At 69.2% G+C, this 110,770-nt stretch carries 108 protein-coding genes and 2 tRNA genes (1 of these 110 cut by a window edge); 53 read left to right on the top strand and 57 right to left on the bottom strand.

Going from position 1 to position 110,770, the window contains the following annotated elements; genetic code table 11:
* A protein-coding gene (gene ispD, locus DY262_RS00550; RefSeq protein WP_245980757.1) for a 2-C-methyl-D-erythritol 4-phosphate cytidylyltransferase crosses the window boundary here: on the bottom strand, positions 1-527 show its 5' portion. The gene continues 196 nt to the left of window position 1, outside the view; only the first 527 of its 723 coding nucleotides appear in the window; its start codon is at positions 525-527; the stop codon falls past the left edge of the window.
* A 78-nt stretch (positions 528-605) separates the two neighbouring features.
* Here ispD and mfd point away from each other — a divergent pair, with 78 nt between their 5' ends.
* Both mfd and serB read left to right on the top strand, forming a co-directional pair.
* A complete protein-coding gene (gene mfd / locus DY262_RS00545) occupies positions 606-4,097 on the top strand; it encodes a transcription-repair coupling factor (RefSeq protein ID WP_116957066.1) in 3,492 nt (1,163 codons plus the stop codon).
* Entirely contained in the window at positions 4,094-4,822 is a 729-nt protein-coding gene (gene serB / locus DY262_RS00540) for a phosphoserine phosphatase SerB (RefSeq protein WP_116957065.1), read from the top strand. Before mfd ends, serB begins: the two co-directional genes overlap by 4 nt.
* Before the next feature lie 63 nt (positions 4,823-4,885).
* Here the strand turns inward: serB and DY262_RS00535 are convergent.
* The 9 genes from DY262_RS00535 to thrS form a co-directional block, all read right to left on the bottom strand.
* Positions 4,886-4,962 (bottom strand) — tRNA-Pro (locus DY262_RS00535).
* Positions 4,963-4,999: 37 nt separating this feature from the next.
* Positions 5,000-5,461, bottom strand: a complete 462-nt coding sequence (locus DY262_RS00530) for a MerR family transcriptional regulator (protein ID WP_116957064.1) — start codon at positions 5,459-5,461, stop codon at positions 5,000-5,002.
* Between the two features lie 125 nt (positions 5,462-5,586).
* The gene (locus DY262_RS00525; RefSeq protein WP_009517529.1) at positions 5,587-5,913 is read right to left on the bottom strand and encodes an integration host factor subunit alpha; all 327 of its coding nucleotides are present in this window, start codon (positions 5,911-5,913) and stop codon (positions 5,587-5,589) included.
* Positions 5,914-5,942: 29 nt separating this feature from the next.
* Positions 5,943-8,363, bottom strand: a complete 2,421-nt coding sequence (pheT, locus tag DY262_RS00520) for a phenylalanine--tRNA ligase subunit beta (RefSeq protein WP_116957063.1) — start codon at positions 8,361-8,363, stop codon at positions 5,943-5,945.
* Between the two features lie 9 nt (positions 8,364-8,372).
* On the bottom strand, positions 8,373-9,425 hold the full coding sequence (pheS, locus tag DY262_RS00515; protein WP_116957062.1) for a phenylalanine--tRNA ligase subunit alpha: 1,053 nt from the start codon (positions 9,423-9,425) through the stop codon (positions 8,373-8,375).
* 105 nt (positions 9,426-9,530) lie between these two features.
* On the bottom strand, positions 9,531-9,893 hold the full coding sequence (rplT, locus tag DY262_RS00510) for a 50S ribosomal protein L20 (protein WP_009517526.1): 363 nt from the start codon (positions 9,891-9,893) through the stop codon (positions 9,531-9,533).
* 24 nt (positions 9,894-9,917) lie between these two features.
* On the bottom strand, positions 9,918-10,121 hold the full coding sequence (gene rpmI, locus DY262_RS00505; protein ID WP_070399972.1) for a 50S ribosomal protein L35: 204 nt from the start codon (positions 10,119-10,121) through the stop codon (positions 9,918-9,920).
* A 185-nt stretch (positions 10,122-10,306) separates the two neighbouring features.
* Positions 10,307-10,912, bottom strand: a complete 606-nt coding sequence (infC, locus tag DY262_RS00500; protein WP_116957061.1) for a translation initiation factor IF-3 — start codon at positions 10,910-10,912, stop codon at positions 10,307-10,309.
* Between the two features lie 115 nt (positions 10,913-11,027).
* Complete coding sequence (gene thrS, locus DY262_RS00495) at positions 11,028-12,935, bottom strand: threonine--tRNA ligase (protein WP_116957060.1); 1,908 nt, start codon at positions 12,933-12,935, stop codon at positions 11,028-11,030.
* A 251-nt stretch (positions 12,936-13,186) separates the two neighbouring features.
* Between thrS and DY262_RS00490 the strand changes: the two genes are divergently transcribed.
* Together DY262_RS00490 and DY262_RS00485 are read left to right on the top strand one after the other, a co-directional pair.
* Positions 13,187-14,056 carry an alpha/beta fold hydrolase gene (locus DY262_RS00490; RefSeq protein ID WP_116957059.1) on the top strand — a complete coding sequence of 290 codons (870 nt, stop codon included), beginning with the start codon at positions 13,187-13,189 and terminating at the stop codon, positions 14,054-14,056.
* Positions 14,057-14,073: 17 nt separating this feature from the next.
* Positions 14,074-14,577, top strand: a complete 504-nt coding sequence (locus DY262_RS00485; protein WP_116957058.1) for a DUF305 domain-containing protein — start codon at positions 14,074-14,076, stop codon at positions 14,575-14,577.
* A gap of 95 nt (positions 14,578-14,672) precedes the next feature.
* Here the strand turns inward: DY262_RS00485 and aceA are convergent, their stop codons facing one another.
* Positions 14,673-16,004, bottom strand: coding sequence for an isocitrate lyase (gene aceA, locus DY262_RS00480; RefSeq protein WP_116957057.1), 1,332 nt, complete (start codon positions 16,002-16,004; stop codon positions 14,673-14,675).
* 341 nt (positions 16,005-16,345) lie between these two features.
* Here aceA and DY262_RS00475 point away from each other — a divergent pair, with 341 nt between their 5' ends.
* Positions 16,346-17,248 (top strand): DMT family transporter, encoded by a 903-nt coding sequence (locus DY262_RS00475; protein WP_116957056.1) that lies wholly within the window; start codon positions 16,346-16,348, stop codon positions 17,246-17,248.
* Positions 17,249-17,280: 32 nt separating this feature from the next.
* Here DY262_RS00475 and DY262_RS00470 read toward each other — a convergent pair whose 3' ends face one another.
* Together DY262_RS00470 and hemN are read right to left on the bottom strand one after the other, a co-directional pair.
* Positions 17,281-17,952 (bottom strand): sulfite exporter TauE/SafE family protein, encoded by a 672-nt coding sequence (locus DY262_RS00470; RefSeq protein ID WP_116957055.1) that lies wholly within the window; start codon positions 17,950-17,952, stop codon positions 17,281-17,283.
* A gap of 8 nt (positions 17,953-17,960) precedes the next feature.
* Entirely contained in the window at positions 17,961-19,358 is a 1,398-nt protein-coding gene (gene hemN / locus DY262_RS00465; RefSeq protein WP_116957054.1) for an oxygen-independent coproporphyrinogen III oxidase, read from the bottom strand.
* 115 nt (positions 19,359-19,473) lie between these two features.
* Between hemN and fnr the strand changes: the two genes are divergently transcribed.
* Positions 19,474-20,193 (top strand): fumarate/nitrate reduction transcriptional regulator Fnr, encoded by a 720-nt coding sequence (gene fnr, locus DY262_RS00460; RefSeq protein WP_070399964.1) that lies wholly within the window; start codon positions 19,474-19,476, stop codon positions 20,191-20,193.
* On the opposite strand, the gene DY262_RS00455 is transcribed toward fnr, so the two are convergent.
* From DY262_RS00455 to DY262_RS00415, 9 genes are all read right to left on the bottom strand, one after another.
* Positions 20,171-20,419, bottom strand: coding sequence for a hypothetical protein (locus tag DY262_RS00455; protein ID WP_116957053.1), 249 nt, complete (start codon positions 20,417-20,419; stop codon positions 20,171-20,173). The genes fnr and DY262_RS00455 overlap by 23 nt on opposite strands.
* A 1-nt stretch (position 20,420) precedes the next feature.
* Positions 20,421-20,711 (bottom strand): nitrogen fixation protein FixH, encoded by a 291-nt coding sequence (locus DY262_RS00450; RefSeq protein ID WP_116957052.1) that lies wholly within the window; start codon positions 20,709-20,711, stop codon positions 20,421-20,423.
* Positions 20,712-20,730: 19 nt separating this feature from the next.
* Complete coding sequence (gene ccoG / locus DY262_RS00445; RefSeq protein ID WP_116957051.1) at positions 20,731-22,155, bottom strand: cytochrome c oxidase accessory protein CcoG; 1,425 nt, start codon at positions 22,153-22,155, stop codon at positions 20,731-20,733.
* Positions 22,156-22,195: 40 nt separating this feature from the next.
* Entirely contained in the window at positions 22,196-23,107 is a 912-nt protein-coding gene (gene ccoP, locus DY262_RS00440) for a cytochrome-c oxidase, cbb3-type subunit III (protein ID WP_116957050.1), read from the bottom strand.
* A gap of 25 nt (positions 23,108-23,132) precedes the next feature.
* Complete coding sequence (locus DY262_RS00435) at positions 23,133-23,270, bottom strand: cbb3-type cytochrome oxidase subunit 3 (protein WP_116957049.1); 138 nt, start codon at positions 23,268-23,270, stop codon at positions 23,133-23,135.
* Positions 23,271-23,282: 12 nt separating this feature from the next.
* Positions 23,283-23,909, bottom strand: a complete 627-nt coding sequence (gene ccoO, locus DY262_RS00430; RefSeq protein WP_116957048.1) for a cytochrome-c oxidase, cbb3-type subunit II — start codon at positions 23,907-23,909, stop codon at positions 23,283-23,285.
* A 10-nt stretch (positions 23,910-23,919) separates the two neighbouring features.
* Positions 23,920-25,368, bottom strand: coding sequence for a cytochrome-c oxidase, cbb3-type subunit I (gene ccoN, locus DY262_RS00425; protein WP_116957047.1), 1,449 nt, complete (start codon positions 25,366-25,368; stop codon positions 23,920-23,922).
* A gap of 78 nt (positions 25,369-25,446) precedes the next feature.
* Positions 25,447-25,584, bottom strand: coding sequence for a cbb3-type cytochrome oxidase assembly protein CcoS (ccoS, locus tag DY262_RS00420; protein WP_070399956.1), 138 nt, complete (start codon positions 25,582-25,584; stop codon positions 25,447-25,449).
* Between the two features lie 6 nt (positions 25,585-25,590).
* Complete coding sequence (locus tag DY262_RS00415; protein ID WP_116957046.1) at positions 25,591-27,867, bottom strand: heavy metal translocating P-type ATPase; 2,277 nt, start codon at positions 27,865-27,867, stop codon at positions 25,591-25,593.
* A 115-nt stretch (positions 27,868-27,982) separates the two neighbouring features.
* Here DY262_RS00415 and DY262_RS00410 point away from each other — a divergent pair, with 115 nt between their 5' ends.
* Positions 27,983-28,426: a universal stress protein gene (locus tag DY262_RS00410; RefSeq protein WP_116957045.1), complete on the top strand. Its 444-nt coding sequence runs from the start codon at positions 27,983-27,985 to the stop codon at positions 28,424-28,426.
* A gap of 41 nt (positions 28,427-28,467) precedes the next feature.
* Here DY262_RS00410 and DY262_RS00405 read toward each other — a convergent pair whose 3' ends face one another.
* The 6 genes from DY262_RS00405 to DY262_RS00380 all read right to left on the bottom strand — a co-directional run bounded on the left by DY262_RS00405 (position 28,468) and on the right by DY262_RS00380 (position 34,441).
* Positions 28,468-30,027, bottom strand: a complete 1,560-nt coding sequence (locus DY262_RS00405) for a malonate--CoA ligase (protein WP_116957044.1) — start codon at positions 30,025-30,027, stop codon at positions 28,468-28,470.
* A gap of 8 nt (positions 30,028-30,035) precedes the next feature.
* On the bottom strand, positions 30,036-30,806 hold the full coding sequence (locus DY262_RS00400; protein ID WP_116957043.1) for an enoyl-CoA hydratase/isomerase family protein: 771 nt from the start codon (positions 30,804-30,806) through the stop codon (positions 30,036-30,038).
* Positions 30,807-30,810: 4 nt separating this feature from the next.
* Positions 30,811-31,806 (bottom strand): Bug family tripartite tricarboxylate transporter substrate binding protein, encoded by a 996-nt coding sequence (locus DY262_RS00395; protein WP_116957042.1) that lies wholly within the window; start codon positions 31,804-31,806, stop codon positions 30,811-30,813.
* 52 nt (positions 31,807-31,858) lie between these two features.
* The gene (locus DY262_RS00390; RefSeq protein ID WP_245980755.1) at positions 31,859-33,268 is read right to left on the bottom strand and encodes a malonyl-CoA decarboxylase; all 1,410 of its coding nucleotides are present in this window, start codon (positions 33,266-33,268) and stop codon (positions 31,859-31,861) included.
* Positions 33,265-33,933: a GntR family transcriptional regulator gene (locus DY262_RS00385; RefSeq protein ID WP_070399950.1), complete on the bottom strand. Its 669-nt coding sequence runs from the start codon at positions 33,931-33,933 to the stop codon at positions 33,265-33,267. The genes DY262_RS00390 and DY262_RS00385 overlap by 4 nt, the downstream gene beginning before the upstream one ends.
* 88 nt (positions 33,934-34,021) lie before the next feature.
* Positions 34,022-34,441 (bottom strand): PaaI family thioesterase, encoded by a 420-nt coding sequence (locus tag DY262_RS00380; protein WP_070399949.1) that lies wholly within the window; start codon positions 34,439-34,441, stop codon positions 34,022-34,024.
* A 507-nt stretch (positions 34,442-34,948) separates the two neighbouring features.
* Here DY262_RS00380 and DY262_RS00375 point away from each other — a divergent pair.
* Positions 34,949-37,234, top strand: coding sequence for a hypothetical protein (locus DY262_RS00375; RefSeq protein WP_147326147.1), 2,286 nt, complete (start codon positions 34,949-34,951; stop codon positions 37,232-37,234).
* Between the two features lie 150 nt (positions 37,235-37,384).
* On the opposite strand, the gene lgt is transcribed toward DY262_RS00375, so the two are convergent.
* Complete coding sequence (gene lgt / locus DY262_RS00370) at positions 37,385-38,197, bottom strand: prolipoprotein diacylglyceryl transferase (protein ID WP_116957040.1); 813 nt, start codon at positions 38,195-38,197, stop codon at positions 37,385-37,387.
* 4 nt (positions 38,198-38,201) lie between these two features.
* Complete coding sequence (locus tag DY262_RS00365; protein ID WP_116957039.1) at positions 38,202-39,122, bottom strand: LysR family transcriptional regulator; 921 nt, start codon at positions 39,120-39,122, stop codon at positions 38,202-38,204.
* A 107-nt stretch (positions 39,123-39,229) separates the two neighbouring features.
* Between DY262_RS00365 and ilvD the strand changes: the two genes are divergently transcribed.
* A complete protein-coding gene (gene ilvD, locus DY262_RS00360) occupies positions 39,230-40,924 on the top strand; it encodes a dihydroxy-acid dehydratase (protein ID WP_116957038.1) in 1,695 nt (564 codons plus the stop codon).
* Between the two features lie 25 nt (positions 40,925-40,949).
* Here ilvD and DY262_RS00355 read toward each other — a convergent pair whose 3' ends face one another.
* Positions 40,950-41,192 (bottom strand): TIGR04438 family Trp-rich protein, encoded by a 243-nt coding sequence (locus tag DY262_RS00355; RefSeq protein ID WP_116957037.1) that lies wholly within the window; start codon positions 41,190-41,192, stop codon positions 40,950-40,952.
* A gap of 117 nt (positions 41,193-41,309) precedes the next feature.
* Between DY262_RS00355 and DY262_RS00350 the strand changes: the two genes are divergently transcribed.
* A complete protein-coding gene (locus DY262_RS00350; RefSeq protein ID WP_116957036.1) occupies positions 41,310-41,615 on the top strand; it encodes a c-type cytochrome in 306 nt (101 codons plus the stop codon).
* Between the two features lie 61 nt (positions 41,616-41,676).
* Here DY262_RS00350 and DY262_RS00345 read toward each other — a convergent pair whose 3' ends face one another.
* Positions 41,677-42,054, bottom strand: coding sequence for a cupin domain-containing protein (locus DY262_RS00345; RefSeq protein WP_116957035.1), 378 nt, complete (start codon positions 42,052-42,054; stop codon positions 41,677-41,679).
* A 129-nt stretch (positions 42,055-42,183) separates the two neighbouring features.
* Between DY262_RS00345 and DY262_RS00340 the strand changes: the two genes are divergently transcribed.
* Complete coding sequence (locus DY262_RS00340; protein WP_220377544.1) at positions 42,184-43,089, top strand: LysR family transcriptional regulator; 906 nt, start codon at positions 42,184-42,186, stop codon at positions 43,087-43,089.
* A 1-nt stretch (position 43,090) separates the two neighbouring features.
* Here DY262_RS00340 and DY262_RS00335 read toward each other — a convergent pair whose 3' ends face one another.
* Positions 43,091-43,969: an MBL fold metallo-hydrolase gene (locus DY262_RS00335; RefSeq protein WP_116957034.1), complete on the bottom strand. Its 879-nt coding sequence runs from the start codon at positions 43,967-43,969 to the stop codon at positions 43,091-43,093.
* A gap of 107 nt (positions 43,970-44,076) precedes the next feature.
* On the opposite strand from DY262_RS00335, the gene DY262_RS00330 reads away from it, so the two are divergent.
* From DY262_RS00330 to DY262_RS00310, 5 genes are read left to right on the top strand one after another with little or no spacing between them, the layout of a single operon-like run.
* On the top strand, positions 44,077-44,388 hold the full coding sequence (locus DY262_RS00330) for an ArsR/SmtB family transcription factor (protein WP_116957033.1): 312 nt from the start codon (positions 44,077-44,079) through the stop codon (positions 44,386-44,388).
* Between the two features lie 14 nt (positions 44,389-44,402).
* Entirely contained in the window at positions 44,403-44,840 is a 438-nt protein-coding gene (locus DY262_RS00325) for a YeeE/YedE family protein (protein WP_070399939.1), read from the top strand.
* A 10-nt stretch (positions 44,841-44,850) separates the two neighbouring features.
* A complete protein-coding gene (locus DY262_RS00320; protein WP_116957032.1) occupies positions 44,851-45,282 on the top strand; it encodes a YeeE/YedE family protein in 432 nt (143 codons plus the stop codon).
* 9 nt (positions 45,283-45,291) lie between these two features.
* Complete coding sequence (locus tag DY262_RS00315; RefSeq protein ID WP_116957519.1) at positions 45,292-45,708, top strand: protein tyrosine phosphatase family protein; 417 nt, start codon at positions 45,292-45,294, stop codon at positions 45,706-45,708.
* Between the two features lie 16 nt (positions 45,709-45,724).
* Positions 45,725-47,455 carry a SulP family inorganic anion transporter gene (locus DY262_RS00310; RefSeq protein WP_116957031.1) on the top strand — a complete coding sequence of 577 codons (1,731 nt, stop codon included), beginning with the start codon at positions 45,725-45,727 and terminating at the stop codon, positions 47,453-47,455.
* An 11-nt stretch (positions 47,456-47,466) separates the two neighbouring features.
* Here DY262_RS00310 and DY262_RS00305 read toward each other — a convergent pair whose 3' ends face one another.
* From DY262_RS00305 to DY262_RS00295, 3 genes are read right to left on the bottom strand one after another with little or no spacing between them, the layout of a single operon-like run.
* Entirely contained in the window at positions 47,467-48,267 is an 801-nt protein-coding gene (locus DY262_RS00305) for an ABC transporter substrate-binding protein (protein WP_116957030.1), read from the bottom strand.
* Positions 48,264-49,016 (bottom strand): ABC transporter ATP-binding protein, encoded by a 753-nt coding sequence (locus DY262_RS00300; protein WP_116957029.1) that lies wholly within the window; start codon positions 49,014-49,016, stop codon positions 48,264-48,266. Before DY262_RS00300 ends, DY262_RS00305 begins: the two co-directional genes overlap by 4 nt.
* Entirely contained in the window at positions 49,013-49,741 is a 729-nt protein-coding gene (locus DY262_RS00295; protein WP_116957028.1) for an ABC transporter permease, read from the bottom strand. The genes DY262_RS00300 and DY262_RS00295 overlap by 4 nt, the downstream gene beginning before the upstream one ends.
* Before the next feature lie 98 nt (positions 49,742-49,839).
* On the opposite strand from DY262_RS00295, the gene DY262_RS00290 reads away from it, so the two are divergent.
* Complete coding sequence (locus DY262_RS00290) at positions 49,840-50,967, top strand: substrate-binding domain-containing protein (RefSeq protein ID WP_116957027.1); 1,128 nt, start codon at positions 49,840-49,842, stop codon at positions 50,965-50,967.
* A 13-nt stretch (positions 50,968-50,980) separates the two neighbouring features.
* On the opposite strand, the gene DY262_RS00285 is transcribed toward DY262_RS00290, so the two are convergent.
* The 4 genes from DY262_RS00285 to DY262_RS00270 all read right to left on the bottom strand — a co-directional run bounded on the left by DY262_RS00285 (position 50,981) and on the right by DY262_RS00270 (position 54,905).
* Complete coding sequence (locus tag DY262_RS00285) at positions 50,981-51,844, bottom strand: putative selenate ABC transporter substrate-binding protein (RefSeq protein WP_181936360.1); 864 nt, start codon at positions 51,842-51,844, stop codon at positions 50,981-50,983.
* Positions 51,845-52,087: 243 nt separating this feature from the next.
* Complete coding sequence (locus DY262_RS00280; protein ID WP_116957026.1) at positions 52,088-52,678, bottom strand: nitroreductase family protein; 591 nt, start codon at positions 52,676-52,678, stop codon at positions 52,088-52,090.
* 108 nt (positions 52,679-52,786) lie between these two features.
* A complete protein-coding gene (locus DY262_RS00275) occupies positions 52,787-53,824 on the bottom strand; it encodes an MBL fold metallo-hydrolase (protein WP_116957025.1) in 1,038 nt (345 codons plus the stop codon).
* Between the two features lie 85 nt (positions 53,825-53,909).
* Positions 53,910-54,905, bottom strand: coding sequence for a helix-turn-helix transcriptional regulator (locus tag DY262_RS00270; RefSeq protein ID WP_116957024.1), 996 nt, complete (start codon positions 54,903-54,905; stop codon positions 53,910-53,912).
* Between the two features lie 80 nt (positions 54,906-54,985).
* Here DY262_RS00270 and DY262_RS21915 point away from each other — a divergent pair, with 80 nt between their 5' ends.
* On the top strand, positions 54,986-56,251 hold the full coding sequence (locus DY262_RS21915) for an NIPSNAP family protein (RefSeq protein ID WP_245980754.1): 1,266 nt from the start codon (positions 54,986-54,988) through the stop codon (positions 56,249-56,251).
* Positions 56,252-56,276: 25 nt separating this feature from the next.
* Here the strand turns inward: DY262_RS21915 and coaBC are convergent, their stop codons facing one another.
* Positions 56,277-57,494: a bifunctional phosphopantothenoylcysteine decarboxylase/phosphopantothenate--cysteine ligase CoaBC gene (gene coaBC / locus DY262_RS00260; protein WP_116957023.1), complete on the bottom strand. Its 1,218-nt coding sequence runs from the start codon at positions 57,492-57,494 to the stop codon at positions 56,277-56,279.
* 113 nt (positions 57,495-57,607) lie between these two features.
* Here coaBC and DY262_RS00255 point away from each other — a divergent pair, with 113 nt between their 5' ends.
* Genes DY262_RS00255 through DY262_RS00235 form a run of 5 tightly spaced genes read left to right on the top strand, consistent with a single transcriptional unit; the run spans position 57,608 to position 62,343 of the window.
* The gene (locus DY262_RS00255; protein ID WP_116957022.1) at positions 57,608-59,278 is read left to right on the top strand and encodes a CTP synthase; all 1,671 of its coding nucleotides are present in this window, start codon (positions 57,608-57,610) and stop codon (positions 59,276-59,278) included.
* 22 nt (positions 59,279-59,300) lie between these two features.
* Entirely contained in the window at positions 59,301-60,158 is an 858-nt protein-coding gene (kdsA, locus tag DY262_RS00250; protein ID WP_116957021.1) for a 3-deoxy-8-phosphooctulonate synthase, read from the top strand.
* 48 nt (positions 60,159-60,206) lie between these two features.
* On the top strand, positions 60,207-61,490 hold the full coding sequence (eno, locus tag DY262_RS00245; protein WP_116957020.1) for a phosphopyruvate hydratase: 1,284 nt from the start codon (positions 60,207-60,209) through the stop codon (positions 61,488-61,490).
* A 14-nt stretch (positions 61,491-61,504) separates the two neighbouring features.
* Positions 61,505-61,780, top strand: a complete 276-nt coding sequence (locus DY262_RS00240) for a septum formation initiator family protein (protein ID WP_070399922.1) — start codon at positions 61,505-61,507, stop codon at positions 61,778-61,780.
* A 35-nt stretch (positions 61,781-61,815) separates the two neighbouring features.
* Positions 61,816-62,343 carry an ATPase gene (locus DY262_RS00235; protein WP_116957019.1) on the top strand — a complete coding sequence of 176 codons (528 nt, stop codon included), beginning with the start codon at positions 61,816-61,818 and terminating at the stop codon, positions 62,341-62,343.
* Between the two features lie 3 nt (positions 62,344-62,346).
* Here the strand turns inward: DY262_RS00235 and hslO are convergent, their stop codons facing one another.
* Positions 62,347-63,324 (bottom strand): Hsp33 family molecular chaperone HslO, encoded by a 978-nt coding sequence (gene hslO / locus DY262_RS00230; protein WP_116957018.1) that lies wholly within the window; start codon positions 63,322-63,324, stop codon positions 62,347-62,349.
* Positions 63,325-63,358: 34 nt separating this feature from the next.
* Complete coding sequence (locus DY262_RS00225; RefSeq protein ID WP_116957017.1) at positions 63,359-63,883, bottom strand: gamma carbonic anhydrase family protein; 525 nt, start codon at positions 63,881-63,883, stop codon at positions 63,359-63,361.
* A gap of 48 nt (positions 63,884-63,931) precedes the next feature.
* Between DY262_RS00225 and DY262_RS00220 the strand changes: the two genes are divergently transcribed.
* The 5 genes from DY262_RS00220 to DY262_RS00200 all read left to right on the top strand — a co-directional run bounded on the left by DY262_RS00220 (position 63,932) and on the right by DY262_RS00200 (position 69,537).
* Positions 63,932-64,795 carry a ferritin-like domain-containing protein gene (locus DY262_RS00220; RefSeq protein WP_116957016.1) on the top strand — a complete coding sequence of 288 codons (864 nt, stop codon included), beginning with the start codon at positions 63,932-63,934 and terminating at the stop codon, positions 64,793-64,795.
* A 26-nt stretch (positions 64,796-64,821) separates the two neighbouring features.
* The gene (gene dbpA, locus DY262_RS00215; RefSeq protein WP_116957015.1) at positions 64,822-66,216 is read left to right on the top strand and encodes an ATP-dependent RNA helicase DbpA; all 1,395 of its coding nucleotides are present in this window, start codon (positions 64,822-64,824) and stop codon (positions 66,214-66,216) included.
* 195 nt (positions 66,217-66,411) lie between these two features.
* Complete coding sequence (locus tag DY262_RS00210) at positions 66,412-67,440, top strand: sensor histidine kinase (protein ID WP_245980753.1); 1,029 nt, start codon at positions 66,412-66,414, stop codon at positions 67,438-67,440.
* On the top strand, positions 67,437-68,921 hold the full coding sequence (locus tag DY262_RS00205; protein ID WP_116957013.1) for a sensor histidine kinase: 1,485 nt from the start codon (positions 67,437-67,439) through the stop codon (positions 68,919-68,921). The genes DY262_RS00210 and DY262_RS00205 overlap by 4 nt, the downstream gene beginning before the upstream one ends.
* Before the next feature lie 31 nt (positions 68,922-68,952).
* Complete coding sequence (locus DY262_RS00200; RefSeq protein ID WP_116957012.1) at positions 68,953-69,537, top strand: DUF1439 domain-containing protein; 585 nt, start codon at positions 68,953-68,955, stop codon at positions 69,535-69,537.
* Positions 69,538-69,543: 6 nt separating this feature from the next.
* Here the strand turns inward: DY262_RS00200 and xerD are convergent, their stop codons facing one another.
* Entirely contained in the window at positions 69,544-70,461 is a 918-nt protein-coding gene (gene xerD / locus DY262_RS00195) for a site-specific tyrosine recombinase XerD (RefSeq protein WP_116957011.1), read from the bottom strand.
* Between the two features lie 8 nt (positions 70,462-70,469).
* Positions 70,470-71,447, bottom strand: coding sequence for a tripartite tricarboxylate transporter substrate binding protein BugE (locus DY262_RS00190; protein ID WP_116957010.1), 978 nt, complete (start codon positions 71,445-71,447; stop codon positions 70,470-70,472).
* Positions 71,448-71,661: 214 nt separating this feature from the next.
* On the opposite strand from DY262_RS00190, the gene DY262_RS00185 reads away from it, so the two are divergent.
* The 5 genes from DY262_RS00185 to DY262_RS00165 all read left to right on the top strand — a co-directional run bounded on the left by DY262_RS00185 (position 71,662) and on the right by DY262_RS00165 (position 76,747).
* Positions 71,662-72,621, top strand: coding sequence for a TAXI family TRAP transporter solute-binding subunit (locus tag DY262_RS00185; protein WP_116957009.1), 960 nt, complete (start codon positions 71,662-71,664; stop codon positions 72,619-72,621).
* 72 nt (positions 72,622-72,693) lie between these two features.
* A complete protein-coding gene (locus DY262_RS00180) occupies positions 72,694-74,748 on the top strand; it encodes a TRAP transporter permease (protein ID WP_116957008.1) in 2,055 nt (684 codons plus the stop codon).
* A 13-nt stretch (positions 74,749-74,761) separates the two neighbouring features.
* Positions 74,762-75,172 (top strand): DUF1850 domain-containing protein, encoded by a 411-nt coding sequence (locus DY262_RS00175; RefSeq protein WP_116957007.1) that lies wholly within the window; start codon positions 74,762-74,764, stop codon positions 75,170-75,172.
* A gap of 29 nt (positions 75,173-75,201) precedes the next feature.
* Entirely contained in the window at positions 75,202-76,116 is a 915-nt protein-coding gene (locus DY262_RS00170; RefSeq protein ID WP_116957006.1) for an AEC family transporter, read from the top strand.
* Between the two features lie 67 nt (positions 76,117-76,183).
* Complete coding sequence (locus tag DY262_RS00165; RefSeq protein WP_116957005.1) at positions 76,184-76,747, top strand: glutathione peroxidase; 564 nt, start codon at positions 76,184-76,186, stop codon at positions 76,745-76,747.
* Positions 76,748-76,813: 66 nt separating this feature from the next.
* Here the strand turns inward: DY262_RS00165 and DY262_RS00160 are convergent, their stop codons facing one another.
* The 3 genes from DY262_RS00160 to DY262_RS00150 all read right to left on the bottom strand — a co-directional run bounded on the left by DY262_RS00160 (position 76,814) and on the right by DY262_RS00150 (position 80,122).
* Positions 76,814-78,013 carry a branched-chain amino acid ABC transporter substrate-binding protein gene (locus DY262_RS00160; RefSeq protein WP_116957004.1) on the bottom strand — a complete coding sequence of 400 codons (1,200 nt, stop codon included), beginning with the start codon at positions 78,011-78,013 and terminating at the stop codon, positions 76,814-76,816.
* Between the two features lie 163 nt (positions 78,014-78,176).
* Entirely contained in the window at positions 78,177-78,608 is a 432-nt protein-coding gene (locus DY262_RS00155; protein ID WP_116957003.1) for a DNA polymerase III subunit chi, read from the bottom strand.
* Between the two features lie 14 nt (positions 78,609-78,622).
* Positions 78,623-80,122 (bottom strand): leucyl aminopeptidase, encoded by a 1,500-nt coding sequence (locus DY262_RS00150; RefSeq protein WP_116957002.1) that lies wholly within the window; start codon positions 80,120-80,122, stop codon positions 78,623-78,625.
* Between the two features lie 27 nt (positions 80,123-80,149).
* Between DY262_RS00150 and lptF the strand changes: the two genes are divergently transcribed.
* The 5 genes from lptF to DY262_RS00125 are packed head-to-tail and all read left to right on the top strand — an operon-like array spanning position 80,150 to position 84,872.
* Positions 80,150-81,256: an LPS export ABC transporter permease LptF gene (gene lptF / locus DY262_RS00145; RefSeq protein WP_116957001.1), complete on the top strand. Its 1,107-nt coding sequence runs from the start codon at positions 80,150-80,152 to the stop codon at positions 81,254-81,256.
* Positions 81,253-82,371, top strand: coding sequence for an LPS export ABC transporter permease LptG (gene lptG / locus DY262_RS00140; RefSeq protein WP_116957000.1), 1,119 nt, complete (start codon positions 81,253-81,255; stop codon positions 82,369-82,371). The genes lptF and lptG overlap by 4 nt, the downstream gene beginning before the upstream one ends.
* Positions 82,372-82,373: 2 nt before the next feature.
* Entirely contained in the window at positions 82,374-82,739 is a 366-nt protein-coding gene (locus DY262_RS00135; protein WP_116956999.1) for a sirohydrochlorin chelatase, read from the top strand.
* Positions 82,736-83,680 (top strand): CysB family HTH-type transcriptional regulator, encoded by a 945-nt coding sequence (locus DY262_RS00130; protein WP_070399902.1) that lies wholly within the window; start codon positions 82,736-82,738, stop codon positions 83,678-83,680. Before DY262_RS00135 ends, DY262_RS00130 begins: the two co-directional genes overlap by 4 nt.
* A 10-nt stretch (positions 83,681-83,690) precedes the next feature.
* Entirely contained in the window at positions 83,691-84,872 is a 1,182-nt protein-coding gene (locus DY262_RS00125) for a pyridoxal phosphate-dependent aminotransferase (RefSeq protein WP_116956998.1), read from the top strand.
* 72 nt (positions 84,873-84,944) lie between these two features.
* Here the strand turns inward: DY262_RS00125 and DY262_RS00120 are convergent, their stop codons facing one another.
* Together DY262_RS00120 and hrpA are read right to left on the bottom strand one after the other, a co-directional pair.
* Complete coding sequence (locus DY262_RS00120) at positions 84,945-85,661, bottom strand: Rieske (2Fe-2S) protein (protein WP_116956997.1); 717 nt, start codon at positions 85,659-85,661, stop codon at positions 84,945-84,947.
* Between the two features lie 108 nt (positions 85,662-85,769).
* Positions 85,770-89,741: an ATP-dependent RNA helicase HrpA gene (hrpA, locus tag DY262_RS00115; protein ID WP_116956996.1), complete on the bottom strand. Its 3,972-nt coding sequence runs from the start codon at positions 89,739-89,741 to the stop codon at positions 85,770-85,772.
* Positions 89,742-89,817: 76 nt separating this feature from the next.
* Here hrpA and argA point away from each other — a divergent pair, with 76 nt between their 5' ends.
* Positions 89,818-91,158: an amino-acid N-acetyltransferase gene (gene argA, locus DY262_RS00110; RefSeq protein WP_116956995.1), complete on the top strand. Its 1,341-nt coding sequence runs from the start codon at positions 89,818-89,820 to the stop codon at positions 91,156-91,158.
* 7 nt (positions 91,159-91,165) lie between these two features.
* Here the strand turns inward: argA and DY262_RS00105 are convergent, their stop codons facing one another.
* Positions 91,166-91,681: a disulfide bond formation protein B gene (locus DY262_RS00105; RefSeq protein WP_116956994.1), complete on the bottom strand. Its 516-nt coding sequence runs from the start codon at positions 91,679-91,681 to the stop codon at positions 91,166-91,168.
* A gap of 7 nt (positions 91,682-91,688) precedes the next feature.
* Positions 91,689-92,459 (bottom strand): ferredoxin--NADP reductase, encoded by a 771-nt coding sequence (locus DY262_RS00100; protein WP_116956993.1) that lies wholly within the window; start codon positions 92,457-92,459, stop codon positions 91,689-91,691.
* 242 nt (positions 92,460-92,701) lie between these two features.
* Here DY262_RS00100 and DY262_RS00095 point away from each other — a divergent pair, with 242 nt between their 5' ends.
* Positions 92,702-92,977: an oxidative damage protection protein gene (locus DY262_RS00095; RefSeq protein ID WP_070399896.1), complete on the top strand. Its 276-nt coding sequence runs from the start codon at positions 92,702-92,704 to the stop codon at positions 92,975-92,977.
* A gap of 55 nt (positions 92,978-93,032) precedes the next feature.
* Positions 93,033-94,175, top strand: coding sequence for an FAD-dependent oxidoreductase (locus tag DY262_RS00090; protein WP_116956992.1), 1,143 nt, complete (start codon positions 93,033-93,035; stop codon positions 94,173-94,175).
* A 26-nt stretch (positions 94,176-94,201) separates the two neighbouring features.
* Here DY262_RS00090 and DY262_RS00085 read toward each other — a convergent pair whose 3' ends face one another.
* Positions 94,202-94,945 (bottom strand): hypothetical protein, encoded by a 744-nt coding sequence (locus DY262_RS00085; RefSeq protein ID WP_116956991.1) that lies wholly within the window; start codon positions 94,943-94,945, stop codon positions 94,202-94,204.
* 244 nt (positions 94,946-95,189) lie between these two features.
* Between DY262_RS00085 and DY262_RS00080 the strand changes: the two genes are divergently transcribed.
* The 12 genes from DY262_RS00080 (at position 95,190) to DY262_RS00025 (ending at position 104,917) form a co-directional block, all read left to right on the top strand.
* Entirely contained in the window at positions 95,190-96,986 is a 1,797-nt protein-coding gene (locus tag DY262_RS00080; RefSeq protein ID WP_116956990.1) for a nitrite/sulfite reductase, read from the top strand.
* Between the two features lie 14 nt (positions 96,987-97,000).
* Positions 97,001-97,384: a DUF934 domain-containing protein gene (locus DY262_RS00075; RefSeq protein ID WP_181936359.1), complete on the top strand. Its 384-nt coding sequence runs from the start codon at positions 97,001-97,003 to the stop codon at positions 97,382-97,384.
* An 8-nt stretch (positions 97,385-97,392) separates the two neighbouring features.
* The gene (locus tag DY262_RS00070; RefSeq protein WP_116956989.1) at positions 97,393-98,130 is read left to right on the top strand and encodes a phosphoadenylyl-sulfate reductase; all 738 of its coding nucleotides are present in this window, start codon (positions 97,393-97,395) and stop codon (positions 98,128-98,130) included.
* Complete coding sequence (gene cysD, locus DY262_RS00065) at positions 98,127-99,086, top strand: sulfate adenylyltransferase subunit CysD (protein ID WP_116956988.1); 960 nt, start codon at positions 98,127-98,129, stop codon at positions 99,084-99,086. The genes DY262_RS00070 and cysD overlap by 4 nt, the downstream gene beginning before the upstream one ends.
* A complete protein-coding gene (locus tag DY262_RS00060) occupies positions 99,086-100,378 on the top strand; it encodes a sulfate adenylyltransferase subunit 1 (protein WP_116956987.1) in 1,293 nt (430 codons plus the stop codon). The genes cysD and DY262_RS00060 overlap by 1 nt, the downstream gene beginning before the upstream one ends.
* 101 nt (positions 100,379-100,479) lie before the next feature.
* A complete protein-coding gene (fdxA, locus tag DY262_RS00055; protein ID WP_070399888.1) occupies positions 100,480-100,809 on the top strand; it encodes a ferredoxin FdxA in 330 nt (109 codons plus the stop codon).
* A 66-nt stretch (positions 100,810-100,875) separates the two neighbouring features.
* A complete protein-coding gene (locus DY262_RS00050) occupies positions 100,876-101,937 on the top strand; it encodes an NAD(P)/FAD-dependent oxidoreductase (RefSeq protein ID WP_116956986.1) in 1,062 nt (353 codons plus the stop codon).
* Positions 101,938-101,992: 55 nt separating this feature from the next.
* Positions 101,993-102,068 (top strand) — tRNA-Asn (locus DY262_RS00045).
* A gap of 70 nt (positions 102,069-102,138) precedes the next feature.
* Positions 102,139-102,501, top strand: coding sequence for a VanZ family protein (locus DY262_RS00040; RefSeq protein WP_116956985.1), 363 nt, complete (start codon positions 102,139-102,141; stop codon positions 102,499-102,501).
* A gap of 45 nt (positions 102,502-102,546) precedes the next feature.
* Positions 102,547-103,317 (top strand): leucyl/phenylalanyl-tRNA--protein transferase, encoded by a 771-nt coding sequence (gene aat, locus DY262_RS00035; protein WP_116956984.1) that lies wholly within the window; start codon positions 102,547-102,549, stop codon positions 103,315-103,317.
* Positions 103,314-104,054 carry an arginyltransferase gene (locus tag DY262_RS00030; protein ID WP_116956983.1) on the top strand — a complete coding sequence of 247 codons (741 nt, stop codon included), beginning with the start codon at positions 103,314-103,316 and terminating at the stop codon, positions 104,052-104,054. The genes aat and DY262_RS00030 overlap by 4 nt, the downstream gene beginning before the upstream one ends.
* An 80-nt stretch (positions 104,055-104,134) precedes the next feature.
* Complete coding sequence (locus tag DY262_RS00025; RefSeq protein WP_116956982.1) at positions 104,135-104,917, top strand: IclR family transcriptional regulator; 783 nt, start codon at positions 104,135-104,137, stop codon at positions 104,915-104,917.
* A gap of 21 nt (positions 104,918-104,938) precedes the next feature.
* Here DY262_RS00025 and DY262_RS00020 read toward each other — a convergent pair whose 3' ends face one another.
* The 4 genes from DY262_RS00020 to pssA all read right to left on the bottom strand — a co-directional run bounded on the left by DY262_RS00020 (position 104,939) and on the right by pssA (position 110,563).
* Positions 104,939-106,096, bottom strand: a complete 1,158-nt coding sequence (locus tag DY262_RS00020; protein ID WP_181936358.1) for a serine hydrolase — start codon at positions 106,094-106,096, stop codon at positions 104,939-104,941.
* A gap of 179 nt (positions 106,097-106,275) precedes the next feature.
* Positions 106,276-107,817, bottom strand: a complete 1,542-nt coding sequence (locus DY262_RS00015; RefSeq protein WP_116956981.1) for a 2-isopropylmalate synthase — start codon at positions 107,815-107,817, stop codon at positions 106,276-106,278.
* 27 nt (positions 107,818-107,844) lie between these two features.
* A complete protein-coding gene (gene leuA / locus DY262_RS00010) occupies positions 107,845-109,533 on the bottom strand; it encodes a 2-isopropylmalate synthase (RefSeq protein WP_116956980.1) in 1,689 nt (562 codons plus the stop codon).
* Between the two features lie 220 nt (positions 109,534-109,753).
* A complete protein-coding gene (gene pssA / locus DY262_RS00005; protein ID WP_116956979.1) occupies positions 109,754-110,563 on the bottom strand; it encodes a CDP-diacylglycerol--serine O-phosphatidyltransferase in 810 nt (269 codons plus the stop codon).
* Between the last annotated feature and the right edge of the window lie 207 nt (positions 110,564-110,770).

Genomic DNA, 110,770 nt, shown 5'->3' with positions numbered 1-110,770 from the left:
ATCTGCGGCGTCTGGGCCAGCCACTTGTGGCGGCGCTCGATGGTGCGGGCCACACGGCCGTCCACCTCGTCCTTCAGCGTGTCGGGCAAGGGCAGCGCCAGAAGGCCGCCCACCGGGTCGCCAGCGCAGGCCTCGATCAGCGCCGTCACCTCCTCGGGCGTGACCAGGCAGCGCGCGGCGTCGTGCACCAGCACCCAGTCGGTATCGGGCACGCCGGCTTCGCGCAGGGCCCGCAGGCCGTTGAACACGGTTTCGGCGCGCGTGGCCCCGCCGCGGCGCAGGGCCTGCACGCCGTCGATATCGGCGGGCCAGTGCGCATCGTCGGGCGCCAGCACCACCACGATCCGATCCAGCCGCGGCACGCCGCGCAACGCAGCCAGGGTGTGCTGCACCAGGGGCCGTCCCGCGACGGGCTGGTATTGCTTAGGCAGTGGCGCGCCCGCGCGCGAACCGGTGCCCGCGCAAGGCAGCAACGCATGGCAGCGGGGCAAGGACGGTGGGGCGGGAAAAGGGGAAGCGGCGCTCATGGGCGGCGCCATTCTAGAATTCACCCACACCCCCGGCCCGATCCGACCGGGGGTATTTGCATTGTTGGTACCGACCGCATGTCCCTCACCCTGCCCGCGCTGAGCCCCGGCAAGCGCCACACCCTACCCCACCCCGGCGGCTCGGCCGACGCGCTGTGGCTGGCCCGCCTGGCCGAGCGCGAACAGCGCGACGGCCGGCTCACCGCCATCGTCACGGCCGACGCGAACGACGCCCGGCGCCTGATCGACGAGCTCGCCTTCTTCGCGCCCGATCTGCGCACCACGCTGTTTCCCGATTGGGAAACCCTGCCCTACGACACCTTCTCGCCTCACCAGGATCTCATCAGCGAGCGCCTGGCCACGCTGTGGCGCATCTCCCAGCGCGCGCAGGACGGCGGCGCCGACGTGGTGCTGGTGCCGGCCACCACGGCGCTCTACCGGCTCGCGCCACCGTCCTTCCTGGCGGGCTACACCTTTCACTTCAAGGTCAAGCAGTCGCTGGACGAGGCGCGGCTCAAGGGCCAGCTCACGCTCGCGGGTTACCAGCACGTCACGCAGGTGGTGAGCCCCGGCGAGTACGCCGTGCGCGGCGGCCTCATCGACCTTTTCCCCATGGGCAGCCCGGTGCCCTACCGCGTGGACCTGTTCGACGACGAGATCGACAGCATCCGCACCTTCGACCCCGACAGCCAGCGCAGCCTGTACCCGGTGAACGAGGTGCGCCTGCTGCCCGGCCGCGAGTTCCCCATGGACGACGCGGCGCGCGCGCGCTTTCGCAGCCGCTGGCGCGAACTGCTCGAAGGCGACCCGACCAAGAGCCGCCTGTACAAGGACATGGGCAACGGCGTGGCCACCGCCGGCATCGAGTACTACCTGCCGCTGTTCTTCGAGGACACCGCCACGGTGTTCGACTACCTCGGCGAGGCCGCAACCCTGGTGCTGCATGGCGAACTGGAGCCCGCCTTCCAGCGCTTCTGGCAAGACACGCGCGAGCGCCACCGCCTGCTGCAGGGCGATCCCGACCGCCCCATCCTGCCGCCCGACGCCCTCTTCCTCAACGCCGAGCAGTTCTTCACCCGGGCCAAGGCACACGCCCAGGTGGTGATGCGCCCGGGCGCCAGCGACGTGAGCGACAGCGCTTTCGCCCAGGCACTGCCCGATCTGGCCGTGGTGCGCGGCGCCGACGAACCGCTGGCCAAGCTGCAGGCCCACCTGCGCGCCAGCCCGCAACGCGCGCTGATCCTGGCCGAAAGCGACGGCCGGCGCGAAAGCCTGCTCGACTTCCTGCGCGCCAGCGGCCTGAACCCGCCCGCCTTCGACAGCCTGGCCGAATTCCAGGCCAGCGAGGAAAAGGCGGGCATCGCCACCGCTGCCCTGGCCACCGGCTTCGCCTGGCTGGAAGCCGGCATCGACTTCGTCACCGAGACCGAGCTGTTCGCCGCCGGCCCCACCACCCGTCGGCGCCGCAAGCAGGAGCAGGTGAGCGACGTCGACGCGCTCATCAAGGACCTGTCCGAGCTCAACGTGGGCGATCCCGTGGTGCATGCGGCGCACGGCATCGGCCGCTACCGCGGGCTCATCAACCTGGACATGGGCGAGAAGAACGCCGACGGCACGCCCGCGCTGCAGGAGTTCCTGCACCTGGAATACGCCGACAAGGCCGTGCTCTACGTGCCCGTGAGCCAGCTCGGCCTCATCGGCCGCTACACCGGCGTGAGCGCCGATGAGGCGCCGCTGCACAAGCTGGGCAGCGGCCAGTGGGAGAAAGCCAAGCGCAAGGCCGCCGAACAGGTGCGCGACGCCGCCGCCGAGCTGCTCAACATCTACGCGCGCCGCGCCGCGCGCCAGGGCCACGCCTTCCGGTATTCACCGCAGGACTACGAGGCCTTCGCCAACGACTTCGGTTTCGAGGAAACCGCCGACCAGCGCGCCGCCATCCACGCCGTGGTGCAGGACATGATCAGCCCGCGGCCCATGGACCGCCTGGTCTGCGGCGACGTGGGCTTCGGCAAGACCGAGGTGGCGCTGCGAGCGGCCTTCGTGGCCGTGACCGGCGGCAAGCAGGTGGCCTTCCTCGCGCCCACCACGCTGCTGGCAGAACAGCACTACCAGACCCTGGTGGACCGCTTCAGCAAGTGGCCAGTGAAGATCGCCGAGATGAGCCGCTTCCGGTCACAGAAGGAAATCACGGCGGCCATGAAGGGCATCGCCGACGGCTCGGTGGACATCGTCGTTGGCACGCACAAGCTGCTGAGCGAGAAAGCCCAGTTCAAGAACCTGGGCCTGCTCATCATCGACGAGGAGCACCGCTTCGGCGTGCGCCACAAAGAGGCCATGAAGCAGCTGCGGGCCGAAGTCGACGTGCTGACGCTCACCGCCACCCCCATTCCACGCACCCTGGGCATGGCGCTCGAGGGCCTGCGCGACCTCAGTGTGATCGCCACCGCCCCGCAGCGCCGCCTGGCCATCAAGACCTTCGTTCGCAACGAAGGCAACGGCGTCATCCGCGAGGCCGTGCTGCGCGAGCTCAAGCGCGGCGGCCAGGTCTACTTCCTGCACAACGAGGTCGAAACCATCGAGAACCGCAAGGCCAAACTGGAAGAGATCCTGCCCGAGGCGCGCATCGCCGTCGCGCACGGCCAGATGCCCGAGCGCGAGCTGGAGCGCGTGATGCGCGACTTCGTCGCGCAGCGCTACAACCTCTTGCTGTGCTCCACCATCATCGAGACCGGCATCGACGTGCCCACAGCCAACACCATCGTCATGAGCCGCGCCGACAAGTTCGGCCTGGCGCAGCTGCACCAGCTGCGCGGCCGCGTGGGCCGCAGCCACCACCAGGCCTACGCCTACCTGCTGGTGCCCGAGATCGAGGGCCTCACCAAGCAGGCCGCGCAGCGGCTGGACGCCATCCAGCAGATGGAGGAGCTGGGCAGCGGTTTCTACCTGGCCATGCACGACCTGGAGATCCGTGGCGCTGGCGAGGTGCTCGGCGAGAACCAGAGCGGCAACATGCTGGAGGTGGGCTTCCAGCTCTACAACGAGATGCTCTCGGAGGCCGTGAAGGCGCTCAAGGCCGGCCGCGAACCCGACCTGCTGGCGCCCTTATCCGTCACCACCGACATCAACCTGCACGCCCCTGCCCTGCTGCCCAACGACTATTGCGGCGACGTGCACCTGCGCCTGAGCTTCTACAAGAAGCTGGCCACCGCCCGCAGCGCCGAGCAGGTCGATGCCCTGCTAGAGGAAATCGTCGACCGCTTCGGCAAGCCGCCGGCGCAGACGCAGACCCTCATCGACGTGCACCGCCTGCGCGTGCTGAGCGCGCCCTACGGCGTGGCCAAGGTCGACGCGGCGCCGGGCGTGGTCAACATCACCTTCAAACCCAACCCGCCGATCGAGCCGATGCGCATCGTCGAGCTCATCCAGAAGCACAAGCACATCAAACTTGCGGGCAACGAGAAGCTGCGCATCGAGCGCGCGCTGCCCGAGGTGAAAGACCGCGTGCAACTCGTGCGCGACGTGCTGCGCGCCCTGGGCCAACCCCAAAAGACCACCACCGAAACCGCATGACTGCCCCTGCCACTGCCATCTCCCCCGGTCTCACCGTGCGCGGCTTCACGCCGCCGCTCAAGCTCCGCGACTTCAAGCTCATCGCCTTCGACATGGATTCCACGCTCATCAGCATCGAGTGCGTGGACGAGATCGCCGACGTGGTCGGCAAGAAGGCGGAGGTCGCCGCCATCACCGAGGCCGCGATGCGTGGCGAGATCGCCGACTACAAGGACAGCCTGCGCCGCCGCGTGGCCCTGCTCAAGGGCGTGACCGTGGCCGACATGGAGCAGGTGCTGGTCGAGCGCCTGCGCATCAACCCCGGCGCGGCCGAACTCGTGCGCGCCAGCCAGGCCGCCGGGCTCAAGGTGCTGCTGGTCTCCGGCGGCTTCACCTACTTCGCCTACCGTGTGCGCGACACGCTGGGCATCGACTTCGTGCGCGCCAACGTGCTGGAAATCGCCAGCGGCGCGAACTGCGGCGAACTCACGGGCCGCATGGTCGACCAGACCTGGGGCGACATATGCGACGGCGCCGAGAAGCGGCGCACCCTGCTCGAGGTCGCCTCGCTGCTGGGCATCGAGCCCTCGGAATGCATTGCCATGGGCGACGGCGCCAACGACCTGCCCATGATGGGCGTGGCCGGCCTGTCCGTGGCCTACCACGCCAAGCCCGCCGTGCGCGAACAGGCCATGGTGTCCATCGACAGTGGCGGACTGGACCGCCTGCTGGAGGTGCTGCGCTGAAGCGCGGGCACCCGAGGCAAAAGAAAAAGCCCGTCATCTCGCGATGACGGGCTTTTGCATAAATGGTCGGCGTGGCGGGATTCGAACTCGCGACCCCTTGCACCCCATGCAAGTGCGCTACCAGGCTGCGCTACACGCCGACAAGCCTCGCATTATAGCCGGCAAAAAAGCGCGCTCTCAGGCCGATAGCCGAAGCAACTCACGAATCTCGAGCAGTTCGCGGCGCATGTCGCTCAGCAGCGTGGGTTCGGCCGATGCCGCCGGTGCGGCGGGCGACACCACCGCCGACACCACGGTGGTGTCGTCGTCGTGGATGACGGCGTCCAGGTCGATCACGTCGATCGGATCGTCATCGTCCTGGCGGCGCTTCTCGCGCTCGGCCTGGGCCAGCTCCTGCAGCTTGTTGCGCGCGCCGCTGATGGTGAAGCCCTGGTCGTACAGCAGCTCGCGGATGCGGCGGATCATCAGCACCTCATGGTGCTGGTAGTAGCGCCGGTTGCCCCGGCGCTTCATGGGGCGAAGCTGCGTGAACTCCTGCTCCCAGTAGCGCAGCACATGCGGCTTGACGCCACACAGCTCGCCCACCTCACCAATAGTGAAGTAGCGCTTCGCTGGAATGGGGGGCAGCGATTTTTCCATGTAAATCAAGGCGGTAGAAACCGAAGCTTGAATTTACTCTAAGTAAGGAAACCCCGGGGACTACCCCGGGGCTTTTCGTGCGAAATGTTGTAAGCGACCCCTATCGGGCCGCGCGACAGCGCCGTTCAGCCGCCGATGACCGCCGCCTGCACCTGCTCCTTGAGCTTGGGGCTGGCGTGGAAAGTGACAACCCGCCGGGCCTGGATGGCCACCGGTTCGCCGGTGCGGGGGTTGCGGCCCGGGCGGGCCGCCTTGGTGCGGATCTGGAAGTTGCCGAAGCCCGAGATCTTCACGTCCGTGCCATTGACCAGGCTCTCGGTGATGAGATCGAAGAAGGCGTCGATCATGTCCTTGGATTCCCGCTTGTTCAGGCCGATCTGGTCGAACAGCAGCTCGGCGAGCTGCGCCTTGGTGAGGGCGGGGGTTTCCAGGCTTTCGACGGCCAGTTCCATCGGGTACTCCTTCTTGTCGGTGTCGGGGCTCAAGCGCGCAGACGGGCTTTCACGCGCTGCTGCAGGGACGCGAGCGTCTGCTGCACGGCGGCTTCGATTTGTTCGTCGGCCAGTGTAGCGTCCTCACGGTTCATGACGAGGCGCACGGCCAGGCTCTTCTCATGCTCGGCCAGGCCGGGCACCGTGGCGCCCTTCTTCGGTCGGTAGACGTCGAACAGCACGGCGTCCTGCAGCCAGGGATTGCTGGCGGCGCGGATGGCGGCCATCACGGCGTCGTGCGACACGGTTTCGTCGACCACCAGCGCCAGGTCGCGCTGCACCGGCTGGTGGCGGCTGACCGCGCGGAAGGTCGGCACCGGCCAGGCCAGCACGGCGTCGAGTTCCAGTTCGAACAGCACCGGCGCCTGGGGCAATTCGTATGCCTGGCGCCAGCGCGGATGCAATTCGCCCACGTGGCCAATGCAGCGGCCATCCAACCACACGGCCGCGCAGCGGCCCGGGTGCATCGCTGGGTGCTCGGCGGCGCGGAACTCGGCGCGGCGCGGCGCCAGCAAGGCCTCCACATCGCCCTTGGCGTCGAAGAAATCGGCTCCACGATCGCTCTCGCCCCACTGCAAGGCGTTCAGCGGCCCACCCGCCAGGCCGGCCACGCGCATGGGCTGGTCGAAGCCGGCCACGGTGGTGTCGCTGTCGGCCACGCCCGCGTCCTTGCGGAACACGCGACCGATCTCGAACAGGCGCACGCGCTCGGCGCGGCGGTCGAGGTTGAACTTGCACACCGCCACCAGGCTGCCGATCAGCGAGGAGCGCATCACGCTCATCTGGCTGGCGATCGGGTTGAGCAACTGGATGGGGTCGGCGTTGCCCGCGAGCTCGCGCTCCCAGCGCTCTTCCACGAAGCTGAAGTTGATCGTCTCCTGGTAACCCAGTTGCGCGAGCTGGCGGCGTACGGCGAAAGCGCCGCGGCGCGCCTCGGGACGCAGCTTGGCGGTGATCGGCGCCAGCGGAGGCGTGGTGGGCAGCTGCTCGTAGCCCACGAGGCGCACCACTTCTTCGATCAGGTCCTCCTCGATCTGCAGATCGAAGCGGTACGGTGGCGGCGTCACGGTGACCGTGCCCTCGCCCTCGTGCAAGGCCAGACCCAGGCGGCGCAGCGCACCCACGCACTGCGCCTGCGTGAGCGGCATGCCGATGACCTTGGCCGCGCGCGCCACGCGCAGGGTGACGGGCTTGGCCTCGGGCAGGCGCGCCACCCGATCGTCCATGGGACCGGCCTGGCCGCCGCAAATCTCCAGCACAAGCTGCGTGATGCGCTCGATGTGTTCGACCGTGGTGGACGGATCGACGCCCCGCTCGAAGCGGTGGCCGGCGTCCGTGCTGAAGTTGTAGCGGCGCGAACGGCCGGCCACCGCCTTGGGCCACCAGAAGGCGGCCTCGATGTAGATGTTCTCGGTGTCGTCGGACACTGCGGTGGCGTCGCCGCCCATGATGCCCGCCAACGACTCGACCGCCTGGTCGTCGGCGATCACGCCCACGCCGGCGTCCACGGCGATGGTGTTGCCGTTGAGCAGCTTGAGCGTTTCACCCTCGCGACCCCAGCGCACCTGCAGCCCGCCATGGATCTTGTCGAGATCGAAGATGTGCGAGGGGCGGCCGAGCTCGAACATCACGTAGTTGGAGATGTCCACCAGCGCGGTGACGCTGCGCTGTCCGCAGCGCGCCAGGCGATCGACCATCCAGGCCGGCGTCTGCGCCTGGGTGTTCACGCCACGCACCACGCGGCCGCTGAAGCGGCCGCACAGGTCGGGCGCCTCGATGCGCACCGGCAGCCGGTCGTCCAGCGACACCGGCGCGGCCGAGAAGCTGGGCGCCTGCAGCGGCGCGCCGGTGATGGCCGCCACTTCGCGCGCGATGCCGTACACGCTCAGGCAGTGCGCCAGGTTGGGCGTGAGCTTCAGGGTGAACAGCATGTCGTCCAGCGCCAGCTGCTCGCGGATGTCACGCCCCACCACAGCATCGGCGGCGAGTTCGAGCAGGCCTTCGTGGCTATCGGACAGCTGCAGCTCGCGCGCCGAGCACAGCATGCCTTGGCTTTCCACGCCGCGCAGCTTGCCGAGCTTGATGGCGAAGGGCTTGCCGTCCTCGCCGGGGGGCAGCTCGGCGCCCACCAGCGCGCAGGGCACCTTGATGCCCACGCGCGCGTTCGGCGCGCCGCAAACGATGTTGAGCGGCGCGCCCTGCCCCACGTCCACCTCGCACACCCGCAGGCGATCGGCGTTGGGGTGTTGCACGGCGGACTTGATCTCGCCCACCACGACCCGGGTGAACGGCGGCGCCACCGGGCGCAGCTCTTCGACCTCGAGTCCAGCCATGGTGAGGGTGTCGGCAAGTTGCTGGCTCGTCAGCGGCGGGTTGCAGAAGCTGCGCAGCCAGGATTCGGGGAATTGCATGGTGGTCGCTTATCGGAACTGGCTGAGGAAACGCACGTCGCCGTCGAAGAACAGGCGCAGGTCATTGACGCCGTAGCGCAGCATGGTCAGGCGGTCGGGTCCCATGCCGAAGGCAAAGCCGATGTAGCGCTCGGGGTCGAGGCCCATGTTGCGCACGACGTTCGGGTGCACCTGGCCGGAGCCCGCCACCTCGAGCCAGCGCCCGGCCAGCGGGCCGCTCTGGAACTGGATGTCGATCTCCGCGCTCGGCTCGGTGAACGGAAAGAAGCTGGGGCGAAAGCGCAGCACCAGGTCGCCGCTCTCGAAAAAGGTACGGCAGAAGTCGGTGAAGACAACCTTGAGGTCCTTGAAGCTCACGTTCTCACCGATCCACAGGCCCTCGCACTGGTGGAACATGGGCGAGTGGGTGGCGTCGCTGTCCACGCGGTAGGTGCGGCCCGGCGCGATGACGCGGATCTCGGGCATGCCCTGGCCGGCGTCCAGGGCCGCGCGGTGGCGCTTGACGTGCTGCACCGCGTGGCGGATCTGCATGGGGCTGGTGTGCGTGCGCAGCAGATTGGGCGCCTTCGCCGAGCCGCCTTCCACGTAGAACGTGTCGTGCATGGAGCGCGCTGGGTGGTCTTCCGGCGTGTTGAGGGCCGTGAAGTTGAACCAGTCGGATTCGATCTCGGGCCCCTCGGCCACCTCGAAACCCATGGACCCGAAGATGGCCTCGATGCGCTCCAGCGTGAGGCTCACCGGGTGCAGCCCTCCCGCGCCACGCTGGCGGCCCGGCAGGCTCACGTCCAGCGCCTCGGCCTTGAGCTGAGCGTCCAGCTCCGCATCGGCCAGGGCCTGGCGCCGCTGGCTCAGCGCGCTCTCAATGGCTTGCTTGGCCAGGTTGATCGCAGCACCGCGCGTCTTCTTCTCGTCCACCGACAGGGCGGCCATGCCCTTCATCAACTCGGTGATGCGGCCCGACTTGCCCAGGTAGCGCGCCTTGGCGTTCTCCAGGTCGGCCGGCGTGGCGGCCTGCGCGAACTCGGCGCGTGCTGCCTCGGCCAGGTTGTCCAACTCGTTCATTCGATGCGTGTCCGATGCAATGAAAAAAGGGTTGAAGCCGGCGGGTCACCCCTCAAGCCTCAACCCCTTAGAACGGCAGCGGGCGCCTGCGCGCCCGGCCGGGAATCAAGCGGTGGCCAGCTTGGCTTTGACCTGCTCCACGATGCTGCCAAAAGCCGCCGGATCGTTGACGGCCAGGTCGGCGAGGACCTTGCGGTCGATCTCGATCTGGGCCTTCTTCAGACCGTTGGCGAACTGGCTGTACGTCAGGCCGCAAGCGCGAGCACCGGCGTTGATACGCGCGATCCACAGCTGGCGGAACACACGCTTCTTGGTGCGGCGATCGCGGTAGGCGTATTGGCCCGCCTTCATCACCGCCTGTTTGGCGATGCGGAAGACGTTGCCGCGGCGGCCGCGGAAACCTTTGGCCAGAGCCAGGACTTTTTTATGGCGGGCGCGAGCCGTGACACCACGTTTGACGCGAGGCATAGTGCTTCTCCTTGTTCGTCTTGATTACAGGCCAGCGAACGGCAGCATCTGCGCCATGTGACCCATGTTGGTCTCATGGACGTTGACGGCCCCGCGCAGGTGGCGCTTGTTCTTGGTGGACTTCTTGGTCAGGATGTGACGCTTGAAGGCTTGACCGCGCTTGACGGTACCACCGGGACGAACACGAAAACGCTTCTTCGCGCTGCTCTTGGTCTTCATTTTGGGCATGGAAATGCTCCTTTTGATTTGTGCTCGCGAGGCGCCGCGGCAACCAGCCACGGTCTTGATGGGCCCCGAGCCACTTTTGGTAAGGCCCTTTCGGGCCTTCCTTTCGGCACCGGCCTTGCGGCTGGTGCCTCAAGCCGGCAGGGGACCAACCCTGCCCGCTCAATCCTTCAGAAAACCCCGGCGGCTCAGGCCGCCGTGGGGCTGGCCGCCGGCGCTGCCGCTTCGGCTGCGGGCTTCGCCGCCACCTTCTTGCGGCTCGGCGCGATCATCATGATCATCTGGCGCCCTTCCAGCTTCGGGAACTGCTCCACGATGATCAGGTCGCCCAACTCGTCGCGGATGCGGTTCAGCAGCGCCAGACCGAGTTCCTGGTGCGTGATCTCGCGGCCACGGAAGCGCAGCGTGATCTTGCACTTGTCGCCGTCGTCCAGGAACCGGCGGATGTTGCGCATCTTGATGTTGTAGTCGCCGTCGTCGGTACCCGGGCGGAACTTGACTTCCTTGATTTCGATGACCGTCTGCTTGGCTTTCGCTTCGGCCGCCTTCTTCTGTTCCTGGTACTTGAACTTGCCGTAATCCATCAGGCGGCACACCGGCGGATTCGCGGTGGCGGCGATCTCCACGAGATCGACGTCGAGCTCGCCAGCCATCCGAAGGGCTTCCTGCAAGCTCACGATGCCCAGGGGCTCGTTGTTCGGGCCGTTGAGGCGAACCTCGGGGGCCATGATTTCCCGGTTCAGGCGGTGCGCGCGTTCTTCACGCTGGCGGCGGTCGCGAAAGTTGGTAGCGATGGTGCGTTTCCTTCAAGTGGGCCGATGAATCAAAAACGGCCTGTCGGCCGCGGGGCTGCTCGCACCATGGGCGCCCGGTGATGCGGCGGCTTCACCGGGCCATGCCCGAGGGCGTTCAAGCCTTGGATGAAACCGATGTCGCGACGAGCTGGGAGAAGGCCTCCAGCGACATCACGCCCAGGTCTTTGTTGCCCCGGGCCCGCACCGCCACGGCGCCAGCGGCCTTTTCCTTGTCGCCCACAACGGCAATGAAAGGCAGCTTTTGCAACGCGTGCTCCCGTATTTTATACGTTATTTTCTCGTTGCGCAGGTCCGTTTCGACTCTAAGCCCTTGATTCTGCAGTGATTTCGCGATTTCGCGACAGTAATCGGCCTGCGCGTCGGTGATGTTGAGCACCGCCACCTGCACCGGCGCCAGCCAGGTGGGCAGCGCGCCGGCGTGCTGTTCGATCAGGATGCCGATGAAACGCTCCAGGCTGCCGACGATGGCGCGGTGCAGCATGATGGGGCGCTGCCGGGAGCCATCCTCGGCCACGTATTCGGCGTCCAGGCGCTCGGGCATGTTCGGGTCGACCTGCATCGTGCCGCACTGCCACTGCCGTCCCAGGGCGTCCTTCAGCGTGTACTCGATCTTCGGGCCATAGAAGGCGCCCTCGCCCGGCAGGTACTCGAATTCGCAGCCCGAGGCGCGCAGGCCCTGGGCCAGGGCGGCCTCGGCCTTGTCCCAGCTCTCCTCGCTGCCGATGCGCTTCTCGGGGCGCGTCGACAGCTTGTAGAGGATCTCGGTGAAACCAAAGTCCTTGTAGACCTTCTGCAGCAGCGTCGTGAAGGCGGCGACCTCGGCCTGGATCATGTCTTCGGTACAGAAGATGTGGCCGTCGTCCTGCGTGAACGCGCGCACGCGCATGATGCCGTGCAACCCCCCCGTGGGCTCGTTGCGGTGGCAGTTGCCGAATTCACCGAAGCGCAGCGGCAGGTCGCGGTAGCTCTTGATGCCCTGCTTGTAGATGAGGATGTGGCCGGGGCAGTTCATCGGCTTGAGCGCGTAGTCGCGCTTTTCCGACTCCGTGGTGAACATGTTCTCGCGGTACTTGTCCCAGTGGCCGGTCTTTTCCCACAGCGCCTTGTCCAGGATCTGCGGGCCCTTGACCTCCAGGTAGCCGTTGTCGCGGTAGACGCGGCGCATGTACTGCTCCACCTCCTGCCAGACGACCCAGCCCTTGGGATGCCAAAACACCGTGCCGGGGCTGTGCTCGTCCAGGTGGAACAGGTCCAGCTCGCGGCCCAGCTTGCGGTGATCGCGCTTCTCGGCCTCCTCCAGCATCGTCAGGTATTGCTGCAGCTCTTCCTTGGTGGACCAGGCCGTGCCGTAGATGCGCTGCAGCATCTCGTTGCGGTGGTCCCCGCGCCAGTAGGCACCGGCCACCTTCATGAGCTTGAAGTGCTTGAGCTTGCCCGTGCTGGGGACGTGCGGGCCGCGGCAGAGGTCTTCGAAACCACCTTCGCGGTAGAGGCTCACGTCCTCGTTGGCCGGGATGCTGGCAATGATCTCGGCCTTGTAGTGCTCGCCCATGGCCTTGAAGTGGGCCACGGCCTCATCGCGCGGCAATACGCGGCGCTCGACCTTCTCGTCCTTGCTGGCGAGTTCGGCCATGCGCTTCTCGATGGCGGCCAGGTCGTCGGGCGTGAAGGGACGCTTGTACGAGAAGTCGTAGTAGAAGCCGTTCTCGATGACCGGGCCGATGGTGACCTGCGCCTCGGGGTACAGCTCTTTCACGGCGTAGGCCAGCAGGTGGGCGGTGGAGTGGCGGATCATCTCCAGGCCGTCGGCGTCTTTGGCCGTGACGATCGCGAGCGAGGCGTCGCGATCGATGGTGTAGCTGGTGTCCACCAGCCGGCCGTCCACCTTGCCGCCCAGCGCGGCCTTGGCCAGGCCGCTGCCGATGGAGGCGGCGACGTCGGCCACCGTCACCGGCGCGGGAAAGCTGCGTTGCGAACCGTCGGGGAGCGTGATCTGGGGCATGGTGGGTATCCGGAAAACAAAAAAGCGCGGCTGGGGCCGCGCTTTCATGGGGGAAGAGGAAAAGGAATCGGGCAGGCGCGAACTGCTGGCCTCAAAGGGCCGCGAAGAAAAACGCCTGAGTTCGCGGTGTCATAACCGACGTGCCTTTCTCGCTCTTGCTGGTGGACCGAAACCACGATTGTCCCACAAAGGCACCTGCCCGTCCCCGGCCGCCGGCGGACAAGGCACGGCGTTTGCCGGCCAGACGTCCCATGAATCCCATCACCCTTCTTCGGGTCCAGGGCACCGACGTGGCGGTCCGCCTGAGCGGCGACCGGGGCCGACCGGCCCTGCTGCTGATCCACGGCTTCCCGAGCTCGTCCGAATCGTTCCGGCACGTGATCGCCCCGCTCGCGCGCGACTGCTTCGTGATCGCCCCCGATCTCCCCGGCTTCGGCCGCTCCCCGCCCATCGAGCCCGCCTCCTTCTCGCGCCTGGCGGACATCGTCGACGAACTTTTGGCTCGGCTCGGCGTCGCCTCCTTCCACCTCTACCTGCACGACCACGGCGCGGCGGTCGGACTTCACCTCGCCACGCGCGCACCGGACCGCATCCGTGGACTCATCGTCCAGAACGCCAACGCCCATGAGAGCGGCCTGGGGCCGCAGTGGTCGGCCACCCGGGCCTATTGGAGGGACCCCTCACCCGAACGGGAAGCCGAGGCGACCGCCCACCTGAGCTTCAAGGGAACGCGCGACCAATACGTGGCGGGCATACCGGACGATCTGGCGGCGCGCATTGACCCGCAACGGTGGGAACGGGACTGGCGAACCATGAACCTGCCCGGCCGGCTGGCGACGCAGCGCCAGCTGGTGCTGGACTACCGCCACCACGTCGCGCGCTTCGCAGACATCGCCGACTGGCTCGCCCGCTGGCAACCGCCGGCGCTGATGCTGTGGGGCCGACACGACGCCTTCTTCGATCTCCAGGAAACCCTCTCGTGGATGAAGGACCTGCCGCGCATGGCGGCGCACATCCTCGATGGCCCTCATTTCCTTCTGGAAACGCACGCGGCCGAATGCGCGGCGCTCATGGGCGCCTTCATCGCACGCGTGGAGACACGGCCGCGGCCGAGCCCCTGACACCAAAGGATCGACCCATGCAGACAGCAAAATCGCCCGCCCCCGACGCACGGCATGCCCCCCAGGAAGTCCACGGACGACCGTACCTGAGGTTCTGGATCAACATGGCCTTGGGACTGGTCGTCATGTACCTCGTCATGTTCTCCATGATCGACACCGGCGCGGACTACCGCAACAACATCAACATGCTCTACATGGCGGTCACGATGTGGGCGCCCATGGGCATTTTCATGCTGGCAACCATGCCCGCCATGTTGTCGAACCGGCCGCTCAACATCGCCCTGCACCTGGTCTTCGCCTTGCTCACAGCCGGCGCCTTCTTCGCCACGCGCTGGCAGGTCGCTGTCGGCGACCACCAGTTCATCGCGTCCATGGTGCCGCACCACTCCGGCGCCATCCTCATGTGCCGGGAAGCGAGGCTGGCGGATCCGGAGTTGCTGGCCCTGTGCGAGTCGATCGCCAAAGCTCAGCGGTCCGAGATCGAACAGATGAACCGCATCGCCGAGCGCCTGCAACATTGAGCGGCCGGCGGATCGAACCGCCACGCGAGCGACCACCCCAAAAAAAAGCCGCCCCGAAGGGCGGCCCTGTCTCCTCGTGTCCGGATGGATTCAGCTCAGTGGAACTGCTCTTCCTCGGTCGAGCCCGTCAGCGCCTTCACGCTCGACGACCCACCCTGGATCACCGTCGTCACGTCGTCGAAGTAGCCCGCGCCCACCTCCTGCTGGTGCGACACGAAGGTGTAGCCCTGCTCGCGCGCCTTGAATTCGGGCTCCTGCACCATCTCGGTGTAGTGCTTCATGCCCTCGCCGCGGGCGTAGGCGTGGGCGAACTGGAAGGTGTTGAACCAGTTGATGTGGATGCCGGCCAGGGTGATGAACTGGTACTTGTAGCCCAGCGCCGAGAGCTCGTCCTGGAAGCGGGCGATGGTCTTGTCGTCCAGGTTCTTCTTCCAGTTGAACGAGGGCGAGCAGTTGTAGCTCAGCAGCTTGCCCGGGCTCTTGGCGTGCACGGCCTGCGCGAACTCGCGGGCAAAGCCCAGGTCGGGCGTGCCGGTCTCGCACCACACCAGGTCGGCGTAGGGCGCGTAAGCCACGCCGCGGCTGATGGCCTGCTCCAGGCCATTCTTCACGCGGTAGAAGCCTTCCTGGGTGCGCTCGCCGGTGAGGAAGGGCTTGTCGTTGGCGTCGTGGTCGCTGGTGATGAGGTTGGCCGCCTCGGCGTCTGTGCGGGCCAGCACGATGGTGGACACGCCCATCACGTCGGCCGCGAAGCGCGCGGCGATCAGCTTTTCGATGGCTTCCTGCGTGGGCACCAGCACCTTGCCGCCCATGTGGCCGCACTTCTTCACGGCGGCCAGTTGGTCCTCGAAGTGCACGCCTGCGGCGCCGGCCGCGATCATGTTCTTCATCAGCTCGAAGGCGTTGAGCACGCCGCCGAAGCCGGCTTCCGCGTCGGCCACGATGGGCAGGAAGTAGTCGATGAATTCTTTGCTGCCCGGCTCGATGCCGCGGCCCCACTGGATCTCATCGGCGCGCTTGAAGGTGTTGTTGATGCGGCGGACCATGGTGGGCACCGAGTCGTAGGCGTAGAGCGACTGGTCCGGGTACATGGTTTCGCTGGTGTTGCCGTCGGCCGCCACCTGCCAGCCCGACAGGTAGACCGCCTCCAGTCCGGCCTTGGCCTGCTGCATGGCCTGGCCGGCGGAGATCGCGCCGAAGGCGTTCACGTAGCCCTTCTTGGCGCCACCGTTGATTTTTTCCCAGAGCTTTTCCGCGCCGCGCTTGGCCAGGGTGTGCTCAATGTGCATGCTGCCGCGCAGGCGCACCACGTCGGTGGCGCTGTAGCCGCGCTTGACGCCTTTCCAGCGCGGGTTCGTGGCCCAGTCTTTCTCCAGGGCTTCGATCTGTTGCGAGCGGCTGAGCTGTTCGGTGAGGGACTGGGGCATGGGGACACTCCTTGGGGGTTGATGGGTACCGGGGCGGCGTTCGCGGCAAAGGCGGTGCCGTTGGACATGACTCTAAGTCTTGTAGAAGACCTAAACCGCCTCTTATGTCTTATACAAGACAAAAATTTTCTCCTTTTGAATCAATGGAGTTTTTGATAAATTTTTCAATACGGAATTTCATCTCCCATATCGAGAAATTTTTCCGCGACGCAGCATTCGACATTTTCTCGATGTGAAAAACAAATTCCTCATCCCGAAACCCACGCCGGAGGCTGAGGCATGATGCGGGCCACCCGTCCCAACCCGACCCTCGCCCACCCGCCGCCAGCCGCGCCGTTCCCGTGACCTCCCTTCACCGTGCCACGGCCTACGCTTGCCTGGCCCTGAGCATGGCGCTCGTGGGCAGCTATGTGGCGCTGTCCAAGCCCCTGGTACTGGTGTTTCCGGTGTTCCTGCTGGCCTGGCTGCGCTTCGGCATCGGCGCCCTGGCCATGTGGCGCTGGCTGCGCAAGCCCGCCGACGAGCCGCCCCTGAGCCCGCGCACGCGCGCCCTGCTCTTTCTCGAGTCCTTCCTGGGCAATTTCCTGTTCTCCATCTGCATGCTCTACGGTGTGAGCCTGACCACCGCGGTGGCTGCGGGCGTGGTGATGTCCTCCATCCCCGCCGTGGTGGCGGTGCTCAGCGCCATCTTCCTGCGCGAGCGCATCGGCGCGCGCAGCGCGGCGGGCATCGCCTGCGCGGCCTTGGGCATCGGCCTGTTCTCGCTCGACAAGGGGGCCGGCCCGGCCGCGGGCGGTGGCCAGGCCCTGCTGGGCAACCTGCTCGTGTTCGCAGCGGTGGTGTGCGAGGCGTCTTACGTCGTCATCGGCAAGCGCCTCACCGAGGGCCTGGGCCCCAAGCGCATCTCGGCCATCATCAACCTGTGGGGCCTGGCGCTGGTCACGCCTCTGGGCGTGTGGGCCGCACTGCGCTTCGACTTCGGCGCCGTGGCCCTGCCCACCTGGGGCCTGCTGGTGTTCTATGCGCTGGCGGCCAGCGTGTGGACGGTGTGGCTGTGGATGACCGGGCTCAAGACCGTGCCCGCCTCGCAGGCCGGCGTGTTCACCGTGATGCTGCCGATCAGCGCGGCGCTCATTGGCGTGGTCTTCATGGGTGAGCGCCTCAGCGCCCTGCAACTGCTGGCTTTCGGTATCGCTGTGTTGGGCCTGGTGCTGGCCACGCTCCCTGGTCGTGCCACGACCTGACGCTCAACGACCGCTGCCCGTGGCTGGCGCGCTCACAGGCACCAAAGCCCCGTGGGTTGGGTGATGCCCATCCACAGAGCCCAGCCCGAGGCCAGCAGCAGCGCCAGCCCCGCCAGACGGATGCCCCAGGCGCCCGAGCGCGCCTCGCGCAGGCGCAGCAGCAGCCAGGGCCCCGCGAACAGCGACACCGACGAGCCGATGGCGAACAGCGCCATCACCGCCGCGCCCTGAACCGCGTCCGCCGAGAGCGAGGCCACCAGCAGCGCCGAATACAGCAGGCCGCAGGGCATGAGCGCCCAGCCGAAGCCCAGCACCCAGGGCGCGCGCGGGCCCAGTCGCGCGATGGCGGGTTTCGCGCGGCGCCAGATGCCCTGGCCCACGCCGTCGATCCACGCCGGCTGGCGCGCCCGCCAGAGCAGCCAGGCGCCCAGCAGCAGGGCCGCGACGTGGAACATGGTCCACAGCGGCCGGATCACCTGCGTATGCGCCCCCAGCCAGGCCAGCCCCTGCACCGAGCCCGCCGCCAGCGCCCCCACGCTGGCGTAGCCAGCGACGCGGCTGAGCTGGAACGCCAGCAGCGCGCGCGTGCCGCGCTCGCCGGCCGCCCGGCCGATGCCCGCGCAGGCCGCGCCGCACATGGCAATGCAGTGCGGCCCCCCCACCAGGCCCATGAGCAGCGCCGTGATCAACAGGGAACCGGACATCGGCGCGCTCAGAGAATCCTTGAAAACCGCGCGCGGTCCTGGTCGGCCTGCAGGTGGCGGTCGAACACCATGGCGATCGCGCGCACCAGGTACCAGCCGGTTTCGGTCACTTGCACGCCCTGCTCGTCCAGGGTGACCAAGCCCTCGTCCACGAAGGGCTCGAGCGCGCGCAGCTCATTGGCGAAGTAACGGCGGCTGTCGATCAGGTGGCCCAGGTCGATGGCCTCGAACTGCAGTTCGCCCTGGCACATCAGGGACATGATCACCGCACGGCGCAGCACATCGTCGCGCGTGAGCGCCAGGCCGCGCACGATGGGCAGGCGGCCCTGGTCGAGCAGGTCCACGTACTCGTCCAGGGTCTTGGCGTTCTGGCTGTAGGTGGCGCCTACCCGGCCGATGGCCGACACACCGAGCGCGATGAGGTCGCAATCGGGCTGGGTGCTGTAGCCCTGGAAGTTGCGGTGCAGCCGGCCCTGGCGCTTGGCCACGGCCAGGGCGTCGTCGGGAAGGGCGAAGTGGTCCATGCCGACGTAAACGTAGCCCGCCGCGCGCAGGATGTCCAGCGACGCCGAGAGCATCGCCAGCTTGTCGGCCGCGCCCGGCAGCTCGGCCGCCACGATGCGCCGCTGCGGCTTGAAGCGCGCCGGCAGGTGCGCGTAGGCGTACAGCGCCACGCGGTCCGGCCGCAGGGCCTGCAGCTGCGCCAGCGTGCGCCGGAAGGATTCGGGCGTCTGCAGCGGCAGGCCGTAGATCAGGTCCACATTGACCGACTCGAAGCCGATCTGCCGCGCCGCGTCGACCAGCGCGAACACCTGCTCGGCCGGCTGCACGCGGTGCACGGCCTTCTGCACGGCGGGATCGAAGTCCTGGACACCGAAGCTCAGGCGGTTGAAACCCAGGCGGTGCAGCGCGCGCAGGCGCTCGGCGCTCACGGTGCGCGGGTCCACCTCGATGGAGTACTCGCCGCCCGGCGCGAGCGCGAAGTGGCGCCGCAGCATGGCCATCAGGTCTTCCAGCTCGGCATCGCTCAGGAAGGTGGGCGTGCCGCCGCCCAGGTGCAACTGGGACACCGACTGGCCCGCGCCCAGGTGCTCGATCTGCAGGTCCAGCTCGCGCGAGAGGTGGCGCAGGTACTCGGCGCCGCGCGAATGGTGCTTTGTAATAACTTTGTTGCAAGCGCAGTAGTAACACACCGATTCGCAGAACGGGATGTGCACATACAGTGACAGGGGCAGTGCCATCGACCCGGCCCGCCGCTGTCCCAGCGCCAGGCGGTAGTCCTGCTCGGTGAAGGCCTCCACGAAGCGGTCGGCCGTGGGGTAAGAGGTATAGCGCGGCCCCGGAACGTCAAAGCGACGCAGCAGTTCATCGGGGATCACATGGCTCACGGCGGGTCCTTCTGGCATGGCCCCACTGTGCCGGCTGGCGTGTCCAGACGCCTTGATCCTGGTCAAGCGGCCCTGTGATCCCGGACCCAAAGGGGTATGCTCGCTCCCTGTCATGCACTCAGGAACGACGCACATGGACGCGCAACGCATCAAAGTGGCTTGCTCAAGCTGCAACCTTCGCGAACTCTGCCTGCCCATGGGCCTGAGCGCGGAGGAAATGGGCCAGCTCGACACACTGATTTCCTCCCGCAAGCGCGTCAAGCGCGGCGAAGCCCTGTTCTCCGTCGGCGATCGCTTCACCTCGCTCTACGCCGTGCGCTCGGGCTTCTTCAAGACCTGCGTGACCACCGCCGACGGGCGCGACCAGGTCACGGGTTTCCAGATGGCGGGCGAGATCATCGGCCTGGACGGCATCGTGAGCGACCACCACGCCTGCGACGCGGTGGCGCTGGAAGACGCCGAGGTCTGCGTCATGCCCTTCAACCAGGTCGAAGAACTGTCGCGCCAGTTCACCCCGCTGCAACACCACGTGCACCGCATCATGAGCCGCGAGATCGTGCGCGACCACAGCGTGATGCTGCTGCTGGGCAGCATGCGCGCCGAGGAGCGGCTGGCGGCCTTCCTGCTCAACCTGGTGCAGCGCCTGCAGGCGCGTGGCTTCTCGCCGTCCGAGTTCAACCTGCGCATGACGCGCGAGGAGATCGGCAGCTACCTGGGCATGAAGCTGGAGACGGTGAGCCGCACCTTCTCCAAGTTCGTCGACGACGGCATCATCGACGTCAAGCAGCGCTACGTGCACATCAAGGACACCGAGGCGCTGCGGCGCATCGTCAATCCGCAGACCTGCTCCTGAGCGCGTCCTGCGGTGGCAGGGCCAGCCACAGGCTCAGGCTGCAAGCGACCGCCGTCACCGCCCAGAACACGAAGAAGGCCACCGTGTAGACGGCGGGGCGCGACCAGTCGAGCGCGACACCCTGCCAGTGCAATTCGCCCGGGTCCACCACCGCGAACACCAGCATCTCCAGCACGCCGGCCATCAGGAAGGACGGCCAGCCCACCCACATCCAGCGGCGGCCCATGTCAGTGGCCACCCTCGCGGACCACGGGCGAGGCCGCGTGGTTGCGCGCCTGGTGCGCGGGCTGAAGGCCGATCAGGGCCTCGTCGCGCTGCGCGCCCTGCAGGCGGCGCGCCTGCTCCAGCGTGGCCTGGTAGGCGGCCTTGTCGAGCACCGGGTCGGCGCCCTCGATGGCAATGACGGCGGTGCCGATGGCCGCCACCACCACCACCAGCGGCCCGCCCACCACCAGCCACATGGGGCCCACGCGCCACCAGGGCTCGGGCGCGTCGGTGCTCATCGGATCGGGGTTCATGGGGTCTCCTGCGGAAGCGTTATCGGGGAACGAGAAAGGTGCTCTTCTCACGCACCCGCACGCGCTCGTCCTGGGCGGCGCGCACCTCGAACTGGATGGGGTGCGAGCCGCTCGCGGCCGCGCCGGGCGGCACCTGGACCCGCGCGGCGACGGCGCGCACCTCGGCGGGCGCCACCTCCACACGATCGCCGGACGCCAGGGCGATGCCCGGCAGGCCTTCCACGCGCAGCTCGTAGGTCTGCGCCACCTCGGTGGCGTTCATGATCTGCAGCCGGTAGACGTTCTCGACGCGGCCTTGTTCCACCTCGCGCGCCAGCGCGCCGCGGTCGCGGATCACGTCCACCTTGAGCGGCGTGCGCAGCCACAGGCTGCCCAGCACCGCCAGCGACACGGCCAGCAACACGCCGCTGTAGACCAGCACGCGCGGGCGCAGGGCGCGGCGCAGCATCTGCGCGCGGTTCCAGCCCTTGGCGACACCGTTCTGCGTGGCAAAGCGGATCAGGCCGCGCGGGTAACCGACCTTGTCCATCACCTCATCGCACACGTCCACGCAGGCCGCGCAGCTGATGCACTCGTACTGCAGGCCTTTTCGGATGTCGATGCCGGTGGGGCAGACCTGCACGCACAGGGTGCAATCCACGCAACTGCCCAGGCCGAGGGCCTTGGGGTCGGCCTTGCGGCTGCGCGCGCCACGCGGCTCGCCGCGCCCCTCGTCGTAGGTGACGATCATCGTGTCGCGGTCGAACATGGCGCTCTGGAAGCGCGCGTAGGGGCACATGTACTTGCACACCTGCTCGCGCAGGAAGCCCGCGTTGCCGTAGGTGGCCAGGCCGTAGAACAGGATCCAGAAGGTTTGCCAGGGCCCGAGCGAGAGGCTGGCCACCAACCCCGCGAGCTCACGGATCGGCGTGAAGTAGCCAACGAAGGTGAAGCCCGTCCACAGCGCCAGCGCGCCCCACAGCCCGTGCTTGAGCGCGCGCTTGCCGAACTTGGCCGCGCTCATGGGCGCGGCGTCCAGGCGCAGCCGGGCGGAGCGATCGCCCTCGACCCGGCGCTCGATCCACATGAAGATTTCGGTGTACACCGTCTGCGGGCAGGTGAAGCCGCACCACAGGCGCCCGGCCACCGCCGTGAACAGGAACAGCGCCAGCGCCGAGATGACCAGCAGCCCGGTGAGGTAGATAAAGTCCTGCGGATACAGGATCAGGTCGAACAGGTAGAAGCGCCGCGCCTCCAGGTCGAACAGCACGGCCTGGCGGCCGTTCCAGGGCAGCCAGGCCAGGCCGTAGAACACCAGCTGCGTGGCCCACACGAAGAACCAGCGCCAGCGCGCGAACACGCCAGTGACCGAGCGCGGCTGAATCTTCTCCTGCGCGGCATAGAGCGAAACGACGATTTCCTCGTCGTCGCCGGGCGGCGCGGGCTGGATCGGAATGGTCTTCATGTCGTCTGGCGGGCCCGGCGCGCGGGCCGCCGCCGGGTCCTCAGGGTTTGGCGGGCCGGTTCGACAGGCCCCACACGTAGGCCGTCAGCACGCGAATCTGGTCGGCGTTGAGCAGCTGGTTCTGCGCCGGCATGCGGTTGTCGATGCCGTTGGTGATGGCGCGCACGATGGCCTCCTCGCCCCAGCCGTGCAGCCACACGCCGTCGGTGAGGTTGGGCGCGCCCAGCGCGGTGTTGCCCTTGCCGTCCATGCCGTGGCAGGCCGCGCAGGCGGCGAACTTGGTGCGGCCCTGCGAGGCGCGCACGCGGTCGTGCGGGCTGTTGGACAGGCTGAGCACGTAATGGGCGACGTTGCGCACGTCATCGGCGTTGCCCACGGCCGCGGCCATGGGCGGCATCACGCCGTGGCGGCCCTGGGTGATGGTGGTCTCGATGGCCGCGGGTTCGCCGCCGTGCAGCCAGTCGCTGTCGGTGAGGTTGGGGAAGCCCTTGGAGCCACGCGCGTCCGAGCCATGGCACTGGGCGCACTGGTTCATGAACAGGCGCTCGCCGATCGCCATGGCCTGCGCGTCGCCGGCCAGGCGCTCGGGCGGCTGGTCGTGGAACTGCGCGTACAGCGGCGCGATGGCTTCCTGGTGGCGCTGCACCTCGACGGTGTGCTGGCCGCTGGAGGTCCAGCCCAGCACGCCCGCGTAGCGGCCGTACATGGGGTACAGAAGGCCATAGGCCAGGGCGAAAACGATGGTGATGACGAACAGCCAGACCCACCAGCGCGGCAGGGGGTTGTTGAGTTCGCGCAGGTCGCCGTCCCACACGTGGCCGGTGGTGTTGTCCTGGCCCGGCTTGACCTTGGTGGTGCCGGCCACCCACAGCAACACGCCGCAGGCCAGGATGCTGACCACGGTGATGGCGCCGACGTATATAGACCAGAAGTCGCTGGTGAAATCGCTCATGATGGTTCCCGTGTGTGGGGGTGGCTCATTCGTCCTGGAACGGCAGGCGGGCGGCCTCGTCGAAGCGCTCGCGGTTGCGGCGCGACCAGGCCCAGACCACGATGCCCAGGAAGACCAGCAGGCTGATGACGGTGACGATGGAACGCAGGGTGTTGATGTCCATGGCAGCCTCTCGCTATTTCAAAGCGGTGCCCAGCACCTGCAGGTAGGCGATGAGCGCGTCCATCTCGGTCTTGCCCTTCGCCGCCTCGCTGGAGGCGGTGATCTCCTCGTCGCTGTAGGGAGCGCCCAGGGTGCGCAGCGCCTTCATGCGCGCAGGCAGGCCAGCGGCATCGACGGGTTTCTTCTCCAGCCAGCTGTAGGCCGGCATGTTGGACTCGGGCACCACGTCGCGCGGGTTGTTCAGGTGGATGCGGTGCCATTCGTCGCTGTAGCGGCCGCCCACGCGTGCCAGGTCGGGGCCGGTGCGCTTGCTGCCCCACTGGAACGGGCGGTCGTAGACGAACTCGCCGGCCACCGAGTAGTGGCCGTAGCGCAGGGTCTCGGCCTGGAAGGGGCGGATCATCTGCGAGTGGCAGTTGTAGCAGCCCTCTTTCACGTAAACGTCGCGGCCCGCGAGCTGCAAGGCGGTGTAGGGCTTGAGCCCTTCCACCGGCTGCGTGGTGGATTTCTGGAAGAACAGCGGCACGATTTCGACCAGGCCGCCGACCGAGACCACCAGGACGATCAGCACGATCATCAGGAAGTTGCTGGTCTCGATGCGCTCGTGCGTGAAGCCGGTGGGTTTGTCTTGTTGCGACATGCGATTCACCTCAGGCGTGGGCGGGTTGGGCGGCCGGAATGCTCACCGGCTCGATGCGGCCGTTGCGCGCCGTCATCACCGTGTTCCAGAGCATCACGCACATGCCGGCCAGGTACAGCACGCCCCCGGCCAGACGGATCACGTAGAACGGGAAGGTGGCCTTGACCGATTCGACGAAGGTGTAGGTCAGGCTGCCATCGGGGTTGACGGCGCGCCACATCAGGCCCTGCATCACGCCAGCGATCCACATGGCGGCGATGTAGAGCACGATGCCGATGGTGGCGATCCAGAAGTGCAGCTCGATCGCGGGCACCGAATACATCTTCTTCTGGCCGTACAGGCGCGGGATCAGGTAGTACATGGAGCCCATGGTCACCAGGCCGACCCAGCCCAGGGCGCCCGAGTGCACGTGACCGATGGTCCAGTCGGTGTAGTGCGACAGCGCGTTCACCGTCTTGATGGACATCATCGGCCCCTCGAAGGTCGACATGCCGTAGAACGAGAGCGAGACGATCAGGAAGCGCAGGATCGGGTCGTCGCGCAGTTTGTGCCAGGCGCCCGACAGCGTCATGATGCCGTTGATCATGCCGCCCCAGCTGGGCGCCAGCAGGATGAGCGAGAACACCATGCCCACGGACTGCGCCCAGTCGGGCAGCGCGGTGTAGTGCAGGTGGTGCGGCCCCGCCCACATGTAGGTGAAGATCAGCGCCCAGAAGTGCACGATGGACAGCCGGTACGAATACACCGGGCGCTCGGCCTGCTTGGGGATGAAGTAGTACATCATCCCGAGGAAGCCGGCCGTGAGGAAGAAGCCCACGGCGTTGTGGCCGTACCACCACTGCACCATGGCGTCCTGCACGCCCGCGTAGGCCGAGTAGCTCTTGGTGAGGCTCACCGGCAAGGCAGCGCTGTTGACGATGTGCAGCAGCGCCACGGCCAGGATGAACCCACCGAAGAACCAGTTGGCGACGTAGATGTGGCGCACCTTGCGCAGGCCGATGGTGCCGAAGAACACCACCGCATAGGCCACCCACACCAGCGCGATCAGGATGTCGATCGGCCACTCGAGCTCGGCGTACTCCTTGCCCTGCGTCATGCCCAGGGGCAGCGTGATGGCCGCCAGCACGATGACCACCTGCCAGCCCCAGAAGGTGAAAGCGGCCAGGCCGTCGGAGAACAGCCGGACCTGGCTGGTGCGCTGCACCACGTAGTAGCTGGCGGCGAACAGGCCGCAGCCGCCGAAGGCGAAGATGACCGCGTTGGTGTGCAGCGGTCGCAAGCGGCCGTAGCTGAGCCATTCGATGCCCAGGTTGAGGGCCGGCCAGGTGAGCTGCGCGGCGATGATCACGCCGACGAGCATGCCCACCACGCCCCAGAAAACGGTGGCCAGGGCGAACTGCCTGACCACCTTGTCGTTGTAGACCGTGGGGTCGGCGGATGCCTTGTGGTTGACGGCCATGCAGATACTCCTCTCGATGTTGCACCGGGAGTGTCCCGGTCCGGCGGCCGGACCGGCTTGACTTAGGTCAAGCCGGTGTCATTCCTCGTGGAGGATGCGTTCGCCTTCGCGCTCGACGCCATCGAACTGGCCCGACTGCAGCGCCCACCAGAACACACCGATGACGCCAAAGACGATGAGGACCGACAGCGGGATCAGCAGGTACAGGACATCCATGGCGGCTCAGCCTTTCGGTTCAGGGTCGGGGCGGCTCAGGCGCCACGCGTTGCCGATGACCAGCAGCGAGCTGGCGGCCATGCCCAGGCCGGCCAGCCAGGGCGGCATCCAGCCGATCAGCGCCAGCGGCACGCAGACCGCGTTGTAGAGCGCCGCCCAGGCCAGGTTCTGGCGCACCACGCGCCGCGTGCGCCGGGCCTGCAGCAGGCTGTCCACCACGTCCATCACGCGCCCGCCCTGCACCACGGCGTCGCTGCGCGCCTGCGCCAGCGGCGCGGCGCGGCCGAGCGCGAAGGAAGCGTCGGCCCAGGCCAGCACCGGGCCGTCGTTCAGGCCGTCGCCCACCATGGCGACGCGCCAGCCTTGGCGCTGCAGGGCCTGAACCTCGGCCAGCTTGCGCTCGGGCGTGGCCTCGGCCAGCACATGGTCCACGCCCACGGCCTGGCCAATGCGGTGGGCCTGGGAGGCGCGGTCGCCCGACAGCAGCCAGGTCTGCATGCCCAGGGCGCGCAGGCGCTGCACCGCCACGCGCGCGTCCTCGCGCAGGCCCTCGCTGAGGGTGATGGTGGCCAGCCAGCCGTGCTCATCGACCAGGTAGGTGCGCGGACCCTCGGCATCGTGCTCGGGCATGGCGCCGGTGAACAGGGGCGAACCGAGCTTGAGCCAGCGCCCGTTGGCCAGGCGCGCGGAAATGCCCTGCCCCGGTTCCTCGTGCCAATCGAACAGGGGCTCGTCGGCCGGCGGGGCCGCCGCCGCGACGGCGCGCGCCACCGGGTGCAGCGAATCGCGCGCCAGCGCGGCCGCGAGCGCCAGCACCTGGGCACGGTCGGCGCCGCTGCGCAGCAGCACCTCGCGCAGCATCAGGTGCTCGCGCGTCAACGTGCCGGTTTTGTCGAACACCACCGCGTTCACCGAGGCCATGGACTCCAGCGCCTGCAGGCGGCGCACCAGCACGCCGCGGCGCGCCAGCACGCCGGCCGAGGCCAGCATGGCCGCCGGCGTGGCCAGCGACAGCGCGCAGGGGCAGGTGACGATGAGCACGGCCACGGCGATGGCCAGGGCGCGCGAGGGATCGACCTGCCACCAGGCAAAGGCGGCGGCCGCGGCGGCCAGCATCACCAGCACCAGGAAAGGCCCGGCGATGCGGTCGGCCAGCACGGCCAGACGCGGCTTGTCGGTGGCGGCGCGCTCCATCAGCCGCACGATCTGGGCGTAGCGCGTGTCCACGCCCACGCGGTCGAGCCGCAGGCGCACCGGCCCGGCGAGGTTGAGACTGCCGGCCACCAGGGCATCGCCGCAGCGCCGCGTCTGCGGGCGCGCCTCGCCGGTCAGCAGGGCCTCGTCGACCGAGGCGCGCGCATCGAGCAGCACGCCGTCGCCGGGAAAAGCCTCGCCGGCGCGCACCCAGACCACGTCGCCGGCCGCCAGCCGGCGCACCGAGACGGTTTCGCGCGCGCCGTCGGCGCGCTCGCGCTCGCAGGTGGCGGGCAGGCGGTTGATCAACGCGTCCAGCGCGCCGGCCGTGCGCTGGCGCAGGCGCGCCTCCAGGTAGCGCCCGCCGAGCAGGAAGAACACGAACATGGTGAGCGAGTCGAACCAGACCTCGTGCCCCCAGGGGCCGCTGGGGTCGAAGGTGGCGGCCGAGCTGGCGAGAAAGGTGACCAGGATGCCCACGGACACCGGCGTGTCCATGCCGATGCGGCGGGCCTTGAGATCGGCCCAGGCGCGCTCGAAGAAGGGGCCGCTGGCGAAGAACACCACCGGCAGGCTGATGACCCAGCTGGCCCAGCGCAGCAGCTGTTCGATGTCGGGCGGGATGTCGCCCGGCGCGGCCACATAGGCGGGCCACGCGTACATCATCACCTGCATCATGCAGAAGCCGGCGACGAACAGGCGCCACAGGGCCTGGCGGGTTTCACGCAGGCGCTCGTCGATGGACAGGGCCTGCTGCAGCGGCAGCAGCCGGTAGCCTCGGTCGCCCACGCGCCGGGCCAGTTCGGACAGGCGCACCCGGGCGGGGTCCCAGCGCAGCTGCAGGCGGCGCGTGCCGGCGTGCACGCGGACCAGATCCACGCCGGGCACGCCGTCCAGCGCGGATTCGATGGTGTCGGCGCAGGCTGCGCAGGTCATGCCCTGCACCACCAGCACCGACTCGCGCTGCGCGTCCACCCCGTCCACCGGCTGGGTGAACGCGGCCTGCTCGACGGGGTCGTCGAGCACGGCGAAGTCATCGGTGACCGTGAGGGGGCCCCGGTGCTCGCTCGACCAGGTGGCGGAACTCATGGGGGCGTAGGGTACTCGCAAAGGCTGCGCCATCCCCTTGACGCAGGTCAAGCCGGGCCGCGCCGCCCGGGAGTAGCCTGGGGCTCCGTTCCATCATTCCCTGAGGAGAAGAACCATGTACAAGCGAATCCTCGTCGCCACCGATGGCTCCAAGCTGTCCCAGAAGGCCGTGGAGCACGCCCTGTCTCTGGCGGACCTGACCGGCGCCGAAGTGGTGGCCCTGAAGGTGGTGCCGCGCTACCCGCAGACCTACTTCGAAGGCGGCGTGACCCTGGCGGCCTCCGAGGTGGCCCGCATCGAGAAGCAGTGGCAGACCGAAGCCATGGACGCGGTGAACGCGGTCAAGGCGGCCGGGCAGCTGATGGAGGTGAAGGTCAAGCCGGTCACGGCCAAGGGCGACCTGATCGCGGAAGCCATCATCGCCACGGCCAAGAAGCAGAAGTGCGACCTGATCGTGATGGCCTCGCACGGGCGGCGCGGCATCAAGCGGCTGCTGCTCGGCAGCGAGACGCAGCAGGTGCTGACGCATTCGCACACGCCGGTGCTGGTGCTGCGGTAAGCCAGGCGCGAACGCCGCCCGGGCGCCCGCCCCCCTCGCTTTCACGCGAACAGTCCCTTGTACTGTTCGCGCAGCAGGTTTTTCTGCACCTTGCCCATGGTGTTGCGCGGCAGCTCGCTCACCACGAAGCAGCGCTTGGGAATCTTGAAGTTCGCCAGCCGCGCCTTCAGCGCCCCGATCAGCACCTCGGGGTCCGGCGCGCCTTCCGGGCGGGGAATCACGATGGCCACGCCCACCTCGCCGAAGTCGGGGTGCGGCACGCCCACCACCGCACTCTCGGCCACGCCGGGCATCTCGTTCAGCGCGCCCTCGATCTCGGCCGGGTAGACGTTGTAGCCGCCCGAGATGATCAGGTCCTTGCTGCGCCCCACGATGGTCACGTAGCCGCGCTCGTCGATGCGGCCCACGTCGCCCGTCTTGAAGTAGCCGTCGGTGGTGAACTCCTCGGCCGTCTTCTCGGGCATGCGCCAGTAGCCCGCGAACACGTTGGGCCCGCGCACCTGAATGCCGCCGATCTCGCCCGTTTCCACCGGACGGCCCGCCTCGTCCACCACGCGCAGACTCACGCCCGGCAGCGGGAAGCCCACCGTGCCGCCCCGGCGCTCGCGCTCGCCGTTGTGGCGCTCGTCGGGCGCGTAGGGGTTGGAGGTGAGCATGATGGTCTCACTCATGCCGTAGCGCTCCAGGATGGTGTGGCCCGTGCGCTCCCTCCATTCGTTGAAGGTCTCGATCAGCAGCGGCGCCGAGCCCGAGACGAACAGGCGCATGCCCGCCACCCGTTCGCGCGTGAGCGAGGGCTCGGCCAGCATGCGCGTGTACAGCGTGGGCACGCCCATGAACACGGTGGCGCGCGGCAGCAGGCCGATGACGGCCTTGGGATCGAACCTGTTGAGCCACAGCATGGCGCTGCCATTGATGAGCGCACCGTGGATAGCCACGAACAGGCCATGCACATGGAAGATGGGCAGCGCGTGGATCAGCACGTCGCCCCGCTGCCAGCCCCAGTACGACTGCAGCACGCGCGCGTTGCTCAGCATGTTGCCGTGCGTGAGCATGGCGCCCTTGCTGCGCCCCGTGGTGCCGCTGGTGTAAATGATGACCGCGAGGTCGTCGGGCCCGCTGTGCGCCACGGCGTGGGTGTCGGCGTGGTGCGAGGCGCGCTCCAGCAGCGTGCCGCCGCGGTCTTCGCCGAGCGTGAACACGTGGCGCGTGCCGGCCTTGAACGCGATCTTGCTGACCCAGCCGAAGTTGGCCGGGCTGCACACCACCACGGCGGGCTCGGCATTGCCCACGAAGTACTCGATCTCGCCGGACTGGTAGGCGGTGTTGAGCGGCAGGTACACATGGCCGCTGCGCAGCACCGCCAGGTAGAGGATGAGGTTCTCCACCGACTTCTCCACCTGCACCGCGATGCGCGAGCGCGCCGGCAGCCCCAGGCCGTCGATCAGGTTGGCCAGCATGGCACTGGCGCGGTCGAGGTCGCGCCAGCTGTAGCGCAGGCCGTCGCTGGCGCCACCCACCACCTCCACGGCGGTGGTGTCCAGGTCGGCGGGGAAGGCCGCGCGAAGCGCGGCGTAGAGGTTGTGGTTCTGCGGGTTCATGGAGGGACTCAGAAAGCGGGCGTTCGCTTGTCGAGAAAGGCGGCGATGCCTTCCCGGTGCTCGGCGTGACCGGCGTAATCGTAGGCGCTGTCGAGCAGCGCGTCGGCGCGCGCGCCGCCGGCCAGGGCGCGCAGGGTGCGCTTGTTCAGCCGCGCGGCCGCGGGCGAGAGCGTGGCCATGCGCCGCGCGCGCGCCAGCACCTCCTCGGCCAGCAGGGCGTCGGGCACCACGGCGTGCAGGAAACCGCGCGAGAGCATGGTGGGCGCGTCCAGCACGGCCGCCTGCAACAGCATCTCGCGCGCGCTGGCCAGGCCGGCCTCGCGCGCCACCAGCTCGGCCTCGCGCGGGGCCATGGGAAAGCCCAGGCGCGCGATGGGCGCGCCGAAGCGGGCCGAGGCGCTGGCCACGCGGATGTCGCAACAGCAGGCGATCTCCACGCCCGCGCCCATGCAATGGCCGTCGATCATCGCGATGACCGGCTTGTCGCACGCCAGCAGCGCGGACAGCCCGCCCCAGACCTCGCGCTCGTGGAAGTCGCGCAGGCTGGCCTCGTCGAAGCGAAAGCCAGGGTACTCGGCGATGTCGCCGCCCGCGCAGAAGTGGCCGCCCTCGCCCGCCACGACCAGCGCGCGCACCTCGGCGCGCGCGGCCACGGCGGCCAGGGCCTCGGCGAGCTCGCGCCACATCGCGCGCGACATGGCATTGAACTTCGCCGGGCGGCGCAGGGTCAGGCGCGCGATGGCGCCGTCGATGGCCAGGTGCAGTCCGTCGGCGGGCAATCCATCACTCCAGCTTGGCGCCCGAGGCCTTGACCACCTGGGCCCACTTGCGCACCTCGGTGCTGACGAACTGGCCGAAGGCCGGGCCGGTGATGTCGGGGAACTCCGCGCCCTGGGCGGCCCACACGCCCTTGGCCTCGTCGGTGCTGCAGGCCTTGCGGATCTCCTCGATCGCGCGCGCCTGTGCGTCGGCCGGCGTGCCCTTGGGCGCCCACACGCCGTACCAGGTGGTCACGTTGTACTGGGGCAGGCCCACCTCGGCCGCGCAGGGCACGTCGGGGAAGGCCGGGTTGCGCTTGGCGCCCGACACCATCATGGGTTTGATGCGCCCGCCCTTGATGTGGCCGGCCGAGGAGCCCAGGCCGTCGAACATGAGGTCCACGTTGCCCGCGATCAGGTCGGCCAGCGCCGGGCCGGCGCCCCGGTAGGGAATGTGCGTGATGAAGGTGTTGGTCTGCTGCTTGAACAGCTCGCCCGCCAGGTGGTGCGAGGTGCCGCTGCCGGCCGAGGCGTAGTTGAGCTTGCCCGGATTGGCCTTGACCTGCGCCAGAAAGGCCTTGAAGTCGGGTGCGGTGATGTTCTTCGGGTTCACCACCACCACCTGCGGCACGCTGGCCACCAGGATCAGCGGCACCAGGTCGGTCTCGATGTTGTAGTCCAGCTTGGGGTACATGCTGGGCGCGATGGAGTGGTGCACGGCGCCCATGAACAGGGTGTATCCGTCGGGCGCGGCCTTGGCCGCGATGCTGGCACCCACGGTGCCGCCGGCGCCGCCGCGGTTGTCGATGACCAGCGCCTTGCCCGACAGGCGCGCGAACGAGGCCGCCATCGGGCGCGCGAAGGCGTCGGTGCCGCCGCCGGCCGGGAACGGCACGACCATGGTCACCGGGCGCGAAGGCCAGGTCGATTGCGCGCGCGCGACCTGGCTGCCGATGGGGCCGAGCACGGCGCTCGCGGCGGCGGCGCGCAGCAGCGCGCGCCGTTGGATGGGCTGGTTCATGTGGTCTCCTTGGTGGTTATGAAGCCGACGCGACCTGGCGCCCAGGTCCGCGTCAACGGTACAGGGCCTCGACGGCCCCGCCTATCGGGACTTTTCCCGCTGCCAGCATGGCCCTGTGCTTGTCCAGGCGCCGCAGGTCGTACAGGTAGTTCACCATCAGGCCGAAGGACTGCTTGTTGCCCTTGGCCGAGGGATCGCCACCCCAATGGATGCGCTCGATCCGCGCGCCGTTGCCCAGGTGGAAGCGCGCCACCGGGTCCAGCGGCTCGCCGTCGCGCAGTTCCTGGCCCAGGTAGCGCGCGGCCCAGGCGAGCAGGGCCTGGCGCTCGGGCGCCTTCTCGTCGAGTTCCGTCCAGCGCTCCCAGGCGGCGAGCAGCGCGGACGGGGCCTGCCGGGACAGCCAGGCGCGCAGGCCCGGAATGGGCGACAGGGTGGCGAAGGTGCGCAGGCGCGGGAATTCCTCTTTCAGCGTCTCCACCACGCGCTTGATCAGCGAGTCGCCGAAGCTCACGCCGCGCAGGCCAACCTGGGTGCTGCTGATGGAATAGAAGATGGCGGTGGTGGCGCGCGAGAGGTCGGCCGGCGCGGCCGACTCGTCCAGCAGCGGCGTGATGCTGCCGGCGATGTCGTTCATCAGCGCCACCTCCACGAAGATCAGCGGCTCGCCCGGCAGGCGCGGGTGGAAGAAGCCGTAGCAGCGGCGGTCGCTGTCCAGCCGGTTCTTCATGTCGGCCCAGCCGCGCACGTCGTGCACCGCCTCGTAGCGGATGAGCTTTTCGATCAACGAGGCCGGCGAATCCCAGCTGATGCGGCGCAGCTCCAGGAAGCCGACGTCGAACCAGGTGGAGAACATGTACTCCATCTCCACGTCCAGCGCCTGCAGGCGCGGCTCCTGGCGCAGCGCGGGCTGCAGTTCGGCGCGCAGCGCCACCAGGAAGGGTATGCCCTGGGGGTTGGCGCTGAAGCGCTGCAGGATGCGCCGGCGCGGCGACACCGTGGCGCGCCGGTAGCGCACCTCGGCGGCGGCCTCGTCGGGCGTTCCCACGGCCGCCTGGTACTCCGACTGGGCCCGCTTGACCTTCTGCGGGTCGGCCATGAAGTGCTCGCTCATGAGCAGCCACAGGTCGCGGCGCTGGGCGGGCTCGGCCTTGCCGTACCAGTCGATCAGGGCCTGCGCCCGCCGTCCACCCTCCACCTCGCTGACCATGGGGTCCACCACCGCCTTGATGTCGTTCAGCAGGCGGCGCAAGGCGCGCGGCGCCAGGGCCTCGCCTTCCTGGCGCAGGCGCGCGCCGAGGCGCTCGGCGGTGGAGCGCGGCGCGGGGGCCGGCGCGGCCGAAACGGCCGGGCGAAGGCGCGAGACGCGCTCGGCGATCCACTGCGGGGGGTCGAGGCGGATGCCCCCACGCTGCGCGCGCCGCGCCGCGGACCGAAGGCCTTGCAAGGGCCGGCCCAGGCTCATGCGCTCAACCTCGACTTCTGCTGCCGCGCCAGCTCGCGCAGCGCCACGCGCTGGCGCGTGAGGTGGGTGCGCATGGCCGCCTCGGCGCCTTCGGCGTCGCGCGCCTTGAGCGCGGCGAACACGGCCAGGTGCTCCGACAGGCTCTGCTCCAGCCGGCCCGGCGCGCGCAGCTGCTGCTGCCGCGCCAGCTTGAGGATCTTGCGCAGGTCGCCGATGACCTGGGCCAGCCAGCGGTTGTCGGCCAGCGCGATGATGGCTTCGTGGATGGCGTAGTTGACGGCGTAGTACTCGTTGATGCGCTTGGCGCGCGCGGCGCGCTGGAGCTTGTCGTGCAACTGCTCCAGCGCGGCGAGTTCGGCGTCGCTGGCGTTGCCCGCGGCCTCGAACGCGCAGCGGCCCTCCAGCAGAGCGATCACGGGAAAGATCTCGTCGAGGTCGCGTTCGGTGACCTCGGCCACGAAGCAGCCGCGGCGCGGCTCGTGGCGCAGCAGCCCCTCGGCGGTGAGCACCTTGAGCGCCTCGCGCAGCGGCGTGCGCGAAATGCCCAGGGCCGCGCACAGGGCGGGTTCGTCCAGGTAACTGCCAGGCGCAAGCTCACCCGAGAAAATGCGCTCGCGCAGTTGCGAGGCCGCTTCATCGTGCAGGGAGTTGAGCACCACGCGCATGGGTAATCACTGGTAATTACAGCTAATTCTTCCAGTCGGGAACGGCGCCCCGGCACGGGGAAAACCCGTGCCACCGACCGGCGGCGGCTCAGCCACCGGCCTTGGGGTACAGCACCATCTGCGTGCAGCGGAACAGCGCCAGGGTCTTGCCGGTCTCGCGGTGGGTCACGGTGGCGTCCCACACCTGGGTGGTCCGGCCCAGGTGCGCGGCCTTGGCCACGCAGTCCAGCGTGCCTTCCAGTGCCGTGCCCAGGTGGTTGGACTTGAGTTCCACCGTGGTGAAACCGTTGGCGCCGGGCGGCAGGCTGGCCAGACAACCGCAGCCGGCCGAGGTGTCGGCCAACGTGACCAGGCTGCCCGCGTGCAGGAAGCCATTGGGCGCCATCAGGGCCTCGCGCACCGGCAGTTCGGCACGCACCTCGCCCGAGGCGACGTGGGTGACAACGAGACCCAGGTGGCCGGGCAGTTTGCCGGCGCTGCGCTGGTTGAAGCTTTCGGGGGTGATCATGGCTTGCTCTCCTCTCGTGGCGGCAGCGGCTGCGCCAGCGCCGCCCATTCTGCGGCATCGCTTCGATCCGCCCCACCGCCCCACCGCCCCACCACGCAGCCATGACGGCGCCTCGCCAGCGGGAACCCCCAACCCCCGCCCGCGACGAACCCGCGCCCGTGCCGGACGGCACGCCACACGAAGGTTCAGCCCGCCATGCGCCCCGCCTCCGGCCCCCATGCCCTCACCAAGACCCGTGCCCGCAGCCTCTCCACCGGCACACGCCCCGAGGCCCTCCAGTCCAGCGCCCTTACCCCACCACAACCGCCCCAGCGCCCGCCTGAGCCCCCCACCGACGTCCCGGTACCGGACCACTGGACGCACCCCGCCCTGGCGCCGCGCGGCCACCCCAAAGACGGCGACAAGCGCCAGGCGATCGAACAGGGGTTCAACCACCGCCTGAACGCGATGGCGTCGTGCGGCGTGCCACAGCGCGTGCGCCACGCCCACCGGGCCGCCACCGCGCTGATGGACCTGTTCGTGCTGTTCGGCTGGCCGAGCGCGCTGTGCCTGTCGCTGGTGCAAGACGACGCGCTGTGGCACGCCTTCCTCCTGCCGGCCCGGACGCCGAATGTCCAGCGCGACGGTGCGCCGGACATGGCGCAGCGGCCAGGCCTGAGCTTGCGGCCACCGATCAGTGGCCGCGTGCTGGCCTCGGTGGTCGCGGCCTTGCTGGCGCTCGGCGAACACCCCCGCGCGCAAGCGGTGCTCGACGCCTGCCCCCATGCCAAGAACCGGCGGGTCGTGCTCAAGTGGCTGCTCAGACACCCCGGCGCCCCTTTGCTGCGGCTGAAGTCCACCCACGCGGCCGCCGCCTTCGAGCGGGTGCTGAGGGACATGCTCAAGGCAGAGCGCGCCGACTTCTACGGTCGGTACGGACCGGCGATCGAGGCCGTGCTCGTCCACTGGCACCCGCCCGCGAACCCGTCTGCGGTCGACGCCATCCGCGACAAGCTCACCCCGCTGGGCGTCGCCATCCTGTTCGACCAACACCACCATGCGCTGCTGGTCGCCCAACGAGCCCTTGCCCCACCGGCGCTGGACCGCCTGGTGGACTATGTCCACCAGGCCCTCCTCCATCCCGACTGGAGCCTGTCCGTGCCCGGCGTGGTGTGCGATGCGCTGGCCCACCTGGGCGTCGTGGTGAACATCCATGGCAGCTTTCTCCTCGATCGAGAGAACGGTCCAGCCGCCATCCGACAAAGCATCGGGTCGCTGGAGCCGAACCAGCACCGCGAGGTGGCGCGCTTTGTTCGCCAGTGCACCACGGCGCTGATGGCGAGCGACCAGCACCCGGCACTGACCAGGGCCCTGGTTCATCTGTGCGCCTGCCTTGACGACCCCGAGCGGGTGAACGATGCCGCCTTCCAGCGGGCGGCGCTGCGGGCGATGCAGCGGTACGGCTTCATTCGCCCTTGGCTTCTGAGTCATCACCCGTCGCCCGAGCACATGCCCCTGCGCGCGGCCGACGCCTTGCTGGACAGGGCGCAAGGCATCGAATCGCCCTGCGCGGCGCTGCAGTTCATCGCCGACCTCACGCGCTACCTTGCCCTGCGCCGACCTCAGGCCGCGCCGCCGCGCGGCACGTGCTCGCACGCCGAATGGCCGCAGGTGCGCCATCGCCTGCTCGACCACACGGTGGCGGCGTTCACCCAGCTGATGCACCGCTGCACGGACCCGCTGGACCCCGACTGGACGGCACTCGCCCGCTGGGTATGGGTGACGAAGGCCGCGCTGGGCCTGCTGTCCCCCGACGACAACAGCGTGCCTCCCCAGTCCGACAGCGCGGTGCATGCCCCTTGCCTGGCCCTGTTCGCCTCGCACAGCGTGGCCTTGCGGCACACGCTGGCGCTCTTGTGTCCACCCGAATGGCTCCAGCCCGCGCAGGCGCTGCACGATCCGTCGGTGACGGTCCAGGAACTCTTCGCGCGCTGCCCGCCCGCGACCCGCCTCGCCGTGCTGCGCCTGCCTTTGCCCGGCCTCTGGCTGTCGATGCCCCTGCTTTTCGACCTGGACCAGTTCTTCGCGGACAACCCCGAGCTGCCCCTTGAACGGCAAGCCGATCAATTGGTGCACCTCCTGCCGCACCTGGATCACCGCATGGTGTTCGACGAACTCGCTGACACCTTGCACCGCTCGCTGGCGGCAGCCAATGCCAACGCGCTGATCGACCATTTGCGCCGGCGCCCCAATGCCTCTCTTTGGGCGTACTACATGTTCAGGGCCTTTCGCGAGCGCCTTGAAGAGTCGCCGTCCATGCTTCGGCCCCGGGGGCTGCCCGCGCTGCTGTCGTGGTGGGGGCGGGTCACGCTGTTGAGTTTGGCCCAGGACAACCGCGACCCCTGGGCCAACTGGCTGCTGTTCCTCAGTGCCTGCGCGAACCGGGAAAACTCAGACGAACCGCAGGAGCCGCTGTCGCCGGCCGATTGGCTCGTGCTCGGCCACTACCTGCCGCTCTGCCCCGAGCGGGCCATCGCCCGCAACCAACTCGAACAACTGTCGGGCGACCGGCTCAGCGCGCTGGCGCACGCCTACCTGCTGCTGGGCTGGCTGCGCCAGCGCTTCGCCGAAGTGGCCAGCCCCCCGTCCCCCGAACACGCTGTGCCCCTGGTTCCCCCATGGCTGTTCCAAACCGTGGCCGAAGCGGCGAAGGCCCTCACCCGGGGCTGGTCCCAGCCGGAGAAGGCGGCCTTGCGGAACGAACTCAAGCCCATGGCCACGCAGTACGGGCCGCTGAGGAAGCGGCACCCATGAGATCGCCGTCGGCAAGCGCCAGCGCCCACAGGTGCAAGTCGCCCATGACGCCCTCCATCTCCATCGCCGGCGTCGACCGGCCGGTGGCCGCACCGTACCCCTAGGCCTGCCGCAGCAACCGATCGAACGCCACGCCGGCCCCTGCCCCGATCAGGCCGTCGCGCCGCGCCGCCCGCTCCACCACCACAAGCCGATGCCGCCGATGATCATGGGCACGCACAGCCACTGGCCCATGCTCAGGCCCAGAGCCAACAGGCCCAGGTAGGCATCGGGTTCGCGGAAGAACTCGGCGATGAAGCGGAACACGCCGTAGCCCAGCAGGAACAGGCCGGAGACCTGGCCCGTCTGGCGCGGCCGGCGCGCATAGAGCCACAGCAGCACGAAGAGCAGCACCCCCTCCAGCAGGAACTGGTAGACCTGCGAGGGGTGGCGCGGCAGGCCGCCCGCGCCGCGGAACACCATGCCCCAGGGCAGCGAGGGATCGGCCACGCGGCCCCACAGCTCACCGTTGATGAAGTTGCCCACGCGACCGGCCGCGAGGCCCGTGGGCACGCAGGGCGCGACGAAGTCCATCACCTGAAAGAAGGGCCGGCCGCGGCTGCGCGCGTACCAGACCATGGCCAGCATCACGCCGATGAGCCCGCCGTGAAAGCTCATGCCGCCCTGCCACACGTAGAACACCTCCAATGGGTGCTGCAGGTAGTAGGCCGGCTGGTAGAACAGGCAGTAGCCAAGGCGCCCCCCCGCCACCACGCCCAGCACGCCAAGAAACAGGATGTCCTCCACGTCGCGCGTTTCCCAGGGGCGCGGCTGGGTGATGCTGGCGTACGGCTCGTGGCGAAGGCGCAGGCGGCCGAGCCAGAAGAACAGCGCGAAGGCCGCGAGGTAGGTCAGGCCGTACCAATGGATGGCGAGCGGCCCGATCTGCAGGGCCACGGGGTCGATCTGGGGGTGTTGCAGCATGCGGCTATTGTGAACGCCCGGCATCGATGAAGCGCTGCAGCGCCGGGCTGAGCGCGGCGTCGCGCCAGACCAGGCTGGTCTCGCACTGCGGCACGGCCTGGCCGCGCGGCAGGCCCACGGGGCGGTACACCACACCGGGCCGCTGGAATTGCCGCACGCTTTGCGGCACCCAGGCCAGGCCCAGCCCGGCCGACACCAGGTTCACGATGGTCTGCATCTGGATCGCCTCCTGCGCCACGTTCGGCTCGCGCCCGGCGGTGCGGTACAGGCGCATGAGTTCGTCGAACACCTCGGGCAGGATGCGGCGCGGGAACATCACCAGCGGCTCGTCCGCCACCGCCGCGAGCGACAGGCGCGTTCGCGCCGCCAGCGGGTGCGCCTCGGGCAAGGCCAACACCAGCGGCTCCGTCACCAGGGCCCGGTGCTGCAGGCCCGGTGCGCTGTCGCCTGGCGCATGCAGCACGAAGCCCGCGTCCACGTCGCCGCTGGCGATGAGATCGCGCTGCACGTCGCCCGTGGCCTCGATCAGCTCCAGCGCCACCCCCGGCCAGCGCTCGCGAAACGCCCGCACCCAGGGTGGCAGCAGGCTGAAGCCCACGGTGGAGACAAAGGCAATGCGCAGCCGCCCGCTTTCGCCCTGCGCCGCCGAGCGCGCCAGCGCGGGCAGCGCCTGCGCGCGGCGCAGCAGCTCGCGCACCTCGGGCAGCAGGGCCTCACCCGCCGCGCTTAGGGCCACTTGGCGGCGGCTGCGCTCGAACAGGCGAACCCCCAGCGCCGCCTCCAGCGAGGCGATGGCCTGCGTCAGCGCGGGCTGCGTGAGGTGCAGCCGCGCCGCCGCGCGGCCGAAGTGCAGCTCCTCGGCCAGCACCGCGAACTGGCGCCATTGACGCCATTCGCTGCGCTGTGGATTTTGGCCTTTGTTCATAAGCCCAGCATATCAATGAACCCAGCCGATCCGATTGGATGCCCCTGCGGCGCTGGCGCATACTGCGAAGCTTTCCCCTCCTTCCCACGAGACCCGAGAGAGACGACATGGCCGACAAGACCCCCCGACAGGTTCTGCGCAGCGACAACATCACCCAGGGCAAATCGCGCGCGCCCAACCGCTCCATGTACTACGGCATGGGCTACAAGGAAGGCGACTTCGGCAAGCCCATGGTGGGCGTGGCCAACGGGCACAGCACCATCACCCCCTGCAACAGCGGCCTGCAAAAGCTCGCCGACGCGGCCGTGCAGGGCATCGTGGAAGCCGGAGGCAATCCGCAGATCTTCGGCACGCCCACCATCTCGGACGGCATGGCCATGGGCACCGAAGGCATGAAGTACTCGCTGGTCAGCCGCGAGGTCATCGCCGACTGCATCGAGACCTGCGTGCAGGGCCAGTGGATGGACGGCGTGGTCGTCGTCGGCGGCTGCGACAAGAACATGCCCGGCGGCCTCATGGGCATGCTGCGCGCCAACGTGCCGGCCATCTATGTCTACGGCGGCACCATCCTGCCGGGCAAGTGGAAGGGCCAGGACCTCAACATCGTCAGCGTGTTCGAGGCCGTGGGCCAGAACGCGGCCGGCAAGATCAGCGACCAGGAACTCAAGGACATCGAGCAGCACGCCATCCCCGGCACCGGCTCCTGCGGCGGCATGTACACCGCCAACACCATGAGCTCGGCCTTCGAGGCCCTGGGCATTTCCCTGCCCTATTCGTCCACCATGGCCAACCCCCACGACGAGAAGCAGAACTCGGCCAAGGAATCGGCCAAGGTGCTCATCGAAGCCATCAAGAAGGACATCAAGCCGCGCGACATCGTCACCAAGAAGGCGATCGAGAACGCCGTGGCCGTGATCATGGCCACCGGCGGTTCCACCAACGCGGTGCTGCACTTCCTGGCCATCGCGCACGCGGCCGGTGTGGAGTGGTCCATCGACGACTTCGAACGCATCCGCCAGCGCACGCCGGTGCTGTGCGACCTCAAGCCCAGCGGCAAGTACCTCGCGGTGGACCTGCACAACGCCGGCGGCATCCCGCAGGTGATGAAGGTCCTGCTCAAGGCCGGTCTGCTGCACGGCGACTGCCTGACCATCAGCGGCCAGACCATCGCCGAGGTGCTGAAGGACGTGCCCGACGAGCCGCGCAAGGACCAGGACGTGATCCGGCCGATCAGCAACCCCATGTACGCCCAGGGCCACCTGGCCATCCTCAAGGGCAACCTCTCGCCCGAGGGCGCGGTGGCCAAGATCACCGGCCTGAAGAACCCCGTGATCACCGGCCCGGCGCGCGTGTTCGACGACGAGCAGTCCGCGCTGCAGGCCATCCTGGACGGCAAGATCAAGGCCGGCGATGTGATGGTGTTGCGCTACCTGGGCCCCAAGGGCGGCCCCGGCATGCCCGAGATGCTGGCGCCCACGGGCGCGCTGATCGGTGCCGGCCTGGGCGAAAGCGTGGGCCTGATCACCGACGGTCGCTTCAGCGGCGGCACCTGGGGCATGGTGGTGGGCCACGTGGCGCCCGAGGCCGCCGCGGGCGGCAACATTGCGCTGGTGCACGAGGGCGACTCCATCACCATCGACGCCCACCAGCTGGTGCTGGAACTCAACGTGGCCGAGGCCGAGCTGGCGAAACGCCGCGCCAACTGGAAAGCGCCGGCCCCGCGCTACACGCGCGGCGTGCAGGCCAAGTTTGCGTTCAACGCGGCCAGCGCCAGCAAGGGCGCGGTGCTCGACAACTTCTGAGCCGGCACGGATGGCAGGCGCTGCTTCAGCGGCGCCTGCCCGTCTTGATGCCCAAGGCCTCGCGCTGCTTGTCGAGGCGGTCGCGTTTCTTCTGGTCCATCTTCTCCACGGCCTTGCGCCTGGTGTAGCCCGAGAAGTCGGCCCAGGCCCACCAGGCCGCCGCCAGCGCGAACGGGGCCAGCACGACCCACCACGACCATTCGGCGACCGGGCCGAATTCCAGGTATTTCATCAGCAAGAGCGCGATGCCCAGACCCAGCAAATACATCTCAGCCTCCGGTAAATGACCGGTAAATTCCGGCAAAGAAAATCCGATAACAGGGGCTCGGCCAACCCAGTCGATAGAATTTGCCCCGTTCGCCCCTGACATTCCAAAGGACACCCCATGAAACGTGCGCTTCTGATTATGGCCGCCATGACCACCCTGGCGGCCCCCGCCATGGCCGACGAGGCCCTGGCCAAGGCCAAGAACTGCATGGCCTGCCACTCGGTGGACAAGAAACTGGTCGGCCCTGCGTACAAAGACGTGGCCAAGAAGTACGGCAGCGACGCCAAGGCCGTCGACATGCTGGCCACCAAGATCATGAAAGGCGGCTCGGGCGTTTGGGGCGCGATTCCCATGCCCGCCAACCCCCAGGTGAGCGAGGCCGAGGCCAAGAAGCTTGCGGCCTGGGTGCTGAGCCAGAAGTAATTTCACGCCCCCCACAAAAATGCCGGCATCGCGCCGGCATTTTTTTTGTCCATGGGCCACGTCAGCTCCGCCAGGGCAGCTCCAGCGCCTGACCGTCGGGCAGGCGCACGGGCACCGGCGTCTGCCCGAACACGCCCGTCAGCTCCAGGGGCGTGGCGCCCACGCTGAACAGTTGGTGCAGCTTCTCGCGCGGCAACACCACGCTCTGGCCAGCGCCGAAGCGCTGGACCTCGCCGTCGATGTGCAGCTCGCCCGCGCCCGCGTGACACAGCACCACCTCGTCGCAGGCGTGGCTGTGCGGCGGCGTGGCGGCACCAGGCGCCAGGGTCTGGCGCCACACGGAGAGCTGTGTCAGGCCGTCGCTGGCGCTGGCCCAGGTGGCGTGCGCCACGCCCGCGATGGGGGTGGCTTCGGGGATGGACTGATCGATCACGTACATGCTGGACTCCTTTCGTCCCGGTTTGACGGACCACCACGGCCCGTTCGGCGCGCAGTGTCTGGCGAAGTTATTGACGATGGAATACGCTTCAGAGCCGTTTCATTGCCGAACCAACTTCGTCAATCCACCATGAGCAGCATTGCAGGGGCACAGGCCCTCATCGCGTTCTCCGAGGTGGCGCGCCGCCAGAGCTTCGCCGCCGCCGCGCGCGACATGGGGCAGGCGCCCTCCACGCTGGCCAAGGCCGTGGCGCGGCTGGAAGCCTCGTTGGGGGTACGCCTGCTCCACCGCACCACGCGCAAGGTGAGCCTCACCGACGACGGAGAACGCCTGTTCGCGCGCTGTCAGCGCGTGCTGAGCGAACTGCAGGAACTGCAGGAGGAAGCCGATGGCCGCCGCGCGCGCCCCAGCGGCACGCTGCGGCTGGACCTGCCCATCGCCTTCGGACGGCGCAAGCTGCTGCCAGTGCTGGCGCAACTCGCCGAACGCCACCCTGGCCTGGTGCTCGACATCCAGCTCTCCGACGCCTACGCGGACCTGGTGCAAGGCGGCCTGGACGCCAGCGTGCGCGTGGGCGAGCTTGATGACTCGAGCCTGGTGGCGCGCCGCTTCGCCAAGCAATCGATGATCCTGTGCGCCGCGCCGTCCTACCTGGACCGCGCGGGCCGCCCGCGCCGCTATGAGGACCTCGCCCGTCACCGCTTCATCGTCTACCGCCAGCACTCCAGCGGACGCAACCGGCCCTTGCAGTTCCGGGTGAACGGCGAGACGCGCACGCTGCACCCCGAGCACGCGCTGCGCATCAACGACGGCGAGGCCATGGCCCGCGCGGCCTCGCTGGGCCTGGGCCTCACGCAATTGCCCGACTACATGGTGGAGGACGAGCTGGCCAGCGGCGCGCTGGTGGAATTGCTGCCGCGGCTGCGCCCGCCCGACATGCCCATCCACCTGCTGATGCCCACGCAGCGGCTCATGCCGGCGCGCGTGCGGGTGCTGGCCGATGCGCTGACCGAGGCCTTCGCCGCCGCGCGCTGACTCACAGCGCGTTCACCGGAATCTTCAGGTACGACACCCCGTTGGCCTCGGGCGGCGGCAACTCGCCCGCGCGGATGTTGACCTGCACCGACGGCAGGATCAGTGTCGGCATGTCCAGCGTGGCATCGCGCTTCGTGCGCATCTCGACGAACTGGGCCTCGCTCACGCCGTCGTGCACGTGAATGTTCTTCGCGCGCTGTTCGGCCACCGTGGTTTCGAAGCGCACGTCGCGGCCGTTGGGCGGGTAGTCGTGGCACATGAACAGGCGCGTGTCGCCCGGCAGCGAGAGCAGGCGCCGCACCGAGGCGTACAGCGTTTTGGCGTCGCCACCGGGAAAGTCGCAGCGCGCGGTACCCACGTCGGGCATGAACATCGTGTCGCCCACGAACACCGCGTCGCCCACGTGGTAGGCCGCGCAGGCAGGCGTGTGGCCGGGCACGTAGAGCACCTCGGCCTCCAGTTCACCGATGCGGAAGCGCTCTCCCTCCTGGAAGAGGTGGTCGAACTGCGAGCCGTCGAGGCGGAACTCGGGCTCCAGATGGAACACGGCCTTGAACACTTTCTGCACCTGCGTGATGCGCCCACCGATGCCGATGCGCCCACCCAGGTGCTTCTTCAGGTAGGGCGCGGCCGACAGGTGATCGGCGTGCGCGTGTGTTTCCAGGATCCATTCGACCGTGAGGCGGTTGGCGCGCACATAGTCGATCACCTGGTCGGCCGAGGCCGTGCGCGTTCGGCCTGACTTGGGGTCGTAGTCCAGCACAGAGTCGATGATGGCCGCGGGTGTGCCCGGGCCGTTGTGCACGACGTAGGTGACGGTCCAGGTGGCGGGGTCGAACAGTCCCTGGACCTGGGGCCGGACGGCGGTGGCGACGGACATGGCAGGCTCCTTTCAATAAGTGAACAACAATATATTGACGAACAATCTATCAGTCAATATAGTGTCGACCGTGCCGCCGATGAACGGCACATTGAATGGAGTGTCCCATGCCCGCCACCAAGCTCGACATCGACGACATGCAATCGGCCGCCGCCGAGGCCTGCCGCCTCATGAAAGTGCTGTCCAACCCCGACCGCCTGATGCTCCTGTGCCAGCTGTCCCAGGGCGAACACAACGTGGGCGAACTCGAGGCCGCGCTGGGCATCACGCAGCCCACGCTGTCCCAGCAGCTCACGGTGCTGCGCGACGAGGGGCTGGTGCTCACGCGCCGCGAGGGCAAGCACGTTTTCTACAGCCTCGACAGCCCGCCCGCGCAGGCCGTCATCCGCACCGTGTACCAACAGTTCTGTTCCCGCTGAAGGAGTTTTCCACCATGACGATCGATTGGGTCAATTTCACGCCCTGGGCCTCGCTGGCCGGCGGGCTGCTGCTGGGCCTGGCCTCGGCGCTCTTCATCCTGCTCAATGGCCGCGTGCTGGGCATCAGCGGCATCGTGGGCGGCTTGCTGAACCCCAAGGCCGGGGACATCGGCTGGCGCCTGGCCCTGGTCGCGGGCCTGCTGGTGTCGCCGCTGGTGTTCGTCTGGCTGGCGCCCGCGGGCTGGCTGAGCGCGCCGCGCATCGACGCCAGCACCGGCCTGGTGGTGCTGGCCGGCCTGCTGGTGGGCATCGGCACCCGCTACGGCTCGGGCTGCACCAGCGGCCACGGCGTGTGTGGGCTGTCGCGCCTGTCGCCGCGTTCGCTGGTCGCCACGCTGGCCTTCATGGCCACCGGCTTCGCCACCGTGTTCGTCATCCGCCACCTGATCTGAGGACGCCACCATGCAAAAACTCTCCGCTTTTTTCATCGGCCTGTTGTTCGGCCTGGGCCTGATGCTCTCGGGTATGACGGACCCCGGCAAGGTGCAGGGCTTCCTGGACTTGGCCGGTGCCTGGGACCCCTCCCTGGCCTTCGTCATGGGGGGTGCGATCGCCGTGGGGCTGCTGGCCTTCGCGGTGGCCAAGCGGCGCACGCGCAGCTTCCTGGGCTCGGGCATGTACCTGCCCAAGGCCACGGAAATCGACCGCCGGCTGGTGCTGGGCAGCCTCCTCTTCGGCGTGGGCTGGGGCCTGGCGGGCTTTTGCCCCGGACCGGGGCTGGTGTCCATGGCCGCGGGCGAGGTCAAGGGTCTTGTCTTCGTGCTGGCCATGCTCATGGGCATGGTCGTGTTCGAATGGCTGGAGCGCATGAGCGCGAAGACCCGAACGACCTGAAGGATGACCATGGACCTCAAACGCCTCACCCCCACCCTGTCCGTCGCCCCCCAAATCGCGCCGGGCGACCTCCCCGCCGCCGCCGCCGCCGGCTTCACCACGCTGATCTGCAACCGGCCCGATGGGGAGCAGCCCGGCCAGCCCGACCACGAGACCATGGCGCGCGCCGCCCAGGCGGCCGGCCTGCGCTTCGTGTTCCTGCCCGTCGTGTCCGGACAACTGGACGAAGCACAGGGCCGCGCCTTCGGCGAAGCGCTCGCGCAGGCCGAGGGCCCCGTGCTCGCGTACTGCCGCAGCGGCACGCGCAGCACCCAACTCTGGGCGCTGTCGCAGGCCGGCCAGCGCCCCTGGGCCGAGGTGCTGCAGACGGCAGCCGCCGCGGGTTACGACTTGAGCCGAATGCCCCCGCCGCCGGCGCGGGCCTGAACACCGACGCACGACCATGAACCTGTCCACACGCCATTGGTGGCCCGACCTGCCCATGAGGCATTGGGCCCGCGGGTACGGCCGCGACACCCTGCTGCGCGACGCCGTCGCCGCGGTGATCGTCACGCTCATGCTGATCCCGCAGAGCCTGGCCTACGCCCAGCTGGCGGGCCTGCCGCCCGAGGTCGGCCTGTACGCCAGCGTGGCGCCGCTGCTGGCCTACGCCCTGCTGGGCACCAGCCGCGTACTGGCGGTCGGACCGGTGGCCGTGGTCTCGCTGATGACGGCCGCCGCCGTGGGCGAACACGCCGCCGCCGGTAGCGCCCACTACCTGGCGGTGGCGATCACGCTGGCCTTTCTCTCGGGACTGATCCTGCTGGCCATGGGCCTGCTGCGCCTGGGCTTTCTCGCGCACTTCCTGAGCCATCCGGTCATCGCGGGTTTCATCGCGGCGTCGGGTCTGCTGATCGCGGCGAGCCAGCTCAAAACCTTGCTGGGGGTGTCGGCCGGCGGACACAACCTGGTGGAGATGCTGGCGGCGCTGTGGGCGCAACGCGGCCATGTGCATGGACTCACGCTGGGCATCGGCGCGGCCAGCCTGGCGTTTCTGTTCTGGGTGCGGCGCGGCCTGCAGCCGCTGCTGCGCCGCCTGGGCGTGCCACCGCGCGCGGCCGAGCTGGGGGCCAAGGCCGGACCGGTGGCCGCCATCATGGGCGCCACGCTGTTCACCTGGGCCGTCGATGGCGGCGCGCAGGGCGTCAAGCTCGTGGGCGCGGTACCGCAGGGCCTGCCGCCATTCACCCTGCCCTTGTGGGACCAGGCGCTGTGGCAATCGCTGCTGGTGCCCGCGCTGCTGATCAGCGTGGTGGGCTTCGTGGAGTCGGTCTCGGTGGGCCAGACGCTGGCCGCCAAGCGCCGCCAGCGCATCGAGCCCGATCAGGAGCTGGTCGCCCTGGGGGGCAGCAACCTCTCAGCCGCGTTCACGGGCGGCTTTCCCGTCACTGGCGGCTTCGCGCGTTCGGTGGTGAACTTCGACGCAGGCGCGCAGACGCCCGCCGCCGGCGTGTACACCGCCGTCGGCATTCTGCTGGCCTCGTTGCTGCTGACGCCGGCCCTCTTCCACCTGCCGCAGGCCACGCTGGCCGCCACCATCGTGGTGGCCGTGCTGTCGCTGGTGGACGTCGGCATCCTGCGCCGCACCTGGACCTACTCCAAGGCGGACTTCACCGCCGTGCTCGCCACGCTGGTGGCCACGCTCGCGGTGGGCGTGGAAAGCGGCCTGGTGGCCGGCGTGGGCGTGTCGCTGGCCCTGCACCTGTGGCGCACCAGCCAGCCGCACATCGCCGAGGTGGGCCAGGTGCCCGGCACCGAGCACTACCGCAACGTGCTGCGCCACCAGGTCATCACCCACCCGCAGGTCTTGGCCCTGCGCATGGACGAGAGCCTGTACTTCGCCAACGCGCGCGCCCTGGAGGACCGCATCAACGCCGCGGTGGCGCAGCGCCCGGCCTTGCGCCACGTGGTGCTGCAGTGCTCGGCCATCAACGACATCGACGCCAGCGCGCTCGACAGCCTGGAGGCCATCGACCAGCGCCTGCGCGACGCCGGCCTGCAGCTGCACCTCTCGGAAGTGAAAGGCCCGGTGATGGACAAGCTGCAGCGCAGCGACTTCCTGCAGCGCCTGAGCGGGCGCGTATTCCTCACGCACCACCAGGCTGCCGTCTCACTGGCCTCAGCGGGCGACTGAGCGCCCGAGGCTCACTTCGCGGCGTTCGGGAAAAACAACTGCTCGCCGCCGATCTTGTAGGCGGCGATGGCGGCCTGGCCGGCGGGTCCTGTCACCCAGTCCACGAACTTCTGGCCCTCGGCGGTCTTCACCTGCGGGTGCTTGGCCGCGCTCACCAGCATCACGCCGTACTGGTTGAACAGGCGCTGATCGCCCTCCACCAGCACCGTCAGGTCGCCCCGGTTCTTGAAGTTGAGCCAGGTGCCGCGGTCGGTGAGCACATAGGCGTTGGCGCCCGAACCGATGTTGAGCGCCGGGCCCATGCCGCAGCCGCACTCCTTGTAGCCACTGCCCTTGTCGTCGCCTCCGGTCATCTTCCAGAAGCGCAGCTCGGCCGCGTGCGTGCCGCTCTTGTCGCCGCGCGAAATGAAGGGCGCGTTGGCCGCCGCCACTTTTTTGAGCGCGGCCACGATGTCCTTGCCCGCGGTTTTGGCCGGGTCGGCCTTGGGGCCCACGAGAACGAAGTCGTTGTACATGACCTCCTGGCGCTTGGCGGCGAAGCCCTCGGCCACGAACTTCTCCTCGGCCACCTTGTCGTGCACGAAGAGCACGTCGGCGTCACCGCGGCGCGCCATATCGATCGCCTGGCCGGTGCCCAGGGCCACCACCTTCACGTCGATGCCCGTGGCCTGCTTGAACTGCGGCAGGAGGTGACCGAACAGCCCGGACTGCTCGGTGGACGTGGTGGACGCCACGACGATGCTCTGCGCGAGCGCGGCGCCGCCGATCAGCAGGCCGGCGGCCAGGGTGAGGATGGAACGGATAGGTTTCACCAGCTTTCTCCTTGAACGAACAAATGGGCGTGCGGGCACACGGCGCGCAGCAGGTCGGCGTTGAAAAAATCGTGCACGGGCAGGTCGGCGAGCACTCGGCCCTGCTCCAGGTAGACGACGCGGCTGGCCAGGCGCTTGACCTGGCCGAGGTTGTGGCTCGCGAACACCAGCGTGGTGGGCTGGCCCTGCGCGGGCGTGGCGGTGAACTCGGCGATGAGCTGCTCGACCTCGCGCTTGGCGTGCGGGTCCAGGCTGGCGGTGGGCTCGTCGAGCAGCCAGATGTCGGGTTGCAGGGCCCAGGCGCGCGCCAGCGCCAAGCGCTGCTGCTGCCCGCCCGAGAGCGCACGGCCGTTGCGCTGCGCGAGCTCGACCAGGCCCACGCGCCGCAGGGCGGTGAGCGCCAGCGCGCGCGCCTCGCCCCAGCGCCGCCCCTGCAACCACAGGCCCAGGGCCACGTTGTGCAGCGCGCGGATGCGCAGCATGTGCGGGCGCTGGAACAGCATGGCCACGCGCTGGCCGCCCGGCGCCCGCAGGGTGCCCGCCGTGAGCGGCAACAGCCCGTGCAGGGTGCGCAGCAGCGTGCTCTTGCCGCTGCCATTGGCGCCGATGAAGGCCACGCGCTCACCGGGCAAGATGCGCAGGTTCACGTCGTCCAGCGCGGGCGGGCGCGGCGCCGGCCCCAGGCGCACCTGGGCGCCGCGCAACTCGAAACACGGCTCGGCGATGGCGGAGGGCGGCACCCCGCTCATGCGGCCGCTCCGACGGGCAGCAGCCCATCCTGCCGCTCGCGCCAGCGCCGCACCAGCGACACCAGCGCATTGAGCACCAGCACCACGGCCAGCAGCACCAGGCCCAGGCCCAGCGCCAGCGGCAGGTCACCCTTGCTCGTTTCCAGGGCGATGGCGGTGGTCATGACGCGCGTGAAGCCGTCGATGTTGCCGCCCACGATCATCACGGTGCCGACCTCAGCGATGGCCCGGCCGAACGCCGTGATGAAGACCGTGAGCAGCGCGTAGCGCTCGTCCCAGGCCAGCAGCAGGCTGCGCATCAGCGTGCCCGCGCCCATGGACCGCAGCTGCTCGCCATGGCTGCGGTCGGCGTCCTCCACGGCCTGGCGCACCAGGGCGGTCACCAGCGGCAGCACCAGCACGGCCTGCGCCACCACCATGGCCTCGAAGTTGAACAGCCAGCCCAGGAAGCCCAGCGGCCCCGAGCGCGACAGCAGCAGGTACACCACCAGCCCCACCACCACCGCCGGCACCGCCAGCGCGGTATTGAGCAGCGTGAGCACCGCGCCGCGCCCGGCGAAACGCGCGGCCGCCAGCCAGGCGCCCAGCCACAGGCCCAGGGCGTAGGCAATGCCAGTGGCGGTGACGCTGACCGCCAGCGACCGCCACACGATGGCCCACAGGCCCGCATCGCCGGAAAGGATCAGCCCGATCGCGGTCGCCACGCTATCGGCAAAGGTGTTCATATGTGGGTGAGCTTAGCGAGCCAGAGACCTGCCCGCGCTACGTACTGACGCGGTATGAACGTTGGTGCATAAGACACCTTGATGCACACTTGACGACCATGCGACGAATCGAGCTGGCGTACCAACTGAGCACGCGCGAGCGGCCCGCCGGCAATGGATCGGCCCTGCTGCGCAACCCCATGATGGACGTGCTGCACGCCGTGAAGGCCTCAGGCTCCATCTCCGGCGCGGCGCGCGAGCTGGGCCTGTCCTACCGCCACGTGTGGGGGCAGCTCAAGGAATGGGAGGCCGATCTCGGCCAGGGCCTGATCTTCTGGGAGCGCGGCCAGGCCGCGCGCCTCACGCCCTTCGGCGAGAAGCTGCTGGCGGCCGAGCGCCTGGCCCAGGCCCGGCTGGGCCCGCAGATGGAGAACCTGCGCGCCGAACTCGAACGCGCCTTCGCGCTCATGCTCGACGGTGAGGCCACCGAGCACCCCCAGCTCACGCTCTATGCCAGCCACGACCACGCCCTTGCCGAGCTGGTGGACTTCGCGGCGCGCGACGCTGGCGGCAGCGGCCAGGGGGAAGCCCAGCGCCTGCACCTGGACGTGCAGTTCTGCGGCAGCGTGGACGCCATCCGCGCGCTCAACGAGGGGCGCTGCAAGATCGCCGGCTTTCACACCCAGCCCTTCGCCGACGCGCACACGCTCACCGCGCGCACCTACCGCCCGCTGCTCAAACCGGGCCTGCACAAGATCATCGGCTTCGCGCGGCGCACGCAGGGCCTGGTGGTGGCGCCCGGCAACCCGCTGCGCCTGCGCGACGTCGCCGACGTGGCGCGGCTGCAGGCGCGCTTCGTGAACCGCGCCAAGGGGACGGGCACACGCCTGCTGCTGGACGAGCTGCTGGCCCAGGCCGGCCTGCCGTCGGGCGACGTGGACGGCTACGAGCGCGTGGAGCGTTCGCACGCGGCGGTGGCGCACGCCGTGGCCAGCGGCAGCGCCGACGTGGGCCTGGGCACCGAGTACGCGGCGCGCAGCGCCGGCCTGGGCTTCGTGCCCGTCACCGACGAGCGCTACCTGCTGGTCTGCCTGAAGAACACCCTGGACGAGCCGCCCCTGCAGCGCCTGCTGGAGCGGCTGCGCAGCCGCCCCTGGCAGGAACGCCTGGCCGCCCTGCCCGGCTACCGGCCGGACCACTGCGGCGAGGTGGCGGCGATGAAGCGGCTGCTGCCCTGGTGGGGCTGAGCCGCTCGCGCCCTCACAACAGGTTCGCGCTGCGCGCGGCCGCCTCGATGCCCTTGTAGTTGTCGGCCTTGGTGGGCACGAAACGGGTGGCGCGCTGCAGGTCCAGCACCTCTTTGCCTTGCGGCGTGGCGCGGTCCAGCTTGAGCAGCGCGGCGGCGAGCTTCTCGCGCTGCGCGGCGGGCATGTCGGCGTGCACCGACCAGTTGTAGTCGTAGTACGGCGGGGTGGTGAAGATCACGCGCACCTTGGCCGTGTCGACCTTCTTGTCGGCCACGAATTTCTCCCACACCGAGATGTTCAGCGCCCCGCCCTGCACCTTGCCCGAGGCCACGGCGGCGATGGTGGCGTCGTGCGCGCCGCTGTAGGCCACGCGGCCGAAGTCCTTCTCGGGGTTGATGTTGGCCTGCAGCAGGAAGCTGCGCGGCATGAGGTGGCCCGAGGTGCTGCTCTGCGAACCGAAGCTCACGTCCTTGCCCTTGAGGTCGGCCAGCGACTTCACGGCCGGGTCGCTGGAGATGAAGACCGAGCGGAACTTCTCGTCTTCCTCGCGCTGCACCAGCGGGATGATCTTGCCGCCCGAACGCACATTGGCCTGCACGAAAGTGAAGCCGCCGAACCAGGCCATGTCCACCTTCCTGTTCACCAGCGCCTCGACGGCGGCGGCGTAGTCGGTCACCGGCGTGTATTCCACCTTCATGCCCAGGGCGCCCTCCAGGTACTTCACCAGCGGCGCGGCCTTGCGCGCCAGCTCGGTGGGCGATTCGTCGGGGATGGCGGTGACGCGGAACACCTGCTGAGCGTGCGCGGCGGCGGCCACCAGGCCCAGGCCCAGCACAAGGGCGTGGCGACAGCGGTGAAACAGGGAATGGCGGGTCATGGTGGTTTCCTGATGAAGGGAGGAAGCGGCTCAAGAACAAAGGGCGCGGCCTTGCGAGAAAGGAAGGCGGCATGCCCTGGCGGGCGCCGGCGCGCGAGCGCGGACCGCGAATCCTAGTCCACGCGGCCACGGGCCGGTCTGCGTCAAGGACGCGGCTCCTTTCAAGCCATTGAGCGCATGCCCGAAGGCGCCCCGGAAGGAGCGCCGGGAATGGCGCGAGACATTGCGAGCCGCCCTCCGCCCTCACCCCGGCCAGTCGCCCAGCAGCTCGTCCGGCGAAGGCTTGTGAAACTTCGGCCGGCCCACGCCCAAGGGCGTGCCCAGCACCATCCAGCCGACCAGGGTTTCGCCGGGCCGGCAGAAGGCCGACATGACGGCCTGGTCGCGCACCTTGCTGCCCGAGAGCATCTTGCCGCCGTAACCCAGGGCGTGAGCGGCCGTCAGGAAGTTGGCGAGCGCGCCGCCCAGGGCGATCCACTGTTCGTGCACCGTGGCCACCGGGTGGCCGGCGTCGATGCGCGCGATCACGGCCACCAGCAGCGGCGGTTCGGTGGCGCGCCCACGGTCGCGCCGCGCCTGTTCGGCCGGTTTCCCCTGCGCCAGGGCCACGGTCTCGAACAGGTCGGCCAGGCGCTGCCGGGCCTCCCCGCGCACGACGGCAAACCGGTAAGGCACCAGGCCCGCGTGGTCGGGCGCGCGCAGCGCGGCGGCGGCCATGCGCCGCAGCTCGTCGGGCGAAGGCGCGGGCTCGCGCAGGTACTTGGTGCCGACCGACAGGCGCGACAGCAGGGACTCGAGTGGGTCGGCGGGCGCGGGGTCGCGGGGGGTGTTCATGGCGGCGGGCGGCGCGGTGGGGGTATTGAGGCACCAGTGTGCGCCACCGCAGGCCGCTGGCGCGGGCCATGACCCTGGGGCCCGGCCCCTCGGGGCCGGCCAGCGCGTTCAGAACGCCTCTTTCTCCGCTTCCAGGTACGCCAGGCTGGTGTACTTGCCGATGTTGCTGTCGAAGCCCTGCATGCTGGCCGCGCGCGCGGCCACGCGCGGATCGGCCAGCACCAGGCCCTTGGCCTTGTCCAGCGGCAGGCCGTCTTTCACCGCCTTCAGGCAGGGCTCGTAAATGCCGCGCAGGAAATCACCGTAGGTCTGGAGCAGGTCGCGGCTCGCGTGGCCGTGGCCCGGCACCCAGAGCTGCTCGCCCAGGTCCTTCATGAGCGTGTCGTAGGTCTTGAAGGTGCCCACGTAGGAGCCGTCGTCGATGTTGGCGATGCGGTTGCCCATGGCGATGTCGCCGACGTAGGTGAGACGGTCCTGCACCACCTCCATGCACAGGTCGGACGGCGTGTGCGCCACGCCGTGGTGGTGCAGGCGCAGCTGCACGTCTCCGTAGTCGAACACCTGGCCGGGCCGCACGTCGGTGTTGGGTGCGACGATCTTCGTGCCCAGCGTGGCCTGGTTGGTCCAGCGCTCCATCATGCCGCGCCAGGCATTGCCCTCGGCCCCCAGGATCTGCTCGCGCGTGTGCGCCAGCGCGTGGATGGGCACGCCCGGGAAGGCCTCGACGAAGGCGTGGTTGCCCAGCCAATGGTCGCCGTGGTAGTGGCTGTTGAACACAGCCACCACAGGCCGGTCGGTCACGCGGCGGATCATGCGGATCGCCATCTGCCCGATCTGCAGCGAGCCGCCCGAATCCAGGACCACCACGCCCTTTTTCGTGACCACGAATACCACGTTGGCCATCATCCCCTGGTTCTGCGGGGTGGGAAATCCGTCCTCCGCGAACACCATCCACACGTGCGGGGACAGCTGTTGCGCGGGGATGTCGGGCATGGGCGGACCGACCACGAAGTCGCGCACCTGCTGCGCGAACAGCCGCGCCTCGGGCACGGCGGCCAGGCCGGCGGCGCCCAGTGCCAGGCCGGCACCGGCGCGCAGCCAGTGGCGGCGGGTGAGGCGGTCGGTGGGGAGGTGGCGGGTGGGCATCGGCGTCTCCATCAGTTATTGCTTATTTTCAGATCATAGCCAGACCGACGGAGAACGGCACGCCGCCCGGCCCGGGGGCGACCGCTCACCGGGGCGCGGACAGGCCGTCCTGCGGCGTGGCGTGGCGCGCGCGGATGGCTTCGGCCTGCCGCGCGACCTCGGCGCGCAGCGCCGCCGGCTCCACCACCTCGACCTCGGCGCCGTGGCCCAGGATCTGCCGCGCGCCGTGCTCGACCGACTCCAGCGCCCACAGGACGCAGCGCCAGCCGTCGGGCGCCCTGTCCTGCGGCGCCACCGGCACCTCGGCGAAACGGTGGCGCGCGTGCTCCAGCCAGCCCAGCGCCCGGGGCGACACCAGCACCCGGGCCTGCAGCGGCCGCAACCCGGCCTCGAACCGCGCCGACGACTCCTGCCAGTAGCGCGCCAGGTCGAAGCCGCGGGGACGCCGGAAGCCGCTGCCCAGGACCGCCAGGCCCCGCACGCTGGCCAGGCGGTAGGTGCGCACGGCGGTCTGCCGGCTTTCGCGTGCCGCGAGGTACCAGGCGCCGGCCTTGAGCACCAGCCCCAAGGGTTCAAGCTCCCGCCGCGACAGACCGCGCCAGCTCATGTAGTCGACCCGCAGGCGCTTGCCGCTCCAGACGGCCTGCGCCGCGTCCCGCAGGAACGCCGGTGTGTCGGAGGCCCGGTACCAATCCAGGGGGTCGATGTGCAGCCGCTCGGCCACCAAGGCCGCCTGGTCGCGCCAGGGCGCCGGCACGCTGGCCATCAGCTTGAGCCGTGCCGACGCGGCGGCCTCGCCCAGGCCCAGCGCCGTCGCCGGCCCCGGCAGGCCGGCCAGCCACAGGGCGTTCGCCTCGTCGCCCGTCATGCCGGTGAGCTGCGTCGTCCAGCCCGGCTGCAATTGGAAGCCACCCTGGTGGCCCCGTTCGCCCCACAGGGGCACGCCGGCCGCCGAGAGTTGATCGATGTCGCGCAGGACGGTGCGCTCGGACACCTCGAGCGAGCGCGCGATGGCGCCGGCCGTCAAACGACCGTGGGCCTGCAGCAGCATGAGGATGGACAACAGGCGGTGGGCTTTCATGGCCGCCCAATCATGACACCCCTTGTCATATTGGTGGTGCCAGCATCGCCCTTCCTTCATCACCACCAGGCAGGCACACCATGAACACCCCAGACCCCGGCGCAACGAGCGCGAAGCAGGACTTCGATTTCCTGGTCGGCCACTGGACCACCCGCCAGCGGCGCCTGAAACAGCGCCTGCAGGGCAGCGACGAATGGGAAACCTTCACCGCCTCCACCACCAACCAGCACCTGCCGGGCGGCGTGATCAACTTCGATACCCTGGTCGCGCCGACCTGGAAACCGGGCTGGGTGGGCATGTCGCTGCGCCTGTTCAACCCGGCGACCAACCTCTGGAGCATCTACTGGGTCACCAACGAAGGCGGAGGCATCGACCCCGCGACGGGGCAGCTCGGCGCCCCGGTGGTCGGCCGCTTCCAGGGAAGCGAAGGCCTGTTCGAGGGCGAGGACCGGTTCGAGGGACGCACGGTCCGCGTGCGCTTCCATTGGCAGCGCTGGGGCAGCGAGCGGGCGCGCTGGCAGCAGGCCTTCTCCGACGACGGCGGGCGCAGCTGGGAGGTCAACTGGGTCATGGACTTTGAGCGCGAGGCCCCGTCCCCGGCCGAACCGGCGCCGCCACCCGCCCTCGGCCTCGACTGCCAGGTGGTCGAGTTGCGCCGGTACACCCTTCATCCGGGCCAGCGCGACACATTGATCGAGCTGTTCGAGCGGGCCCTGGTCGAACCGCAGGAAGCACTGGCCATGGCCGTGATGGGCCAGTTCCGCGACCTCGATGCGCCCGACCACTTCGTCTGGCTGCGCGGCTTTGCCGACAGGGACAGCCGCACCAGGGGATTGGCGGCGTTCTATGGCGGCCCCGTCTGGCGACAGCACGGCGGCGCGGCCAACGCCACCATGGTCGACTCCGACGACGTGCTGCTGCTGCGCCCGGCTTGGCCGGGCTCGGGCCTCTCGATGCAGGGCCGCCGCCGCCCGCAGTCCACGGGGCAGACGACCGCGCCGGGCCTGCTGCGGGTCAGCGTGCTGCCCCTGCGCGAGACGGCCGGTGCGGCGCTGCTGAGCCTCTGCCGCGACACCCTGTCGCCGTGCCTGCGGAAGGGTGGCGCGCACGTCCTCGGCTGGTACGTCACCGACGAGGCGCCGAACGATTTTCCTCGCCTGCCCGTGCGGGAGGGGAAGCCGGTGTTGGTGGGCTTTGCCCTGTTTCCCGACCTGCCCTCGCTAAACGCCTTCGAGCGCAGCGGCGCCTGGGACCGCGACGCGCAGGCGGCGCTGGCGCCATGGCTCGATCGCCCGGCGCGCCACCACAGGCTGGCGCCCACCGCGCGTTCGGCGATCCAGGCCTGAGCGCCAAGGGCGCGGGAGCCGCTGCTCAGCGGCGTGGCAGCCGGCGGGCGATCTCGGTCACCAGCTGGCGCGCCAGGGCCAGCTTGCCGGCGCGCGGCAGCTCGGTGCTGCCGGCCTCGTCCACCAGCAGCAGCGCGTTGTCGTCGCGGCCGAAGGTGTCGGGCCCGATGTTGCCCACCAGCAGCGGCACGCCCTTGCGCGCGCGCTTGGCCTGGGCGTGGGCCAGCAGATCGTGGCTTTCGGCGGCGAAACCCACGCAATACAGCGCGCCGGCCCGAGCGCGCGGGCTGGCGGCCACACCGGCCAGGATGTCGGGGTTCTCCACGAAGGCCAGGGTGGGCGCTTCGCCGCTGCCGTCCTTCTTGATCTTCTGGTCGGAGGTGCTGGCGGGGCGCCAGTCGGCCACGGCGGCGGCCGCGATGAAGACGTCGGCCGCGTCGGCACTGGCCAGCACGGCGCGCTGCATGTCCTGCGCGGACACCACGTCCACCCGCTGAACTCCGCGCGGCGTGGGCAGGGCCACCGGGCCGGCCACCAGCGTCACCTGGGCACCGGCCTCGTGCGCGGCGCGCGCGAGCGCGAAGCCCATCTTGCCGCTGGAGCGGTTGGTGAGGCCGCGCACCGGGTCGATGGCCTCGAAGGTGGGCCCGGCCGTGATGAGCACATGCCGGCCCGCCAGCGCCTTGGGCTGGAAGTGACGCACCAGCTCATAGAGCAGTTCGTCCGGTTCGAGCATGCGGCCATCGCCGGTTTCGCCGCAGGCCTGCTCGCCCGCGCCCACGCCCAGCACCACGGTGCCGTCGGCGCGCAGCTGCGCCAGGTTGCGCTGCGTGGCGGGGTGGGCGTACATCTCGCGGTTCATGGCCGGGGCCACGATCAGCGGCACGCGCTCCAGGGGCCGGGCCAGGCACAGCAGCGAGAGCAGGTCGTCGGCGCGGCCATGCAGCAGCTTGGCCATGAAGTCGGCGCTGGCCGGCGCGATGACGATGGCATCGGCCTCGCGGCTGAGGTTGATGTGGGGCATGTTGTTGCCCTCGCGCGGGTCCCACTGCGAGCCGTAGACCGTGCGGCCCGACAACGCCTGCAGGGTGACCGGCGTGATGAAGTGCTCGGCCGCCTCGGTCATCACCACCTGCACCGTGGCGCCGGCCTTCACCAGGCCGCGGCAGAATTCGGCGGCCTTGTAACAGGCCACGCCACCGCTGAGGCCCAGCACGATGTGTTTTCCCGCGAGATCGCTCATGGAGGCGCAATGTAGCAGCGCCCCGCGAGAAGCCCCGGTGGACGGGCCGAGCGGGAGGGGCCACCTATAATCGGAATTTCCCACCTGAGCCAGCCCCCGGGCTGGCCCGAGTCATGACCAAATACGTGTTCGTCACCGGCGGTGTGGTGTCCTCCCTGGGCAAGGGCATTGCTTCTGCGTCTCTCGCCGCGCTGCTCGAATCGCGCGGCCTCAAAGTCACCCTCATCAAGCTCGACCCGTACATCAACGTGGACCCGGGCACCATGTCGCCGTTCCAGCACGGCGAGGTGTTCGTCACCGACGACGGCGCCGAGACCGACCTGGACCTGGGCCACTACGAGCGTTTCATCGAAACGCGCATGCGCCAGTCCAACAACTTCACCACCGGCAAGATCTACCAGTCGGTGCTGGAGAAGGAGCGCCGCGGCGACTACCTCGGCAAGACCGTGCAGGTGATCCCGCACGTCACCAACGAGATCCAGGAATTCATCCGCAAGGGCTCGGGCGAAGGCACGCCCGACGCGGTGGACGTGGCCATCGTCGAGATCGGCGGCACCGTGGGCGACATCGAGTCCCTGCCCTTCCTGGAAGCCGTGCGCCAGATGAGCCTGCGCCTGGGCCCCAACAGCTCGGCCTTCCTGCACCTGTCCTACCTGCCCTGGATCGCCGCCGCCGGCGAGCTCAAGACCAAGCCCACGCAGCACACCGCCAAGGAGCTGCGCGCCATCGGCATCCAGGCCGACGCACTGCTCTGCCGCGCCGACCGCCGCATCCCCGACGAGGAACGCGCCAAGATCAGCCTGTTCAGCAACGTGCCCGAATGGGGCGTGATCAGCATGTGGGACGTGGACACCATCTACAAGGTGCCGCGCATGCTGCACGAGCAGGGGCTGGACGGCCTCATCTGCGACAAGCTGCGCCTGAACACGCCGCCGGCCAACCTCAAGCGCTGGGACGACCTGGTGCATGCGGTGGAGAACCCGCAGGGCACGGTGCACATCGCCATGGTCGGCAAGTACGTCGACCTGTCCGACAGCTACAAGTCGCTCAACGAGGCCCTGCGCCACGCCGGCCTGAAGAACCAGGCCAAGGTAGCCATCGAGTACGTCGATTCCGAGACCATCACGCCGGCCAACGTGGCCCAGGTGCTGGGTCGCTTCGACGCCGTGCTGGTCCCTGGCGGCTTCGGCAAGCGCGGCATCGAGGGCAAGATCTGCGCGGCGCGCTTCGCGCGCGAGCAGAAAGTGCCCTACCTGGGCATCTGCCTGGGCATGCAGGTGGCCACCATCGAATACGCGCGCCACGTGGCCGGCCTGAAGGACGCCAACAGCACCGAGTTCGAGCCCGGCACGCCGCACCCGGTCATCGCCCTCATCACCGAGTGGAAGGACGCCGACGGCAGCATCCAGCAGCGCGACGCCCACTCCGACCTCGGCGGCACCATGCGCCTGGGGGCGCAAAGCTCCGACGTGGCCAAGGGCACGCTGGCGCACAGCATCTACGGCGACGTGGTGACCGAACGCCACCGCCACCGCTACGAGGCCAACGTGAACTACCTCGACCAGCTGCGCCAGGCCGGGCTGGTGATCTCCGCGCTGACCCAGCGCGAGCACCTCACCGAGATCGTGGAGCTGCCGCAGTCCGTGCACCCCTGGTTCATGGGCGTGCAATTCCACCCCGAGTTCAAGTCCACGCCCTGGGCCGGCCACCCGCTGTTCAACGCCTACATCAAGGCGGCGCTGACCCACCAGGCGCAGCGCCGGCCCGCCCGGGCCGTGGCCTGAGGCCCCGACGGAGAGCCCCACGATGAAGCTCTGCGGTTTCGACGTCGGCCTGGACAAGCCCTTCTTCCTCATCGCCGGCCCCTGTGTCATCGAGTCCGAGCAGCTGCAGATGGACGTGGCCGGGCGGCTGAAGGAGATCACCGGCTCGCTGGGCATCCCCTTCATCTTCAAGAGCAGCTTCGACAAGGCCAACCGCAGCAGCGGCAAGAGCTTCCGCGGCCCTGGCCGCGAGGCGGGCCTGGCGGTGCTGGCCAAGGTCAAGGCGCAGCTCGGCGTGCCCGTCATCACCGACGTGCACAGCGAGGACGACATCGCCCCCGCCGCCGCCGTGTGCGACGTGCTGCAGACGCCGGCCTTCCTGTGCCGCCAGACCGACTTCATCCGCGCCGTGGCGCAGAGCGGACGGCCGGTGAACATCAAGAAGGGCCAGTTCCTCGCGCCGCACGACATGAAGAACGTGATCGACAAGGCCCGCGACGCGGCCCGCGACGCCGGCCTGCCCGAGGACAGCTTCCTCGCCTGCGAGCGCGGCGCGAGCTTCGGCTACAACAACCTCGTCTCCGACATGCGGGCCCTGGCCATCATGCGCGAGACCGGCGCGCCGGTGGTGTTCGACGCCACCCACAGCGTGCAGCTGCCCGGCGGGCAAGGCACCAGCTCGGGCGGCCAGCGCGAGTTCGTGCCCGTGCTGGCGCGCGCCGCCGTGGCGGTCGGCGTGTCCGGCCTGTTCATGGAAACCCACCCCGACCCGGCCAAGGCCTTGAGCGACGGCCCGAACGCCGTGCCGCTCAAGCACATGCCCGCGCTGCTCGAAACCCTGCTCGCGCTCGACGCCGTGACCAAAAGGAACGGCTACCTCGAGGACCGCTTCAACGCCTGAGCCGCGCCCAATTTTCTTTGACTTTCCGAACCTGAGGACCCTTGATTCATGAGTGCCATCGTTGACATCGTCGGCCGCGAAGTGCTGGACAGCCGCGGCAACCCCACCGTCGAGTGCGACGTGCTGCTGGAGAGCGGCGTCATGGGCCGCGCGGCCGTGCCCTCGGGCGCGTCCACCGGCTCGCGCGAGGCCATCGAGCTGCGCGACGGCGACAAGAGCCGCTACCTGGGCAAGGGCGTGCTCAAGGCGGTGGAGCACATCAACACCGAGATCAGCGAGGCCGTGCTGGGCCTGGACGCCTCCGAGCAGGCCTTCCTGGACAAGACCCTGATCGACCTCGATGGCACCGAGAACAAGAGCCGCCTGGGCGCCAACGCCATGCTGGCCGTCTCCATGGCCGTGGCCCGCGCCGCCGCCGAGGAAGCCGGCCTGCCGCTGTACCGCTACTTCGGCGGCATGAGCGCGGTGCAGATGCCCGTGCCCATGATGAACGTCATCAACGGCGGCGCCCACGCCAACAACAACCTCGACCTGCAGGAGCTGATGATCATCCCCGTGGGCGCGCCGAACTTCCGCGAGGCCCTGCGCTGGGGCGCCGAGGTGTTCCACGCGCTCAAGAAGATCCTGCACGACAAGGGCATGAGCGTGGCGGTGGGCGACGAAGGCGGCTTCGCGCCGAACGTCGAGAGCCACGAGGCCGCGCTGCAACTGCTGATGGACGCCATTTCGGCCGCCGGCTACACCCCGGGCGACCAGATCGCGCTGGGCCTGGACTGCGCCGCGAGCGAGTTCTACAAGGATGGCCAGTACGCGCTCGACGGCGAGGGCCTGAAGCTCAGCGCCGAGGAGTGGACCCATATGCTGGCCACCTGGTGCGACAAGTACCCCATCGTCAGCATCGAGGACGGCATGGCCGAGGGCGACTGGGACGGCTGGAAGGTCCTCACCGAGCGCCTGGGCCAGCAGGTGCAGCTGGTGGGCGACGACCTCTTCGTCACCAACACCAAGATCTTGAAGGAAGGCATCGACAAGGACATCGCCAACTCGATCCTCATCAAGATCAACCAGATCGGCACGCTGACCGAAACCTTCGCCGCCATCGAGATGGCCAAGCGCGCGGGCTACACCGCCGTGATCAGCCACCGCAGCGGCGAGACCGAGGACAACACCATCGCCGACATCGCCGTGGGCACCAACGCCGGCCAGATCAAGACCGGCTCGCTCTCGCGCTCGGACCGCATGGCCAAGTACAACCAGCTGCTGCGCATCGAGGAAGACCTCGGCGAAGTGGCCGTGTACCCCGGCCGCGCCGCCTTCTACAACCTGCGCTGACCGCCACGCCCCCGATGGCCAACCGCCTGATCCCCGGCCTGCTGGTCGCGCTGCTGCTGGTGCTGCACGCGCAGCTCTGGTTCGGCCGGGGCAGCGTGCCGCAGGTGGCGCAGCTGCGCCGCGACCTGGCCGCCCAGCTGGAGGCGAACGAGCTGGCGCGGCAGCGCAACGCGCAGATCGCCAGCGAGCTGCGCGACCTCCAGGAAGGGCTGGAGATGGTCGAGGAGTTGGCGCGCCAAGACCTCGGCATGGTCAAGCCCAACGAGGTTTTCGTGCAGATCGCGCGCTGATCCGCCGCGGATCGGCGCCCTTCCCTGGCCGTCCCATGCTCACGGTGGCACTGCTCGGCGGGCCGCTCACCGGCAAGCGCACGCTGGCGCGCCAATTGCGCGAGGCCCTGGACGCGCGGGGCATCGCCGGGGTCGTGATCGCCGACGCCACCGCGCTGATGGCGGCGGCCCACAACGAGCTTCGTTTCAATGACCGCGGACTCTGGCCCGAAGCCCTGGCCGCGCAGCGCCGCATCGGCCTGACGCTGCTGATGGGCCTGGATCTGCCCTGGGAACCCGGCGGCCGGTTCAGCGACAGCCCCGCCGTGCGCGAGGCCACCGACACCCTGTTGCGCCGCGAGCTGCAAGGCGCGGGCATCGGCTTCCAGACGGTTTATGGCCACGGCGCGCGGCGCCTGCAGGCCGCGCTGCGCGCCGTGGGGGCCGCCCTGGGCCGCGAGCTGCTGCCCGACGACCCCCTGCTGCGCGACGGTTCGGGCCGCTGGGCCTGCGAGGCCTGCAGCGACCCCGACTGCGAGCACCGGCTGTTCAGCGCCCTGCTCGCGCGCCGCGGCGGCGGCTGAGGATCACTGCGGCCGATCGGTCCCGGGCGGCTGCGCCAGCGGCTGCAGGAACACCTGCGCCGCATCCACCGGATCGAAGGTGTATTGCGCGCCGCAGAAATCGCAGTTGACCTCCACCTGCCCCTGCTCTTCCAGGATGGACTCGATCTCCTCGCGCCCGAGCGAACGCAGCATGCCGCCCACGCGCTCGCGCGAGCAGGTGCAGGCGAAGCGGGGTCCCGCGCCGGCCAGCAGCGGGTCGAAGCGGCGCAGGTTCTCTTCCCAGAACAGGCGGTGCAGGATGGTGTCGGCATCGAGCCCCAGCAGCTCTTCGCGCTTGAGGCTGCTGGCCAGGATCGCGATGCGCTGGTAGTCCTCGTTGCGGCCGATCTGGTCCTCGTCGCGCTGCTGCGACTGGCCGGCCAGGTTGGCCTCGCCCTGCAGCGGCAGGCGCTGGATCAGCAGGCCGGCGGCCATCTTGTCGTTCGCCGCCAGCACCAGCTTGGTGTCGAGTTGCTCGCTCTGCAGCATGTAGTGCTCGATCACCTCGCTGAGCTTTTCCAGCTTCTCGCGGCGGTCACCGAACAGCGGCACCACCCCCTGGTAGGGCTGCTGGCCGGGCTGGCGGTCCTTCGGGTCGAGCGTGATCGCGCAACGGCCCTGGTTGGTGGCGTTGACCATGTGCGACAGGGGCGCGTCGTCCGCCACCTCGCCGGCCACCGTCGCGGTGGCGCGCAGGCTCAGGTCGGGCTGCACCTCGGCCACGGCCAGCTTCACCGGGCCGTCGCCATGGATCTGCATGACCAGGGCGCCGTTGAATTTGATGTTGGCCTGCATCAGCGTGGCCGCGGCCGTCATCTCGCCGAGCAGCTCGGTCACGGCCGCGGGGTAGCCGCCGGCCTGCGCGCGGCGCTGCAGGATCTCCTGCCAGGCGTCGGTGATGCGCACCAGCATGCCGCGCACCGGCAGGCCTTCAAACACGAATTTGTGGAGCTCGGACACGGGGTTCCTTCGACCAAAGCGGCACAGGTGGCGCTCAGCCGGTCTTTTTCAAGCCCTTGCGGTAGCGCTGGGCGTTCTCGATGTAGTGGGCCGCGCTGCGGCGCAGGCCCTCGATCTGCTCGGGCGTGAGCTGGCGCACCACCTTGGCGGGGCTGCCCAGGATCATGGAGCCGTCGGGGAATTCCTTGCCCTCGGTCACCAGGGCGCGCGCGCCCACCAGGCAGTTCTTGCCGATCCTCGCGCCATTGAGCACGGTGGCGCCGATGCCGATCAGCGACTCGTCGCCGATGGTGCAGCCGTGCAGCATCACCTGGTGGCCGATGGTCACGCGCTCGCCCACCACCAGCGGGAAGCCGTAGTCGGCGTGCATCACCGTGCCGTCCTGCACATTGCTGCCCTGGCCGACGGTGATGGTCTCGGTGTCGCCGCGCAGCACCGCGCCGAACCAGACGCTGCTGTCTTCGTGCAGGTGCACGTTGCCCATGACTTGCGCGCTGTCCGCGACCCAGGCCGAATCGGCCATCGTCGGCGCCACGCCATCGAGTTCGTACAAAGCCATGCGGCGGTCTCCTCGGGTGCTCGGGTGTCGAAACCTAGAATTGTAGGGATGCCCCTCACCGTACCCGCCAAGACGCCCGCCAGCCTGCGCGAGCAGGCCCTGGAGGCCCTGTGCACGGCCGATCCCACGGCCAAGGCGGCGGCGGCGCAGGCGCTGTGGGCGCGCTGGCGCGCCCTGGGCGCGCAGGACGGGGCGGCCTGGGCCGCGCAGGCGCCCATCGCCCCCTTGGCCAGCGCCACCCTGCCCGGCCGCCCGGCGCGCCCCGAACTCGTGCCGCCGCAGGCCGTGGCCCAGCGCTCGCCCTTCACGCGCGACGGCCTGGCGGCCCTGCTGCACGCCATCGCGCACATCGAGTTCAACGCCATCGACCTGGCGCTGGACGCGCTGTGGCGCTTCCCCGGCCTGCCGCTGGACTTCTACCGCCAGTGGCTGCAGGTGGCGCACGAAGAGGCCACGCACTTCGGCCTGCTGCGCGAGTTGCTGCAGGCACTGGGCCACGACTACGGCGACTTCCCCGCCCACAACGGCCTGTGGGAGATGTGCGTGAAGACCCAGCACGACCCGCTGGCGCGCATGGCCCTGGTGCCGCGCACCCTGGAGGCGCGCGGCCTGGACGCCACGCCGCTGATCCAGTCGCGCCTGCGCCAGGTGACGGCGCGCGAGGTCAAGCAGGAAGCGCAGCGCGCGGTCGAGATCCTGGACACCATCCTGCGCGACGAAATCGGCCACGTGGCCGTGGGCAACCGCTGGTACGCCTGGCTGTGCGCGCAGCGCGGGCTGGAGCCGGTGGCGCACTACCGCGTGCTGGCGCGCGAGCACGCCGCGCCGCGGCTGAGGCCGCCGTTCAACGACACCGCCCGACGGGCGGCGGGCTTCACCCAGGCCGAGCTGGACGCCCTGCTCGGACCCTGAACGGGGCGAACCCGGACAATCCGGGGATGACTTCCGCTTCCCCGACCGCGTTCAGCGCCCTCCCCCTGTCCCCCGCCACCCTGGCCAACCTCGAGCAGCTGGGCTACACGGCCATGACGCCGATCCAGGCCGCCGCCCTGCCGCCGGCCCTGCTGGGCAAGGACCTCATCGCCCAGGCCAAGACCGGCAGCGGCAAGACCGCCGCCTTCGCCCTGGCGCTGCTGGCCAACCTGAACCCGCGCCGCTTCGCCGTGCAGGCGCTGGTGCTGTGTCCCACGCGCGAGCTGGCCGACCAAGTGAGCACCGAAGTCCGCCGCCTCGCGCGCGCGGCGGACAACGTGAAGGTGGTGGTGCTCTGCGGCGGCGTGCCGCTGCGCGGGCAGTTGGCCTCGCTGGAGCACGGCGCGCACATCGTGGTGGGCACGCCGGGCCGGGTCATGGACCACCTGGGGCGCGGCAGCCTGCGGCTGGACGCGCTCAACACCCTGGTGCTCGACGAGGCCGACCGCATGCTCGACATGGGCTTTTTCGACGACATCGCCACTGTCGCCAGGCAGTGCCCCGCGGCGCGCCAGACCCTGCTGTTCTCCGCCACCTACCCCGAAGGCATCGCCCAGCTCAGCGCGCGCTTCATGCGCGAGCCCGTCACCGTGAAGGTGGAGGCCCAGCACGCGGGCGCGCAGATCGAGCAGCGCTGGTACGAAGTGAGCGAGACCCAGCGCCTGGACACGGTGGGCCGCCTGCTTGCCCACTTCCGCCCCGCCAGCGCGCTGGCCTTCTGCAACACCAAGGCGCAGTGCCGCGACCTGGTGGCCGTGCTGCGGGCCCAGGGCATCGGTGCGCTGGCGCTGTTCGGGGAGCTGGAGCAGCGCGAACGCGACCAGGTGCTGGTGCGCTTCGCCAACGGCAGCTGCCGGGTGCTGGTGGCCACCGACGTGGCCGCGCGCGGCCTGGACATCGCCAGCCTGGCCGCCGTCATCAACGTGGACGTGACGCCCGATCCCGAGGTGCACATCCACCGCATCGGCCGCACCGGCCGGGCGGGCGAAAGCGGCCTGGCGCTGAACCTGGCCAGCCTGGACGAAATGGGCAGCGTGGGCCGCATCGAGCAGCTGCAAGGCCAGGCATCGAACTGGTCTCCCGTGAGCGAGCTGGTGCCCACCGGCCAGGGCCCGCTGCTGCCGGCCATGGCCACCTTGCATATCCAGGGCGGCCGCAAGGAAAAGATCCGCCCCGGCGACGTGCTGGGCGCGCTCACGGCCGACCTGGGCTACACGCGCGAACAGGTCGGCAAGATCAACGTCAACGACTGGTCCACCTATGTCGCGGTGGAGCGCGGGATCGCGCAGCAGGCGGCCAGCCGGCTGAACGCCGGCCGCATCAAAGGCAAGGGCGTGAAGGTGCGCGTGCTGGAAGACTGAGCCCCACCGGGCCGGCGCCCACACCGGGGCATCGCCCGCTGCGCCACCGATCCAAGGACAAGGGTTAACCCTTTGTGGGACAGCCCGGCGCCGTGACGCCTTGCGCAATGAGCGGGGTCACGACGGGCTCAATCTCTGCCCCGCTTGAGCCGATACGTTTGGTGACATAACATGCACCGAGGAGGAACGTTTGGCATGCCCGGCAACCGAATCGAACTCGACGACTACCTGGGCCAGGCGTTCCACCGCATGCCTGTGGCCATGATCGTGGTGAACCAGCGCGGCCAGATCACACGCCTCAACCAGCTCGCCGAGACCACGTTCGGCTACGAAGCCAGCGAGCTCATCGGCCAACCCGTCGAGGCCCTCATCCCCCAGCGCTTTCGCGCCGCGCACCCGCACTACCGCCAGGGCTTCCTGGCCGAGACCAGTGCGCGCCCCATGGGCCTGGGCCGCGACCTGAGCGGCCTGCGCAAGGACGGCAGCGAGTTCCCGGTGGAAATCGGCATCAACCCGGTGGAAACCGACGAGGGGCCCATGATCCTGTCGGTGATCCTGGACCTGTCGGAACGCAAACAGGCCGAAAAGCGCATCCAGGACGCGCTCACGCAGAAGGACCTGCTGCTGCGCGAGGTGCACCACCGCGTGAAGAACAACCTGCAGGTGATCCACAGCCTGCTCGACCTGCAGGCCCTCAAGCTGGCCGACCACGAGGTGGTGGAGGTGCTGCGCGACAGCCAGAACCGCATCCGCTCGATGTCGCTGATCCACCAGACGCTGTACCAGTCGCGCAACTTCGCGCGCGTCGATTTCCAGCGCTTCCTCGACGAGCTGCTGCCCAGCCTGACCGAGTCCTACCGCTCGGTGGCGGGCCTGGTGTCCATCGCCATCGACGCGCACGAGGTCAAGCTGCCCATCAACGAGGCCATCCCCTGCGGCCTGGTCATCAACGAGCTGGTGAGCAACGCGCTCAAGCACGGCTTCACGCAAGGGCGCGGTGGGCAGATCACGGTGTCCGTGCAGCAGCATGGCGAGCGCACGATCGAGCTGTCCGTCAGCAACGACGGCCACGCCATCCCCGGCACGCTCGACCTCGAACAGACCACCACGCTGGGGCTGCAGCTTGTGCAGCTGCTCACGCGACAGCTCAACGGCAGCTTGGACATCCAGCGCGCGAACCCCACGCGGTTCACGCTGCGCTTCGACCTGGAGGCGGAGGCATGACGGCAGCGGCGAGTGCATCGAAGATCCTGATCGTGGAAGACGAAGGCATCGTCGCCTTCAACCTGCAGCAGCGGCTGCAGCACATGGGCTACCGCATCACCGGCCTGGCCGAATCGGGCGCCGAGGGCCTGGCGCTGGTCTCGCGCGAGCGGCCCGACCTGGTGCTCATGGACATCCACATCAAGGGCGACATGGACGGCATCGAGCTGGCCCGCGCGCTCAACCGCGACTTCGATCTGCCCATCATCTACCTCACCGCGTACTCGGAAGACACCACGCTGGAGCGCGCGCGCCGCACGCGGCCCTACGGCTATCTCATCAAGCCCTTCTCCGAACGCGAGCTGCACGCCACCGTGCAGATGGCCCTGGAGCGCCACGCGATGCAATCGGCGCTGAGCGAGAGCCAGGCGTTGCTGCGCCAGTCGCTGGACGCCGCGGCCATGGGGCTGATCGACTGCCTGCCCGCGGCCGACCGCCTGCGCCTGAGCGGGCCGCCGGCCGAGCGGCTGGGACTGGACCCGGCCGGGGAGCACCCGCTGTCGGCCCTGTTGGAGCGGCTGGACGAGGCCGAGCGCGAGCGCCTGGGGGACGACTGGGCGCAGCCCGGGCCGCGGCGCCACACCCTGCGCGCGCGGGCCATGGACGGCGGCCACCGCTGGCTGCAACTCGACACCGTGGCCGATCCGGACGGCCGGGTTCGCGGCGTGGTGCAGGACGTCACGGAGCGCGAACAGGCCCGCCTGGCGATGCAGCGCGTCAACGAAGAACTCGAAGACCGCGTGCTGGAGCGCACCGCCGAGTTGCGCCAGCACGTGCGCGAGCTGGAAGCCTTCAGCCACACCGCCGCGCACGACCTGCGCTCACCGATCCGCGCCATTTCGGGCCTGGGACAGATCCTGGCCGAAACCCACGGCGCCGCGCTGGGCGAGGACGGCCGCCGCATGCTCGATCGCATGTCGCACGCGGCGCACCGCATGGGCGAACTCATCGATGCGCTGCTGAGCCTGTCCAAGCTGTCGCGCGCGCCGCTGTACCGCGCCGAGGTGGACCTGGGCGCGCAGGCGCGCGAGGTGGAGCGCGCCCTGCGCGAGGCCGAACCCGGGCGCGAGATGCGCGTCGAGGTGGCCGAGGGCCTGCGCGTGCAGGCCGACCACGCCCTGATCCGCAGCGTGATCGACAACCTCATGCGCAACGCCTGGAAGTTCACGCGCGGGCGGGACCAGGGCCTCATCGAGATCGGCCGGCAGGAGGAGGACGGGCGGGTGGTGTACTTCGTGCGCGACAACGGATGCGGCTTCGATATGGTCCACGCCGACAAGCTCTTCGGCGCCTTCTTCCGCCTGCACGACGAGCAGCACTACGGCGGCTCGGGCCTGGGGCTGAGCATCGCGCAGCGCATCGTGCAGCGCCACGGCGGCGAGATCTGGGCCCAGGGCGAGGTGGGCCGGGGCGCCACGGTGTACTTCACGCTGGGCGGCTGAACCCTCGCGGCGGGTGGGCCTCCAACGGCCCATGCAACGCCGAACCCTGCTCCTGTCCCTCCCCGGCCTGCCCGCCGCGCTCGGCGCCACGGCACCGGCCCGCGCGGCGGACGCCGACACAGACCAGGACAAGCCTCCCGGGTACGCCGTCTCCACCGAGCAGATGCAGCAGGCGCTGGCGCAGCGCTTCCCGCTGCGCTACCCGGTGCCCGGCGTGCTGAACCTGGACCTGCAGACGCCCCGCCTGCGCCTGCTGCCCCAACGCAACCGACTGCTCGCCGAGATGGCGGTACAGGCCAGCGGCCCGGCCCTCCACCGCGCGCACCAGGGCGGTTTCGACGTCGACTTCGCCCTGCGCTACGAGGCCAGCGACCGCACGCTGCGCGCGCAGCAGCTGCACCTGAGCCGCCTGCGCTTTCCCACGCTGCGGCCCGAGGTGGTGGACATGCTCAACGCCTACGCTCCCGCGCTGGCCGAGCAGTCGCTGCGCGAAGTGGTGCTGCACCAGCTGCAGCCGCAGGACCTGAAGGCAGTGGAGGCCATGGGCCTGCAGCCAGGCCCCATCACCGTGACCGAGACGGGACTGGTGATCGGCCTGGTCCTCAAGCCGCTCTGACGGCCCTCAGCCGCGCGGGTGGTGCTGCGCCACCACCGTCTTGAGCCGCTCGCGCGCCACATGGGTGTAAATGGTGGTGGTGGAAATGTCCGCGTGGCCCAGCAGCATCTGCACGGCGCGCAGGTCGGCACCGTGGTTGAGCAGGTGGGTGGCGAAGGCGTGGCGCAGGGTGTGCGGCGACAGCGGCGCGGTGATGCCGGCCTCGCGCGCGTAGCGCTTGACCAGCTGCCAGAACATCACGCGCGTCATGGCCGAGCCGGCACGCGCGCCGCGCGAGGTGACGAACAGGTCCTCGCTCGCCAGGCCGCCCAGGATCGCCGGCCGGCCTTCGGTGAGGTAGCGCTGCAGCCAGTCGCCCGCCACCTGGCCGAAAGGCACCAGCCGCTCCTTGTTGCCCTTGCCGGTGATGCGCAGCACCTGCTCGGCCAGGCCCAGATGCCAGGTCTTGAGAGTGACCAGTTCGCTCACGCGCAGCCCGCTGGCGTACATCAGCTCCAGCATGCTGCGGTCACGCAGGCCCAGCGGGGTGTCGTCGTCCGGCGCGGCCAGCAGGGCTTCCACCTGGGCTTCGCTCAAGGTTTTGGGCACACGCAGCGGCTGGCGCGCCGGCGCCAGCCGCAGGGTCGGGTCGGCGGTGATGAAACGCTCGCGCAGGGCCCAGCGGTAGTAGCGGCGGAACACCGTGAGGCGGCGGTTCGCGGTGCTGGCCCGCGTCTGCGCGTGGCGCTCGGCGAAGTAGCCGTGGATGTCTGCTTCCAGCGCCTCGGGCAAGGCCTTGCCCTGGCCGCGCAGCCAGGCGTCGAAGAGCGCCAGGTCGCGGCGGTAGGCATCCAGGGTGTTGCGCGACAAGCCCTCTTCGAGCCAGAGGCTGTCGATGAAGGCCGACAGCGTGGGGTGCTCGTCGGCCTTCTTGCTGGGGGCCATCCGCCGAATCAGTCGAGCCGCAGCTTCTGCTTGGCCACCACCTGCTTGTAGACCTCGAACTCGGCCTTGATCTGCGCCGCGAACTCGCTCGGCGAGTTGCCCACCACCAGCGAGCCGGTGTCCTCGATGCGCTTGCGCACCGCCGGGTCCTTCAGCGCCTCGGCGGCGGCGGCGTGGATCTTGTTCACCACGTCGGCCGGCAGGCCCTTGGGACCGATGAGGCCGTAGTAGGCCATGCGGTTCACCGGCTCCAGGCCCATTTCCTTGAAGGTGGGCACGTTGGGCAGGGCCGCCACGCGCTGCGGCGCCGCCACCGCCAGCGCGATCAGGCGCCCGCCCAGGATGTGCGGCAGCGCCGAGGGCAGGTTGTCAAAAATGATCGGCACCTGGCCGCCGATGGTGTCGTTGAGGGCCGGGCCCGCGCCGCGGTAGGGAATGTGCGTGATGAAGGTGCCCGTCAGGCTCTTGAACAGCTCGGTCTGCAGGTGGCCGATGCCGCCCGTGCCCGAGCTGGCGTAGCTGTACTTGCCGGGGTTCTTTTTCACCTCTTCGAGAAAGGCCTTGAAGTCCTTGGCCGGGAAGCTGGGGTGCACCGCGATCACGTTGGGCGTGGCCGCGATGTTCATGATGGGTGTGAAGTCGTTGAGCGTGTCGTACGGGATCTTGGGGTTGATCGCGGGGTTGGCCGCCGTGGTCGACACCGTGGCCACGCCGATGTAGTGGCCGTCGGGCGTGGCGCGCGCCAGTTCCTGCGCCCCCACCACACCACCGCCGCCGGCGCGGTTGAGCACGATCACGTTCTGACCCAGTGCCTTGCCCAGCGGTTCGGACATGACGCGGGCGATGATGTCGGTGGTGCCGCCGGGCGCGAACGGCACCTGCAGCGTGACGGGCTTGCTGGGAAAACCCTGGGACAGCGCCGGGCCGGCGGCAAAAACCAGACCGGCAGCCAAAGACGCCAGGTTGAAGAGACGGCGTTGTGTCATGCGATTCACTCCAGAGGAACGGTAAGGACCGCGGCTCGCAAATCGCGTGCCCACAGTGGGCGCCATTGTGGGCCACGGGCGCGCGCCCCGAATTGGGGGTGGTACGGCCTGGGGAAAACCCGGGGCCGCCTACGCGTTTCCCGCGAAGCGCGGGGGCCGAACCCTGGGTTAAGGTCGCCCATCCCTCACCCACCACAACATCAGGAGACATCACATGCGTCTGATCCGCCACATCGGCCTGGGCATCAGCCTGGCCGCCGCACTCGCCGCCAGTGGCGCCGCCCTGGCGCAACAGCAGTTCGTCAACGTGCTGACCGGTGGCCAGGCCGGCGTGTACTACCCGCTCGGCGTGGCGCTGGCGCAGGTGTACGGGCAGAACATTCCGAACGCGCGTGCCACCGCGCAGGTGACCAAGGCGTCGGCCGAAAACCTCAACCTGCTGCAGGCCGGCCGCGGTGAACTGGCCTTCTCCCTGGCCGACGCGGTGTCCGACGCCTGGAACGGCAACGCCGAGGCCGGCTTCCCGAAGAAGCTCGACAAGCTGCGTGGCCTCTCGGCCACCTACAACAACTACATCCAGATCGTGGCCAGCGCGGACTCGGGCATCAAGACCCTGGCCGACCTGAAGGGCAAGCGTGTGTCCGTGGGCGCCGCGCGCTCGGGCACCGAACTCAACGCCCGCGCCATCTTCAAGGCCGCGGGCCTGAGCTACCAGGACCTGGGCAAGGTGGAGTACCTGCCGTTCGGCGAATCGGTCGAGCTCATCAAGAACCGCCAGCTCGACGCCACGCTGCAGTCCGCCGGCTTGGGGGTGGCCTCCATCCGCGACCTGGCCACGGCGGTGAAGATCGTGGTGGTGCCGATCCCCGCCGAGGTTGTCGCGAAGGTCGGCGATCCGGCCTATCAGCCGGCCACCATCCCGGCCAACACCTACGGCGGCCAGGCGGCCGATGTGCCCACGGCGGCGATCCCGAACTTCCTCGTCACGCATTCGGGCGTGTCCGATGAACTGGCCTACCAGATGGCCAAACAGCTCTACGCCAACCTGGACAAGCTGCACGCCGCGCACAACGCGGCCAAGGCCATCAACCCCGCCAATGCCATCAAGGGCATGCCGGTTCCCCTGCACCCGGGCGCCGAGCGCTACTACAAGGAAGCGGGCCTCATCAAATAGTCCTTCTGCCTTGAACACACGGCCCCGCACGGGGCCGTTGTGCTTTCTTGCCCGTCCCGAGTCGAGGATTTCATGAGCGACGCGACACCCTCCGCCGATACCCCCACCCACGCGCCCTTGCGCGGCGCCATCTTCTGGGTGGCCATCGCCTTCTCGGCCTACCAGATCTGGATGGCCTCCTTCCACCCCCTGTCGAGCCAGGTGATTCGGGCCATCCACGTGGGCTTCGTCCTGCTGATGATCTTCGCCCTGTACCCGCCCTTCGAACAGCGCGAGGGGGCACTGGGCGCGCTCGGCCGAGCGCTGGGCTGGGTGCTGGGCGGGGTCGGCTTCCTGTTCGGGCTGTACCACTGGGTCTACGAAGCCGACCTGACCGCGCGCGCGGGCGAGCTGATCGCACCGGACTGGGTGGTCGGTGTGGTCACCATCGCACTGGTGTTCGAGGCCGCGCGACGGGTCATGGGCTGGGGCCTGCCGCTGATCTGCGCGATGTTTCTTGCCTATGCTCTCTTCGGCCAATACCTGCCGGGCGTGCTCGCCCACCGGGGCTACGGGCTCGACCAGGTCGTCGGCCAACTCGGCTTCGGCACCGAGGGCATCTACGGCACGCCCACCTACGTGTCGTCCACCTACATCTTTCTGTTCATCCTGTTCGGCGCCTTCCTGGAACAGGCCGGCATGATCCGCCTGTTCAACGACTTCGCCATGGGCACGGTGGGCCACACCCGCGGCGGCCCGGCCAAGGTGTCGGTCATCTCTTCCGGACTGATGGGCACCATCAACGGCTCCGGCGTGGCCAACGTGGTCACCACGGGCCAGTTCACCATTCCGCTGATGAAACGCTTCGGCTACTCGCCGGCCTTCGCCGGCGGCGTGGAGGCCACCGCCAGCATGGGCGGGCAGATCATGCCGCCGGTGATGGGCGCGGTGGCCTTCATCATGGCCGAGACGATCAACGTGCCCTACGTGGACATCGTCAAGGCCGCCCTGATTCCCGCCATCCTCTACTTCGGCACCGCGTTCTGGATGGTGCACCTCGAAGCCGGCCGCAAGGGCCTGCTGGGACTGCCCAAAGACGAATGCCCCAACCCCTGGGCCGCCGTCAAGGACCGCTGGTATCTCCTGCTGCCACTGGCCGGCCTGGTCGGCCTGCTGTTCTCCGGCTACACACCGCTGTTCTCGGGCACGGTGGGGCTGGGGCTCACGGTCATCCTGATCTTTGGCGCCGCCGTCATCAGCGGCGTCAAAGGCAACGCGCTGCGCGTGCTGGCCTGGGTGCTGCTGGGCTTGGCCACGGCGGGCTTCTACCACTTCGGGGTGGGCACCTTCTACGTGATCACGCTGCTGTTGGTCGCCCTGAGCTTTGCGCTTCGCCGCGGCGGCGATGCCCGCCAGCTGGCCGTGCAAAGCCTGGTGGATGGGGCACGCCACGCGCTGCCGGTGGCCATCGCCTGCGCGCTCGTGGGCGTGATCATCGGGGTCATCAACCTCACGGGCGTGGCGGCCGAAATCGGCGGACGCGTGATCGCCATCGGACACGACAACCTGTTTCTGGCCCTGCTGCTGACCATGCTCACCTGCCTCGTGCTGGGCATGGGCATTCCGACCATCCCCAACTACATCATCACCAGCTCGCTCGCCGCGCCGGTGCTGCTTGAGCTCGGCGTGCCGCTGATCGTCTCGCACATGTTCGTTTTCTACTTCGGCATCATGGCCGACCTCACCCCACCGGTGGCCCTGGCCTGCTTCGCAGCCGCCCCCATCGCCCGGGAGACGGGGCTGAAGATCAGCGTTCAGGCGATCCGCGTGGCCATCGCCGGGTTCATCATGCCCTTCATGGCGGTGTACTCCCCCGCGCTGATGATGCAGAGCGACGACTGGGGCGCCGTGGCCTACGTCGTCCTCAAGGCGGTGCTGGCCATCGCGATGTGGGGGGCGGGCGCCATCGGCTTCCTGTTCGCGCCGCTGGCGTGGTGGGAGCGCTTGTGGGCGGTGGTGGCCGCCTGCTTCCTGGTGGCCGCCCTGCCGCTCACCGACGAGATCGGCCTGGCGGCGATCGTGCTCTTCGTCGCCTGGCACTGGTGGCGCACACGCCGCCCGGCGATGGGCCGGGCCGGCGCGCGCTGAGGCGGGCGACAAAGTGGCAGCGGGCCTGCTGGGGCTGTGCCTGGCGCTGGCCGCGGCCCCGCAACACGCGGTCTTCGTGCCGGGCCGGCACTTCACCCTGGCGTGGGTGCACAGCATCGAAAAGGTGCGCTGGGAAGAAGACTACGAGGTGAGCGGACCGCCCGCGCGCCTGTTGGCCACCGCCGCGCGCATCAAGGGCTCCGCGGCGGGCATGGAGCCGCCGCCCGACGCCCGGTTGCGCGACGGCTGGTACCACTACACGCCCACGGAGCGATCGCCCCGGCGGCTGCCGCTCACGCGCTCGGAGTTCACCGCCGACTTCGAGCTGTGCGTGAACGGCCGCTGCCAGCCCATGGGCCACTGGCTGCGCTCCGATGGCAAGGTCACCGAAATGACGGCCTGCGAGCGGGCGGCGTCGCGCTGAGGCCACGTCGCGCCCTTACGATTCGCGCCGTGAACTTCGCCCAACTGCTCTTTCCCGATTTCTCGCTCATCCTGTGCGGCTACCTGGTGTGCCGCTTCACCAAGCTCAACCGCCCGGTGTGGGAACAGGTCGAGAGCCTGGTCTACTACTTCCTGTTCCCGGTGCTGCTGTTTCAGAGCATCGTCAAAAACCCGCTGGACCTGGGGGCCGCCTCCGCCCTGGTCGGCGCGGCCGTGTCGCTCGCGCTGTGCGCCATCGCCCTCACCTACTCGCTGCCGCATTGGCCCTGGCTGGGCCGGTGCATCGACGTGCGGCTGCACGCGGCCAGTGCGCAGGTGGGCTTTCGCTTCAATTCCTTCATCCTGCTCGCGCTGGCCGACCGGATCGCGGGCCCGCAGGCGCTGCTGATGGTGGCGGTGATCATCGGCTGCTGCGTGCCCATCTTCAACGTGGGGGCCGTCTGGCCCATGGCGCGCCACGCCAACAAGGGCTTCGGGCGCGAGTTGCTGCGCAACCCGCTGATCATCGCCACGGCATCGGGCCTGCTCGCCAACCTGCTGGGCTTCTCGCTGCCCGACTGGCTCGCGCCCACGGTCAACCGCATCGGCCAGGCCTCGCTGGCGCTGGGCCTCATGGCGGCCGGCGCGGGCATGCAATTCGGCAGCATGGCCTCGGCCAAGACGCTGGCGGTGGCGGTGCTGGCCATCAAGCACCTGGCCATGCCGCTGATGGCCTTCGGCCTGGCCCGGCTGTTCCGGCTGGATGCCACGCAGACCGCCGTTCTGCTGACCTTTTCTGCCGTGCCCACGGCGTCGAGCTGCTACGTGCTGGCCGCGCGCATGGGCTACAACGGGCCCTACGTGGCCGGACTGGTGACGCTGTCCACGCTGCTGGGCATGCTGAGCCTGCCCTTCGCGCTGGGGGTGCTGGGCGGCCTTCGCTGAGGTTTCTCCCGGCTCGCGCCAGGGGCGCTGGGACGCCCGGTTGTCGACCGTCGGGCGGCGGCCCACAATGCCCCGCATGAAACGCCGCCTCCTCTGCCTTGCCGCCCCGCTGGCCCTGCTGGGCGCCCCCTTCGCCCGGGCGGGCGCCTGCCCCGCCCTGCTGAACCACCGCTTCCCCCGCCTGCAGGACGGCGCGCCACAGGACCTGTGCCAGTACGCGGGCAAGGTGCTGCTGGTGGTCAACACCGCCAGCTACTGCGGCTTCACGAAGCAATACGAAGGCCTGGAGGCGCTGTTCGCCAAGTACCGCGAGCAGGGGCTGGTGGTCCTCGGATTCCCGTCGAACGATTTCGCCCAGGAAACCGGCGACGCGAAGCAGATCGCCGAGCTGTGCTTCAACACCTACGGCGTGCGCTTCCCGATGTTCGACAAGAGCGTGGTCACGGGCGCGCAGGCCAACCCGCTGTACCTGCAGCTGCGCCAGGCCACCGGCGTGTCGCCGCGCTGGAACTTCCACAAGTACCTCGTCGGCCGCGACGGCCACGTGATCGATCAGTTCGCCAGCGCCACCGAGCCCATGGGCCGCACCCTGACCCGGGCCGTGGAGGCGGCACTGGCGGCCAAGGGCTGAGCGCCGCCCGCCCAAAGAAAAAGCCACCGCGAGCGGTGGCTTTTTGCTGGCCGAGGGCTGAGGGGATCAGCGGATCACGGCGATGGTGGTGCGGTTGCCGCCCTTGTAGGTCATGAGCGTCAGGGCACCGTTCTTGATGTCGCCCTTCTCGTCGAACTCGATCTTGCCGGTCACGCCGTTGTAGTTCGTGGCCTTGAGCGCGGGCAGGTAGACCTTCGGGTCGGCCGAGCCGGCGGTGACCATGGCGTTGGCCATGACCTTGACGGCGTCGTACACGTACGGGGCGTACACCTGCACGTCGGCGTTGAACTTGGTCTTGAAGTCGGCGCGGAACTTGTCCATGCCGGCCTTCTGCTCGCCCTCGACACCACCGGCCTCGGCGCAGTAGACCTGCTCGTCGCTGATGCCGTCGCCGGCCAGCTTGGGCAGCTCGGAGGTGCAGATGCCGTCGCCGCCCATGAACTTGGCCTTGATGCCGAGCTGCTTCATCTGCTTGAGCATGGGGCCGGCCACGGCGTCCATGCCGCCGAAGAACACCACTTCCGGTTTCTTGGCCTTCAGGGTGGTCAGGATGGCGTTGAAGTCGGTCGCCTTGTCGTTGGTGAACTCGCGGCCCACCACGGTGCCGCCAGCGGCCTTCACGCCCTTCTCGAACTCGTCGGCCACACCTTGGCCATAGGCCGTGCGGTCGTCGATCACGGCCACGTTCTTGGCCTTGAGGGTTTCGATGGCGTACTTGCCGAGCGTGCCGCCCAGGTGCACGTCGTCGGCCACCACGCGGAACGCGCCCGGGAAGCCCTGGCGGGTGTACTTGGGGTTGGTCGCCGAGGGCGAAATCTGGGGGATGCCCGCGTCGTTGTAGAGCTGCGAGGCGGGGATGGTGGTGCCGGAGTTCAGGTGGCCGATGACGCCGTTGACCTTGGCGTCGACCAGCTTCTGCGCGGCGGCCGTGCCCTGCTTGGGATCGGCGGCGTCGTCTTCGGCCAGCAGCTCGAACTTGGCCTTGGCGCCACCGATGGTGAGGCCGGCGGCGTTCAGTTCCTCGATCGCCATGCGGGCGCCGTTCTCGTTGTCCTTACCCAGGTGAGCGATCGCGCCGCTGGTGGGGCCGACGTGACCAATCTTGACCACGACCTCCTGCGGTGCGGCCGGGGCGGGTGCCGCAGCGGGCGCCGCGGCGGGAGCGGGAGCAGCCTCTTCCTTCTTGCCACAGGCGGCGAGCGCGACGGCGGCGGCAAGCACTGCCAGTTTCATGTTCACTTGCATGGGATTTCCTTGATAAGGATGGATTGATTTGCGGAGGGAACTTTTTTTCTCCACCGCATAAAGATACTCCAAAACGATCCGGCTTTTGGCCGGGACAGCAGCCTAAAGCAGGGTTCGGAGAGCCGTTCGAGGGTTTTCCTGAAGCCCTCGCGCGGCCCGCGGCTCACTCGCCAGCGGCCTTCAGGTCGTGGCGCTGCGGCTCGATGCCGTCGGCCTGGTAGCGGCGCCAGCGCTGACGCGCCGAGGCGCGGTCCTCGTCGTTCAGGCCCACGACCTCGATCACGCGCTCGAAGCGCGCGTAGCCGTCCGGCACGGCCTCGCCCAGGTTGACCAGCACCTGGGTGGGCGCGCGCTCGTCCAGCCGATCGAGCAGGTGGACAGGCGAGTGGCGGCGCGTGGGCTCGGGGTCGGCCTGAACACAGTGGGGCACGAACTCGCCCTGGGCGAGCAGCCACAGCCCGCGGTCCAGGGCGTCGATCTGGTCGCCGGGCGCCAGCACGGTCACGCGCGCGCCCTTCAGGTAGGCCTTGCGCAGCAGGCGGCAGACGTAAGCGGCCTTGTCGGGCGCGTTGAAATGGAAGGCCACCTCGGCCACGGCGCGACCCGGTTTCAGCGGCTGGCGCTGCGCGCCTTGGCCCTGGCCTTGGCCTTGGCCTGGCCGGCGGGGCGCGCGGCCTCGTTCAACAGGTACTGCAGCAGCAGCGGCACCGGGCGGCCGGTGGCGCCCTTGGCCGCGCCACCGCGCCAGGCCGTGCCGGCGATGTCCAGGTGCGCCCAGGGCAGTTCGGTGGCGAAGCGCTGCAGGAACTTGGCCGCCGTGATGGCGCCGCCCGCGCGACCGGCCACGTTGGCCACGTCGGCGAAGTTGGACTTCAGGCCCTCGGCGTAGTCGTCGTCCAGCGGGAGGCGCCAGCACAGGTCGCCCGACTGCTCGCCGGCCTCGGCCAGGGCCTGGGCCAGCTCGTCGCGCGCACTGAACAGGCCGCTGCGCACCGCGCCCAGGGCGATCACGCAGGCGCCCGTGAGCGTGGCAATGTCGACCACCGCGCGCGGCTTGAAGCGCGCGGCGTAGGTGAGCGCGTCGCACAGGATCAGCCGGCCCTCGGCGTCGGTGTTGAGGATTTCGATGGTCTGGCCGCTCATGCTCTTGACCACGTCACCGGGCTTGATGGCTCGCCCGTCGGGCATGTTCTCGCAGCTGGGGATGAGGCCCACCACGTTGAGGGCCGGCTTGGCCTCGGCCAGGGCGGCGAAGGTGCCCAGCACGCTGGCCGCGCCGCCCATGTCGAACTTCATTTCGTCCATCTCGGCCGCCGGCTTCAGGCTGATGCCGCCGGTGTCGAAGGTGATGCCCTTGCCGACCAGCACCACGGGGGCGTCGGCCTTGCCGGCGCCCTGGTAGCGCAGCACGATGAAGCGCAGCGGCTCGGCCGAGCCCTGGGCCACCGCCATGAACGAGCCCATGCCCAGGGCCTCCACCTCGCGCGGGCCCAGCACCTCGGTCTTGATACCGGGCAGGCGGCCGAGCTGGCGCGCGGCGTCGGCCAGGCGGCTGGGCGTGGCGTGGTTCGCCGGGCGGTTGGCCCATTCCTTGGCGAACTCCACACCCGCCACCACGGCCTTGCCGGCCTGGAAGCCCGAACGCACGGCGCCGGCGTCGCTCACGCCGAAGGTGACCTTGGCCAGGGCGCGCGGCTTGGCGCTGGGCTTGGTGGTGGTGTACACGTAGGAGGCATCCGCGCAGGCCTGCACGGCGGCGCGCAGCCCATCGGCGTCGACTGCCACGAGAGAGAGCACCACCGCCAGGCGGGTGACGCCCGGCGCCTTGAGCTGGGCCACGCCCGCGCCCACCGCCTTGCGCAGCGCGGCGGCGTCGGCCGTGCCGGCGCGCACCAGCAGCACGCGCGGCGCCTTGATGCCTTCGGGCCGGTAGCAGGCCAGGCTCTTGCTCACGCCGCCTTCCAGGTCGTCGTCCTTGAGCGCCCGGGCCACCAGCGCGTGCAGCGGCGACTGGCCCTTGGGCAGCGCATCGGGCACCAGCACCAGCAGCGCATCGGCGGGGAATTCGGCGGCCTGGGCCGGGCTCAGGGTCTTGAGGTCGAAGTTCATAATTCGGGTTCGTTCTGTAGCCAATCGATGTTATTCCATTCGTCCATCCGCAAGGAGCTCGCCCGCAGCTTCGGGGCCACCCTGGTGATCCTCTTCACCATCGTGCTCACCATGCTGCTCATCCGCACGCTGGGGGCGGCGTCCAAGGGCAGCGTCGATCCCCAGGAGATCATGCTGGTGCTGGGCTACACCGTCATCGGGCGCATGCCCACGGTGCTCACCCTGGCGCTGTTTATTTCCATCGTGTTCACGCTCTCGCGCATGTACCGCGACAGCGAAATGATCATCTGGTTTACCAGCGGACGCTCGCTCGGGGGCTTTCTGGGGCCGCTGCTGCGCTTCGCCTGGCCGGTGCTGCTGGTGATCATGCTGATGGTGTTCTTCGTCTGGCCCTGGGCGAACCAGCAGGTGAACGACCTGCGCGACCGCTTCGAGCGGCGCGGCGACCTGGAGCGCGTGGAGCCGGGGCAATTCCAGGAGTCCTCCAGCGGCCGACGCGTGTTCTTCATCGACAAGGACACGGCCGACGGCACCGAGGGCCGCAACATCTTCATCTCGAGCACCGAGCCCAACGGCAGCGAAACCATCACCTCGGCGCGCTCGGGCCGCGTCGAATGGCTGGACGAGCGCCAGTTCCTGATGCTCAACAACGGCCAGCGGCTCGAGACGCGGCCCGACGGCGGCCTGCGCGTGAGCGACTTCGGCGAGTACGGCACGCAGATCGGCCAGGCGGGCGGCAACCTCGGGGCGGGCGTGGAGCTCAAGGCCCGCCCGAGCTGGGAACTCATCATGGACCCCAGCCGCGCCAACCTGGCCGAGCTGGGCTGGCGCGTGGGCCTGGCGATCACGGCCTTCAACTTCGTGCTGATCGCCTTGGCCACCACCGTGGGCAACCCGCGCGCGGGCCGCAGCGGCAACCTGTTCTTCACGCTGTTCGCCTTCGTCTTCTATTACAACCTGCTCAACATCGGGCAGAACTGGGTGGCGCGCGGCGTGATCGATCTGCTGCCCTTCATGCTGGGCCTGCACGGCGGCGTGCTGCTGCTCACGCTGGTGTGGTTCTACAAGCGCCACCAGGGCCTGAGCCTGCGCGACCTGCTCACGGGCTGGCGCCGCCGGGAGGCCGACGCATGAAAACCATCCGCCGGCTGATCTATGGCGAGGTGTTCGCTGCCGTGTTCTTCGTGCTGCTGGCCTTCCTGTCGCTGTTCTTCTTCTTCGATTTCGTCGACGAATTGCCCGACATCGGCAAGGCCTCGGTGCTCGACCCGACGCGCGTCTACGGCCTGCCGGACGCGTTGCTGTACGTGGGCCTGCTCACGCCCAGCCGCATCTACGAGCTGCTGCCGATCGCGGTGCTGATCGGTTCGGTGTTCGTGCTCGCGCGCCTGGCCCAGGGCTCGGAGTACACCATCCTGCGCACCAGCGGCCTGGGGCCCTGGCGCGCCCTTCGCACCATGCTGGGGCTGGGCGCGGTGTTCGTGCTGCTGACCTTCGCCATCGGCGACTACCTGGCGCCCTTGGCCGACCGCGGCGCGCAACTGCACAAGGCACGCTTCCAGGGCGCCATCAGCCTGGGCCAGACCGGCGCCTGGCTGAAAGAGAAGCAGCCCTACAGCAACTTCTCGGTCAACGTGGGTTCGATGTCGCCGCAGGGCGAGCTGGGCAATGTGCGCATCTTCGAGTTCAACAACCAGGGCTTCCTGGTGTCCACGCTGCACGCGCAGAGCGGGCGCATCGAGAACGACGAGAGCTGGACGCTGCGCCACGTGCAGCGGCGCGAGTTCGACGCCGCCGGCCAGCAGTCGGCCAAGGTGCAGCGCAGCACCCTGGAGAGTTTTCGCTGGCCCACCAGCCTGAACACCGAAATGGTGTCGGTGGCCCTGCTCAAGCCCGAGCGCATGCGCACGGCCGACCTGTTCGCCTACATCCGCCACCTGGAGGCCAACGGCCAGACCGCGCAGAGCCATGAGATCGAGTTCTGGCGCAAGGTGTTCTACCCGCTGTCCTGTCTCGTGATGGTGGTGCTGGCCCTGCCCTTCGCCTACCTGCACTTCCGCTCGGGCAGCATCACCGGCTACGTGTTCGGCGGGGTGATGATCGGCATCAGCTTTTTCCTGCTCAACAACGTGTTCGGCTACATCGGCAACCTCAACCAGTGGCAGCCCTGGCTGGCGGCGGCCTCGCCGGCGCTCATCTATTCGGTCTTCTCGCTGGGCGCCTTCGGGTGGCTGGTGCTCAAGCGCTGACCATGCTGGGCGTCATCGTCTTCGCCCATGGCTCGCGCGACCCGCAGTGGCGCGCGCCGGTGGAGGCCGTGGCGCGGCGCATCGCCGAACGCGCGCCCGACACGCTGGCCGGCACCGCCTACCTGGAGCTCACCGAGCCCGATCTGCCCACGGCCGCGCGCGGCCTGGTGCGCGCCGGCGCCACGCGACTGCGCGTGCTGCCACTGTTTTTCGGCATGGGCCGGCACGCGCGCGAGGACCTGCCCCGGCTGGTGGAGGGCGTGCGGCGCGAGCACCCGGGCGTGCCCATCGAGCTCATGCCCACCGCCGGCGAAGACCCACGTTTGATCGACTTGCTGGCCACACAGGCCTTGAAGGAGGGTGCATGAACCTGCACCAGTTCAAGTTCGTGCAGGAGGCGGTGCGCCGCAACCTCAACCTCACCGAGGCCGCCAAGGCGCTGCACACCTCGCAGCCCGGCGTGTCCAAGGCCATCATCGAGCTGGAGGACGAGCTCGGCATCGAGATCTTCGCCCGCCACGGCAAGCGCATCAAACGCGTCACCGAGCCGGGCCAGCAGGTGCTCAAGAGCATCGACATCATCCTGCGCGAGGTGAACAACCTCAAGCGCATCGGCGAGCAGTACTCGGCACAGGACAGCGGCACCTTGTCCATCGCCACCACCCACACCCAGGCGCGCTACGTGCTGCCGGGGCCGGTGGCCGCGCTGCGCCAGGCCTACCCCAAGGTCGGCATCAGCCTGCACCAGGGCTCGCCCGACCAGGTGGCGCGCATGCTGATCGAGGAGGTGGCCGAGATCGGCATGGCCACCGAATCGCTGGTGAACTACCCCGAGCTCGTCACCCTGCCCGCCTACGAATGGCAGCACGTGCTGGTGTTCCCCTTCGACCACCCGATGCTCGCGCGCGAGCGCATCGGACTGGAGGAGCTGGCGCAGTTGCCGCTCATCACCTACCACCCCAGCTTCACCGGGCGCACGCGCATCGACCAGGCCTTCGCGCTGCGCCACCTGCAGCCCAACATCGTGCTCGAGGCCATCGACTCGGACGTGATCAAGACCTACGTGAAGCTGGGCATGGGCGTGGGCATCGTGGCCGAGATGGCGGTCAAGGGCGAGAACCAGACGCCCGACCTGGTCTCGCGGCCCGCGGGCGCGCTGTTCGGCCACAACCTCGCCCGCGTGGCCTTCAAGCGCGGCACCTACCTGCGCCAGTTCGTTCTGCGCTTTGCCGAGCTGCTGTCCGAGCGCCTGTCGCGCGAGCTGATCCAGCGCGCCATGGCCGGCGAACCCGACGAATACGACATCTGAACCCCACACCATGGACACCGTGACCCAGCCCCGCACCCCCGCCCTCGCCTCGCGCCTGCCCCAGGTGGGCACCACCATCTTCACCGTCATGTCCACGCTGGCGGCCGAGCACGGCGCGGTCAACCTCGGCCAGGGCTTTCCCGACTTCGGCTGCGACCCGGCCCTGCTGGACGCGGTCGACGGGGCCATGCGCGCCGGCCACAACCAGTACCCGCCCATGACCGGCGTGCCCGCGCTGCGCCAGGCCATGGCCGACAAGGTGCAGGCGCTGTACGGCCGCCGCTACCACCCGGACACCGAGATCACCGTCACCGCCGGCGCCACCCAGGCCATCCTCACCGCCATCCTGGCCGTGGTGCACCCGGGCGACGAGGTCATCGTGCTGGAACCCTGCTACGACAGCTACGTGCCCAACATCGAGCTGGCCGGCGGGCGCGTGGTGCGCGTGCCGCTGGTGCCGGGCAGCTTCCGCCCCGACTTCGACGCCATCGCCGCGGCCATCACGCCGCGCACGCGCGCCCTGATCGTCAACACCCCGCACAACCCCAGCGGCATGTGCTGGACGGACGCCGAGATGCGCCGCCTGGACGAACTGCTCGCGCCCACCGACATCGTGCTCATCAGCGACGAGGTCTACGAGCACATGGTGTTCGACGGCCTGCCGCACCACAGCGCCGCGCGCTACCCCGGCCTGGCGGCGCGCGCCTTCATCGTCAGCAGCTTCGGCAAGACCTACCACGTGACCGGCTGGAAGGTGGGCACCGTGCTGGCGCCCGCCCCGCTCACGGCCGAGTTCCGCAAGGTGCACCAGTTCAACGTGTTCACGGTGAACACGCCCATGCAACACGCCCTGGCGGCCTACATGGCCGACCCCGCGCCCTACCGCGATCTGCCGGCCTTCTACCAGCGCAAGCGCGACCTGTTCCGCCAGGGCCTGGCGAAGACCCGTTTCCGACTGCTGCCGGGCGAAGGCACCTACTTCCAGTGCGTGGACATCTCCGCCCTGGCCGTGCCCGAGCGCGAACTGCCGGAGGCCGATTTCTGCCGCTGGCTCACGGCCGAGATCGGCGTGGCGGCGATCCCGCTGTCGGCCTTCTATGGCGACGGCTTCGACCAGAAGGTGGTCCGCTTCTGCTTCGCCAAGAAGGACGAGACCCTGGTCGCCGCTCTGGAGCGCCTGCAGCGGCTGTGATCGATCCGGCGCCGGGCCGCCCCCGGCCGGATCGGCCCCCTCGGGGGCAGCCGTGGCGCGCGGGGACCGTGTTCAGCAACGGATGGGGTTGCGGCAGAAGCGCTCCAGCTCGCGCACCGTGCTGCGCCCCGCCGCCGCCTGGCGCACGCCGGGGCCCATCTCCAGGCTCAGCTTCATTTCGTACTTCTTGAAAAACGCCTCGAACAGCTCGCCGCCGAGCGTGCCGGTGGCGGTGAGCTGGTCGCTCCGGGCATCGTGCTCCAGCAGCACCGCGCACAGCGGCTGCTCGGCCGGGCCGCGCAGCACCTGGGCGCCGCGCGCGGGGTCGTACTGGCTGTGGTCGGCGCAGCAGTGGATCAGGTCGTTGCCCTGGCTGGGCGTCTGCGGGTTGGCCGCCGGGCCTTTGCGGAAGCTGATGAAGCTCAGCTCCTTCGTGGGGTAGACCAACTGGTGCGCGCAGATGGCCGAAAAGGCCACCACGCTGCGCCTCGCCCCCACGCCGCCGGGCCATTCGTAGATCTGTTTGTCCTGGGTCGCCAGCGTCGTGGGCGGCGCGGCCTTGCCCAGATCGAGCAGGAAGACCGGCGTGGCCTCGAAGGGGTAATGAAAAACGTAGTTGACCTGGGCGCGCAAGCGGCTGGCCTTGACCGGCTGGCCCTGCTCGTCCACCAGCAGGGTGCGCGCGTAGGCGCGCGGCCGGGCGTCGGCGGCCCAGGCGGTGCGGGCCAGGACACCGCTCAGGGCGGCGGCGCCGACGGCGCACGATTCGACGAAATCACGGCGGTCCATGGGCGGTCTCCTCATGACCGTGCCAGTGAAGCGCAGCAGGCCCCGCCCGTCAATTCGTGGCGGCCATGCCCGAGCGCCGCGTGGGTGAAACGCCGGAACCGGCGGACCTCAGGCCTGGAGCTGGGCCCAGGCCTTGTCGAGCCGCTTCAGGCTCACCGGCTGCGGCGTGCGCAGCTCCTGGGCGAAGAAGCTCACGCGCAGCTCCTCCAGCAGCCAGCGCAGCTCCTGCAGGCGCGGGTCCTGCACGCCCTTGCGCTCGGCCACCAGGCGCCAGTAGCGCTGGTCCTGGGGTTTGAGCTCGGCCAGGCGGGCGGCGTCGCGCGCGGGGTCGCCGCGCTGCTTGTCCAGCCGCAGCTGCACGGCCTTCAGGTAGCGCGGCAAATGCTGCAGCTGCGCGTGCGGCGTCTCGACCAGAAAACGCCGCCCCACCAGGCGCTGCAGCTGCTGGGCGACGTCGGCGGCCACGTCGGCGGGCGGCTTGGCGTCTTTGAGCTTGCGCTGGGCGGCGGCGAATTCGGTGAGGATGGCGCCGGCTGAGCGCGCGATCTCAGCGGCGATGAGGTTGAGCCGCCCACGCCCGTCGGCCACGCGCTGCTCGAAGGCCTTGGCGTCGGCCGGCAGCGGCTCCTGCAGGAAGGCGCGGTCGAGCGCCAGCTCCAGCAGTTGCTGGCGCAGCTCCTCCAGGGTGCCGCCGCCGCGCTCCTTGTCCACGCCCATGAACGCCGCGCCCATGGCCTGCAGGCCGGGGATGTTTTTCTCCAGGTACTTCAGCGCGTCCTTGATCTGCAGCGCCACCAGGCGGCGCAGGCCTTCCCGGTGGCGCGCCTGGGCCAGCTCGGGTTCGTCGAAGACCTCGATGCGCACCGCGTCGCCATCGTCCACCAGCGCCGGAAAGCCGATCAGGGTCTGGCCGCCGCGGCGGATCTCCAGCAGCTCGGGCAGCTCGCCGAAGTCCCAGCGGGTGTGGCGCTGGCTGGCGTCCACCGAAGGCGCGGCCGGCGGCGCGGCCTTGGCCACCCGCGTGGCCTGGCCCGCCGGGGCCGGCGATGCCGCGCCCGGCGAGACACCCGCCGGCACCGGCGCGGCCGCCGGCGCCTTGAGCGCCGCCAGGGCCTGGAAGGCGCCGCGCGCCTGCGACCCCAGCTCGGCCTTGAGCGCGGCCAGGCTGCGCCCCTGGCCCAGCTGGCGGCCGTGCTCGTCCACCACGCGCAGGTGCATGAAGAGGTGAGCCGGCAGCTGGTCGGCCTTGAGGTCGTTGCGCACGATGTCGAGCTGGGTCGCCGCGCGCACCAGCTTGAGCACCGCGTCGAGGAAGTTGCCCTGGGCGAAGGCCTCGGGCGCGCACAAGGCCTCGGTGAAGCGCTCGGCCGTGGCCGGCAGCGGCACCAGGCGCGAGCGCGGGCGCTGGTGCAGGGTCTTGAGCAGGGCCAGCACCTTGTCCTTGAGCATGCCGGGCACCAGCCAGTCGATGCGCTCCTCGCTCACCTGGTTGAGCGCGTAGATGGGCACCGTGACCGAGAGGCCGTCGCGCGGATCGCCGGGCTCGTGCAGGTAGGCCGCCGCGCAGTCCACGCCGCCCAGGCGCACGGTGCGCGGGAAGGCCTGGGCCGTGATGCCGGCGGCCTCGTGGCGCATGAGGTCCTCGCGCGTGAGGAACAGCAGCTTGGGGTTCTCTCGCGCCGCCTGGGTGTACCAGCGTTCGAAAGCGGCGCCGTTGCACAGCTCGGCCGGGACCTGTTCGTCGTACCAGGCGTAGATGACCTCGTCGTCCACCAGCACGTCCTGGCGGCGCGACTTGTGTTCCAGCTCCATCACCTGGCGCACCAGTTTCTGGTTGGCGGCCAGGAAGGGCAGCTTCGTGTCCCACTCGCCCTGCACCAGGGCCTCGCGGATGAAAATCTCGCGCGCGCCGGCCGGATCGATGCGGCCATAGTCGGCGCGGCGGTTGTGGTAGATCACCAGGCCATAGAGCGTGGCGCGCTCCAGCGCCGACACGCGCGCGGCCTTCTTCTCCCAGTGCGGGTCCAGCAACTGCTTCTTGAGCAGGTGCGCGCCCACGCGCTCCACCCAGGCGGGCTCGATGGCCGCGATGCCGCGCCCGAACAGGCGCGTGGTCTCCACCAGTTCGGCACAGACGATCCAGCGGCCCGGCCTTTTGCTGAGATGGGCGCCGGGGTGGCGGTGGAATTTGATGCCGCGCGCGCCCAGGTACCAGTCCTCGGTTTCGCTCTTGACGCCCAGGTTGCCCAGCAGGCCGCTGAGCATGGCGCTGTGCAGCTGCTCGTAGCTGGCCGGCGTGGTGTTGGGCTCCCAGCCCTGCTCGCCCACCACGGTGTGCAGCTGGCTGTGGGTGTCGCGCCACTCGCGCACGCGGCGCACATTGATGAAGTTCTCGCGCAGCAGGTTTTCGTACTGGCGGTGGCTGAGCTTGTGCGCCTGGCCGTGGCCGCCACGGCTGTCCTCCAGCCACTTCCAGAGCTTGAGCGTGCCGGTGAATTCGCTCTTCTCGTCGTCGAACTTGGCGTGCGCCTGGTCGGCCTGGGCCTGCTTGTCGATGGGCCGGTCGCGCACATCCTGCACGCTCAGGGCGGCGGCGATGACCAGCACCTCGTCCAGCGCCTGGTGCTCGCGCGCGGCCAGGATCATGCGGCCCACGCGCGGGTCCAGCGGCAGCCGCGCGAGCGACTGGCCGGTGGGCGTGAGTTGATTGTCATCGTCCACCGCGCCGAGTTCGGCCAGCAGCTGGTAGCCGTCGGCGATGGCGCGGCGCTGCGGGGCGTCGACGAAGGCGAAGTCTTCCACCGCCCCCAGGTGCAGGGACTTCATGCGCAGGATCACGCCGGCGAGCGAGCTGCGCAGGATCTCGGGGTCGGTGAAGCGGGGGCGGCTGTTGAAGTCGGCCTCGTCATAGAGGCGGATGCAGATGCCGTCGGCCACGCGTCCGCAGCGGCCCGCGCGCTGGTTGGCCGCTGCCTGGCTGATGGGCTCGATCTGCAGCTGCTCGACCTTCTGGCGGAAGCTGTAGCGCTTGACGCGCGCGGTGCCGGCGTCGATGACGTAGCGGATGCCCGGCACGGTGAGCGAGGTCTCCGCGACGTTGGTGGCCAGCACGATGCGGCGCTGGCCGTGCGGCTGGAAGATGCGGTCCTGCTCGGCCTGGCTCAGGCGCGCGAACAGCGGCAGCACCTCGGCATGGCGGTTCAGCGGCTGGTGGGCCAGGTGCTTGCGCAGGTGGTCGGCGGCCTCGCGGATCTCGCGCTCGCCCGGCAGGAAGACCAGGATGTCGCCGCCCTGGCCGCCGCGCCACAGCTCGTCCACGCCGTCGGTGATGGCGTCGTTCAGGTCGAACTCGCGGCTTTCTTCGAAAGGCCGCCAGCGCACTTCGACGGGGTAGGTGCGGCCCGAGACCATGAGCACCGGCGCCTTGATCAATGGCCCCCCCGCTGCGCGCTGCGCGTCGTCGCTGCCCCCCGAGGGGGCTCGCCCCGCCTCGGGGCGGCCCGGCGGCGGGGCCGGCCGCGCGAAGTACTCGGCGAAGCGGTCGGCGTCGATGGTGGCCGAGGTGACGATCACCTTCAGGTCGGGCCGGCGCGGCAGCAGCTGGCGCAGGTAGCCGAGCAGGAAGTCGATGTTGAGGCTGCGCTCGTGCGCCTCGTCGATGATGATCGTGTCGTAGGCGTTCAGGTCCGGGTCGGTCTGCGTCTCGGCGAGCAGGATGCCATCGGTCATGAGCTTGACCGAGGCCTCGCGCGAGAGCCGGTCCTGGAACCGCACCTTGTAGCCCACCACCTCGCCCAGCGGGGTCTTCAGTTCCTCGGCGATGCGCTTGGCCACCGAGCTGGCGGCGATGCGCCGCGGCTGGGTGTGACCGATCAGGCGCCCGCGCTGGCCCGGGGGGGCGTTGAGGCGCCCGCGCCCCATGGCCAGCGCGATCTTGGGCAGTTGCGTGGTCTTGCCCGAGCCCGTCTCGCCGCAGACGATGACCACCTGGTGCTCGCGCACTGCCGCCTCGATCTCGTGGCGGCGCGCCGACACGGGCAAGGCCTCGGGGAACTCCAGGTGCAGGGCGGGCGTGGGCAAAACGGGACTTCGGTGAAAATCGGCGAACCCGCGATTATCCGGTGCCCCCACGCCCCCTGCAGCCACCCCCGCCCTGATGTCCAACGTCTTCAACTTCACCTTCGTCCCGTGGTTCCGCTCGGTCGCGCCATACATCCACAAGCACCGAGGCAATACCCTGGTGGTGGGCATCGCGGGTGAGGCGATCGCGGCGGGCAAGCTGCAGAACCTGGCGCAGGACCTGGCACTGATCCAGAGCATGGGCGTGAAGATCGTGCTGGTGCACGGTTTCCGGCCACAGGTGAACGAGCAGCTGCGCCTCAAGGGCCACGAGGCGAGGTACTCGCACGGCGTGCGCATCACCGACGAGGTGGCGCTGGACTGCGCGCAGGAAGCCGCCGGCCAGCTGCGCTACGAGATCGAGGCTGCCTTCAGCCAGGGCCTGCCCAACACGCCCATGGCCGGCGCCACCGTGCGCATGATCTCGGGCAATTTCGTCACCGCGCGGCCCGTGGGCCTGATCGACGGCGTGGACTTCCTGCATTCGGGCCTGGTGCGCAAGATCGACACCGACGGCATCCAGCGCTCGCTGGACATGGGCGCCATGGTGCTGCTCTCGCCCTTCGGCTTCTCGCCCACCGGCGAGGCCTTCAACCTGACCATGGAGGACGTGGCCACCTCCGTGGCGATGTCGCTGCAGGCGGACAAGCTGATCTTCCTCACCGAGATTCCCGGCATCCGCGTGGACGCAGCCAACCCCGACAGCGAGATCGACACCGAGTTGCCCCTGGCCGACGCCAAGCGCCTGCTCGCCAGCCTGCCCAAGCCCGAGCGGCCGACCGACACCGCCTTCTACCTGCAGCACTGCATCCGCGCCTGCGAAGGCGGCGTCGAGCGCAGCCACATCGTGCCCTTCGCGGTGGACGGCTCGCTGCTGCTGGAGATCTACACGCACGACGGCATCGGCACCATGGTGGTGGACGAGAAGCTGGAGAGCGTGCGCGAGGCCTCGATCGACGACGTGGCCGGCATCGTCGCGCTGATCGAGCCGTACGAGAAGGACGGCACCCTGGTCAAGCGCGACCGCCACGAGATCGAGCGCGACGCCGGGCTCTACACCATCATCGAGCACGACGGCGTGATCTTCGGCTGCGCCGCGCTCTATCCCTACCCCGAGGAACGCACCGGCGAGATGGCCGCGCTCACGGTATCGGGGCAGTCACAGAGCCAGGGCGACGGCGAGCGCCTGCTCAAGCGCATCGAGGCGCGTGCGCGCGCCCAGGGGCTGCAGAGCATCTTCGTGCTCACCACGCGCACCATGCATTGGTTCATCAAGCGCGGCTTCGTGCAGGTCGGCGCCGACTGGCTGCCCGAAGCGCGCAAGCGCAAGTACAACTGGGACCGGCGCAGCCAGGTGCTGGTGAAAAAGCTGGCCTGAGCGCCGCTCAGGCCGACGCGCGGCGGCGCGCCAGCAGCATCCCAACGGCCAGTCCCCCGAAGGCCACGAACCACAGGAACGACCAGTTCGCGATCGTCAGGCCGAGGAAGGTCCAGTCGACCTTGGCGCAGTCGCCGCTGCCGCGAAAGATCATGGGAATGGCGCGGCCCAGCGGAAAGGCCTCGATCATCCCGAAGAAGTCGCGCCCGCAGGCCATGATCTCGGGCGGGTTCCACTGCAGCCAGCTCTGGCGCGCGGCGGTGAAGGCGCCGAAGGCCGCGAACAGGCCCATCAGCGACACGCCGGTGGCGCGCGCCGCGGGCGAGCGCAGGCAGGCCGCCACGCCCGCCAGCACCGCCACCAGGATCAGGGCGTAACGCTGCACGATGCACATGGGGCAAGGCTCCAGCCCCACCACGTGCTGCAAATACATGCCGAAGGCCAACAGTGCCACGCTGACCGCGGCGATGAGGGCAAGCACCAGCCGGGGACGCTGGCCGGGCAGCGCGAGCAAGCGGGTCATGCCCACCTCAGCTCACGAAGGCGCGTTCGATGACGAACTCGCCCGGCGTGGTGGTGTTGCCTTCCTTGAAGCCCAGCTTCTCGCACAGGGCCTTGAGGTCGCGCAGCATTTCGGGGCTGCCGCAGATCATCACACGGTCCTCGGCGGGGTTCAGCGGGGGCAGGCCCAGGTCCTTGGCGACCACGCCGTCGGCCAGCAGTTGCGGGATGCGGCCCTGGTGCATGAAGGGTTCGCGCGTGACCGTGGGGTAGTAGAGCAGCTTCTGTTTGACCATGTCGCCGAGGAATTCGTCCTGCTTGAGCTGCTCTGTGATGAGCTCGCGGTAGGCGAGTTCCTTGACCTGGCGCACGCCGTGGATCAGCACCACCTGCTCATAGCGCTCGTAGGTGTCGGGGTCGCGGATGATGCTCATGAACGGCGCCAGACCGGTGCCCGTGCCCAGCAGGTACAGGCGCTTGGCCGGCAGCAGGTAGTCGGTGAGCAGGGTGCCGGTGGGCTTGCGGCCCACGATGACGGTGTCCCCGGGCTGGATGTGCTGCAGACGCGAGGTGAGCGGGCCGTCCTGCACCTTGATGCTGAGGAACTCCAGATGCTCCGCCCAGTTGGGGCTGACGATGCTGTAGGCGCGCAGCAGCGGCTTGCCGTCCACCCGCAGACCGATCATCGTGAAGTGGCCGTTGGAAAAGCGCAGCGAGGTGTCGCGGGTGGTGGTGAAGCTGAAGAGCCGGTCCGTCCAGTGGTGAACGCTCAGCACGCGCTCTTCGTTGAATGCACTCATGATGAAAGATGATCCCGGGAGAAAGACGGGTCGTTATTGTAGAAAGTCGCGTTGTCGCGGCGCCGTGGCCCGACCCTGACGGGATTGAGGCCGATCAAAGATTGCTACAGTGCGGGCCTCGCGATGGCCCGTGTCCGCTGGGCGTGCATATTGCCGCAGCGGCGCGCGAAACCGAACGAATCGTTTATTCCATCCGATATAACTCCCTCGCATAAAGAGGGGCCCACGACAAGGATTCACCGATGGCACGAATGGTTCAATGCATCAAGCTCGGCAAGGAAGCCGAAGGCCTGGATTTCCCGCCCTACCCCGGCGAACTGGGCAAGAAGATCTTCGAGAACGTGAGCAAGGAGGCCTGGGCCGCCTGGCTCAAGCAGCAGACCATGCTGCTCAACGAGAACCGGCTCAACATGGCCGACGCCCGCGCCCGCCAGTACCTGGCGCGCCAGATGGAAAAGCACTTCTTCGGCGAAGGCGCCGACCAGGCCGCCGGCTACGTGCCGCCCAGCGCGTCCTGATGCCCGGTACCCCGGCACCCGCAGGCCCGCCACGCGCGGGCCTCTTGCTTTGCGCATGCCCCCTCCCGCCCCAAGCCCTGACGAGACGCGCCGCGCGCTGGTGATCGGCGCCGGCCTGGCGGGCGCGGCGGTCACGGCCGCGCTGTGCCGGCGCGGTTGGCGCGTCACGCTGCTCGACGCCGCCGAGGGCCCGGCCCGCGCCGCCTCGGCCCTGCCCGTGGGCGTGCTGAGCCCGCACCTCACGCGCCAGCCCACGCCGATGTCGCGCCTCACGGCCCTGGGCGTGCCCCTCGCGCGGGCCGAGCTGGAGCGCCTGGTGACTCCGGGCGCCGGCTGGCAGGCCGCGACGATCGACAACCGCGGCGCCCACGCCCCCGGCCGGCAGTCCGCCGCGCTGGTGCGCCCGGGCGCCTTGGTGCGGGCCTGGTTGGCCGAGGCCGGCGAGCGGCTGGACGCCCGCTGGAATACGCCCGTGGCGGGCCTGTCGCGCGGGACCGGTCAGTGGCAGGCGCTGGACCCCGCGGGCCGGGCCATCGCCGCCGCGCCGCACGCCGTGATCGCCGCCGCACTGGGCAGCCGCGATCTGGCACCCGAGGCGGGTGGCGCCTGGCCGCTGGGCCCGGTGCTCGGCCAGATGAGCCTGGGCCCGCTGGACGGCGCGCCGCTGAGCGAGCGCCCGCAGCGCGACGACGGCGTCTTCGTGCCCGAGTACCGCGACAGCGGGCTGGCCCCGCGCTGGCCGGCGGCGATCTGGGCCATGGGCTCGACCTACGCGCGCGGCCACACCGACACCACCCCGAGCGACGCGGCCCACCGCGACAACGCCGCCCGGCTGCGCGCCCTGGCGCCCGCCGCCGCCGACCGGCTGGAGGACGAGCTCGCGCAAGGCCGCCTGCTGGGCTGGGCCGGCGTGCGCTGCGCCTCCATGGACCGCCTGCCCCTGGTGGGCGCCGCGCCCGACCCGGCGGCCTGGGCCGCGCGCGACAGCGCGGGCGACGCGGCATCGGCCGTGCCGCGGCTGCCAGGGCTCTGGCTGCTCACGGCCCTGGGTTCGCGCGGGCTGTCGCTCGCCGCAGCCTGCGGTCAGTGGCTGGCGGCCGAGATGGACGGCGAAGCGCCGGGCCTCGACGCCGAACTGCGCGCCGCCATCGACCCCGCGCGCTTTGCCTGGCGGCGCGCGCGGCGCACCCGCGGCTGAGCCGCCGGCCGGCGCTCAGCCCCGGCTCAGAGCATTTCCAGGTAACGCGACACCACCGGCGGCTGCAGCGGCAGCGCCAGCAGGCCCGAAACGCCCAGGCGGCGTGTGTGCGCGCGCACGCGCCGCCGGTGCCACCAGCCCGTCAGCGGACCGGCGAAGCGCTGCGCGTGCTCGCTGGTCGCCAGGGTCATGGCCTCGGGGTAGCGCTGGCGGAACAGCTGCATCAGGCCCCAGGCGTCGATGTGGTGGTCATCGAGATTGAACACGCCGCACAAATAGTGATGCTGCGCCATGCACTCGGCGGCGCGCTCGGTGCTGGGTGCCTCGTCGATATAGGGCACGGCCGCCTGCGTCAGGCGCTCGCGCAGGTAGCCCGACTCGTTCGCCGCGATGCCCACCACCAGGGCCCGGCGCACCTCGGCCGAGGGAAATTCGCCAAGCTCGATGTCCAGCGGGGCGGGCTGGGACACATCCAAGTCCAGGAAGCCGGAATCGCTCTGCGTGGCGGCGAAGGTGGTGTCCAGGTCGTGCAGCAGGTGCGCCCAGGCGATGGGCCGCGCCACGACCCGCCAGGCGTGCTCGGGCGCCTGCTCGCCCACCCAGATCAGCCGCTGGCCGGGACGCGGCGCGCGCGCGTGCACCAGCACGGCTTCGGCGCAGTCGCCGTCCACCAGCAGCACGGGAGGCATTTCTTCCAGCAGACCCGAGGCCGCCCGCCAGGGTCCGTAGGACACCTCGCGCTCACGCGAAAGCCGGAAAACGGTGTTCAACGCGTGGCGTTCCACGTCTGAAAAACCGATCACCTGAACCCGAACCACGCTCGTCATGTTGGGGGATGTTACTTCAGACAAATTGTGATAGCCGATTTTTTCTCCATGGGCCATCGGGCTTTGCTTATTCCAAACCGATATACGGGCATGAAAAAAAAGTAGTTCGTCGAATAAGCCCGGCTTTCTACAGTGCCGGGCATCCCCACGAATTGCCGACCACCCCGGTGGTCCCATCGCCCGATCCATGTACCGCCACGACGCCTTCGACCGCCAGTTCGTGCAACAGCGCGCCGCCCAGTACCGCGACCAGCTGGAGCGCTGGCAGGCCGGCACCCTCTCCGACGACGCCTTCAAGCCGCTGCGCCTGCAGAACGGCTGGTACATCCAGCGCTTCGCGCCCATGCTGCGCGTGGCCGTGCCCTACGGGGAGATCAACAGCGAGCAGTTGCGCGTGCTGGCGCGCGTGGCGCGCGAGTTCGACCACAAGGAAGACAACGACATCTCCAAGGCCAACGCCGGCCTGTCCGACGTGCCGAGCCTGCCCGACCGCACGGCGCACTTCACCACGCGCTCCAACGTGCAGTTCAACTGGATTCCGCTGGCGCGCTCGGCCGACGTGATGGAGCTGCTCGCCAGCGTGGGCCTGCACGGTATCCAGACCAGCGGCAACTGCATCCGCAACACCACCTCAGACGCCCTGGCCGGCATCGCCGTGGACGAGGTCGCCGACCCCCGTCCCTTCGCCGAGATCCTGCGCCAGTGGAGCACCCTGCACCACGAGTTCGCCTTCCTGCCGCGCAAGTTCAAGGTGGCCATCACCGGCGCCCGCGAAGACCGCGCCGCCACGCCCTGGCACGACGTGGGCCTGCGCCTGCTGCACAACGTCGATGGCGAGCTGGGTTTCCAGGTGCGCGTGGGCGGCGGCATGGGCCGCACGCCCATCATCGGCACCGTGCTGCGCGAGTTCCTGCCCTGGGACCAGATGCTCAATTACCTGGAAGCCGTGGTGCGCGCCTACAACCGCTTCGGCCGGCGCGACAACATGTACAAGGCGCGCATCAAGATCATCGTGAAGGCCGAGGGCCAGGCCTTCGCCGATCAGGTCGAGGCCGAGTACCGCGACATCCTCGAGCAGGACGGCGCGCCGCACACCATCACCGCCGCCGAGCTGGCCCGCGTGAGCGCTTTCTTCACGCCGCCCGCGCTGGCCTGCGACCGCAAGAGCGCCGATGCCAAGATCGCCCACATCCTCAAGGCCGCAGCCGAGGACGACCTGGAATTCAGCCGCTGGCTCACCCGCAACGTGGTGGCGCACAAGAACCCCGACCTGCGCGCGGTCACGCTCTCCTTCAAGCGCTTGGGCCAGTCGCCCGGCGACGCCACGGCCGAGCAGCTGGAGCGCGCGGCCGAGCTGGCCGACCGCTTCTCCGGCGGCGAGGCGCGCGTGACGCACACCCAGAACCTGCTGCTGCCCTGGGTGCGCTGCGACCAGTTGCCCGAGCTGTGGCGCGAGGCGCGCCGCCTGGGCCTGGCCAAACCCAACATCGGCCTGCTCACCGACATGATCGCCTGCCCCGGCGGCGATTTCTGCGACCTCGCCAACGCGCGCTCGCTGCCCATCGCCCAGGCCGTGCTCGCGCGCTACGCCGACCTCGACGAGCTGCACGACATCGGCGAGATCGATCTGCACATGAGCGGCTGCATCAACAGCTGCGGTCACCACCACAGCGGCCACATCGGCGTGCTCGGCGTCGACAAGGACGGCCAGGAGTGGTACCAGGTGACGCTGGGCGGCTCCGACGGCAAGCGCCTGTCGGGCGAGGCCACGCCGGGCAAGGTCATCGGCCCGTCCTTCGCGGCCAACGAGGTGCCCGAGGTCATCGAGGCCCTGCTCGATACCTACCGCGCCCAGCGCGAGGACGGCGAGCCCTTCATCGCCACCCTGCGGCGGATCGGCCTCGAGCCGTTCAAGCAGGCCGCCAACGTCGTGCGCAGCACCACCGCGCGCCCGAACACCGAGGCGGACACCGCCACCGCCTGAGCCAGGAACCGACGATGAGCATCCAGCTGTTGCGCGCCGACACCTTCAGCGCACCCGAAGCCGAGGCCGAGCGCCGCGTCTTGGCCAATACCGACGACCCGCGCGAGACCGACCTGAGCGGTGTGCGCGTGGTCGAACTGCAGTTCCCCAAATTCAGCGACGGCCGTGCCTTCAGCCAGGCCTTCCTGCTGCGCCGCCGCCTGGGCTTCACGGGCGAGATCCGCGCCACCGGCGAGGTGCTGATCGACCAGCTGCTGCAGATGCAGCGCAGCGGCTTCAGCCAGGCCGTACTCAAGGCCGACCAGGACCTGGCGCACGCCGAGCGCCTGCTGCGGCACTACGGCGGCTTCTACCAGGGCGACGCGGTGCAGCCGCAGCCGCGCTTCGCGAACGCCTGAGGCCCCCAATGAGCGCCATCGATCTCTACAACCGCCCCTCGGCCGACTTCGCGGTCAAGGTGGAACGCGCCATCGCGCTGCTGCGCGAGCAGGCCGCCGCGCACCCGCGGCTCACGCAGGCGTCCAGCCTGGGCGCCGAGGACATGGTGGTCACCCACCTGGTCCACCTCGCCGGCATCGAGGCCAGCGTCTTCGTCCTGGAGACCGGCAAGCTGCACGCCGAAACCCTGGCCATGATCCCCAAGATCGAACGCCGCTACGCCACCAGCGTGCGCGTGTTCCGGCCCAGGCACGAATCGGTGGTGCACTTCGTGCGCCGCCACGGCGAGGACGCCATGTACCGCAGCATCGAGTTGCGCAAGGCCTGCTGCGACGTGCGCAAGATGGAACCGCTGTCGCGCGCCCTGGCCGGGCACGACGGCTGGATCACCGGCCTGAGGCGCGAGCAGTCGAACGCGCGCGCCGACGTCGGCGAAGTGATCCAGGAAGCCGAGCGCGTGAAGATCAGCCCGCTGGTGGACTGGACCTGGGGCGACGTGTGGCATTTCATCGCCTTGCACGGCCTGGACACCAACGAACTTCACGACCGCTTCTTCCCCAGCATCGGCTGCGAGCCCTGCACCCGCGCCATCAGCGTGGGCGAGGACTTCCGCGCCGGCCGCTGGTGGTGGGAGCAGGAAAGCGCCAAGGAATGCGGGCTGCACGCGCCGCCCGCCGCCTCCTCTCTCGATCGGACCCCCGCATGAACGCCCGCCCAGACCCCGCCGTGATCGAAGCCGCCCTGTTGCACGACAGCGGCCACCAGCTCAGCAACGCCCACCTGGACGCGCTGGAAGAGGAAACCATCTTCATCCTGCGCGAGGTGGCCGCCGCCTTCGAGCGCCCCGCCCTGCTCTTCTCGGGCGGCAAGGATTCGCTGGTCATGCTCAAGTGCGCCGAGAAGGCCTTCGGCGCCGGCCGCATCCCCTACCCGCTGCTGATGATCGACACCGGCCACAACTTCCCCGAAGTCACCGACTTTCGCGACCAGCGCGCGAAAGAACTCGGCGCCGAGCTGATCGTTCGCCGCGTGGAAGACTCCATGGCGCGCGGCACCGTGCGCCTGGCCCACCCGGGCGAGAGCCGCAACGTGCACCAATCGGTCACGCTGCTGGAGGCGATCGAGGAATTCCGCTTCGACGCGCTGATCGGCGGCGCGCGGCGCGACGAAGAAAAGGCGCGCGCCAAGGAGCGCATCTTTTCGCACCGCGACGGCTTCGGCCAGTGGCAGCCCAAGGCCCAGCGCCCCGAGCTCTGGACCCTGTTCAACACCCGCCTGCAGCCCGGCGAGCACTTCCGCGTGTTCCCCATCAGCAACTGGACCGAGCTCGACGTCTGGCAGTACATCGCGCGCGAGGACATCGGCCTGCCCTCCCTCTACTACACCCACCCGCGCGAGGTGGTGGACCGCCGCGGCCTGCTGGTGCCGGTGACCGAACTCACCCCGCCGCGCGACGGCGAGCGGGTGGAACGGCGCGACGTGCGCTTTCGCACCGTGGGCGACATCACCTGCACCTGCCCCGTGGAAAGCACCGCCGCCACGCCGCAGGACATCGTGATCGAGACCCTGGCCGCCGAGGTCAGCGAGCGCGGCGCCACCCGCATGGACGACAAGACCAGCGACGCTTCCATGGAGCGCCGCAAGAAAGAGGGCTACTTCTGATGAGCACCGCCACCTCGCAAGACACCCGCGCCGCGCTGCGCCTGATCACCTGCGGCAGCGTCGACGACGGCAAGAGCACGCTCATCGGCCGCCTGCTGGTCGACAGCAAGGCCGTGCTGCAGGACCACCTGGCCGGCGTGCAGCGCCAGGGCCAGACCGACCTGGCCCTGCTCACCGACGGCCTGTCGGCCGAGCGCGAGCAAGGCATCACCATCGATGTGGCCTACCGCTACTTCAGCACCGAGCAGCGCAAGTTCATCATCGGCGACGCCCCGGGCCACGAGCAGTACACGCGCAACATGGTCACCGCCGCCAGCAGCGCCGACGCCGCCGTGGTGCTGGTCGACGCCACCAAGCTCGACTGGCGCGACCCCGCCCTGGCGCTGCTGCCGCAGACGCGCCGCCACAGCCTGCTGGTCAAGCTGCTGCGCGTCCCCTCGGTGGTGTTCGCGGTGAACAAGCTCGACGCGGTGGACGACGGCGCCACCGCCTACACCCACATCAAGGCCGCGCTGTACGCCTTTGCCCAGCAGGCCGGGCTCGACGTGACGGCCGTGGTGCCGGTGTCCGCCCTGAACGGCTGGAACGTGGTGGACGAGGCCGCGCTGGCCGGCTGGTGCGGGTATCACGGACCCACGCTGCTGGAAATCCTGGAGCACCTGCCGGTGACGGAACCCGATGCCGAGCTGCCGCTGGCCTTCCCGGTGCAGTGGGTGGAGAAGTTCTCGTCCTCGTCCGACACCTCCCAGGGTCGGCGCGTGTTCTGGGGCCGCGTGGCGGCCGGGCAATTGCGCCCGGGCCAGGCCGTGCGCGTGGCGCCCCGGGGCCAGACCGCCGTGGTGGCGCAGGTGCTCGACCACGTGCGCCGGCCCGGCGAGGTGGTCGCCGGCCACAGCGCGGGCATCGTGCTCGACCGCGAGCTCGATGTCTCACGCGGCGACTGGTTGCTCGGGGTGGACGATGGGGACGCCTCGCTCGACGCACACCGCGAGATCGCCGCCACCGTCGCCTGGCTGGACGACGAGCCCCTGGTGCCGGGCCGCGTCTACTGGGCCCTGCACGGCCACCGCTGGGTCAAGGCCAAGGTCAAGCGCATCGCGCACCAGCTCGACATCCACACCCTCGCCGAACACGACGCCCGCGAGCTGCCGCCCAACGCCATCGGCCACATCGAACTGGCGCTGCAGGAGCCACTGGCCACGCGGCCGTTCGCCGAATCGCGTGCCCTGGGCTCGCTGGTGCTGGTGGACACCGCCAGCCACCGCACGGCCGGCGCCGTGCTCGTGCGCTGAATAACCCCACAGACACCGACCGGGAAGCCACCAAGGGCAAGCCCGGCCGGTCGGGTGCGGCACCGTAAAATCGCCGCTTTCCGTCTGCCCGATCCGCCACCATGACCCACGTCGTCACCGAAGCCTGCATCCGCTGCAAGTACACCGATTGCGTCGATGTCTGCCCCGTGGACTGCTTCCGCGAAGGCCCCAACTTCCTCACCATCGACCCCGACGAGTGCATCGACTGCGCGGTCTGCATCCCCGAATGCCCGGTGAGCGCCATTTACGCCGAGGAAGACCTGCCCAAGGACCAGTTGCACATGACGGCGCTCAACGCCGAGCTGGCCCGCCTGCCCACCTGGAAGAGCATCACCAAGCGCAAGGCCGCGCTGCCCGACGCCGAAGAGTGGAAGGACAAGACCGGCAAGCTCGACCAGCTGATCCGCTGAGCCCATGAGCGCCGTCCGGCCGCCCGAAGGCGATCGCACCGCGGCGCGCCGCACGAAGGTTGTCCAGTGATCCCTGCCGCGCCGATCGAGACCGACGCGCTCGTCATCGGCGCCGGCCCCGTGGGGCTGTGGCAGGTCTTCCAGCTCGGCCTGCAGGACATCCGGGCGCAGGTGATCGACGCCCTGCCCCACGCCGGCGGCCAGCCCGCCGAGCTCTACCCCGACAAGCCCATTTACGACATCCCCGGCCTGCCCGTGTGCAGCGGCCGGGAGCTGGTTGATCGGCTCCTGCTGCAGGTCAAACCCTTCCAGCCTCGGCTCCACCTCGACCAATCGGTGAGCGCGCTTGCGCGCGAGGCCGACGGCCGCTGGGCCGTTCGCACCGGCGCGGGCCAGGGTTTCCTCGCGCGCCTGGTGTTCATCGCCGCGGGCGTGGGCGCCTTCCAGCCCAAGCGCCTGAAGCTCGACGGCATCGACGCCCTGGAAGGCCTGCAGGTGCACCACCGCTTCGACGCCACCCGCGACTGGCGCGGCCAGCACGTGGTGGTGCATGGCGGCGACGCGCTGGCGATCGACTGGGCGCTGCGCCTGCTCGACAGCGCCCAGCCCCCCGCGGGCCTGAGCCTGCTGCACCGGCGCGAGGTGCTGCAATCCGACGACGAGGCCGCGCTCGCGCGCATGCGGGACGCCATCGCCTCGGGCCGCGTGAGGCTGGTGGTCGGCCAACCCCTGGGGCTGGACCTTCAGGGCGCGCACCTGCGGGGCCTGCAGTTGCTCGACCCCCAAGGCCAGAACCAGGCCCTCGCGCTGGATCAATTGATCGTCGCCCTGGGCCTGTCGCCGCGGCTGGGTCCCATCGCCGACTGGGGCCTGGCCATGGAGCGCAAGCAACTCGTGGTGAACCCCGAAAGCTTCGAGACCAGCGAAGCCGGCCTGTACGCGGTGGGCGACATCAACACCTACCCGGGCAAGAAAAAGCTCATCCTCTGCGGCTTCCATGAAGCCACGCTGGCCGCCTTCGCCGCCGCCGCGCGCCTGCGTCCCGAGGAGCGTGTGCCGCTGCAATACACCACCACCAGCCCCCGCCTGCACCACCTGCTCGGCGTGGCCCCCAAGGCCGAACGCTGACTTTCTTCGGGCCCGCCCGGAAACGCTTCAAAACAACGCTATAATTTGAGGCTGTTCCCTGATAGCTCAGTCGGTAGAGCGACGGACTGTTAATCCGCAGGTCCCTGGTTCGAGTCCAGGTCGGGGAGCCACCCAACACCCGCACAACGGCCTTCTCACGAAGGCCGTTGTCGTTTTTGCGCCTTCGTCTTCACGCACGCCATGCAACGCCTGATCGCGATGGGTTTCTGGTGCAGCCTGCTCGGCCTCACCATCGCCTCGCTGGTGCCGATCGAATTGCTGCCACCCCAGGCCATGTCCATCTGGGACAAGGCCCAGCACGCCGTGGGCTTCGCCTGGCTGGCGCTGCTGGGGCTGCTCGCCTACCCGCGCCAGGCCGGCGCGGTGGTGGCCGGGCTGATCCTGTGGGGTGGGCTGATCGAACTCATGCAGTTGGCCGCCGGCTGGCGCTCTGGTGATTGGATCGACTGGCTGGCCGACGCCATCGGCGTGCTGGCCGTGTGGCTGCCCTGGCGCCTGTTGCCGGGACGCTTGACCGGTCGCGTTTTGCCCGCGCGCACTTGATGCCGCGGGGGCGCCGCGCACAATAGCGGCAATACCTCTCGCGCCATGACCCAGACGCCACCGACCCGACCGCTGCCCTGGCTGGAGCCGGGGGAGCCCTTCCCGCCGGTGGAGCAGGCCTGGGGCCCGCACGACCCCGCCCCCGGCCTGTTGGCCGCCGGCGGCGTGCTGGACGTGCCCACGCTCGTGGCCGCCTATTCGCGTGGCATCTTTCCTTGGTACAGCTCGGGCCAGCCCATCCTGTGGTGGAGCACCGATCCCCGCATGGTGCTGCCGCCGACCGAGTTCCGGCTGCACCGCTCGCTGCGCAAGACCATCCAGAAGCTGCTGAATACGCAGCGGCTGGAGCTGCGCATCGACCATGACTTCGAGCGCGTGATCCTGGCCTGCGCCCAAACCCCCCGCGACGGCCAAAGCGGCACCTGGATTCTGCCGGCCATGGTGCAGGCCTATACGCGCCTGCACCGCGCCGGCATGGCCCATTCGGTGGAAACCTGGATCGACGGCGAGCTGGCCGGCGGCCTGTACGTGGTCAACCTCGGCGCCATGGTGTTTGGCGAATCCATGTTCAGCCGGCGCAGCGACGCCTCCAAGATCGCCCTGGCGGGCCTGATGGCACTGTGCCGCCGGCACGGCATCACGCTGGTGGATTGCCAGCAGAACACCGCCCACCTGGCCTCCATGGGCGGGCGGCTGATGCCACGCGCCCCCTTCGTGCAGCACGTGCGCCTGGCGCTGCTGCAGCCCGCGCCCCGCTGGGAATTCCGGCCCGTATACTGGCGCGAGCACCTTTCCATCGGCGACGAACGCGTGTGACGCACCTCAAGGACCTTCCGCTCCAGGCGCTGCAGTTCTACGCCACCGCGCCCTATCCCTGCAGCTACCTGGCGGGACGGCAGGCGCGCTCCCAGGTGGCCACACCCAGCCACCTCATCCACAACGACGCCTATTCCGATCTGGTCACGCACGGCTTTCGTCGCAGCGGCATGTTCACCTACCGCCCCTATTGCGACGGCTGCAACGCCTGCGTGCCGCTGCGCGTACCGGTGGAGCGCTTCCAACCCAACCGCAGCCAACGGCGCAGCCAGCGCCAGCACGGTGGGCTCATCACCCGCGTGCTCAAGCTGTGCTTCATGCCCGAGCACTACCAGCTCTACCTGCGCTACCAGAACAGCCGCCACGCGGGCGGCGGCATGGACCACGACAGCGTGGACCAGTACACCCAGTTCCTGCTGCAAAGCCGCGTCAACTCGCGCCTCGTGGAGTTCCATGAGCCCGACGCCCAGGACCGGCCGGCGCGGCTCAAGATGGTCTCGATCATCGACGTGCTCAACGACGGCCTTTCGGCGGTCTACACCTTCTACGAGCCCGACGAGCGCTGCAGCTACGGCACCTACAGCGTGCTCTGGCAGATCGAGCAGGCGCGGGCTCTCGAGCTGCCCCACGTCTACCTGGGCTACTGGATCGCGCAGAGCCCCAAGATGAACTACAAGGCGGGCTTTCGCCCGCACGAGGTTCTGGTGGACGGTCGCTGGACCGCGGCCAACGCCTGATTCGACTCCCCCGCAGGGTTTTTCACCGATGCTGCGGTGCGGCGATTTCATCTTGTAAGATGGGGTTTGCACATCCGACCATGAGCAAACGATCCGACTCCCCCCCCACCGCCCCCACCGTTCAGGTGTTGGAGCGCATGTTCAACCTGCTGGAGGTGCTGGCCTCGCGCGAGGAGGCGGTCTCGCTGAAGGAAATCAGCGAGAAGACCGGCCTGCATCCTTCCACGGCGCACCGCATCCTCAATGACCTGACCATCGGCCGCTTCGTCGACCGACCCGAGGCGGGCAGCTACCGGCTGGGCATGCGGTTGCTGGAGTTGGGCAACCTGGTCAAGGCCCGGCTGAGCGTGCGCGACGCCGCCCTCGGGCCCATGCGCGAGCTGCACAAACAGATTCAGCAGCCGGTGAACCTCAGCGTGCGCCAGGGCGACGAGATCGTCTATGTGGAGCGCGCCTACAGCGAGCGCTCGGGCATGCAGGTGGTGCGCGCCATCGGCGGCCGTGCGCCGCTGCACCTCACCTCGGTGGGCAAGCTTTTCCTGGCCGACGACGACCCCACGCGCGTGCGCGCCTACGCCACCCGCACCGGCCTGGCCGGCAATACACGCAACAGCTTCACGCAGTTGCCGGCACTGGAGCGTGAACTCGCGCAATGCCGCCAGGCGGGCGTGGCGCGCGACAACGAGGAGTTGGAGATGGGCGTGCGCTGCATGGCCGCCGGCATCTACGACGACCAGCGCAAGCTGGTGGCGGGTCTGTCGATCTCGGCGCCGGCCGATCGCATCGACGAAGGCTGGCTGCCCCGCCTCAAGGCCACGGCGGCCGAGATCTCGGCCGCGCTGGGCTTTCCGGCCGGCCGCTGACGCGCCGGCCTTGCCTGGGCATCAGCCCTGGGGGCGCACCTTGCTGGCGAGCAATTCGCCCTGGTGCTCCACCCAGCGGCGCACGCGCTCGGCGTCCTGCACGCGGCCCAGCTTGCCGCTCGCGTCAAGGAACACCATGATCAGTTGGCGTCCGGCCACGCGGGCCTGCATCACCAGGCAACGACCCGCTTCCGAGATGTAGCCCGTCTTCTGCAGGCCGATGTCCCACTCGGGGTTCTTCACCAGGCGGTTGGAGTTGTTGTATTGCAGGGTGCGGCGGCCCACGTCCACTTCATAGCCGGGCGACGTGGACAGGTCGCGCAGCATGGGACGCTCATAGGCGGTCGACACCAGCGTGGCCAGATCACGGGCGCTCGAGCGGTTGTCACTGGACAGCCCCGTGGGCTCCACGTAGCGCGTGTCGTGCATGCCCAGCTCGGCGGCCTTGGCGTTCATGCGGCGCACGAACACATCGAGGCCGCCGGGATAGGTGCGGCCCAGAGCGTGCGCCGCGCGGTTCTCGCTCGACATCAGCGCCAGGTGCATCAGCTCGCCGCGCGTCAGCTGGGTGCCCACGGCCAGGCGCGAACGGCTTCCCTTGAGGGTGTCCACGTCCTCGCTGGTGATGGTGATCATTTCGTTCATGTTCAGGCCCGCCTCCACGACGACCAGGCCGGTCATGAGCTTGGTGAGCGAGGCGATGGGCAGCACGGCCGAATCGTTCTTGGAGAACAGAACCTCATTGGTCTGCTGGTCCACGACCAGGGCCACGCTGGAGTTCAGGTCCAGCGCGTCGTCCATGCCATGCAGGCCCAGGCGCTGACCCACCGACACCACCGGTGGCGCGGCCACACGGACCACACTGGGTTTGACATTGACGGTACGGGACTTGGATGCCGGCGCGGCCTTGACGAGCGTGAGCTTGCGCGAATCGACGCTCTGCTTGCGCTTGGCGGTGGTGACCCTGGTGGTCTTGGTGACCTTCTTGGTCACCTTCTTGGTGGAGCGGCTGGCCACCTTGGGTTTGCTGGCCTTCTTGACCGGGGCTTTGGCGGCCTTGCTGGTCTTGGCCGAGGAACCGGAGGCCGCTTGCGCCACACCCGCCGGCCCGAGCACCCCGATCAACGCAACCGCCATGGCAGCAATCAGCGATTTCAGGGCGATCGGACGGAACAACATGACTCAACTCCAGCAAGACGGGACCAGCGCTGGGGCGGAGTATAGGGATTCAAAAAAAAATCAGCAATATCAAAAGCTTGGACGGTGGTCTTAAGTGATCGGTGGAATAGACGGCCGTTTGGAGGTCAATTTCCGCCGATCAATAAGGAAGTGCTACAAGTCCTTGAAACGTTTGAACTTTATCCCTGCGCCGCCACCCTGTCGGCCTTGCTGTGCAGCTTGTTGAGCGCGCTCAGGTAGGCCTTGGCCGACGCGACCACGATGTCCGGGTCCGCGCCCACGCCGTTCACCACGCGGCCACCGTGCTGCAGCCGCACGGTGACCTCGCCCTGGCTTTCGGTGGAGCCGCTGGTGATGGCGTTCACCGAATACAGCAGCAACTCGGCGCCACTCTTGACGTGCTGCTCGATCGCCTTCAGCGAGGCATCGACCGGGCCGTTGCCGTCGCTGTCGCCGCGCAGTTCTTTGCCATCGACCGTAAACACCACGCTGGCGTGCGGACGCTCACCGGTCTCACTGCGCTGGGCCAACGAGACGAAGCCGTACTGCTCTTTCTCGGCGGTGACGCTCTCGTCGCTCGCCAAGGCCAGGATGTCCTCATCGAAGATCTCTGCCTTGCGGTCGGCGAGTTCCTTGAACTTGGCGAAGGCCGTGTTGATCTCGGCCTCGGACGCCATCTCGATGCCCAGCTCCTGCAGGCGCTGCTTGAAGGCGTTGCGGCCCGAGAGTTTGCCCAGCACGATCTTGTTGGCGCTCCAGCCTACGTCCTCGGCGCGCATGATCTCGTAGGTGTCGCGCGCCTTGAGCACGCCGTCCTGGTGGATGCCGCTGGCGTGCGCGAAGGCGTTGGCGCCCACCACGGCCTTGTTGGGCTGCACCACGAAGCCGGTGGTTTGGCTCACCATGCGGCTGGCGGGCACGATCTGCGTCGTGTCGATGGCCACGTCGAGGCCGAAGTAATCGCGGCGCGTGCGCACCGCCATCACGATCTCCTCCAGCGAGCAGTTGCCCGCGCGCTCGCCCAGGCCGTTGATGGTGCATTCCACCTGGCGCGCCCCCCCGATCTTCACGCCCGCGAGCGAGTTGGCCACGGCCATGCCCAGGTCGTTGTGGCAGTGCACGCTCCAGATCGCCTTGTCCGAGTTGGGGATCCTCTCTCGCAGGGTGCGGATGAAGTGGCCATAGAGCTCGGGCACCGCGTAACCCACGGTATCGGGGATGTTGAGCGTGGTCGCGCCTTCCTTGATCACGGTCTCGAGCACGCGGCAGAGAAAGTCCACGTCGCTGCGGTAGCCATCCTCGGGGCTGAACTCGATGTCCTGCACCAGGTTGCGCGCGAAACGCACCGACTGCTTCGCCTGTTCCAGCACCTGCTCGGGCGTCATGCGCAGCTTCTTCTCCATGTGCAGCGCGCTGGTGGCGATAAAGGTGTGGATGCGCGCGCGGTTGGCGCCCTTGAGCGCCTCGGCCGCGCGCGCAATGTCGCGGTCGTTCGCCCGCGCCAGCGAGCACACCGTGGAGTCCTTGATATGGTCGGCGATGGCCTTCACCGACTCGAAGTCCCCGTTGGAGCTGGCCGCGAAGCCGGCCTCGATCACGTCGACTTTCAGGCGCTCGAGCTGGCGCGCGATGCGCAGCTTCTCGTCCTTGGTCATGGACGCGCCGGGCGATTGCTCGCCATCGCGCAAAGTGGTGTCGAAAATGATCAGCTGTTCGCTCATGGGGACTCCTTGTTGTGTTAGCGCGCCTCAGGGCGCCACGCGTTCCATCGTTTCCTGTGTCTGCTCGAGCGCCACGCGCCGCAGGCCCGAGACGATGGCCTTGAACGAGGCGGACACGATGTTCGTGTCGCGCCCCACGCCGAAAACCGTGTGGCGCTCGTCCACGCGCAGTTCCATGTAGGCCATGGCCTGCGCCTGGGCACCGGCGCCGATGGCGTGCTCATGGTAGTCGAGCACACGCACCGACCGGCCGGTGGCCGCGTTGAGGGCATTGACGAAGGCGTCGATGGGGCCATTGCCCTGCCCTTGCACGGGCACGACCGCGCCCGCCCAGTCCACGTCGGCCGTGACGCGCACGCTGCCGCCGGCCTGCTCGGTGGTGGTCGCGTTGGCGGGCGCAGGCGCCGACAGCGCGTACTCGCGCTCGAACAGCTGCCACAAATCCTTCGCCGTGAGCTCTTTGCCATCCAGGTCCATCACGGCCTGCACCACCTGACTGAACTCGATCTGCAGGCGGCGCGGCAGCTCCACGCCGTACTCGGACTCCAGCAGGTAAGCGATGCCGCCCTTGCCCGATTGGCTGTTCACGCGGATCACGGCCTCGTAGCTGCGACCCAGGTCCTTGGGATCGATGGGCAGATAAGGCACGTTCCAGATGTCGTCCGCCCGGCGCGCCGCGAAGGCCTTCTTGATCGCGTCCTGGTGCGAGCCCGAGAACGAGGTGTAAACCAGGTCGCCCACGTAGGGGTGGCGCGGGTGCACGGGCAACTGGTTGCAGTGCTCCACGGTCCGGCGGATTTCGTCGATATCGGAAAAATCCAGCCCGGGCGACACGCCCTGCGTATAGAGGTTGAGCGCAACGTTGACGAGGTCGAGGTTGCCCGTGCGCTCACCATTGCCGAACAAGCACCCCTCCAGCCGGTCGGCCCCGGCCATGAGCGCGAATTCGCCCGCCGCCGTGCCGGTGCCGCGGTCGTTGTGCGGGTGCACCGACAGGACGATGGACTCGCGCCGCGCCAGATGACGGTGCATCCACTCGATCATGTCGGCAAAGATGTTGGGCGTGCTGTGCTCCACCGTCGACGGCAGGTTGACGATGCACTTGTGCTCGGGCGTGGGCGCCCAGACCGCGGTGACCGCATCGACCACCCGCTTGGAGAAAGCGAGTTCGGTGCCCGAGAACATCTCGGGCGAGTACTGGAAAGTCCAGCGCGTGTCCGGCTGCTCGGCCGCCAGGCGGGCGAACAGGCGCGCGTTGTCCACGGCCAGTTCCACGATGGCGTCCTCGTCCATGCCCAGCACCACGCGCCGCATGATGGGCGCGGTGGCGTTGTAGAGGTGGACGATGGCGCCGCGCACACCCCGCAACGCCTCGAAGGTGCGGCGGATCAAGGGCTCGCGGGCCTGGGTGAGCACCTGGATCGTTACATCATCGGGGATCAGGTTCTCTTCGATCAGGCGGCGCACGAAGTCGAACTCGACCTGCGAGGCCGAGGGGAAGCCCACCTCGATTTCCTTGAAGCCGATCTTCACGAGCTGCTGGAACATGCGCAGCTTGCGCTCCAGGTCCATGGGCTCGATCAGCGCCTGGTTCCCATCGCGCAAATCGGTGCTCAGCCAGGCGGGGGCCTTCTGGATCACGGCGTCTGGCCAGGTGCGGTCCTTGAGGCCGACGGGCCGGAAGGCGGCGTACTTGCTTGCAGGTTGCTTCAGCATGGTGTGGACTCTCTCGTGTCGACAGAACCCGCAACCCCAAAATACAAACGGCCCGTTGCGGGTGCAAACGGGCCGTTGGTGTGAGTCGCTCGCGCGCTACCGCATCTGCCCGTGAAGGACAGCCAGTAGTAGCAGCGAGGCGGCTTGGGAAAACATGCGATGCAATGTATCACAAAGCCCGCGAGGGCCGATAGGGCATGCCGATGGGCTCAATGGCCGATCAGTCGTGCAGACCGCGCTCGTCGGGCTCGTCGGTGGAGGTGCTGATCACGCTGGTGGGCCGCCCCTTGGACTTGCGCCACAGGTACACCCCGTAGCCCGAGAGGCCGTACAGCACGAACAGCAGGAACAGCACGGTGGGCGGGTGGATGTTGATCACCGCGATGCCCAGGGCCACCAACACCAGCGCGGCGAAAGGCACGCTCTTCTTCAGGCTGAGGTCCTTGAAGCTGTAGAAGGGCACGTTGGTCACCATGGTGAGGCCGGTGTAAAGCGTCAGCACGAACATCACCCAGCTCACGTCCTGCGGAGGTACCCCCGCCTCCTGCATGAGCCAGATGAAGCCTGCCACCAGCGCGGCCGCCGCGGGTGACGGCAGGCCCTGGAAGTAGCGCTTGTCCACCACCCCCGTGTTGACATTGAAGCGTGCGAGGCGCAGCGCGGCGCAGGCGCAATAGACGAAGGCGGCGATCCAGCCCCAGCGCCCCAGGTCGCGCAGGCTCCATTCGTAGGCGATGAGCGCGGGCGCCGCGCCGAAGGACACCATGTCAGAGAGCGAATCCATCTGCTCGCCGAAGGCGCTCTGCGTGTGGGTCAGCCGGGCCACACGGCCGTCCAGGCTGTCGAGCACCATGGCCACGAAGATGCCCACGGTGGCAAGGTCGTAGCGGCCGTTCATGGCCATGACCACCGCGTAAAAGCCGCCGAACAGCGCGGCCAGGGTGATCATGTTGGGCAGGAAGTAGATGCCCTTGGGGCGCCGACGCGCCTCGCTCAGGGGCTCCACTTCGGTGTCGTTTCCGTCGTGCATGTCGTGTGTTGGAATGAAATTCGTCGGCCGGAAAGCTATGCAGTGTACGTGGGGGCGAACAAACAAAAAAGGGCCAGGGCCGCGCACGGCCCTGGCCCGGGAACGGCGTTTGCCGATCAGTTGCGGCTCTGGTCGACCAGCTTGTTCTTGGCGATCCAGGGCATCATGGCGCGCAGCTGGGCACCCACCACCTCGATGCTGTGCTCG

Source organism: Hydrogenophaga borbori, from assembly GCF_003417535.1.
GTDB classification, from domain to species: Bacteria; Pseudomonadota; Gammaproteobacteria; order Burkholderiales; family Burkholderiaceae_C; genus Hydrogenophaga; species Hydrogenophaga borbori.
This window is presented reverse-complemented; position numbering and strand designations above follow the sequence as displayed.

Bases quoted from the DNA above. Each gene is read 5' to 3' on its own strand.
- mfd (WP_116957066.1), top strand. From the start codon at position 606: ATGTCCCTCACCCTGCCCGCGCTGAGCCCCGGCAAGCGCCACACCCTA.
- serB (WP_116957065.1), top strand. From the start codon at position 4,094: ATGACTGCCCCTGCCACTGCCATCTCCCCCGGTCTCACCGTGCGCGGC.
- DY262_RS00530 (WP_116957064.1), bottom strand. From the start codon at position 5,461: ATGGAAAAATCGCTGCCCCCCATTCCAGCGAAGCGCTACTTCACTATT.
- DY262_RS00525 (WP_009517529.1), bottom strand. From the start codon at position 5,913: ATGGAACTGGCCGTCGAAAGCCTGGAAACCCCCGCCCTCACCAAGGCG.
- pheT (WP_116957063.1), bottom strand. From the start codon at position 8,363: ATGCAATTCCCCGAATCCTGGCTGCGCAGCTTCTGCAACCCGCCGCTG.
- pheS (WP_116957062.1), bottom strand. From the start codon at position 9,425: ATGAACGAGTTGGACAACCTGGCCGAGGCAGCACGCGCCGAGTTCGCG.
- rplT (WP_009517526.1), bottom strand. From the start codon at position 9,893: ATGCCTCGCGTCAAACGTGGTGTCACGGCTCGCGCCCGCCATAAAAAA.
- rpmI (WP_070399972.1), bottom strand. From the start codon at position 10,121: ATGCCCAAAATGAAGACCAAGAGCAGCGCGAAGAAGCGTTTTCGTGTT.
- thrS (WP_116957060.1), bottom strand. From the start codon at position 12,935: ATGCCCCAGATCACGCTCCCCGACGGTTCGCAACGCAGCTTTCCCGCG.
- DY262_RS00490 (WP_116957059.1), top strand. From the start codon at position 13,187: ATGAATCCCATCACCCTTCTTCGGGTCCAGGGCACCGACGTGGCGGTC.
- DY262_RS00485 (WP_116957058.1), top strand. From the start codon at position 14,074: ATGCAGACAGCAAAATCGCCCGCCCCCGACGCACGGCATGCCCCCCAG.
- aceA (WP_116957057.1), bottom strand. From the start codon at position 16,004: ATGCCCCAGTCCCTCACCGAACAGCTCAGCCGCTCGCAACAGATCGAA.
- DY262_RS00470 (WP_116957055.1), bottom strand. From the start codon at position 17,952: ATGTCCGGTTCCCTGTTGATCACGGCGCTGCTCATGGGCCTGGTGGGG.
- hemN (WP_116957054.1), bottom strand. From the start codon at position 19,358: ATGCCAGAAGGACCCGCCGTGAGCCATGTGATCCCCGATGAACTGCTG.
- fnr (WP_070399964.1), top strand. From the start codon at position 19,474: ATGGACGCGCAACGCATCAAAGTGGCTTGCTCAAGCTGCAACCTTCGC.
- DY262_RS00455 (WP_116957053.1), bottom strand. From the start codon at position 20,419: ATGGGCCGCCGCTGGATGTGGGTGGGCTGGCCGTCCTTCCTGATGGCC.
- DY262_RS00450 (WP_116957052.1), bottom strand. From the start codon at position 20,711: ATGAACCCCGATCCGATGAGCACCGACGCGCCCGAGCCCTGGTGGCGC.
- ccoG (WP_116957051.1), bottom strand. From the start codon at position 22,155: ATGAAGACCATTCCGATCCAGCCCGCGCCGCCCGGCGACGACGAGGAA.
- ccoP (WP_116957050.1), bottom strand. From the start codon at position 23,107: ATGAGCGATTTCACCAGCGACTTCTGGTCTATATACGTCGGCGCCATC.
- DY262_RS00435 (WP_116957049.1), bottom strand. From the start codon at position 23,270: ATGGACATCAACACCCTGCGTTCCATCGTCACCGTCATCAGCCTGCTG.
- ccoO (WP_116957048.1), bottom strand. From the start codon at position 23,909: ATGTCGCAACAAGACAAACCCACCGGCTTCACGCACGAGCGCATCGAG.
- ccoN (WP_116957047.1), bottom strand. From the start codon at position 25,368: ATGGCCGTCAACCACAAGGCATCCGCCGACCCCACGGTCTACAACGAC.
- ccoS (WP_070399956.1), bottom strand. From the start codon at position 25,584: ATGGATGTCCTGTACCTGCTGATCCCGCTGTCGGTCCTCATCGTCTTT.
- DY262_RS00415 (WP_116957046.1), bottom strand. From the start codon at position 27,867: ATGAGTTCCGCCACCTGGTCGAGCGAGCACCGGGGCCCCCTCACGGTC.
- DY262_RS00410 (WP_116957045.1), top strand. From the start codon at position 27,983: ATGTACAAGCGAATCCTCGTCGCCACCGATGGCTCCAAGCTGTCCCAG.
- DY262_RS00405 (WP_116957044.1), bottom strand. From the start codon at position 30,027: ATGAACCCGCAGAACCACAACCTCTACGCCGCGCTTCGCGCGGCCTTC.
- DY262_RS00395 (WP_116957042.1), bottom strand. From the start codon at position 31,806: ATGAACCAGCCCATCCAACGGCGCGCGCTGCTGCGCGCCGCCGCCGCG.
- DY262_RS00390 (WP_245980755.1), bottom strand. From the start codon at position 33,268: ATGAGCCTGGGCCGGCCCTTGCAAGGCCTTCGGTCCGCGGCGCGGCGC.
- DY262_RS00385 (WP_070399950.1), bottom strand. From the start codon at position 33,933: ATGCGCGTGGTGCTCAACTCCCTGCACGATGAAGCGGCCTCGCAACTG.
- DY262_RS00380 (WP_070399949.1), bottom strand. From the start codon at position 34,441: ATGATCACCCCCGAAAGCTTCAACCAGCGCAGCGCCGGCAAACTGCCC.
- DY262_RS00375 (WP_147326147.1), top strand. From the start codon at position 34,949: ATGGACCTGTTCGTGCTGTTCGGCTGGCCGAGCGCGCTGTGCCTGTCG.
- lgt (WP_116957040.1), bottom strand. From the start codon at position 38,197: ATGCTGCAACACCCCCAGATCGACCCCGTGGCCCTGCAGATCGGGCCG.
- DY262_RS00365 (WP_116957039.1), bottom strand. From the start codon at position 39,122: ATGAACAAAGGCCAAAATCCACAGCGCAGCGAATGGCGTCAATGGCGC.
- ilvD (WP_116957038.1), top strand. From the start codon at position 39,230: ATGGCCGACAAGACCCCCCGACAGGTTCTGCGCAGCGACAACATCACC.
- DY262_RS00355 (WP_116957037.1), bottom strand. From the start codon at position 41,192: ATGTATTTGCTGGGTCTGGGCATCGCGCTCTTGCTGATGAAATACCTG.
- DY262_RS00350 (WP_116957036.1), top strand. From the start codon at position 41,310: ATGAAACGTGCGCTTCTGATTATGGCCGCCATGACCACCCTGGCGGCC.
- DY262_RS00345 (WP_116957035.1), bottom strand. From the start codon at position 42,054: ATGTACGTGATCGATCAGTCCATCCCCGAAGCCACCCCCATCGCGGGC.
- DY262_RS00340 (WP_220377544.1), top strand. From the start codon at position 42,184: ATGAGCAGCATTGCAGGGGCACAGGCCCTCATCGCGTTCTCCGAGGTG.
- DY262_RS00335 (WP_116957034.1), bottom strand. From the start codon at position 43,969: ATGTCCGTCGCCACCGCCGTCCGGCCCCAGGTCCAGGGACTGTTCGAC.
- DY262_RS00330 (WP_116957033.1), top strand. From the start codon at position 44,077: ATGCCCGCCACCAAGCTCGACATCGACGACATGCAATCGGCCGCCGCC.
- DY262_RS00325 (WP_070399939.1), top strand. From the start codon at position 44,403: ATGACGATCGATTGGGTCAATTTCACGCCCTGGGCCTCGCTGGCCGGC.
- DY262_RS00320 (WP_116957032.1), top strand. From the start codon at position 44,851: ATGCAAAAACTCTCCGCTTTTTTCATCGGCCTGTTGTTCGGCCTGGGC.
- DY262_RS00315 (WP_116957519.1), top strand. From the start codon at position 45,292: ATGGACCTCAAACGCCTCACCCCCACCCTGTCCGTCGCCCCCCAAATC.
- DY262_RS00310 (WP_116957031.1), top strand. From the start codon at position 45,725: ATGAACCTGTCCACACGCCATTGGTGGCCCGACCTGCCCATGAGGCAT.
- DY262_RS00300 (WP_116957029.1), bottom strand. From the start codon at position 49,016: ATGAGCGGGGTGCCGCCCTCCGCCATCGCCGAGCCGTGTTTCGAGTTG.
- DY262_RS00295 (WP_116957028.1), bottom strand. From the start codon at position 49,741: ATGAACACCTTTGCCGATAGCGTGGCGACCGCGATCGGGCTGATCCTT.
- DY262_RS00290 (WP_116957027.1), top strand. From the start codon at position 49,840: ATGCGACGAATCGAGCTGGCGTACCAACTGAGCACGCGCGAGCGGCCC.
- DY262_RS00285 (WP_181936360.1), bottom strand. From the start codon at position 51,844: ATGACCCGCCATTCCCTGTTTCACCGCTGTCGCCACGCCCTTGTGCTG.
- DY262_RS00280 (WP_116957026.1), bottom strand. From the start codon at position 52,678: ATGAACACCCCCCGCGACCCCGCGCCCGCCGACCCACTCGAGTCCCTG.
- DY262_RS00275 (WP_116957025.1), bottom strand. From the start codon at position 53,824: ATGCCCACCCGCCACCTCCCCACCGACCGCCTCACCCGCCGCCACTGG.
- DY262_RS00270 (WP_116957024.1), bottom strand. From the start codon at position 54,905: ATGAAAGCCCACCGCCTGTTGTCCATCCTCATGCTGCTGCAGGCCCAC.
- DY262_RS21915 (WP_245980754.1), top strand. From the start codon at position 54,986: ATGAACACCCCAGACCCCGGCGCAACGAGCGCGAAGCAGGACTTCGAT.
- coaBC (WP_116957023.1), bottom strand. From the start codon at position 57,494: ATGAGCGATCTCGCGGGAAAACACATCGTGCTGGGCCTCAGCGGTGGC.
- DY262_RS00255 (WP_116957022.1), top strand. From the start codon at position 57,608: ATGACCAAATACGTGTTCGTCACCGGCGGTGTGGTGTCCTCCCTGGGC.
- kdsA (WP_116957021.1), top strand. From the start codon at position 59,301: ATGAAGCTCTGCGGTTTCGACGTCGGCCTGGACAAGCCCTTCTTCCTC.
- eno (WP_116957020.1), top strand. From the start codon at position 60,207: ATGAGTGCCATCGTTGACATCGTCGGCCGCGAAGTGCTGGACAGCCGC.
- DY262_RS00240 (WP_070399922.1), top strand. From the start codon at position 61,505: ATGGCCAACCGCCTGATCCCCGGCCTGCTGGTCGCGCTGCTGCTGGTG.
- DY262_RS00235 (WP_116957019.1), top strand. From the start codon at position 61,816: ATGCTCACGGTGGCACTGCTCGGCGGGCCGCTCACCGGCAAGCGCACG.
- DY262_RS00225 (WP_116957017.1), bottom strand. From the start codon at position 63,883: ATGGCTTTGTACGAACTCGATGGCGTGGCGCCGACGATGGCCGATTCG.
- DY262_RS00220 (WP_116957016.1), top strand. From the start codon at position 63,932: ATGCCCCTCACCGTACCCGCCAAGACGCCCGCCAGCCTGCGCGAGCAG.
- dbpA (WP_116957015.1), top strand. From the start codon at position 64,822: ATGACTTCCGCTTCCCCGACCGCGTTCAGCGCCCTCCCCCTGTCCCCC.
- DY262_RS00210 (WP_245980753.1), top strand. From the start codon at position 66,412: ATGCCCGGCAACCGAATCGAACTCGACGACTACCTGGGCCAGGCGTTC.
- DY262_RS00205 (WP_116957013.1), top strand. From the start codon at position 67,437: ATGACGGCAGCGGCGAGTGCATCGAAGATCCTGATCGTGGAAGACGAA.
- DY262_RS00200 (WP_116957012.1), top strand. From the start codon at position 68,953: ATGCAACGCCGAACCCTGCTCCTGTCCCTCCCCGGCCTGCCCGCCGCG.
- xerD (WP_116957011.1), bottom strand. From the start codon at position 70,461: ATGGCCCCCAGCAAGAAGGCCGACGAGCACCCCACGCTGTCGGCCTTC.
- DY262_RS00190 (WP_116957010.1), bottom strand. From the start codon at position 71,447: ATGACACAACGCCGTCTCTTCAACCTGGCGTCTTTGGCTGCCGGTCTG.
- DY262_RS00185 (WP_116957009.1), top strand. From the start codon at position 71,662: ATGCGTCTGATCCGCCACATCGGCCTGGGCATCAGCCTGGCCGCCGCA.
- DY262_RS00180 (WP_116957008.1), top strand. From the start codon at position 72,694: ATGAGCGACGCGACACCCTCCGCCGATACCCCCACCCACGCGCCCTTG.
- DY262_RS00165 (WP_116957005.1), top strand. From the start codon at position 76,184: ATGCCCCGCATGAAACGCCGCCTCCTCTGCCTTGCCGCCCCGCTGGCC.
- DY262_RS00160 (WP_116957004.1), bottom strand. From the start codon at position 78,013: ATGCAAGTGAACATGAAACTGGCAGTGCTTGCCGCCGCCGTCGCGCTC.
- DY262_RS00150 (WP_116957002.1), bottom strand. From the start codon at position 80,122: ATGAACTTCGACCTCAAGACCCTGAGCCCGGCCCAGGCCGCCGAATTC.
- lptF (WP_116957001.1), top strand. From the start codon at position 80,150: ATGTTATTCCATTCGTCCATCCGCAAGGAGCTCGCCCGCAGCTTCGGG.
- lptG (WP_116957000.1), top strand. From the start codon at position 81,253: ATGAAAACCATCCGCCGGCTGATCTATGGCGAGGTGTTCGCTGCCGTG.
- DY262_RS00135 (WP_116956999.1), top strand. From the start codon at position 82,374: ATGCTGGGCGTCATCGTCTTCGCCCATGGCTCGCGCGACCCGCAGTGG.
- DY262_RS00130 (WP_070399902.1), top strand. From the start codon at position 82,736: ATGAACCTGCACCAGTTCAAGTTCGTGCAGGAGGCGGTGCGCCGCAAC.
- DY262_RS00125 (WP_116956998.1), top strand. From the start codon at position 83,691: ATGGACACCGTGACCCAGCCCCGCACCCCCGCCCTCGCCTCGCGCCTG.
- DY262_RS00120 (WP_116956997.1), bottom strand. From the start codon at position 85,661: ATGGACCGCCGTGATTTCGTCGAATCGTGCGCCGTCGGCGCCGCCGCC.
- argA (WP_116956995.1), top strand. From the start codon at position 89,818: ATGTCCAACGTCTTCAACTTCACCTTCGTCCCGTGGTTCCGCTCGGTC.
- DY262_RS00105 (WP_116956994.1), bottom strand. From the start codon at position 91,681: ATGACCCGCTTGCTCGCGCTGCCCGGCCAGCGTCCCCGGCTGGTGCTT.
- DY262_RS00100 (WP_116956993.1), bottom strand. From the start codon at position 92,459: ATGAGTGCATTCAACGAAGAGCGCGTGCTGAGCGTTCACCACTGGACG.
- DY262_RS00095 (WP_070399896.1), top strand. From the start codon at position 92,702: ATGGCACGAATGGTTCAATGCATCAAGCTCGGCAAGGAAGCCGAAGGC.
- DY262_RS00090 (WP_116956992.1), top strand. From the start codon at position 93,033: ATGCCCCCTCCCGCCCCAAGCCCTGACGAGACGCGCCGCGCGCTGGTG.
- DY262_RS00080 (WP_116956990.1), top strand. From the start codon at position 95,190: ATGTACCGCCACGACGCCTTCGACCGCCAGTTCGTGCAACAGCGCGCC.
- DY262_RS00075 (WP_181936359.1), top strand. From the start codon at position 97,001: ATGAGCATCCAGCTGTTGCGCGCCGACACCTTCAGCGCACCCGAAGCC.
- DY262_RS00070 (WP_116956989.1), top strand. From the start codon at position 97,393: ATGAGCGCCATCGATCTCTACAACCGCCCCTCGGCCGACTTCGCGGTC.
- cysD (WP_116956988.1), top strand. From the start codon at position 98,127: ATGAACGCCCGCCCAGACCCCGCCGTGATCGAAGCCGCCCTGTTGCAC.
- DY262_RS00060 (WP_116956987.1), top strand. From the start codon at position 99,086: ATGAGCACCGCCACCTCGCAAGACACCCGCGCCGCGCTGCGCCTGATC.
- fdxA (WP_070399888.1), top strand. From the start codon at position 100,480: ATGACCCACGTCGTCACCGAAGCCTGCATCCGCTGCAAGTACACCGAT.
- DY262_RS00040 (WP_116956985.1), top strand. From the start codon at position 102,139: ATGCAACGCCTGATCGCGATGGGTTTCTGGTGCAGCCTGCTCGGCCTC.
- aat (WP_116956984.1), top strand. From the start codon at position 102,547: ATGACCCAGACGCCACCGACCCGACCGCTGCCCTGGCTGGAGCCGGGG.
- DY262_RS00025 (WP_116956982.1), top strand. From the start codon at position 104,135: ATGAGCAAACGATCCGACTCCCCCCCCACCGCCCCCACCGTTCAGGTG.
- DY262_RS00020 (WP_181936358.1), bottom strand. From the start codon at position 106,096: ATGTTGTTCCGTCCGATCGCCCTGAAATCGCTGATTGCTGCCATGGCG.
- DY262_RS00015 (WP_116956981.1), bottom strand. From the start codon at position 107,817: ATGAGCGAACAGCTGATCATTTTCGACACCACTTTGCGCGATGGCGAG.
- leuA (WP_116956980.1), bottom strand. From the start codon at position 109,533: ATGCTGAAGCAACCTGCAAGCAAGTACGCCGCCTTCCGGCCCGTCGGC.
- pssA (WP_116956979.1), bottom strand. From the start codon at position 110,563: ATGCACGACGGAAACGACACCGAAGTGGAGCCCCTGAGCGAGGCGCGT.